This window comes from Parendozoicomonas sp. 2304DJ65-17, from assembly GCF_058148445.1.
Window position 1 is genome coordinate 173015 of sequence record NZ_JBYVJV010000008.1, and the last position, 89889, is coordinate 262903.

Below are 89889 nucleotides of genomic sequence, written 5' to 3' on the forward strand. Positions count from 1 at the left end.
TATTGCTATCGCTCGGTGTCTGGTACTGGAGCCAGATGTACTGTTGTTGGATGAACCTCTTGGTGCGCTCGACCTTAAGCTTCGTGAACATATGAAAGTTGAGTTGAAAAAACTCCAGCAGGCCTTTGGTACCACATTTATTTACATCACCCATGACCAGTCTGAAGCCATGGTTATGTCAGATACCGTTGCCGTTATGAATCGCGGGCACTTTGAACAGGTCGGCTCACCACAGGATCTTTATTACAACCCATCAACACCATTTGTTGCTGGATTTGTGGGGGAGAGTAACCGTTTCTCCGGCACAGTTGTTGGTCGTAATAGCGATATTGTTGAAGTGAAAACAGATTGTGGCCAGCTTCTACATGCCCGTGAACGAGTGAACACAGACATGGCAAACGGACAAAATGTAGAGCTGTTTGTTCGCCCGGAAATGATTCACCTGAGTCGTGAGCAAAGCCAGGCCAGTGATAACTCGATGAGTGGTCGGGTTGAAAATATTTTGTTTGATGGTGGTAACAGCCGGTTGTTAATTCGGGAGAGCCAGACAGGTTCTGAGATCCAGGTTGTTCATCCACAGACTAGTGAGTTCTCGGATATTAACAGTGGTGATGAGCTGTTCCTGAGTTGGAAAGCTGATCAAAGCCATGTTTTTTTAACATCTGATGAGGGCAAGGCATGAACACGCTAACCGGTAAGCGGCTGGCGTTGTTTCTATTACTGATGCCGTTGTTGCTTTATCTTTTCCTGCTGATTCTTCTGCCTCACTTGGAGATTTTGAATATCTCCCTGAGAGAGCGGGTGAGTTATGGCGTTTATAAGTTCAGCCTGGGGAGCTATCAGGAGTTCTTTACTGAACCTCTCTACTGGCGCACCTTTTTGCGCACAGCAGTAATGTCTGTACTGACAACCGCGATTACTCTGGTGATTGCTTTCCCTGTGGCCTGGTACATTGCCAAAGTCGCTCAGGGAAAATCCAAGAGTGTGCTGTTTCTGGCGTGTTTGATTCCTTTCTGGGTGAGCGAGTTGGTGCGCACCTACGGTTGGATGATTCTTCTGCGGGAAACCGGAATTGTCAGCAATCTTTTGCAGTTTACAGGGCTGGTAGATGGGCCGGTTGAACTGCTTTATAACGATGTAACTGTGATGGTTGGCCTGATCTACACCTCTATGCTGTTTATGGTTGTTCCTCTGGTCAGCACCCTTGAAGGGCTGGATGACAGCATGGTGGAAGCCGCTTATGACCTGGGCGGTAATGGCTGGAATGCTTTGCGGGAAGTTGTGATTCCTTACGCAATGCCCGGCATAGTTTCCGGTTGTATTGTGGTGTTTATGCTGACATTGGGTAATTACCTGACTCCAACGCTTCTCGGAGGTAAAGACAGTCTCTGGTTTACCGAGCAGATTTTCACCCAGTTTATAACCCGGTTTAACTGGGAACAGGGTTCAGCCTTTGGCATTTTGTTGCTGGTGTTGTCTTCCCTGATGGTTTGGCTTGGATTAAAGCTCAGTCGACAATCTTTCAGCGAAACAATGGGGCGGTAAATTATGATTGCATCTATTCCCCAAAGCCGCGCTTTTCAGCGAACTTACAAAGCCTACATTTTTGCATTCTTTGTATTTCTTATGGCGCCGCTGGTTGTTGTCGCTGCGTTTTCTTTTAACGACAGTTTGTTCCCATCTTTGCCTTGGCAAGGATTTACCCTGGACTGGTTCCTTGCCGATACCGCGGAGCGGCAGGGTTTGTTCCATGATGAAAAAATTATGGAAAGTATTGTGACCAGCTTGCTTGTGGCTGCTGGTGTTGCAACTCTTTCTGTGTTGCTGGCTCTCTCCAATGCTTTTCTGTTCGAACGGCAAAATTTTCGTGGTAAAGCCTTTCTGTACAGTTTGATGCTTGTACCGTTGGTTATTCCCGGGGTTATTCTGGGTATTTCTGTACTGGCATTCGGCAGTAATGTGGCTAACGGTTTGGAAGATAACTACGGCATAGAGCTGGAGTTTCTGCGGCCAGGATTAACTATGGTCATTCTTGGCCAGTTTGCCTTTATCAGCACCATTTGTACGCTGGTGATTTCTGCCAGATTACGAAAGTTTGATATTCAACTTGAGGAAGCCGCTCTTAACCTGGGTGCCAGTCGTTTTGATGTGTTCCGCACCATAACGCTGCCATGGTTAAAGCCGGCAATTATTGGTTCGGCCATTGTTGCTTTTCTTATGTCGTTTGAGAACTTTAATACCACATTGGTACTGGTGGGCAGTGATGCACCTCTGACAATCACAATGTTTGACCGTATGCGGGAAGGGTCAACACCTGTTCTGAATGCCGTGTCATTACTGTTGATGGTAGCTTCTGGCGGGTTAGCTTTGCTAAGCCTGTTCGTGCAGAGGAAAGAACCTGGCCAATAACAGGCTTGTTGGTTGGAAGCGGTTATGGTGATTATTTGCCATAACCGCTATTCGTTTCTCAGGACTTATACAGTTTTTCAGTAATTGCTGGCCCGAGAGTTCTGGGCATTAACCGGCTGACCATAAACGTAGTCATACGGTTCATCAGCCCGGGGATAACAGAAGGTTGTCGTCCCAGCCCTTTCAAGGCTTCCTGCACAACATCTTCCGCAGACATCATGCTCTGTTTTATCGCTTTACCCTGATTCTCCGTCACCTTGGTACCCATATCGGTATCAGTGAGCCCAGGGGCCAGAACCAATACATCAACTCCTGCTGGTTTCAGTTCCTTATGCATACCTTCTGCAAGCAGCTGGATATAAGCTTTGCTGGCGGAATACTGGGCAAAGTAGGAGGAAGGCATAAAGGCCATTACACTGGAAACAAACAAAATGCCTCCCCGGCCTTTATTTCGCATCTTTCCTGCAAAGTAGTGAGCCAACTGGGTAGGTGCGGCAACATTGATTTTCATCAGAGCGTCTACCTGATTCCAGCTCTGCTTATCAAAGTGCTCATGAATTTCAATGCCGGCATTAGGAACCAACAGGCCGATATCAAGATCTCCACAATCACTGATAACTCGCTCAATATCACCTTGGTCAGACATATCTGCGGCAATAGTGCGTGTTTGGATGGCGTATTTATCTGCAAGCTCAGAAGCCAGATCCTGCAGCAGGTTTGCCCGCCTGGCAACCAGTACAAGGTTTAAACCTTTGCGAGCCAGCTCAGTAGCAAAGGTTTTACCAATACCGGCGCTGGCACCAGTAATCAGTGCCCACTCACCATACTTTTTGGAAAAGTTTTTATCAGACATCGGATTTCCTCATTAAAACCATAACTCCCTGAGCCGCTGCAAACAGCTCGATTCCGGTGTAGGCGAGTAACAGTGTGTGGGGCACGCCATCAATGGCCACGCTGACTAATCGTGCAGTTGCTATACCTGTCATGAAGATCACAACATTAACAACCGCAGGTGTTTGCCAGTCGGGGCGAAATGCTGAAATCAACCAGAATGTTGCTAGTGAGCAGTAAACCCCCATTACCGCCCGGAACAGGTGGGAGCCATTAACATCGCCCAAAACCACACCAAAGTATTCCGTTAAAAACAGGGGCTGAAAGATGCCGTAGGTTGTACTGATAAGTGCAAGGCCAAGGGCCGTTGATATTAAATAGGCTTGTTTGGACAGTAATAATTTGAGCATTGTTTTTATTAATCCGTTGTTGTTATTTATATTGCTAATGAAGATTACTTTTCGATTATTGGTCGTCCCGTGTCGTTTCCTTCTCTATTTGTTGTAATGGCGTTTTGGCTGATGCCTTTATCATATTTATTTTTATTAAAAGAGCTTTGACTCCTTTATGAAAAACACCTGTATGACGTGTCATAACGTAACGAAGAATGGCCAGCTGAAATAGAGCGTTACGCTCGTTTAACCAGCGAGAGAATGTATTCATACGGCTCTCCTGATGGCATGATCATGTTTATCTTTTTTATAGATTTTACAGCGCACACCCTTCAGGTGAGGAATGCCCTGTTCCCTGTCCAGATGTTCATCTGAGTCCTGAATCAGAATAGCGTCGGAATGATCCCACATGGCCAGATCATCTTGCTCCGGCTTCCACCAGCCGTGGGGAATGCGAACAAGGTTATCTGGCATATCGTCACGGACTTTTACGGTCATATGAATGCGGCTGTTTTCAGTTTCGATCCATGACGAGTCTCCTTCCTGCAATTGAAACTGGTTTGCTGTGAGCGGAGAAATAAACATCAACGGCTCTGGTTTAGCTTTGCGCAGTTGTCTTACATGGCGTTGGCCGGATTGAAAGAATTGTGGCTCACGCACACCAACAAATAACTGTAGTGGGTATTCACTGTTTGGCTGGGGCGCTTCCCGGTAGTAGGGCAGGGGATCAAAGCCAAGGTTTTCCAGAACCGATGAATAGAGTTCTACCTTGCCACTGGGAGTAGCAAAGCCGGTTTGTTCATACTTTCGGTATCTGTATTGACCGATATGGAAACGGTAACGGTTTTTGAATTCTTCCCAGTCCATGCCAGATGGGCTGACTCGATAGCTATACAGTTCTTCCAGATTATTCCAAGGGAAGCTTTGCCCCATACCCATACGGTCAGCCAAGCCTTTCCAGAAATCATAAATATTCCGGCACTCTTCGGCTGGTTCGTGGAGTTTCTCTGAAACCTGAATGATAGAACTCCATTCGAAACTGTCGTGTATGTTCGGGCGCTCCAGCCAGCTGTCTCCTGGCAAAATATAATCCGCCAGACTGGCGGTTGGGCTCTGGAATTGTTCAACCGCCACCACCAGTTCCTGGTTCATCATGGCTTTGTAAATCAGAGGTTGATTGGCATAAGAGAGCAGGGTGTTATTGGCAATGGTGATAAAAGCTTTAACCGGATAAGGGGTGCCATCAGCCATGGCTCGAAATAATGCCGAAGGGTTTGCCATGCAGGTACCCTTAATAATATTGGGGTAGGCAATGCCCCAGACTCTTTCAGACTGTTCCTTAAGCATATCGGCGGCTTTATAGGTAAAAGCCGGGTAAGTGTCATAGCCTAACTGTTTCTTCTTTTGTTCTGGAGAAAGTCGTTCATGGGCTTCCAGTTCTGATTCTGAAATCATCTCTTCATTTAATCCCATAAGCATTTCGCCACCGGGAACATCCACATTGCCTGTTATGGCCCTGAGAATGGATTGCAGGCGAATAGCGGAAGTACTGGAGATTTGCTGATCGGTAATTGCGGTCCAGGGAATAATGGCACTTTTGGCGGTGGCATACATGCGGGCCGCTTCCCGGATCTTCTGTTCGGGAACCCCCGTGATTTGAACAACTTTGCTCAGTGGATAGTTGGTAAATACATGCTTTTTGAGCTGTTCAAAGCCGACTGTCCACTTTTCTACAAATTCTTTGTCGTATAGCTCTTCTTCAATAATTACATTGACCCAGCCAAGACACATAGCCGCATCTGTCCCCGGCTTTAACTGCAGGAAAAGGTTGGCACGTTCGGCGCTTTGGCTGAAACGGGGATCAAGAACAATCAGTTTGGCTCCACGCTGTTCGGCAAGTCTAAGCCGCAGATATTCCATCACCCAGGAGTTTTTATGGGGGTTGTGACCAAACAGAACAACACAGTCTGTATTTTCAAAATCAGGAAAAGGAAACCAGCCGTAAGTCATACGATTTATAGCAGCCGTGTTTCCCATACATAAGGCAATCGGGCCTATGTAGTTGGGGGTGCCCAGCATATTCATAAACCGGCGTGTCATGCCGGATTCTGTAGACACATTCCAGGGGCCGGAGGAAACGGCCAGAGTTTCCGGACCATGCTTTTCCACAAGGGACTGAAGTTGTGTAGCAATTTCATCCAGAGCCTGTTCCCAGGGAATTTGCTCCCACTGGCCAGCCCCCCGTTCACCAACGCGCTTTAACGGATGAAGAATACGGTTGGGATGGTCGAAGATTTCATAAGCTAGCTTTCCTTTGGCGCAGGCAGCTCCGGGGGCCATAGGGTTGTTTTCGTCACCTTCCAGTACAAAACGATACTCGCCGTCTTTGCGAGTGGCTTTGAGCTGGCAGGCAATATCACAGGTTGCACAGTTAACGTATCTTACTTCCTGTTGTGCTTTCGCTGACCCCATAACTACGTCCTCTACTTTAAAGAACTTGTGCGTCCTGCACTGTTTTCTTTGTTGTTATTGTTCGTATTGTTTAAATTATGGTCGTAATATTATGATTGAAATATTAAAAGCGCAACGAAAAGATAGACTCCGTTAAGCGACGACTGAATAATAGTGCTCTATGAAATACAGTCCCGACCATAAATCCAGTGTTCATAAGGCTTTGCGCGAAGCGGCTGCTACCCAGGTCCGAGAAAAAGGACTGGAACAGGTTTCCGTAAAATCAGTGATGCAGGCTGAAAGCATGACTGTGGGTGGGTTTTACGCACACTTTAAGTCGAAAGAAGATATGCAGGCAGAGGCCGTTGATGAGGCTTTTCTGTTTGGTATTAAAAACTTTTACGACCGCATTGAAAGCCTGCCTCCCAAAGAATGGTTACGTGCTTTTGTCGGTTTTTACCTGAGCAAAAATCATCGGGATAACATTGGTATGAGTTGCCCGCTCACCAGCCTTGTTGGTGATGTGGCCAGAGCTGGTGGCAAGGTTCGCACCCAGTTTGAAGAACATATGGCGACCATCCTTGAGCGCTGTACCCGCAGAACTGGCAGTCGGGAAAAGTCCATGGTGCTATTATCTATGCTGGCGGGCGGAATGCAGATTTCCAGGGCGGTAGAAGATAAAAAGATGTCAGACGAGGTGTTGCAATCCTGTCTTACACAGGCAGAAGAATTGCTGGAATAATTTACTACCCGGCTTGCTGATAAATACCTGCGCTGTCCTGCAACCAGGACGCGGCTTTCACGGTTTCATTGTGCATGTGGCCAATAGCGCCGTGCATTAAGTCATAAACTTTTTTCTCTAACATCTTGTGACGAAGAATTAACTGGGCTCGGCGAACAAGCTGCTCATCGGTTGGCTCTTTGTCATCCAGATGTTCAGATAACTCCTGATCGATTTTCTTTTTCTCTTTGCGTAACGCCTGAATGGTTTTCACAAACTCTTTGGTGCTTTCCTTGGTTTCGCGTCTTAGAGCTAATAAGGCATTGTTGTAATCTTCGCGCATTTGTTCGGCGTGTAGCTGATGTTCAAGGGAATCATCGTCACTCATAAAACCACTATCAAATCTTTCCTGCCGGTGCGTGTGTTTGTAACTCTTCACCTCACGGCGATTCATAAACTTGTTTGTTGCTTCCGTTAACGTTGTAGCGGTAAAGCTGTAGACCCAGAACAGTAAACCGGCTGCGGTAGGAATAGGCAGTAACCCGGCAAGAGTCGGGCTTGCACCAGTGGTGACTTTAGTGATGGTGGTTTCAATATGGCGCCACAGAGTGCTGCGCAAAGTGGCTTTGGTGTAATCCCAGCCGGTACTGACTCCTCTTTCAGCCAGCTTTATACCTCGCTCAAGATGTTTGTTCAGGTCATTACTGATGTTATCAATATCCAGTTCCTGAGCATCCAGAGGTTTGTCCAGCTGTAATTTTTCATCCAGGAACATGGCAATACGATCCATATCGCCATTCTTGTGCGTTAGAACTTCCCGAGCCCAGGCAGTGTAATCCTGTTTTGGCAGAAACCAGTGTTTTCTCAGTTCTTTGCTGTTGGCCGCTTCATTGAAGACAAGCATACGAGTGCGTTTATCCATACCTTCAAAAGGCTGCCAGAGCTGTTCAAAGTTATCGCTAAAGTGTTGATCCAGACTGCTGACTTCCTGCACTGCTTCCACTAACAGCTCATCCAAACTGCCAAATGCTTCCCCCAGCTGTCGTGACCGAAGTTGGGCCAGAACCTGGGTACGGCGATATTTTGCTAACTCCGCAGCCGATGTAGGTGGCTCTTTCTTAAGACTGTTTACATCCCGCTGGAGATTCTTAAAGCTGTTAAGAATATTTGTCAGGCCTGAGTGGCGGGTCAGCCAGCTGTAACTATCGAGATAATCTTCAACCTCATCACCCGAACCTTCCTCAGTGCTTCGCTTTACCCGTTTCTCCTTTGCCCGGTCAAGCTGGACAGTTTTTTTCAGCCTGAAAAAACGATCGGAAACCGCGCCGATAGCAAACCAGGCGGCGCTGGAGAGAACATAAGTTGCCGCCATAATCACCACGGAAATGCCACCGGTTTGTGCGCCATAGACAACAGCCAGTAATGCAAACATACCGGCCTGTACCCCGATAACTCTTTTGTTGCGCTGTCCCCAGCGAACCAGACGCAGGGCAAAGTCTTTGAAAAACCGAACCAAGTGTCCGTTATCAACCTGCTGTTTTATCAGCCATTCGTCGTCCTGATCGCAGATAATATCTGGCTGGGACTCTGGCTCATCCAACTGAGGCTGCCCCTTCACTTGCCAGCGCCCCTGATCATCTCTGACAAGAGAATAAGGCTGGGATGTTGTAACGTGCTTCCCGGCTCTGGCTGACGGTCCTAAAGCCCGTGCTGGCATACGTCCTGAGCGATGTTTGTTGTGATGTTTCAGTTGGGCAATATAAGTAATGACGGAAGCTTCAGATGCCTGACTGCGCAACGACTGGTTCTTTTTTCCTTTTGTGGTAGATAGGGCGATTCCCGAAACAGCATCGGCTAACAGAAGAAAACGGGTCAGGGAAAAGTCCTGCTCCCCCTGAATGTTTTGTGAGTGGAAAAGCTGGTCAATCTTCTGCTGGGCCTCTTCATTCTTGAATCCAGCACTGCGTAGTTGATCAACAAAGTGCTGGTGGGCGGAATCAATAGTGGCACCCGCATCGGCCAGTAATTGTTCTTGCTGAACAACTGAACCTGAACGCTGATCCAATGGCGTTGCTGCAGGAACGCTTTTGGAGGCCATTGCTCGCTTCAGGTAGCGCTGGCCTAATATGGCGGAAGCAACACGTTTATGTTCGTTGCCTAGTCGGCGAATAGTGTTTTTGATCTCCATCAGGTTGGCCAGATCAAGATCAGAAGGCTTTTGGATGTTTTGCTGGGCGAGCAGGTTTTGAATGATCTGTTCCGCTTCCTCCATGCTTAGCCCTGTTACAGCCATCAGTTGCTCGCACAGATATGGGATAAGCAGAATCTGGATGAAGCGCTGGGGTAGGGCGCGCTGGCGGCTGACTGCCAGATATTCATAAGCCAGTCTTATCGGGTCACTGTTCACACAATGATCGATCCGTTCAATCATCTCAGCTGTGACTGGGTGATTGGTAGCCACCTGTTTTGCGACACCATCTTTCTCCTGAATTTTGACCATGCCAGCCAGTTGCATAGAGAGAGCAACATGAAGGTTTTCCCGTACATCCAATTCACAGTCTGACAGATCATGGTGCTTCTCGCCGGGCATCCAGTCGATATGGCGGTTCTTCAGAGGAGAGTGATGAGGTTCTTCAGAATGCTTCTGGCGTTCGAACTGGTGAACGTAAGCCTGGTAGAGTTTGCCTGCTACCTGATCATTGGTATGGCGATGGGAACGAAAGCGGTCAAACAGGGCTTTTACAAAGTGATTGCGGCGCCAGCCGATGGTGACATGGAATCCTTCACGGGAAGAGGGCAGGCAATAGAGCTCTGCTCCCTGACGCTTGAGCTTCTGCCAGCTGTCAGGGAACATTTTTCGAAATTTAACCTGTTTGCGAGCTTCCATGCCTTTCTGGTCAGCGATCCGTGTAGGCTGATACAGAAAGTATATGTGCAGTCGCTTCAGGCTGCTCTTAGAGTTGGGCCACCATGATCTGTGGGTATATTTTCAATTTTCTGCTGAAGCTTCTTCCGGTAATTAACCAGTAGGTAGAGGCTGTAAATAACCGTGATAACCTCCGCCACTAATACATTGCCCCAAACAGCTCTGGCTTCCAGCAATTGCGGTAAAATAAATAATCCAGCTGCTGGCAATATCAGCCCTCGAGCCAGAGACATTGCACTGGAAACCTTGGAAAGGGCGATAGCTTGGTAAACTGTCATAACGATGATGTTTAGAGCCATGGGGATGACCGAGAGTGCATAGATTGTCATCACAAATTTACCCAGATGGATCATTTCCGGTGATGGCGTGGCGACAAAAGCAGAAACGATCTCTCCCGGGAACAACATACCAAGGCCACCGGTAGTAACACACAGCACCATAACCAGAGAAATACCCACGTTCAGGGATTCCAGAATCCGCTGATGTTGGCCAGCACCATGGTTAAAGCTGATCAAAGGCTGAATAGCCTGACACACGCCATAGGTGAGCAGAACAACCAGCCACATACAGTTCAGGGCGATACCGTAGACAGACAGATACAGATTGCCGCCAAGCTTCAGCAGTACCCAGTTGGAAATCAGGATAAGAATGCCCACGGAGGATTCCATAATCATGGTCGGCATGCCATTCACAAGAATGGCCTTTATCTGGGTGAAGTCAGGGCGGATAAATTTCAATATCAGTCGGCAAGCTGGTGAGCGGAAGTGCCAAAACATAACAACAGTCATGCTCAGCTGGGCAATACCGGTCGCCAAAGCTCCGCCAAACATGCCCCAGCCAAAAACAATCATAAACAACCAGTCCAGCACGATATTGGTCAGGGCGCTGGCCACCATGGCTCTCATCACCAGTTTTGGGTTGCCGTCGTTACGGATAAAGTTGGACAGCACCCAGCCCACGGCATAAGGAGTTGAGAACAGGGTCAGGGTTGAAACATATTCCTGGCTTAAAGGGATCAGTTCTCCCTGGGCTCCAAAAATTCGAACGATATCGCTTTGCCAGTACAGGGTCGCTGAGGTGATGACCAGCATGGCTCCTGTAATCAGGGTAATTGCCTGGCGAAAAATCACCTGTCCTTCAGCGACTTTACCTTCACCAAAACGAATGCCCATCAGTGCCGCGCCGCCCACGCCCACCATCATGGCCGTGGCAAATATAAAGGCAAAATAAGGAATAACAATATTAATGGCGGCCAGGCCACTTTCTCCCATGGCGTGGCCAATAAACATTACGTCAGCCACAACATAGAGGGATTTGATAACCATGCCGGTCATGGCTGGCAGAAGGTAATGTGTAAAACATTTGCGCACTGGGTCTTTGCCCAGATCTATTGCTGAGGGTGAAGATATCTTTTTAGTCACAGAGCGAGTTCCAGAACTGCCTCGGCACGATACCGGGCTGAAGTCATTTTATGGGGTTCGCCAATACAGAGATATGAGGGCTTAGTCCTATGGACATCCCCTGTACTCTTTGCGCAATAAGGGAAGAAAGGGTCTAGATTGAAACGGATAACGGAAAAATTAAGGTGGGTGCTGAGCCATGGAAAGGCTACAAAAGGGCTTTACATTAATTGAACTAATGATTGTGGTGGCAATTATTGGCATTTTGGCCGCCGTGGCCATTCCTGCCTATCAGGATTACACCGTACGGGCGAGAGTGGCTGAAGGTTTAAGCCTTCTCACCGGGTTTAAAACAAGCGTCACTGAGTATTACTCGTCAAATAACGCCTACCCAACCACCTTTGCTCAGCTTGGTTACGATGGCCTGGATCGTGATGAAAGCTTTCAGGCTGTGTTTGGCTTTACCTCGGAATGGTGGGATGGTGTTGGTTTACGCCCAAATCCTGTTTGTGCTCCTCAGAATTGCCCGGCCAATGGTATGTATATTGAGCTGAAATCCGATAGTGGGACAAATATGGAAGTCTCCACAGGTGATAACTTCTATCTTGGCCTGCAAATGCTGGTGGATGATGGTGAGATTCGCTTCCGCTGTGCTGCGGGTGCTTCAGGAACCAATCCCTACGATGAAGGCAAGGTTCCATCGTCCTGCAGGAACTCGCTGCATGACTGGAACTTCTGAGGCTTGTATTAACTTCTGGGTTTAAGCGGATTGAGAAGGGCTTGCATCTTTGGTGTGAGCCTTTTTTATTGGCAGCTTATATAACCGCTGACAGAGTCGTTCATAGCGCTCTTTTCCATAATCTCTCATATCTTCACACCCCGCCCCGGTTTTGTATCTGGCCCAGACTGACCAGAGCAGGTCCTGAGCCAGTTGCCAGGTTTCCAGAGCTTCTGATTCCTGAGCTGAAATCGGGCGCCCCAGATACTCAGATAGAAATATTTTGGTTTGCACGGGTCTAAGGCTGGCTTCCAAGGTGCAGGCCGCAAGATCAAAAAGAGGATCATTGCATCCGGAGTATTCCCAGTCGATAAGGTAAAGCCTGTCTGTTGCCATAATAAAATTGTCTGGCAAGGTATCGTTGTGGCAGAAGCGATAAGGCGTACAGGGCAGTTTTTGAATACGCCTCAGAACAAGTTTTTTTGTTGTTTCATAGTCCTTGGGGCTCTCGGTGGAAGTGCTGTCGGCCAGCTTTTCATACATCTCGAGTTTGGCGTGATAATTAAAGGACGATGCCGACTCCGGTGGCTGTTTGTGTAGTCGTGATAAAACAGCGGTAATCGTTTTCCTGTTGGGGAAAATGCCATCAGCTTTCAGTGTGTACCCTGAAACAAACCTGGAAATTTTAATTCCGGATTTCACATCGAAATACAGTGTGTCTGTATCCAATTCTTCATTTTTAATTATCTTGAGGTGTCTTTGTTCTGCCTCCCTGTCAATCATCTCATTTGCTCCTTCGCCGGGAATGCGAAGCACATAACTGTGAGCAGAATATCTTGGATCATTTATGGTCAGTTTATAGTTGTAATTGGTCAGCCCTCCATGAAGTTCTTCCTGCCATTGAATATCTTTTTCTGAGATGCCGAGCGCTTTGGTGATCTGATTCAGTTGCCAGTCTGAAAGGCTTATGGGTCGCTTGTGGGGAGAGGTGATATCTTGCGCTGGAAACAAACTATTTGGTGAGAGTGGCCTGGACCGGATATCCATAATTCCTGCTCGCAATAATCATTGATCAGGATTTGGATGTTTTATGGAGGAATTGGTGCATAACCAGAGCGCCAGTTTTCCTGTCAAGAAGGCTACACAGATCATTGCGCCGGCTTTCCTTTAAGGCGTAACCTACTGTTTCTTGTAATTTAAACTGCAGTAAAGTGAGCCGGTATATGACTCAGCCGTTCTACCCCATCGGTACTCCAGGCCAACCTTGGACTGATGCAGAAAAAATCAACTGGCGTGAACAAACCACCATTAAACGCAGCTATGCCGATGAGGTGCTTGAGAAAATCAATGCTCTCTCAGATCGCTTTGAACGCATTCAGTATGGTACGTTGAGCTATGACGAGAACCGTTACCCGCTGTTCGCCCTGAAAAGCCACAACTGGGATGCATCCCGCCCCAAAGTTCTGATCACCGGTGGTGTGCATGGTTACGAAACCAGTGGTGTGCAGGGTGCTCTGAGATTCCTTGATACTCAGGCCAAAAGTTATAAAGACCAGTTTGATTTTCTGGTGCTTCCCTGCGTTAGCCCTTGGGGTTATGAAATTATTAATCGCTGGAATCCGTTGTGCGTAGACCCTAACCGTTCCTTTATGCCCAACAGTCCATCGGAAGAAGCGGCAGCGGCGATGGACTTTGTGGCTTCCCAGAATGTTGAGTGGCTGGTTCATCTTGATCTGCACGAAACTACGGATTCCGATAAAGATGAATTCCGCCCAGCGCTCATGGCTCGTGACGGCAAACCTTTTGACCCTGCCAGTGAACTGATTCCCGATGGTTTTTATACGGTAGATGATACTGATCGCGACCAGCCTGGATTCCAGAAAGCTATTATCGACGCTGTAAGAGAAGTCACCCACATTGCTCCTGCGGATGACAATGGCGAAATCATTGGCAGTAAGGTTATGCAGGAAGGCGTGATTCACTATCCAAAGAAAGAGTTGTTCCTTTGTGGTGGTATGACTGACGCGCCTTACGTGACTACTACAGAAGTGTACCCAGACAGCCCACGTGCAACGCCGGAAGAGTGCAATCAGGCTCAGGTTGCGGCCATCAAAGGCGCGTTGGGTTATGTGATAGCTAAGGGTGAGTAAACGTATCCTTTAGTTTGATAGATGCCCGCTTCTGCTTTGAAGCGGGCATTTTTTAGTGGGCTTTGGTGCGGGTTTTTCCACAGCGGGAGCATTTGTAGGTTGTGACCAGCTTGCCCTGCTTTACGTCGAATACCTTCTCTTTATCCACCACCCATTTATGCAGATTGTTTTTGCACATGGTTTTGCCTCTGGCTTTATCTTTCAGAGACGGTTTTTTAAACGGCAGAATATCGGCCATTCGGTCATCCTATTGGCGACTCAGCAGAAGAGTCAGGGCATGCTTGGAACTTTCCTGCATATTTCGGCCAAAGGCAATATTGTTTTTCTGTCTGCGAATCCCCGCTTTGCGCATTTTTAATAGCAGGCGAGGCTGAACACCATTCAGCACCAGGCCTATATTGCGCTTCTGCATATCTATCAGAATATTTTCAACGGCCACCAGTGCTGTCATATCCAGCATGTTTACATCTGTCATATCCAGAATCATAACCCGAATATGGTCATCCATTTTCTGCAGCTCGTTCAAGGCTTTCTGGGCTGCGCCAAAGAAAAGTGGGCCGTTGATATCGTAGATGGCAATGCTGGAAGGTAGGTTAATGGTTTCGTCAGGTACTTTTGCTGAATACAGGTTAACTGTGGACAGATTACTGATGCGTTTAATCAGCAGCAGGCCTGCCAGCAGCATACCGACGGTGACAGCAATCACCATATCGAAAATAACGGTGAGGCCAAAACAGGTCAGCAGAACCGCAATATCTTCTCTTGGTGCCACCTTAACAATGCGCACAAAGTGATGCGCTTCACTCATATTCCACGCCACCATAAGTAGCAAGGCAGCCAAAGACGCCATAGGAATATGGGCCAGCAAAGGTGCCAGCAGTAAAACAGCTAACAGTACAAACAGCGCGTGAACAATAGAAGCAATTGGAGATGTAGCGCCACTGCGAATGCTGGTGGCCGTTCGGGCAATAGCGGCTGTGGCTGGAATGCCGCCAAAGAATGGTGCCACAAGGTTGCCTATTCCCTGACCGATCAGTTCGCCATTGGAGTGATGACGGGTGCGAGTCATACCGTCTGCAACAACGGCGCAGAGTAAAGATTCCAGAGCCCCCAGCATGGCAATGGCAAAGGCTGAGGTCATCAGTTCACGAATCAATTCAAAGCTGAGGCCAATAGGCTGGCCGCTGGCATCGGGAAGATTCCAGGGCAGAATAAAGCGTGGAGCAACAGGTGGAATACCTGTTCCGGAAATGCCATCCACTTCCCAGCTGAATTTACTGCCGATAGTAGCAATGGTTGCGCCATCAATATTATTAAGAACCAGCCATGCTGTACTTGCGCCAATCAACAGTGCAGGAAGATGTGGTGGTACAGAAGTTTTCAGACGTCTCCAGCCAAGGAAAACACCCAGAGTGATGACTGCTGTTAGAGTGTCCCACGGGCTAAGCTGGGGCAGTGATGTGGCAATTGTAGATACACGGGGAAAGAAGTGCTCGGGTATGGCAATGTGTGATAACCCGAAGAAATCCTTTAACTGCAATGAAGCGATAACAACCGCAATGCCTGACGTGAAGCCAATAGTGACTGGGTAAGGCACATATTCAACCAAACGACCAAGTCGGCACAATCCCATAATAATTAGAATAATACCAGCCATTAAGGTGGCTACAGCCAAACCGCCAGCGCCGTACTTGGCGGTAATAGGCAGCAGAATAACAACAAAGGCAGCAGTTGGTCCGGAAATATTAACTCGGGAACCACCGGTAAGAGCTATCAGAAAACCAGCGACAATGGCTGTATAAAGGCCGTATTCCGGAGCAACACCACTGGCAATAGCCAATCCCATTGATAGAGGAAGGGCGACAATACCGACGGTCAGGCCAGCCAGAATATCTTTACGAAGACAAGACAGGTCGTACCCCTGTCGAAATGTATCTCGAAGAGCAGTAGAAATCATTGATGTCATTAAGTCTGGAGAGAGGCCTGAAACTTTTCGGCCTTAAGGATTTATTATACGGTGGCCGTATATTGAGTGATATACGAGCTTGTGGAAGTGTAAGGGTGTGTATCCGCAGTTTTGCAGAGGGCAGAGATGACTGGTCAAACAGCTTTAATCGCAGGAAGTTCTGGCGCAGTGGGCCGCCATGTTCTGAAATTTTTACTGGAAAACGCTAACTATCAGAAAGTCATCAGTCTGGTACGCAGACCATCGGGAATTACCCACGCAAAACTGGATGAAAGAGTGGTCGATTTTGATGCCCTTGAATCAGTAGTGTTGGATGAATTGGTCAACCATGTATATTGCTGCCTTGGAACAACCCGAAAGCGAGCTGGTTCTGCCAAGGCTTTTCGTAAGGTCGATCTCGACTATGTTCTGGCACTGGGGCGCTTGAGTCAGTGTTGTGGCGCGGAAAAGTTTGGTGTTATCAGCTCTATTGGCGCAGGCAAGAATAGCCGCGGACTGTATCTGCAAACCAAAACCGAGATGGAGCAGGGTTTGAAAGCTTTGGACTTTCCTTCGCTGTTGGTTTTTCGCTCAAGCCTGCTTTATGGTGAGCGAGATGAGTTTCGGTTAGGTGAGCAGTTAGGTTATTGGGGGTTAAAAGGATTTGGCTGGTTGCCGGGGTTGCAGCGCTATCAGCCTGTTGCAACGAAAAGTGTTGCCAGAGTTATGGTTGAAGAAGTGAACCAATCTAACTCAGCGGCTTTAAAGGTTGTTGAAGGTTTGGCCTTTCATAGAGCTACATGATTGCTGATGGCGTTATTCGATTGCCATTGTCAGTAAGGTTCTTATGGCGATAAATGCCATAAACCGGTTGGCTTCTGTGTCCATGCTGAAGTAAATCTGCACAGTAAGCTCATCACGTGTTTGAAAGTAAAGAGGCATAGAAATGTGGGTGTAGCCATGATCTGTGCTCATTAGAGCATCTGAAACCTTGTCCAGATTCTCTTTTACCTTGTCACTCCACTCTATAGATTTTCTCAGGCTTTTTAATTCATTGTCGTTCAATTCAGTCAGTTTGTAGGAAATAGTGTCATCCATTTCAACACAGCTCCCTTCTACTGCAGTTTGAACCATTTGGCTGGATAAACCAGACTGGTAAACCATTGGAGAGGTAGGTGGAATTTTGTGAATTTCGGCGTGTTTTAACTTCGTTTGTTCTGGCTTACAGCCGGCCCTTTTCTTAAGGAACTGATTCTGACGATGTTCTCTTCTTATGGTCCAGATAGCCTTTTTTCGTTGCTCACGCCTTTGCTGAGGGCGGCCCCAGTTTTTATAGAGTTTTGCATGAGCGGGGAGCCAGTCTGGTGTCTTCATAATATTGTCTGATCTGCACATTGAGAGGTTAAGACAAGTGGGCAGATAGAAGTGTTCAGTTGGGCTTTAACGGCTTAGTCAGTACAGCTAAGCAGTTTCTTGATGAAGATGTGTTATTTCCGATATAAACCTGCTGAAACGAATCTTGTTCCAACAGGTTTAAAATTCATAGCAATCAGGCTGCTTTACGAGACTCAGACTTCTCTTCATTGTTTGCTGACAGTTTTTTGTTTTTAGCTTTCATACTGCCATAAACATTAACAAGAGCCCCGGCCATAATCAGTGCACCGCCAGCCAGTGTCCAGAATGAAGGTGTTTCACTGAATAGAATCCAACCCAGTACAAGGGAAAAAATGACTTGTATGTAGGAGTAAGCAGTCGCTTTACTGGCTGTTTCAGTTTCCATGGCTTTGGTCAACCCGACCTGGCCAATCTGGGTAAAAATGCCAACCATAACCAGCATAAAGATCATAGAGAGATCAGGTACAACAAAGTTATCCCCCAGCAGAAGAAGGGATACAGGCAGGGCAATCAAAGGAAAGTAAAGAATAATAACCGAGCTATCTTCACTCTGGCTGAGACGACGGACAATTACATAAGCCACCGCACTGCCAAGTGCTCCGGCCAGTGCTGCCATAACACTCAATGTTGGCAGGTCGCTTGGTGTTCCGAATATAAACCCCGGCCTCACCATAACAATCAAACCTGCAATACACATGAGAATACACACCAGCGTTGATGTCTGTATTCGTTCTTTAAGGAATACCAGTGCCAGTACAGCCGTAAATATGGGGTGCAGGTATTGCAGAATTGTAGCTTCGGCCAAAGGGAGAGTTGATACCGCGTAGTACACACAGATCAATGCCAATGTTCCTGCCACACCACGGGCAAAAAGCAAAGGTCTGTTGTATCCCAAAAGTGGAGTGTTCCTCTTCATAACAAACAGGTAACTGATGACCAGAGATACCAGTGCCCGTGCCGCGACGATTTCCAAAATAGGGATACCATGATTGCTGACTACCTTCACGCAGCTGGTCATCAAGGCGAAACCCAGAGCCGAAAGAAGGATGTAGCGCACTCCAGTGGGGAACATATTTTTGTGAGTCAAAAGAGGCCACATGTTTTTGTTAAAAGTACTGCGATGTTCTTGCGTTTCCAGAAGAACTCCAGGCGGCGACGTTAAAGCAAAGCTTTTTAATTCTCAATTGCGATACGCCGAAGTATTTGAAAATGCTTTGAGCTAAATCTCCGTTGGTACAACAAACATTCTTGTCACTGACGCAAACTGTTTTCCCTTAAATTTCAAACCAAAGAAACTGGTTGTCTTCCATGACTGTCAGACTCTATTCATCAGCACCAGAGGGAAGGCGCAATGAAGATGGGCAAAGTTATTAAGGTGATCTTTGAAACCGGCAAAGCAGCGTATGAAGTCGGTGAGGGGAGAGTGCTCCTATGATTACTTCATTTTCCAGAACTCCCACGCCCGATGATTCTGCATTGGAGCCTCCTTCTCAAACTGATGTGTCTGAAGAGCTTCAGGGTGCAGTGATTCCAGATGACCCTACGGATGACAATAGGGATGAGGGTGATCAGGCCACTGCAATCAGTCACCGTAAGGTTCAATTTTATGAACTGGAGCCTGAGTTCGTTGGTGCTTCAGCTACAACTCTTAGCTACTCGGATTTCACCAGATTGTTGATAAAGGAGATTGAACCGTTTCTTGGTATCCAGCCTTACCCAGGCGAATCTGATGAAGATTTCAAAGTACGTGCTAAGGCTGTTACAGCCTACAAGTCTGGTAAGGCTATGATGGGGCTGGATACGGCTCTGGTGAAAACCATTAAAAACGAACATAAATTTCTTAAGTTAGCCGTTCCTTTGAGGTGCTCACTTCTTATGTCCGTGGTTATGGCCAAATTTATGCTGAAGGATCAGGAAGGTGTCATGGAATTTATCCGTTTGCTGTATACGGATTATCAAGAATATCTCGATGATTTTTTTGAAGTACTTTCGCTGTATCGCACGTACAGCTTTCAACCAGAGATGCTCGAGCATCATGAAAATATGGAACACTTGTGTAGTTTGGCGGCTACTACGGAGTTTATGCCAGCTGTCTGGCTGGTAGCTCGAATGGCATTGAATCCAAAGCATTGCCAGATTTCTCCCGGAAAAATTATGGATATGTTGGCCAGGCTGGACGGAACGAAAGATGTGAATTGTTTTGTGCTGACTGCATTTGGTTTGCAGGCAGATGATTTGGATATTGCCTTTGAGATTGATACGGACGATAACCAGACTGAATTCCATCAGGCTTTGTGGGTTTTTTCCTCCGTATTCTCTAAGCGACGAGAGCCTTATTGGGTAGGCCCGGAGGATGGTTTTTCACCAAAATTGCAGGCTGCTCTGTGTAATACGTTGCAAGAAACTGTGGACTCTGAACATGCCCCGGATGTTGCAGATGCTTTTTCAACACTAGGTATCACAGTTCCCCAGGCCAGAACCCAGGAAGGTCGTTTGGCTATGCAGTTTATGACGGCAATGGTTGGGTTGGGTGTAGGCGTTGGAGATGTAGAAAAGGCCTATAAAAATCGTGACCTGACAAGGTATCAACGAGATATTGCCGGTTTGGTTTTGGCCTGGCATATGAAGAGACAATTTATTACCCGTAAAGCGGATCCATTCGGATCAGCTGACATTCTGGAGAACATTGCCAGAAGAGGACATTTTCCGTTGTTGTACCGTGATGCTGCCCAGATTTATGCCGGATTTGGTCGTTACAGTGAATCAATTCGCTGTCTGCAAGCCTTGCTTAAAGCATCTATTCCAGGGCCGGTCAGGGAAACGGTTCAAAACCAGCTTGAATGTTATGAGCTGGCCTATGAATCGTCCCGGTCGGCATCTTCGGTGCCAAAAAGGGCGACCGCTATCGTTAAAAGAAAAACTGCCAGTTTTGAAGAGTCGTGGTTACCTGATTCACTGAAAACATCTTCTCAGAAATCCCCCAAAGGTCAGCGACAAAAAGAACATTCAAGCGGGAAAAAGAAAGGGATGGGGAAAGGCCCAGGTGGTGGGCAAAGAAAAGGGCGGGAGGAGACTAAGAAACGTTCTGCTCAACCTGTTTCAAAAATACCAGTAACTGTTGATGAAGTACCAACGTTAGAAGAGCCACAGTTAACTCTTCAGCAGGTTTCAGAGCAGCCAACAGAAACAATAGAAGTTGTAAAAACTGTTAGTACAACTCCTGCGATGTTCGAGCCACAGGGTGGATGGCTGCCTGATCAATCCCCGGTTGTTGGCCGTTTTTTCAGCCAATTAAACCCTTTGAGGGATGCCTGCGATTTGAAAGGAGAGGCGGAATGCATAGGAGAATGGCTGAGCCGAGAACGTGGCCGTGATATGTACGGCAGGGTGTGTGAAGAAGCTTGTTGGTTATATCTCAGGCAGCTGGAAATGCCTTTTGATAGTTTTGAGCTGTTGCCAGGGGATCATGCCGAATCCAGAAAAGATTTGTTTCGTCTGGCAGGCCAATGGCTGAGCCGGACAGAAGCCTGTTATCTCAAAGTTGTTCGTGGTTCGGGAAGCAATCCGGATGAGCTTGCTGAACTGATAGTCAAGCGTTACCAGATGTGCCCGGAGTTAAGAGGCCAGGCTGAATACTGCAAACGTTTGAGGTCTGTTTGTTCATCCCGAGGGCATCTTTATTCATTGCTCGCCGCTTATGATACCAAGCGCAAAAACTATAATAAGAATGCCGAGCGATACCGAGCATTCTATAAGCTTAAGGTTATTGCTGATCCGGATTACTTCCGTGGTAAAGCCTACGCCTGATTTGAGCTGGGAGATATGTGATGGAGTTGTTCGGCTGCCAGAAGAATAGAAAAGCCTTCTTTCAACGGCTCAAGGGACATTAAAACATCCAAAGGTTATGATTCGAGTTGAATTGGGCGTTATAGGGCTCCCTTTACGTTCATAAGAGTGATGAACCGTAATAAACGGTAACTGGAAAATAATAATTATGTGGCGGTGGATTGCTGTATTAGCTCTCTGTTTTGGGCTTTATCAATGGTGGAATGAGCGAGCTATTGAGCATGGTCCGGGTGTGCTTGTGAAAGAAGAGCCGGAACAAAGCCGTTTATATAACTCTGACCCCATTCATCACGAAGGTTACAAAATTCAGCCCTTGGCAGAGTTTTCTCTTGAGGCCAGAGTGCTGGGTCGTGAGGATTATTCTATAGGGCGGGAAGCCGAACTTTCTCCTGTAGATCTTGCCTTGGGCTGGGGCGTGATGTCTGACTCTTCGGTTCTGGAGGAAATCGATATCAGCCAGCGTGGACGGTTTTACTATTGGCGGGTTCAGGAGTTTCCGGTTCCCCGTCGTCAGATAGAAACACAAAGTGCCAATATGCATATGATTCCGGCTTCTGATTATGTGGCAGACCGGCTGGATGATGTGGTGGAAGGCGATATTATCGAGTTACGAGGAAAACTGGTGAAAGTGGAAGCTGCGGATGGCTGGCGCTGGCAGAGCAGTTTGACCCGTAACGATACCGGTGGTGGAGCCTGTGAGTTGATCTGGGTGGAAGACTTCCAGATAAAGCAGCTATAACAATAGCCTTCTGTTTATGGGGCTCTGGTATGAAAGTTCTGGTGGTTTACGCGCACCCTAACCCGGAAAGTTTCAATGGTGCACTTTATCGCTCGGCTTGTGAAACCTTAAGAAAAGCAGGGCATGACGTACAAACCTGTGACCTTTACGAGGAAAACTTTGAACCTCGAATGTCACGTTCTGAGCGCCAGTGTTACCAAGAGAAAGGAAATGCCACCGGGCTTGAGGATCATATAAGCAAGCTAAAGTGGGCCGAGGCTCTGGTTTTTGTCTATCCCACCTGGTGGATGGGTATGCCCGCAATTCTGAAAGGTTGGTTGGATAGGGTCTGGTTGCCGGGAGTCGTGGTAGATATTGGTCCCGATGGTTTAAAGCCACTGTTGACCAATATTAAAAAGATAATGGTAGTAACCACTCAGGGCTCTTCCCGCTGGCGAATGATGGTGATTGGTAATCCACCCCGCAAGATGTTTTGCCTCAGTATGAAAGCCGTTTGTCGTTGTCGGGATATTGAGTGGCTGGCTATTTACAGTATGGATTCTTCCTCAGACCTAGAGAGAGGCAAGTTTCTGGAAAAAGTACAGTCCCGGTTACGGCGGTTTTAGGTGGTAATTATTTCAATCTTTAAAGAAGGCCCATAAGTGGCGAATTGAGGTTTTTGGCCAGTTTCTCATTTATTGTCGGAGAGCGCGACTACAGCCGCCGCGCTGGGAAACATCGAGATTCTAAATAACTCAATGGAAATGAGTTAGGCGCAGGTTATATTCCCTCACATATGCTTGAACAAGCTTTTTGGCAAAATCAACCATAGAGGGTTGGTTATCCATATAGATGAGAAGTGTTCCAAAGGATAATGGAGCGGCGTCTATCGTCTGTACCAAAGGATTGTGCAGTTTATCTGCTGCTTGCTGCAAGGGCATGGTACATGTGTCGTACTCTTACCAGTGGTCTACGGATAGCAAACTAGCTGAAGTTAGATGGGTACCCAATAGCAGAACTCCATATAGGCTGGCACCGTTGGTCTTGATATCACGGACGAACTTATCTTTACATCTTTCTAAGGCAACATGTTCGACGCTACTTACCCCTGCACTTCTGTTCATAGTATTTGGTCTGGGGGGCAAGAACCAATCAACCAGATCATCTGTATTATCTGGAATGACGAGAGGTTGCGGGCTCTTTGTTTCTGTACCTTGAAAACCACTATTACCCGTTAGCACATTCCTTGATGCTTCTCGATTCCTCCTTATGACCGACGGGAGCATCATTAACTATATGCTGATAAGTATCACGAACAGAGGTGTTAGGCAGTGTATATTTTCTGAGACCAGTGAGGTTTTTCTTTTGGTATCTGGCACTAAGGATTCTTGACCTATGCCTGAGCATAAAAATAATGTTAGATAAATTTTTGCTAGGTACTACAAGAGTTGTATTGGCGCTCGTAATACTTCGAGCAAGTTTTTCTGCGAAAACTTCTAATCATAATAGAGGTGAATCAGGGGCACTGAGGACTGTTTGAAGTTATCGTTCTAATGTGATGATAGCTCTGTTATCAGCGTTTTAAAACGCACCTGACTATCATCGTCAAGCAGTCTTAATATCGGTTGTTATTTGATGGGCGGAATCAAAATAAGGACTCATGATGTATTTCAAGAGTGTATCTAGTTAAAAATAAGGTTTTTGTTAGCCTTTGTCAGTTTTGTGTAATAATAAATCAGTTAAAATGTGACCTGATTCAAAAACCATAAAGACATTCTTATTAAAAATAAAAAAAGGACTGTCATGTGAATATCAAAAAGCTGTACGCAGTGAGGCGTCAATCATATCTTGTGTGTGGAGCTTTTCTGGCATCGGTTTGGGCAACCCAAGCTGTTTCGTTTGATTTGGTAGATGTTGTGAGTAAGGCCAGGGAAAATGATGCGGGTTACCTGTCTGCTCATCATAAGCATAACTCCGATGTAGAAGTGTATCGTCAAGCCCGGTCTCGACTGTTGCCAACGCTGTCTTATCAGTACGAGGATCGTACGACAGATCAAACAATTCTTGAGGCGGATAACTCCGTGTTTGCCAAGGGGAGCGACAAGTTTGATACCAAAAGTCAGGGGTTCACGCTCAAACAACCCATCTTTGACTGGTCTATCTGGTCACGATTTCAACAATCAAAGTCAACTGTCAGCCGGGCTGAGGCTGAATTGTTGGTTGCTGAGCAGGATCTTTTACTAAGGGCTTCTGAGGCTTATTTTCTTGTCCTGGAAAGAAAGGATCAGCTGGCTACGGTGAAGGATGAAAAGGCAGCGCTCAAGCGTCACTTTGACGCGGCGGCTCGCAGAAAAGAATCTGGTCTTGGGCGTTCTGTCGATGTTGACCTGGCAGAAGCCCGTTATCTGGAAGCTTTGGCCAAAGAGGCGGACTTGGATAGTCGCCTGATGGTGAGTAAGTACGCGCTGGCTGAAATTATCGGTGAATTACCAGCCCCATTGAATGATCTTTCTGATGACGTGGAATACCAGACTCCAGCCCCCGCTGATGCAGGAGAGTGGGTGGAGAGTGCACGCACTGTTAACCCAGCGCTGATCGCGTTGCAGTATGCGGTGGATGAAGCTTCTCGAGAAGTCAGTGCCCGGCGGTCAGGCCATTATCCAACAGTTAACCTCACATACACCGATGGTAAAAGAGAAACGGGTGGGTCGCTATTTGGTGGCGGCAATAAGCTGAAAACCAAAGAATTGGTGATGACAGTGGACGTGCCTATCTTCCAAGGGCTGTATGTCAATTCCAGAGTGGAACAGGCTTTTCAGGATCAGTTTCGGGCTGAGGATGAATTGAATAAGTTGCGTCGTGAGAACGAGCGGGAAGTTCGTGATGCTTACCAGCAAATATTGGCCTCCATCGTGCAGGTTAACGCATTAAAGCAATCCGTTGCCGCTCAGCAAAGAACACTGTCTTTAAAGAGCAAAGGCTATAAAGCTGGGCGCTTTAATTTGCTGGAAGTACTTGATGCACAAAAAGAACTTGCTGCCGCACAGCAATCATACACCAAGTCTCGCTATGACTATGTGTTGAATACGCTTCGCTTAAAGCATGCGGCAGGCAGGCTGGAACAAAAAGATATAAATGCCATTAACAGTTGGTTAAAAACTGTTTGATAGGGATTTGCTTCCTGGAATGGGGCCAGGTTGATAAAGGGAGAGGGGAATATGTTGGTAATGATTCGTCGGGTCGTTCAGTCTCGCTACGCAAAGCTTAATGAGCTTCGTCGTTTTTTATGGAACAGCAGTGGCCGTAAAATTCGAAGACAGAATCTTTATCTGGCTGAGCAGATGGAAAACCGGCATTTGCTCAGTGCCGATGCCGCTCCCTTGGCAATGGATGAGCTGTTGCGATCACAGCTCGATGAAAATGAAGTTGTAGAGCAACTGATTGAAAAAGGCCTGGTTGAAGCCTCGAACCAGTCAGAGATTCTGCAGCTTATAAGAGAGCAGGAAACTGGTGTATCCCAAGATGATGAAGTCATTTCTGAAACTGATACAGATAATCCCCCAACTGATCAGTCTTCGGTAACCTCCCCGAATACTCCCGAAGTTTCTACCACAGTACTTAGCCCCGCCGATATGAAGTTGGTTCAGGATCTTTCTGGCCAGCAGATGATTGTTGTTGATCCCAGTGTCGATGATTTTGAGGTTGTGCTTTCCCGTTTTGTCGGGGAAGAGGTCCTGCAAAACCTTGAATGGCGCTCTATAGATTATGGAGATTACGCTCTTAAAACTGCGGTTCTCCCTGCTGTAACAACATCAGTCGATGACGCTGATAAAGATGAAGCAGTCAATGCTGATACGAAAGATGGTCCGGCTAACGTGACAGTTGTTGTACTGGACGCTAAGCAAGATGGTATCCAGCAACTGGAAAGTGTAGCGAAGCAACATCAGGGCGTAAGTGTGCTGCATATTCTCTCCCATGGTGGGATGGGGAGCGTCCAGCTTGGAATGGTTCAGCTCAATAACAGTAATCTTGAGCGCTATCGTCGAGAGCTGACAAATATTGGTCAGGCTATGTCATCGGATGGCGACATTTTGCTGTATGGCTGTAATGTCGCTCAGGGCGAGCTGGGTATTAAGTTTGTCGACAGGCTTTCTGGTGTCACTGAAGCTGATATTGCTGCATCAGATGATTTGACTGGCAATCAGTTTATTGGCGGTGACTGGGCTCTTGAGTATGAGTCCGGTTTTATTGAAGTCAGTGCCGCAAACTTTTTTGCCTCTAATGAGCCTGTTTATGAAGGTGTTCTTCAATCATCACCTGCTGACGATGCAAATATGTCAGTGGTCGGGCAAGTTTTATCAGTTGAAGACCTTGAGCCATCTTCACCGTTAACTCCTGAATTGCTGGAAAAACTCCAAACAACGCTGCTTGCGCAAGCTCTCAATGTGAACAGCGCTTTGTTTGATGCGGATTTTAATTTTGATGAGCTGATATCCGCTCCAGTTGGTTTTGATCTATTGCTGAACAGTCTGCGCGGTGCAGTTGATTTTTCTTCTATGGCTGCAAAAGCGGAAGAGTTTTTAGAAATCAGTCAGCTTGTTGATAAGGCCACACCTTACCTTGATGAAGTAACCGGCGTGGAACTGACTGATGAGCAGCGTTTGCTGGCTCTACAAGAATACGCCGAGCTTCTGGAGGGTTTTGATGCCTCCGCCACTCTGGATGAGATTATTCAACTTTGGCAACAGCAGTATGGTGTTGATGCCACCCTCGAATCTTTATCTGCATTCCTTTCAACGCAATTGACGGCTTCTGCTGGCATTGATGCTGAATACGGCAGTATTCAACTGAGTTTTGGTTACGACGAGGCTGAGCGTGTTCTTTATCTTGATATTCAGCTGCAGCTCCAACAACAGTGGAAGAACACCCTTGATACAAGTCAGCTGTCAAGTAATCCGCTGGATAGCATTCTCGGTCGCTTGCGCGAAGAGAGCGACAAAGCACAGGAGCTTGTTGACCTGTTTGAGTCCGTCGGTGGAACAGGGGTTGATATAGCGAACCTGGATCTTGGTTTAACAGGCTCAGCGATTTTTGAAGCGCTGGCTCAAATCTCGGCTGGCCTTCGTGTTGCGGTTGCCGTGGACGACTTATCTGCTGCCAGCGCTGATGATGTTTGGCTGGAAGTTCAGGAACTCGATGCTTTTGTAGAAATTGCAGGGGAAGAATTGACTCTGCAATTGCCTTTTGGGTTGCCGCAGATTGATAAGGGTGGTCTGCGTTATAGAGTTAATCTTGATGGTGCTCTCGCGGGTTTTGAAGGACAAAGGATTTATCTTTCAACCATAGCCGATGCTTTGCGTGAAAATCCTTTCGCTTGGAATTTTGATGATTCATTTAATCTGTCATTGCCGTTTGCCATCGATTTATCAGTTCTTGGGCTTGATGCTCTTGGATTTGATAACCTTCAGGATTACTTCACTCCAACTCTGACCTTAGCCAAAGCTAATGCCGACTCAGAGTATGATTTCGGGCTCGACTTTATTATTGGTGCTGATCTGCAGGGCAAGCTGCTTGGCATGCTGGACAGTCTGGAGGCCTTATATCAAGGGCAGTTGACACAAGCTCTTGGTCAGCTGGGTGCGGATGTTCAGGTACCGGGTTTTATTGAAGGGCTTCTGGAGAAACTGGCGGGTGAGCTTCCCAATATTCCAGCTATTGGAAAGGCTTATTTTGCACTGAACTTTAATCCTTTCAATGGTGGTGAGAACCCTGAAACAGGGGAAAGCTGGCTGACCAGTCTGGGTAACAAACTCGGATTGTCCGTTGACTTTGATATTTCCCTTGATGAGCATTTGCAGAAACTGACCACTCTGCTCAACACTCAATTCTCCCTCAGTATTCCTGCTTCAAATGAACAGGAACGACAGACGTTCAGAAGCCATATCGGCGATTTCAGTGTTGAGTTGTACCAGCTTCTGGTGGATGAAAATTTTGATATCAATATCGCATTGCCTGCTATTGGTTCTTTCTTTGATCTGCCAGGATTTACAACAAACGACTTTGACCTTGCCAGTAACCTGTCAGCTGTTACGGCATGGTTGTTAAATGATTTTAGTCTACCATCTTTCGACCTTGAGTTTGGCCAGCTTGACCTGTCAGAAGGTTCATCAGAATCGTCTGCGCTGCAGAGCCTGTTCAATACGCTGAATGAATTTTTCGATTTCAGTGCCACCGGCATGAACATTGATTTTTCAACTGCGGCCGGCAAAGAGCAGTTCTGGGATGAATTGCGCGCAGGGTCTTTTGAACTCAGCATGACATCAACCCCATCCCTCAACTGGCTGTTAAGTCGTTTGCCAGGATCTCAGGGGAGTTTTGATCTTTCTAATTCATCAGGCGTTGATAGTTTTATCGCCAGTCTTGTTGCTGGTCGGTTCAATAGCTTCCTGACTGTTGAATTTGAAAAGCTGGATATTCCCTATATCAAAATCCAACTGCCAGAACTGCCCAGCTTCAATGATGTGCGTGGGCAACTGGTAGGCTTACTGCCTGGTATGCCAAATCTTTCAGGCTTTTTTGACTTCCTGAGTAAGGGCAGCGAATCCAGCACGAGTGAACTGTTTAATTTTCAGTTTGATAACCCATTTGCCAACGGTTTGTCACTGCAGGGCTTCAAAGATCTGTTTAGCAGTGATGGCAGTACGGCGTCGCCAAAGAGTTTTGGTTTCAGTATTGATATCAGCCCGGTATTCGATTCTGATCAATACCGTATGTTGATGCGGACTTTGGATACCAGCCTGTCCGGCGTTTTGGCTCTGGCTGAGTTATTGAAAGATGGGTTAGACATCACGACGCTGGCTCAGGACTTGAGCAATCATGAGAATGTACAACAACTGACGCAATTTGTTGAAGGCTTGACTCTTCTGGCAGATCAGCTGCCCGATGCTTTGACGCAGGTGACTGAGGAGGTGCGTCTGCTGCTGGCAGACGTGCAGGGCAATGCAGCAGTATTACAGCAAAAGGTTGATGATCTTGCCAGCCAGCTGACGCTGGATTCAACAAGGCAGACTCTTCTGGAGCTGATGGACGAACAGGCAGACCAGCTGACAGGGTTTCTGAATGATAAGATTTCCGACCTGGTTCAGCTGATTGATAACATTCCGGTGATTGGTGGTGAGCTGAAAAAAGCGATTGAATCTCTGGATTTAAGGATCACGCCAAAAGCTTTGACAGGCCCCGCCGCTGATTACCTCAATCAAATTTATGCTCTGTTTGATACGGAGAAAGATTCCGGTGCTGATCAGGCAGCTGCGTTAGTGGCCGCGCTGAATGATAATTTTAACGATTTTGAAAATATCCTTGCCTTGATTCCCGGGCTTGGAGAGCGCCTGATAGAAAAGCTGGAGAATGAAGGTCAGACGCTGGTTGATAATTTGAAAACTGCTCTTCAAAGCAAGGCTTCAGGCCTTGCCAGCGAAGTGAATAATGCTTTGGCGGGAGCCGGACAGTTGGCTGAGCAACTGGCTAAGCTGGGGCTGTCGGCCACTCATCTCTTGCCAAATCTGGATCTTCTTGGCGATACCCGCATTGTCGCTGAGCTTATTCTGGATATGGATGTTGCCGTGACTTTTGGCAACCTGTTCCGTGCCGGTGAAAGTGTTTTTGATACCACGCTCCACGAATTGGGTTTTTCTTCCAATGTTACGGGGCTCGACTTTGATTTTGATAATGATGACGAACTGGATATTGACGGTGCCTCCGTTCGCTTTGCAGTCAATCGTTCAGAAAACAGTGATCCACTGAATGGCTTTAAGAATGAGGGCAGCTTTGCCATCGTCCTACCTGTCGATCTTACCGGTCCTGGTCAGAGTGTACTGGCTGAGTTGGGACTTGATGGCATAGATGTTGAGGATTATGTCGATAATGTTGTGATCAGTATTGCGAAGCAATTTGTTGACAGCGTTGATACACCCCTTCAGGCCGATCTGGGGTTTGAAATAAATCTGGAAAACACCCTGATTGCGCCACTGAAAGAATTGGTAAACGGCTTTACCGGTTTAGAGTTCCTGAATCAGGAGCTGCCGCTGTTAAACAGTTCTTTAAATGACGTACTTCAGCTGTCTGATAGTTTGCAAAGCATGATCGCCGGTCTTGAGCGCGTTATTAACGCAGGTGTCAACGGTGGTGCCCTAGGTCTGACCGTGATGGTTGAAAAGGTCGGCGATACATTTACCTGGGCGTTGGGTGCTGACGCTCAGGCCATGCTTGATGCTTTAGAACGCGAGATTGAGAATCTTCTTAATACCTCCCGTGGTTCGGTAACCCTAACCTTCGATAAAGAGAGTGGTCTTGGCTTTCAGCTGTTTGATACCCAGACAATTGATAAAAACTTTGGCCTGAGTCTGGATCTGGGTAAAAAGCTGTTTGAAACTTTGGGTATTACTGGTTCAGATCTTGACGATATTCTGGATCTGACAGCAGCGGCCCAATTTGAAATGCTCGGGCAGGCTGTTCTGGCTCTTGGTTTTAACTACAACTTCAATACATCCACTTTTGCTCAGCTTGCCTTTGATAAGGGGCAGCAAAAGGGAACTGGATTTGAGCTGCTACTGGATCGCTTTGGCGCCAGTGATATTGACGCTGAAACTATTCTCAGTGCGCCGGATAGCGTTATAAATGCTCTGCCTGCCAACCTGCAACCAGTTCTTCAGCAACTGAAAGTTATTCTGGGGGTACAGAATGGTACCCTGGATTTGCTGGCTGATACGACCAATCCGTTTGCGGAAGTTCTGTTTAACGGTGCTGATTTTGTTCCTGCCTTGCGCAGTCAGATAAACCTGCTTTTGCCATTTTATCTGGGTAGTGAATATCTGTCTGAATTCTCTCTGAGTGATATTGCATTGCTGTTCAATGGCGGTTTTGCGCTGGATACTGCTGGTTTGTCATTCGAAGGGTTGAAAGCTCAACTGCCAGATTGGGAGGCGATTAAAGGCGCGCTTGTGCCTTATATGTTGAGCACTTCGCCAGAGTTTCTGGTGAATATGCTCAGTAGCTTCCTGGGCGATATGAAGGGGTTCGATGTAAATGGTTTCTCTGCGGATGCCAGCTTTGATTTAGGTGGTTTGCCTCTGGGAGATTTTGGCCTTGATAAAATTGTTCAAACTTTAAGTACCGTTTTTGATTTCGAAGCGCTTGTTCTGGAAATGCAGGCGTATATTCAGGTCACCAAGCTTCTTGATCTGGAAGTGCCTTACTTTGATCCAGAGACAGGTTTGAGCCTGTCTCTGGATGCTCGCTTTGACGCGCTGAAACAATTTGGTGATCTGTTGGGTTTGGCAGATTTTCCGGGTAGCTTGCCTGATTTCAAATTGGCCTGGATCGACCTTTATGGCATTGGCTCCACGCTTTCCGGCCTGGGTAGTTTTCTGTCTGCGCGCATGAGCAGCTTGCTGGGTTTCAGTGCCGAAACCGGTGGTATCAATATTAACTTTGGTTACGACCAGAGCCTTAATGCGTTGTTCATGGATTTCGGGTTGGACTTGAAAGAAACCCTGCTGGAGTCCTTTGATTTTGACGATCTCAGCGGCAATCCCTTTACTGGGCTGATCAGTAAAATCCAAAGTCTGGGTGACCTGGGGCAACCGGTGATTGATCTGCTGTCCAGTCTTGGAGTGGATGGCATTGATCTGGCGGATTTTGACCTGCCATTTTCTGGTGGAGCTCTGGCCAAAGCGTTGGCCACGTTTAATGCCGGATTCCGTTTGGGAATGTCACTGGATAACCCGTTCGATATAAGTCAGGACGACTTATGGCTGGAATTGCAGGAGCTGACAGGTGTCGTCGATGTCAGCCTGGATACGCTGAATGTCGAGCTGCCTTTTAATCTGGGTGGAATAGCTGACGCAGCCTTCCATTACCGAGCGACTCTTGATGGATTGCTGGCAGGATTGACCGGTAATCGCATTAGTTTTGCTGATATGAACAGTGTATTCCTCAAGAACCCGATTGCCTGGGACTTTGGGGATGATTACAACCTGTCTCTGCCTCTGGCTTTGAGTTTGCCAGGGCTGGATAACCTTGGCTTTGAGTTCAGTGATTATTTCCTGCCAGCTCTGAAGCTGTCCAAATTGGACACACCAGAGGGTTTTGATTTTGGACTCGACTTTATTCTCGGTGCCGATCTGCAGGTAAAACTGCTGGATATGCTCTCTGGCCTGTCTGATCTCTACGCCGGCCAGCTGAGCAGTCTGTTGGGTAATATCGGTGTTAACGTTGATATTCCCGATTTCCTGGAAGAACTTTTGGCCAGCCTGATGGCTGAGCTACCGGATCTTCCCGGTATTGGTGAAGCCTACTTTGCCTTGACCTTTAATCCGTTCGTAGCGGGTTCGGATTTGTGGACGCCCAAACTGGGTGAGCTTCTGAATCTGGGTGTTGACTTTGACCTCTCCAGTGATGTCCACCTGAATGGGTTGGGGGAGCTGCTTAATAATCTTTATGGCTTGAATATTGATCTGAGCACACCGGAAGCATTGGTAGATTTCCGCCTGTCTCTGGGGGATTACAGTGTTGAGCTGTACCGCGTGTTAGTGACAGCCGCCAAGTTTGAGTTTGATACCTCATTCTCTGATCTTGGCAAACTGCTGGATCTGGATATTGATTTCAATGCCAGCATTGCAGCACATCTGGATATTTTGAAAACAGCGCTCAATGCCCGTTTTGATCTGGGGCTGGCGACTCTGAATGCTGGTGATATTGATGGACTGATGTTGTATGTCCACCGCCTTCTGGAAGAGCTAAACTTTGACGTTCCCAGCTTTGATATCAACTTGGCGTTACCCGCCATTGGTTCTTTCTTCGAGCTGCCCGGCTTTATCAGCACGGACTTTGACCTGCTCAGTAATTTGCCATCTGTTGACGCCTGGCTGCGCAGTGGTTTTGATCTTCCAGATTTCGACCTGACATTTGCTGAGCTCACTGCGCCCCAGCTGGCTGTACTGCAAGGGTTGTTTGATGAGCTCAATGGCTTCTTCGATTTCAGTGCAACCGGTCTGGATATCGACTTTTCTGCTGACCTTGGCAAGCAAAAATTCTGGGAGCTACTGGTCAATGGGCAGTTTGATTTCTCGCTGGAATCCCCCGAAGCCTTGAATTGGCTACTATCCAAACTGCCGGATACTTTGCGGGCTGGTTTCGACTTATCGCTTCCAGAGGGGTTGAACAGCTTTATCGAAGACCTGCGCCTTGGACAGTTTAATGCCTTCCTGGGTGCACAGTTTTCTCTGTCTGGTATTGGCTTTAATACCATCGCTCTTCCTGACCTGCCTGACTTTAACGGTATTCGCGCGCAGATTGGTAATTACCTACCCAATATTCCCAGCCTGGCGGGTTTCTTTGATTTCTTTGGTGGTGTGGGCTCGCTGGATACAGGAAAGCTATTTAATTTCAGCTTTGATAATCCTTTCAAGAATGGCTTTTCACTGGACAGCTTTAAAGCCATGTTCAGCGCGGATACGCCACAAAGTTTTGGCTTTACCATCGATATCAATCCCGTTTTTGATTCTGATCAGTACCGGGTATTGATGCGGACGTTGGATGGCAGCCTCAACAGTGTGTTGGCTCTGGCTGATTTATTGAATCAGGGCGTTGATGTTAATACGCTGGCTCAGAATCTGAATAACAATGAAAACGTACAACAACTACAACATATTGTTGAAGGCCTGACGTTATTAGCTGGGCAGTTGCCTGATTCTCTGGCCAGAATCACAGGGGAAATCCGTCTGTTGCTTGAGGATGTTCAGGGTAATGTGGCGGCCATTCAGCAAAAAACCTCTGAGCTTGCCGACCAGTTGGCGCTTGGATCCATAAGTAAAACACTTCAGGATATTTTCGTTGAACAGACCGAAGGCCTGACAGATTTTCTCAATAACAAAATCGCTGATCTGATTCAGTTAATTGATGGCATACCAGTTATCGGTGGAGAACTGAAAAAAGCGATTGATTCTCTGGATCTGAGAATCAAACCAAGTACTTTGGCGGGGCCAGCGGCTGAGTATCTGGATCAGATTTATGGATTCTTCGACGCTATTCAAAACAACGCTTCGGATAAAGCCAGCCAGGCAGCAGCTTTAACCAATACGCTCAATGATCATCTCAGTGACTTCGAAACCATTCTGGGCTTGATTCCCGGAATGGGGGAAAGGTTACTGGAGAAGCTGGAGGCGGAAGGTCAAACGCTGACCGCAGAGGTGAAGGACGCCTTGCAGGCTGGTTCCGCCGGTCTGGCCAGTGAACTGAATGATGTGTTGGCTGGTGCCGGTGATATTGTTGATCAGCTGGCAAAACTGGGTCTGTCGGCGACTAACCTGCTGCCGAATCTGGATATTTTGGGCAACACCCGTATTGTCGCTGAGTTAATCCTGAATATGGATGTGGCGGTGACATTCGGTAATCTGCTGCGCTCCGGTCAGGACGTGTTTGAAACCACTCTCCATGAGCTTGGTTTTGCATCAAATATTACCGGGCTGGACTTCAACTTTGATGGACAGGGTGACCCGGAAATCGACGGCGCTTCGGTACGCTTTGCTTTGAATCGTGTGGAAGACAATGAACAGCCTGATGGATTTAAGGATCAAGGCAGTTTCGCAGTTGTTTTACCTGCTGATCTGACGGATGCAGGTGATGCGGTGTTGTCTGAACTCGGTCTTGATGGTGTTGATGTTGAAGATTATGTAGACAACGTCGTTGTTCGTGCGGCAAAGAGTTTTGTTGATGAATCTGTGGATCCTCTCGAAGCCAGTCTTGGTTTTGAAATCAACCTGCAAACAACGCTGATTAATCCACTGAAAGATGTGGCTGATAGTTTTTCCGGTCTGGACTTCCTCAATCAGAATCTGCCTCTGCTGAACAGTTCTCTCAATGATGTACTGAAACTGTCAGATAACCTGCAGGCGATGATTGCCGGTCTGGGGCGAGTGATAGGGGCAGGGCTGGACAGCGGCGGCCTTGGGCTGACGGTTACGGTTGACCAGGACAAAAACTGGACTCTGGGAGCGGATGCTCAAGCCATGCTGGATGCCCTTGAGCGGGAAGTAGAAAGTCTGCTCAATGCCAGCCGTGGTTCCGTTTCTATTCTGCTTGATAAAAACACGGGTTTAGATTTCCAATTCTTTGATGCGCTGGCAATTGACGAAAGCTACGGGCTTAACATTGATGTCACCGAACTGCTTTTCGATACTCTCGGTGTGCAGTCGGATATCAGCAGCCTCCTGAGCCTGGAAGCCGCAGCACAATTCCAGATGATAGGTGAAGCCATTCTTGGTCTTGGCTTTACCTACGATTTTGATACTGGCCTGGTTAAGAAAGCCTTCGATAGGGGGGCATCGTCTGGTATTGGTTTTGAACTGGATCTGGACACTTTCGGTATTTCTGATCTGGATGTTGTCGGCGAACTGGTTATCCCGGACGACCTTATTAATGCCTTACCTGAAAACCTGAGGGCTTTACTGGACTCTTTATCTCTCAGCGCGGCTATTGAAAACGGTACTGTCAGTTTGTTAGACAGCGCCAGCCCCGATACACCGTTTGCATCAGTGACTTACAACGGTGCTGGCGGTTTGAATACCAGCTTGAATGCCGGGCTTGAGGTTGTGTTGCCCATGTACCTGTCTGGAGTGCAGGTAGCGGAAATTGCCTTTACGGCCGTTGATATTAATTACCAGGAGATTGGTGGATTCACTCTGGATCTATCTGGCCTTGATAAAGAAGCCCTCAAGAATCAACTACCAAGTTTCCAGGATGTAAAAAATGCTCTTGTTAAAGCACTGATTGAAGCGTCTCCTGGATTACTGCTGGATACTTTGTCGTTTGCCATTGACAGCGCTATTGGCATTAATCGGGACGTTTGGGTTGAGCAGGGTACCAATAACGTTTATCGACAGATTTGGAACTTCCAGGAAAGCCTGGACAGTGATTATGTACAAACTACAACCGTATCTGTAGCGGGTATCAACGCACAGGGTTCACCTATTCAGTTGCTGGAATGGCAGTTGGGCAACGGCGACACCGTGCTTGGTTTTGAAACCGGGCAGGACGATAACAAAGCCCTTCATGTTTATCAGGAAAACTGGCAACTGCTGGGTAGCTATGAATCTTCTGAATTCAGTGACGCTCTGGTCGCAATGGCGGCAATCAGTTTCAGCTCTGCCGCAGGTAACCGGGTGTTTGAACGCAAGCGCCTGCAAACCGGATTCCTGTTCTCGGAGATTGATTTACTGGACAAGTCCGTTGCCGATTTGATGGGTAATGGAACCGTTGATTTTGTCAGCGCCTTTGGCCAGTCCATCGATAGCCTGCGGGATCAGATTCGGGAGGAACAGAAAAAAGACGACAGCAGTAGCTTGCAGGCGTTGATTAATCTGTTTAACGATCTGGTCAACGACACACTGGGTCTTTCTGCTGAAACAGAGGTTATTGGCTATACCATTGACAGTGGCGTTTTCGATGTCGACCTGACTCTGGATACGCTGTTCTCAGCGTCTCACAGTCTGGCGTTGGAGGCAGAAGATATTGGTCTGCAGGAGCTGGTAAACCTTACCGGCGACACCCTGGCTCTGGAAGCGGACGCAGAATTAAGCGTAAACGCCGACGTCGATGTGAACATCGGCTTTGGCATCGATTTCAATGATCTGGGTGACCTTGATCTGTATCTGGACGCCAGCAGTTTTGTTAGCGCGGATATTACAGGTGATGCAGATGACCTGGCCTTTACCATGGGCGTTGATGCTGGCGCTCTAGGCAAAATTGGTTTCCTTGTTGATGACGGCGATGCCAGTCTGACTGCCAGTGTTGATATCGATTTTGATGAGTCAAAAGAACTTGGAGCCAACAGTGATGGCCGAATCGACTTTGATCAGATTGATGATACTCTGAAACTGGCAGGTGAAGCGGGTATAGATATTAACCTGCCGCTTTACTTCCCAATCAAAGCGCTTCCAGTGAGTGGTAGCACTTACGACAAGAACAATGATGGTTATGGAGACAATGTTCTTCACCTTGATAGCAAAGCTACCGTTGAAGGTTCGGGGCTTAATTTCTCGGGCGTTAACCTTATTGTTCCGAAGTTTGACCTGAAATTTGATGTTGTTACCGCGTTATTGGCGCTGCTTGATGATCCTGCCACGCTGCTTGCAGGCCTTGAAGGATTTTTCGGAGCGATTGACTCCATGGCCGATGGTATCGACTCCATTGAATTACCGCTGTTGGGCGGCGCGCCATTTGATGATCTGGCCAACAGTCTGCGCAGCGCTGGGTTGTCTGTACTGGGTGATAAATCCGGTGGTTCCTATCAGGACAATAAGCTGGGTGCCTGGCTGGAAGATCAGGCGGACTCCAAGACCTCCACAAGTGAGGCCATCCTTAATGAAATAAGACTGCAGCTGTATAACGGCCTGAAAGGTATCGACAGTGACCTGTTCTACTTTGCGGTTCCCGCTTTGGATGAGCAGGGTAATGAAGTTTATGACGATGATGGCAAACTTGTTACCAAAAAACCGGAGAGCGCTGACGATATTGAATTAATTCTTACCGCGGATGGTTTGATTACTTTCAATATAAAGTTTGCCGGTGTGCTGGTGGATGGCGATCTGCCTATTGATTTTAATGCAGGCCTGCCTGGTCTGAACCTTGATATTGATGCAGCTTTTGAAACTTATATCGATTACCTGATGGGCGTTGGTCTGGGTATCGGTAACATGGGCTCGGGCAACACCATCAATATGGGCGTGTTTTTTGATACATCTGGCATTACCGAGGCCGGTGAAGAAATTGCCCTGGATGTTGATGCCAAACTGGCCAAAGGCTCTACTGCTGAAGGTACCCTTGGCTTCCTGAAGATGACCTTTGAAGATCTCGTGGGCAGCGGTCTATCTGGTCACTTTGGTATTGACCTTGAAGATGGTAATAACGACGGCCGGCTGGAGCTTGGAGAAAGCCTTGAACTGGCGATGAATGCCGTGGCGGAAGCCAACGCGTATCTCAAGGCTGAAGTATCCAGTGATTTGCTGGAATTCCTCCCCTCTGTATCAACCAATATTAATTATCATCAGGAACTGGGTCGTGTTGAATTGTCCACGACTGAAGGAACCACTATAGAATTTGGTGATCCTGAGGTAGTTCTGGAAGATGTGACTCTGGATGTTGGCAGTGTTTTCAACAGTTTCCTGGGTGACACCTTTGATGCGGTTTACAGCATTGTTAAACCCATCAAACCAGTGGTTGATTTGCTGTTGATGGAAATTGATCTTGGTATCACCAAGGTTCAATTTATCGATCTGGCCTATTTGCGCCTGCCTGCTCAAACCGTAGATACAGCCAAGAAAGTTCTTGAGGTTCTGGCGGTCACCATTGACTTCCTCGAATCGGTTCAAGGGCTGTCTGATGCCGGTGGGATTAACTTTGGAGATTTCAATCTCACCGAAGGTTTGGTTAAAGATCCAGACGCAGAGACTACGGAAGACGATGTCGCTGGCGCTAAGTCTGAGTCTGATAGAAATCAGCAGTTAGGCAGTCACAGTAAAACGGTGAAAGGGCCTGATCAAAAGGGGCTTGATAGCGGCAATGAGAAAAACTTCCGCCTGCCTATTATTGAAGATCCGATGACGGTTCTTGATTTCATTCTGGGTCGTGGTGAGGCCGATCTGTTCTGGTATGACCTGCCTGATCTTGCTTTGGAGTTTGAATACTCTAAATCCTATCCAGTATTCCCTGGTTTGAATGCCGGCCTGGCCGGTTCTATCGGTGCCTATACAAACTTTGATTTTGGCTTTGATACTCGGGGCTTGCGACAGTGGATGGATACGGACTTTGATCTGTCTGAGAGCTGGCGCATCTTCAATGGCTTCTATCTGGACGACCATGGTCAGGAAAATACGCCGGAAGATGAAGATGAGTTGATCCTGACTGCCATGATCGGCGCTTCTGCGTCGTTGGGCATTGGAGGCTTGGTTGAGGCCGGTATTCTTGGTGGTATTGAGATGCTGGTCGGTTTTGACCTGAATGATAAGGAAACCGAGTTCCTCAATGATCTACCTGTCGGCGATGGCAAATTCTATGGCTCCGAACTGATTGAGAGAGTAACTCATGGGCCGCAGTGTTTATTCGATGTGCATGGCGCGCTTTCAGTTTTCCTGGAGGCCTTCATGTGGATTGGTATTGATGCTGGCTTTACCACTATCACACTGTTTGAAGCACGGGAGCGCTTTGTTGACCAAGTGATCGCCGAGTTCGATTGGGAATGTATTCACGAAGCGCCCGAAGATATCGCGGTGCTTGAAGGCGACAACCTGAAACTGCGTTATGCCGGTTCTGATTCCGGCGGTGCCCAGAACTATACCGTTGATGTGCTGGCTATTGATGATGACTTCTCCTTTGAGAATCTGGTTAAGGAAGGTTATCTGGATACGGAGTATTCCACCCGGGCGGAAGAGCAGGCCATGGCCGCGGCTATTCGCAGCTGGAAAGATAATAACGCAGGTGAAGACGTTATTGTCGTGAGCACCGGCCAGCGCGCGGAACTGTTCCTGGCCAGTCAGGTGAAAACCGTTACGATTAATGGCACCAGCCATAACGATCGTTACTCCCTGAAGAAACTCAATGGACGAATTGATAATCTGATCATCAATGCCGGTGGCGGTGATGATGTCATTGATATTTTTGCTGACGCGGAAATGGAAGTGTTCCTGACGTCACTGGAAATCTTCGGTGGTAGTGGTGAAGACTTTATCAAGATCGCTGGCGAGATGCTGGGGGATAAAGGCATTGATAGCCGGGCCTACAAGGTTTACGGCGGAGATGACGATGATCGTTTGAAGATTGAAGGTGCCAGCACTACTTATTCCGGCATCTTGCTTGATGGTGGTGATGGTGATGACACCATTATGGGTAAAGATGGTGGTGAACGGGTTCAGGGGGGAGCCGGTTTTGATGTCATCATGACCTATGGTGGTGATGACAAGATTTATGGTGGTGATGAAAACTCAATCGCTACTTATGAAGACATCGATGGCAAGTTACAGGTGTCCCAGATTTATAAGGCCAATGGTCAGGCCTTTGATTATTACGATCAATATGGATACCCACTTGAATCAGAGGGTGGGGCGCGCGTCACATTGACCACGGATAATCACATGGTTCGTCAGTTCCATGGTGATGTGATCTATGCCGGTGATGGCAATGATGAAATTCATGGCGGCGCAGGCTTCGACCAGATTTTCGGAGGCGCGGGCAGTAATCGGATCTGGGGCGACAGTGGCAATGATGTCATTGATGCTGGCACTGGATCTGTTGAGGCCTATGGCGGTACTGGAGACGATATTATTTCCTGGAGTTACCAGGATATTCCTGATGGCGCCACGTTGAAAATTGATGGTCAGGAAGGTGATGACTCCCTCAATGTCGTGGTTAATGATGGGCAGAATCAGGTCGTTCTGAATAGCGCTGGCGTTGGTACGCTGGCGAATCTGACTATTGATGGCGATACCCTCGCCCTGGATAAGATTGAGCATCTTTATCTGGATACTCAGCAGGCGGGTGACGATATTCAGGTGGGCGATTTGCTGGATACCAGCCTGGAAAGCGTTGATATCGAGCTGGGTTCACGCAAGGCCACTGAGTTTCAGGTTGAACGTGACAGTGACGGCAATCATCAGGTTTTGCCGGATAATTACAGTCAGTTGACACAGGATATTATTGCCGCGGCAGATATTGATGACAGCGTAGCCGCTAATGCACGGCAGACATTGTTCATTCCTGCCGGAACCAACAGTGTTACGCTGTTTTATGGCTATCAACAGAATCAGGCTCAGGCCGGTCGTACCAGCGTCAACTCTGTTGTTGTTAGCAAAGATATGAGTGTGACTGACATTGAAGCATTGCTGGAGTCTCTGTCGTCTGTCGCTGATGTGACTGTGACCGGCACTGGTTCAGAAGCTGAGCCCTGGGTATTCACGTTCCTTGAGGCTACTCAGGAAGATAGTGGCGATTTCCGACAGCTGGCCCGCCATCACGCCATTGATAATCCTATGTACCGTGAAGGGGAGTTCTTCTATCGATATAGCCTGGAAGAGGGCGGACGTTATCTCTTTAACGCGGATGGTTCGCCACGCCTGACGGATCATAATGTTGTCGCCGAGAGTCTCGACAGCAATAACAAACAACAGGAAATTGCCCTGATTGAAGGGCTGACTCGTGTTGAGTTGTTCTATGGCTTTGATGAAAGCAATGCTGCGGCAGGTCGGACAGACAACAACAGCGTCACAATAACCGCTGATATGTCCACAACGGATATTGAAGCTGCGTTGGAGTCCTTGGCCGCTATTGGAGATGTCACTGTCAATGGTGACGGTACGTCGACCTCTCCCTGGCTGGTGACTTTTAATGAAGCCAATACCAGTGATAACTCATTCAAGATGCTGGGGCATCACTACAAAACCCAGGATCATTTTGGCGCGCTTCTCACCCGCGAAGATACCCGTACTGAACAACTGTTTTATCGCTTAAACGATAATACGGCAGAATACTTGTATAACGACGATGGAACGCCACGGCTTGTTGATCATAGAGAAGCTGCTGATGCTATTACTGCAAATCAGGTACAACTGCTGACCTTAGCGGTTAACGAGCCAGAAGCTCTGCTCTGGTACGGTGACCAGGCCATTGTTGTTGAACAAAACTTATCTGCTGCGCAGCTTGAGTTGAGACTCGAGGCTTTAACGGCCATTACCGACGTGACTGTCACCGGCTCTGGTTACGACAGTGATCCATGGCGTATAGAGTTTGTTTCTGCCGATCAACAAACCGGTTCATATAACCAGCTTGAGCTTCAGGTTGTTCGTTTTGCTGACTCAGTGGCAGGAACAGATATTTTCTCTGCTGCCAATGTCGACAGCGCGGTCATTAGCCATGATCTGCAGCAGCTGACCATTCCAACCTCCGCTACTGGTATTGAGCTGCGTTATAACGGTGAAACTATCTCCGTTGACTTTGATGGATCCCTGGAAAACCTGGAGCATGCTCTGGAAGACTTGCCGGGTTTGGAAAATGTAGCGGTACAGCAGCTCTCCGAGAGCGCCGGTATCTGGGCCATTAAGATTCTTGAAGGTACCGCGGATGCTGCCAGTGACTTCTACAAGATTAGTGTCTCCGTTGTTCAGGAAAAAGCAGATCAGCGTTCCGCGCAGATATCAGAGAACCAGCAGATACTCCACCTGACTGGAACCCATGGTCTTATCAGCCTCGGCAGTGACAGCGTGCGCGTTGATACCAGCATGACCACTGACAAGCTGGCCATGGCTTTAGGAGAGATTAACGCTTTCTGGAATACCTCTATTGAGGTGTCTGGCGCAGGTTCAGAAGCGTCTCCCTGGCTCATTACCCTGACGCCTGCCGATGGCAGCTCCTTCCAGGCACTATCTGTAACAGACCTGACGGCTGTCACAGGAACATTTACCGACAGCTCTACGATAGACCGTGCGCAACGCATGGCTGCTGTGGCTACGTTGTCGTTGTCTCTGGAGGATTGGCAGTCCCATGCGGCTCTGGAATACAACGGCGCATCGGTTGCTGTTACTCAAGAGATGACGGCGGCTGACATTCAGGTCGCTCTCCACTCCCTTGCAACTATCGATCAGGTTTTGGTCAGTGGAGAAGGTACTGAGACCAACCCCTGGTCTATCGCTCTGATTGCGGCGGATACCCAAAGCGATGGTTCACTGTTTGCCCTGGAGAAGGTTATTTCAGTTCAGGCGATGAGTGTTCCTTTGGAAGTTCCTTATGTGCCATCTGTCTCCGATGAGACGGCTGTTGAGGGCTCCATCGCCATACCGGAAGGTTTGCAAAACATCAGTTTTGCAAAAACGGGTGTACCAGGAACCGTTGATGTTGATCTGTCTGACGGTGTAAGCAATGAAGAGCTATCCCAGTTGAAAACCTTGAATGGCGGCCATGATGTCACTGTTGAAGGAACGGGCTTGGATAATAACCCCTGGGCTTTCACCTTTGAGAACTATCAGACCCTACCTGACGCGGATGCGAGCGAACCAGTTATTTCCGTTACTTATGACCTCAGTTCTGTTCAGGGAGAACTTTTCTCTGAGAGCACCAGTGCATTTAAGGCTATTGAGCGTTTGAATGATGAGGGTGAGTGGGTAATTGAAAGGAACAGCGATAACACATACGCCATTTACTCCGATCAAGCCAATGCCAACACGGAATCTTTCTACCTGTCGTCGTCTATCACCGTAGAGAAAGAAGGTCCTCGCCTGATTGAGAAGGATATCTGGGTTGAAGGCGACGATGGGCAACTGATTAAAGCTAAAGACAAACCTGGTTATACCGGTCCGACCACTGACTGGTTTGAAGATCCTACCTGGGTAAATGACAAACGAGTTGATTCGGTAGTGATTACCGGCTCCGACACTGAGAACGACTACTTCCAGGTTGGTCACAAGCTGAATAATCCGGGTACAGAACTTGAGTCCAAGGAAACAGACACTATTCAGGTTCTTCATCAACGTCTGAACAGTGATGGCGCTCCTTCCCTTGATGAAAATGGTCGCCCATTGAGCAGTGCCAAAAGTCTGGTTATCACGGTTCATGGCATGGACCTGAAGGACGATGACGCCAGTGTCAGCCCGGACAGTATTACAGTGGATGGTTCAGGTGGCGATGATCGTATTGTCGCTGGTTTTGAGCCCAATTCTACTGACGTTCGCTCACATCAGGTTGTTACGGCACGGGCTGCAGACCTGTTGACCCTTAAAGGCGGTGAAGGTAACGACCGCATCATTGGTACCAACTTTGATGACATCATTGATGGCGGTCTGGGTGATGACGTGATTACCGGTAACGGAGGTGAGGATCAGTTTATTGATGCTGGTGGTATCGATACTCTGATTGAAGCCCGCGATCTGAACTTCCAGCTATCTGATACAGAACTGGTAATTTCGGGACAGCAACAGTCTGACGTAGATCCTGAGTTGATGGTTTCCGTCCATGAACGTGAGGCCATGGGCGTATTTGAGAAATTTGAACTGTTTGGTGGGTCACGATCCAACACCTTTACCGTCGATAACTTTACTCAGGAAGCTGTTCTGGACGGTACCGAGGGTAGTGATACCTATGTAATGACCCTGACGACCCGCGATTCTGATGGTAAACAGATCGAGACTGTAGACGGGCGCTCCAAGGTCTTTATTGAAGACAGCGGTACGGGCAGTACCGACAGCGATAGCGTGGAAATCTGGGGTGGTGATGTGAAAGACACCCTTCATATGACCGCGGATGCCAGCCGCCAGGAAGTGGAAGTCCTGAACCCTAACGAGAGCTTTACCCTCAGCTATCACGGAGAAACGACCGCTGCGGTAACCAGCGCGGATACTGCTGAGACCCTGAAAGCCAAGCTGGAAGCTCTTACGTCTATTCATTCCGTAACAGTGTCTGGCCTGGGGACTCAGAGTGAACCCTGGCAAATTATCATTCTGGATGCCGAGACTAATGTGGAAGACCAGTTCTTCCGTCTCTACAGCAGCAGTGAAACAGCTGCCAGGGCGAAAGTCAGCCGTGCGCTGGTGCAAAGGGTGAATAATGATTTTGCTGACTCCCTGCTTGACGGTAAGCCTGATGTGGAGGCCATGTTTGGTCGCCCTGAGAATGAAACCCAGGTTGTCAGTATTTATGAAGACCCTCAGACCCGGACCAAGGAAGCAGGCAGTTTCCGTCTGACCTATGCCGGACAAGAGACAGTTCTGCTGGATGAAAATACGACAGCCGCACAATTGAAAGCTGCCCTCGAAGCGTTAAGCACCATTACCCGTGTGGACGTATCCGGCAGCGGTGACAGCCGTAACCCATGGCGGATCAAGCTGGTTGAAGCCAGTCAGGATAATCGCGGCAATTTCTTCCTGATGACTGTTGATAACACCGACCTGGTGCGTAAACCCATGGATATTGCCGATGCTGCGGCGACAACCAGCGCTTCGGTTTCTTTGGCAGAACCAGAAGATTACCAACGGGTTTATTACGACTTCAGTGCCGAGAATGTTGTGATTCACGGTGGTAAACAGGACGACACCTTTATCTCCGATGACAGCACCGCGGCCATGTATGTGTATGGTGATGGTGGCAACGATAGCTTCCTTGTAGGGCGTGTTATCGATGTTAAGCAGGTCACCGTAGATGGGCAGAAGATTGATGTCGTGAATGGCCCGGATGGTATTACGGCAGGTGTCAGCTTTAACAGTTATTTCTATGGTGGTGCTGGTGATGATTACTTTGAGGTGAATCACAACATTGGTGAACTGGAGCTGTATGGGGAAAGCGGTGATGACACCTTCTTCCTGAAAGCCGTGTTGATTGATAATGGCGCTGGAGGTACCGAAGAATCTGGTGGTGGTGATATCAGCGCTGGCGCCGGTGACAGTGAAGGAAACATTGACGAGAAAGACCACGATACCCTGATTGACTATGTAGAAAACAATAGGGTTGGTATTTTCGGTGGCAGTGGTTTTGATACGGTAGTGATAGCTGGTACGGCACTGGCTGATGAATTCCACATTTACACCGACAATGAAGGTGGTCAGTACCTTTATGGCGCGGGTATCAAACTGGAGAATATCAACGACGTTGAACGTCTGGCTCTGGTGACCGGTGGCGGTGACGATAAGGTTTATCTTTATGGGTTAGATGAAAGCCTGAGCCTGCTGTTGAATCTGGGTTCCGGTGATGATCAGCTCATTATTGGCGGTGAAGAGCAGACGTTTGAAGTCACCTATCCTGCTTCCAATGCTACCTATACCGTGAAGCAGCAAGTACTGGAAGATGTGTTCCAGTCAGAGTCGCTGGATTACAACAATCTGAGTTTGGTGAAGCGCACCAAAACTCAGGAAGATTTCCAGGCTTTCTACAAAAAGTGGATTACTGATGCTCCGGTCAAAATCAGTGACAGACATTGGCGCCTGCTTGAGGCCAACCTTACTGTTGCCCTGAAACTCTATGCCCAGGCTGTTGAAAGAGCAGTTTATAACCCTGTACGGAACACCACACTTCATGGTGGGCGAGATCCCAAAGAGTATGATCTCAAACTCGATGAGCTGGAAAAGGCATTACTGAATGCGCCGGGCCAGGAGTGGGGCGAAAGTTATGGTGACTTTGATTACGAGAACTACTTCTATAAAGGTGGCAAGTCACCGATTTTGCCAACAGAAATTGCCTTTGAAACACTGGCTGAAATCGTCCCTAACCAGCACCAGCGTGTAGGGCATCTCAGTCTGGACTACGCCTTTTTCAACAAGTATTTGCGAGAAGTTGTCGCTCAAACAATCTGGGGTGATTTTATTCATACAGACCAGGTGCGTTTAGGGCATTTGAACTCTGCTGAGGAAGGTGACGATTGGGGCGCGGACCCTGATTTGTACAAACGGGATTTGTATGATGCCCAAATGCGCACCGGTAGAGGCAACATGCCTCATATTGAAGGTGAGAAGGGTGTCTGGATTGACGAAGATGTGCACTACTCCCATTTTGGTGGCAGTCATCACACCAAGGGCGCTGAGCTATTCTGGGATCTGATGTCCCTGTTCTACGAAGTTGATCAGAAACAGGATGTCACTGTTAATGTGGAGCACACCTACAAAGCCGAATGGACTGATGGCGTAGGATCGTATCGTTTCGATAATCTGCCCGAACGCACAGTAGAAAAAACCATGGCGGCTAATTACGACATCAGTCGTATTGCTGGTGTGGTACGCCTTAGCGGTGGTGGCGGTACAGATACAATCACCATTAATGCTCAAGATAACGCTGGATTGGATGTAGAGGTTCAGAAACAAACCCTGAATCTCGCAGACTTTATTTTTGATGAGGCGAACCTGGGGCAGGATATCCCTGAAATCCTTGATAATGACGGCCAGCCTCTGATTACCCATGAAACAATTCAGGCTGCGTTGATTCGTATCAACAAGGAAACCGACATTGGCGTTATTGATCGTTTGTTGACTGGTGAACAGAATCAGGCTGATGTGACCGTATCCGTCGATAAACTGGTGAACAGCTATCAACTGGAAGCGTCTTTGACGTCACTACTGAACACGCTGGAATCCAATAGCTCCAATCTGGCAACAGAGTATGAAAATACCCTCGAAGCATTTGTTATTCGTGGATTGCAGTTGTTGGGCGCAACAACGGACACCAGTCTTGCGAACTTCTCTCTGGATAGTCTTGACGCACTGTTAAATGATCAGGATTTATTGAATGCTTTGTCTGACGATTCCCTGAAGGGGCGTGCCGAAGCAATTCAATCAGCGCTTAATGCCGTTAAAAACTATCTGACGCTGATCTCCGTGACCGACTCTCTGGAGGCTGACGGTTACAGCTGGACCGCAGATTCAGCGCTTAAGGTTTATCAGAATAATGATATTGATCTCGGTAATCGTGAATCAACCTATCGGTATACTCAGGAGATCTGGGATCCGAGTCTCTTCAAAGAGGTCGAGGAGTGGGATACTCGCTCCGGGGATTACCAGCAGAGAATTGACCTTGGAGATCGGGTTAATGAGCTGCGCTCCAATGATTTAAATAATGAGCGCTCTACTCGCGAGTTGCTGGAAATCACTTACAACGTGGATGGTAAGGAAAGCGGCACTGTTGGCTCAGCCAGCAATGCCAATAACCCTCTCCGTGGTAACACTATTGAGCTTGAGAAGGAGTACGTCAGACAGCTTGATAACCTCAATCACTCCTATTACACATATTCCTACTACGGCACTGATGGCAATGGTGATGTTGTTCTCGAAAGTGTGGCCATCCGGCGTTTAAATGCTGACGATGGTGGGCCAGATGTTGAAGGTAAATCCGCGCTGGATGGCGGAACCTATCTCACAGCCAGTAACTGGGATCGTTACATTGACGCTTTGAGCATGAGTGTAGACGATGCGGATATGTTCAAAGCCATGAGCTTTGATGATGCCGCGGTTGAAGCATTAATCACCCAGGCGCTGAACCAGTCCGTCAGAGCTGATATTGAGGGTCGTTTGATTGACGGTTTGATTATCGAGAAGGGCGGGCAAACCTACAGTATCGATATGACCTCCGTGCAGGATGACAGCGGATTCTATATTCCTGTGAGCGTGAATGTGTTGCAAATCGTTGATGAGGTTATCACGGTTTCCGCAGAGTACATTACTGGCAAGGTCGCTGATACGGAATATTCCGTCTCATACGACAGCGTTCTCGGTTTGAATCAGCAGGGTATCTGGTTCGGCAGTTTTGAAACAACCAACCTGAATCTTGATCAGGATGGTACCGTTAAAACCGAAGTTACGGTCAGCGGAACCCATCTGATTAACAACCTGAACATTAATACAGGTTCCGCGGATGATACATTCGTCATTACAGCCACAGCAGCTGAGACGACTATTAGCAGCGGTGATGGCGATGATGAGTTCTGGGTGAACTACACCGCCGCAAATGTGTTGTCCGCTACCGGTGAGAATGGTGTGACGGATATCCTCAATCTTAATGCTGGAGAAGGCGGTAATAGCTTTATCGTTGGATTGAGTGGTCAGGGCAGTGGCATTATTAATGTCAGCTCAGACAGTGATGATCAACTGGATAATCTCAGCATTTACGGCAGTGACCGTGACGACACAATGTTGTTCCGCCCCAATGCGGTCATGGCTATGGAAGTAGACGAGCAGGGTGCTCTGGTTGAAGGTGGAGCTGCTGAGCGGGTGAATTACTTCACTGGCATTGATTCTGTCACCGTTTATGGTGGCGATGGTCATGATTCCTTTATCTTTGACGACACCAGCAGTGCGCTGACTGTTTATGGTCAGGATGGTAATGATACGTTCCGGGTAGGCCAGATGTACCAGTCTCCCAGAAATAATGCTAACTCAGGACTCGCGCCGTCTGACTATTTCGAAACTACACAGGTGACTCGTGGCTTCCTGAGCAATGGGGTGAGCTATGCTGCGTCCTTGTTTGGTGGCGATGGCGAAGACAGCTTCACCGTATACAGCAATAAAGCTGAGCTTTCCCTCTTTGGTCAGAATGATAACGATACCTTCCTGGTTCGATCTTTTGTTCTGGTTGACCCTAATGACCCGAAAGCGCCATTCACCAACCTCAATGGTGGACAGGGGGCCGACTTTATCAGCTACTCCGCCAATGCGCCGGTCAATATTGCCGGTGGTGATGGCCTTGATACCGTGACCGTGATTGGTACTGAGTTTGGAGATGACTTTGTTATCGATGAAAACGGTGTGTATGGCGCAGGTCGTTATACCCGGATGACCGGTATTGAGAAGCTGGTGATTGATGGTCTGGAAGGCAATGACACCTTCTTCCTGCTGAGTTCCAGAGAAGATGTTGAACTCAGCCTTATTGGTGGTCTGGGCAGTGATACCTTTGAGGTTGCTGGTGGTAACAATGGAAATCCGATTTCTGTTCCCAGTAATGACCTTCAGGGACACAGTGGCTTGATTGAACACGTGGCCAATGGTGGTGATATTGATGTGGAAACGATTTCTACCCATGTGGCCGATGATGATGAATCTGGCGTTATTATCAGGCCTGTGGCTGGCCCATTGCGGGTTTATGAGGGTGACAAGCATAATGCTATCGCAACCCGTTACTATGAAGTTGTATTGACCCGAGCCCCACGGGATGTTGTTCGGGTGGCAGCCAGTGCCTCTACTCCTGAGAGCGGCCAAGGGCTGACACTGAACGGTTCCGAGAATGGTACAACTCTATTGTTTGATCGAACCAACTGGTTCAGGCCCCAACAGATAGAGGTGGATGCCATTGATGACTGGGATATCGAAGGCAATGGCTTTATAGAAATTCGCCATAGCATTATGGAAGGGCTGACCAGCGAAGATAATGATGCTTATGACGCCATTCCTGTGAAAACCCTCAGTGTTGAGGTGATTGATAATGACCAGCAGTCGGTGCGGGTTGTTGAGTCCGATACCAGCAAGCTGAGTCTGAGCAATACCGGTGAAAACCAATATTCCGTAGTGTTAACCAGTGCGCCTGAGCACGATGTGACAGTGACCCTTAGCTCTGCTGGTGATATCAGCATTGATAAAACAACTCTGACCTTTACCAAGGATAACTGGGACAAATCTCAGAGTGTGATGGTAACTGCTGGCGGTAGTGCCATGGCACAGGGGCTAAAGGATGCCTTGATTATTCACCTGCTTGTTAGCGCCGATGAAGATTTTAACGGCAGCATGACCGCGTCTGTGTTTAATAACAGCGCACCAGGTATCTCTGTGATTCCATCTGGGGCTTATACTCTGGTCGCTGAGGCTCCACAGTTAAATCTCACCGATACCTATCAGGTTGTCTTGAATCAGAAGCCCACGGCTTCAGTTACGGTGACGCTGGTTCTGGATGGGCAGTTATCGGCTGATACCACGACTCTGACGTTTGATTCCAGTAACTGGAATATCGCCCAGACAGTGACACTCACAGCTGTCGATGATGAAACAACGGAAGGTATTCACTACAGCCGTATCAGCCATCAGGTGTCATCTGCTGACTATCGCTACAACGATGTGGCCATCAGCGATGTGGAGGTGAAAATCGCTGATGATGAAGCTCCGTCGCTGCTGGTTCTGGAAAGTGATGGCAGCACCCATGTCGCAGAAACCGGTGTGGAAGCCATTCTTCAGGAAGGAGTAGTGTTCAGCAGTGATGGCAGTACAAGCTTCAAGGGTAGTTTTGGTATTGCTGAAATTACTGAGAAGCAAGGTAATGACGCACGGTTCCTTGCTCAAGATCTGACTCTGGCTCGCTGGAGTAAAGCCTATAACGGCGAAATCGAAAGTAGTAACAATAATAATCCAGATAATCGACGCCCTCATATCACCATTAATGCGACGGGTGATGGTACAGAAGATTATTTCAAGATCACTGTGACGCAGGAGATGATTGACGATGGTGGCCTGCTGAGCGTTGATATCGACAATGGCTACCAGATTGGAGATGAAAGCTGGTGGGCCAGCCGAATCACCCTGCTGGATAGTAATGGATTGGAACTGACCAGGGCTACAGGGAACTCGGGCGCTGCTCAGGATGCAGGCAGCAGCACTGGATGGGATGCTCGCCTGACAGATTACAAACTGACGGAAACAGGTGTTTATTACATCAAGGTTGACCGGGATCAATCTGTTCAATATGGCTTTGGTGTTCCTGAAGGCGTTGAGTACGACCTTCATGTCGCGTTGACTGGTCAGGATGTTGCGGACTTCGTCTTTACGCCCTCTTCAAGGCTTGAAAATGAAAGTGAGTCTTCAACTGAACAGGGGCAGGTTATTGGCTCTGATGGAACAGGCAGTAACTGGTATCAGGAACCCAATAGCAATATCGGTAATGGCAATATTGATAGCAATACCCCTTACGTCACTATTCAGGGGGTAGGTAATGGCACTACCGACAGTTACCAGTTTGAGGTGACTGAGGAAATGCTTAAGCCTATTAACCTGACTGTTTCTGGTGATGAAGCGCCGGGAACCTGGTACACCTCTGCCACAGTCACCTTTGGCGCCACAATGAATGCGGGTGATGAGTGGACCGTTATTGTTGATGGTACTTCTCATTCCCATACGGTCATTGCAGGTCAAAGTGCTGCGGATGTTGTCGCAGCTCTGGCAGCCCAGTTGGGTGATTATGATGCCACTGCCAATGGGGCTGAGTTGTCGTTGTCGGATGAGCTTGCTGGCTTCACGCTGAATATGACCCACCGTATTGGTGATGCAGGTGATGTTACGCGTACTCTGGCAACAACGGGGACTTTGTCGGAAGCACAATTAACCTTTGCTGGTGATGTGGAGTCTGGGGATATCATTACCCTGACACTGGGTTCGGAGTCTGTTTCCCAGACCTTAACAGGGCAGCAGTCTCTGACTGATGCGATAGCACTGCTGGCTGGTAAGATTACTGCTCTTTCCAACTACACCGCATCTGTCATTTCGGGTGGACTTGGCATTGAAGTGACAAATGCGGCCGGATTTAATATCTCCGCACAGGTGGTTGGCTCATCACCGACTTTGACACTGGATGTAGCCGGTAAACCTGCTGATGCTTCAAACTCAGATGTGCTTTGGAGTGAGGCTGACCTGACGCTAACTGGGAATGTTCTGGAAGGGCAGACCTGGACGTTGAATGTTAACGGAACTGATATTGTTTATACCGTTGAATCAGGTGTCACTACCATTGACCAGCTGGGCGGTAAATTAAAGGGTGAGATTGAAAGCAAAGGATTATCGGTCAGCGTAGATTATGATGCTACGACTGATGCACTGACTCTGAAGCATGCTAATGGTTTAACTGCATCGGTTCAGAGTGTTACTGCCGCTGCGGTTTCTGGAGCCATCAGCGACAGTAACGTCACACATCAATCGACTTCTATTAATCTCAGTACAGTGGTTGTTGCAGCGGGTGAAACCTGGACCCTGACGATTGATAGCCACACCGGCAGCTATAAGCTGGGAGCTGGTGAAAGTATTGATGTGCTTGGGGATAAACTGGTTAAGGCTCTGGGAACCCAGACTGGTTACACCTTTGCCTACGATGACCAAACCAAACAAATAACAGTTGTTCACTCCAATGATTCTTCGCCAATTGTTGCGGCATTGACGGTCACAGAGACAGACGGTGAGATTGCTATTCAGGGTGCTGACACTGATACCCAGATATTGACGCTTTCTGGAGCGATCACTGCTGGTGAAGAGTGGACAATCACTCTTGGCGGTGTGCCTTATTCTCACCTGGTTCAGGGAACTGAAACACTTGGGGATATTGCCTCAGCACTTCTGGCCAGTATTAATGCTGATACGAATGTTGATTTTGCTGTCACTCAGGCTGACTTAACGAATAAACCAGAAGAGTTGACAATTAAAAGCGCTGCCGCATTTACTGCAATGACAGCCGTGATTTCTACTCAGGATGTGAGCAGTTTGTTTGTTGGAATCACAACCTTCGAAAGCTTTGTTGATTTCCAGGGTACACCAAAAGCTGGTGAAACATGGTCTGTGACTCTGGACGGAACGGCTTATGCAGAGGTGGTCGCTGATGGTGATACCTTATTTGGTATCCTCAATCGCTTGGCTAATGATATTGATGACAGCTACAGCGTTACTATCCAGGGTTCAACGTTGGTTATCAGTCATGCCACTGATCGCACTCAAAGTGTGACTGTCGATACTTACAGTATTACCCCGGCTCCGGTTAACGGTACTGTTGACCTCTCTGGGGTTATGGTGGAGAACTGGACCCAGACATTAACCCTGGATCAGACCTACGCCGTTACCGAAGGTGATATCTGGACCGTTAATGTGGGCGGGCAGGATTACAACTATACCGTTTTGGGTACGGATACTAGTTTTGTAGATATCGTTACCGGGCTGACCGGTCAGGTGAGTCTGCTTGATCAGGGTAACCCGGTTGATGTCACGTCAATTTCCCAGATTCATAATATTCATCTGGCTTCAGATACGACTCGTTTCGCAGTCGCTGTTGAAGACACAAGAACCCATTGGAACCGTGCTGAATTTGTTATTCCGCAAAGCTTTGTCAGCGGAGAAACCTTTGTAGTTTCCATTGATGGCGTGCAGTACGAGTATCAGGCCAAACGTGGAGATGATGTTCGCAAGGTGATTGCAGGACTGATTGCAGTTATCAACGCTGAAGATCCATCACTCCAGATGACGGAGCGGGATAATAACGACGGCACTTATAGTTTGGTGGTAGATAAACTGCCAGCAGCTGTCTTTGTCGCGGAGCAGGGCAATGGCACCATTGCCGGCCTGTTTGATATTGATAAGGGCAGAACCTTCTCTCAGAAGGGAGCAGAAGGTCCAATAGGCGGCATTTATTATAAAACTACGAACTATTACACGCCGGTGTTAACGCTGCATCAGATCGTTGGTGATCAGGTTGTTCCGGTACTAGATGATCAGGGGCAACCTGTTCGCAGTTTGAGCTCAACATTTATTGATCGTGGCAGCTTCAATACTGATGATCCCTTTATTGAGCAAATTTTCAATGAGGCTGGAAAGTACATTGTTAAAGTCGCCTATCAGCTGACAAGTGAAACATCGTATTACCTCTATGACGCGACCCAGCAAGTGATTGGTGCAAAGATTGCCGAAATTCCTCAAACTCCGATTGATGTGGGCGTAGTTAACGGTGTTGGCTATGAGCTGAATATCTCCCTTCAGAAACATGGCACTGACAAAGAGTTCATTAAACCTGCAGGAATGAAACTGGTAGTTACCAGTGGCAGCCAGAAGGGAGTGGTGCGGGAGATTGAAGCTTATGACGCGCAAACAGACACCTTTACCCTTAAGGAAGCCCTCCAGCTTAATGAGGGAGATCGTTATGAAATTCGTTACGATGTGGCTTCTGTCTTCAAAGATTACGCCTCCAGTTTCGATAAGTTCAGCCACGACAGCTATGAGATAGTACTAAGTGGTAAGCCTACGGAAGATGTCACGGTTGATATCAGTGGTATCGATACTCGCACTTTTAATATCGATCAGGCTTTTGACGAAAATCAGAGCTTTGGGCAGCGTGAGCAGCAGCAGGTAGCAACAGATACAGCATCTTACACATTTACTGTGGATGACTGGTTCACCACTAAAACCATCAAAGTGACTGCAGTAGATGATGGTGTGATTGACGGCGATGATGCTCAGGTATTCGCGCCGGCGGAAGGTTATGCCAATGCTGTACGGGGCTCAGTGTTTATTGATGGCGGTGTTCGGGTAACAGATGACGTTAACTTGAACAATCCAATCATGGTCACTGGTGAGCAAAACTGGCCTCAGCCTGACGGAAATATGACCACCGTTGGTGACTCAACCCTCACCGATACAGACTCTACTCACTGGAACCCAAATACCAAGACCCGTGAGGAGGGGCTGGATCCTCGTATGAACGACTCGCTCTATGAGTTTGTTGTCGTATCTGGCGAGGCTCAGGGAGTTGTGATGACCGTAGCCAGTGTTAGCGGTGATACAGTGACCTTTACGACGGACTGGCCTGATGGCCGCAAGCCTGCTGCTGGAGATGAATACTTCTATCGTCCGGTCAATCTCAACACGCGTGTGGATGAATCCGTTCAGGTGGATGTAGTGAACTTCCATAACAGTGGCAGCCCCGCGGATCAGACCGGTACTCTGACAGAAGATCAAATATACGGCTTCGGTATGGGAGATGGTTCTTCCCATAATGGCATCCATTACGAAAACACGGAAACTGTCAATATGCTTCTTGGCAGTGGTGTTGATGACCTGACGGTTGAGTCTACCCATGAAGGCCTGACAGTGATTACCACCGAAGGTGGTGACGATAGAGTACATATCAAAACCGTTTCTGGTCAGACCATTGTCAATACTGGCGATGATAATGATGCTATTACCGTTGGTAGTGACACTCAGCTGGTGGACGACATTGCGACGGCACTGGTACTGGATGGCGGCGCGGGGAATAACACCCTGACAGTGAACGACAGTGGTGATACAGAAGATAACTCTGCGTTCCTGACGGATGCCACGCTCACAGGTCTGAATATGGGATCACTGGCGGAAGTGCAGCAATTGAAAGTGCGCGCGGCCAGCGGCAGCTATGTTCTCGGTGCCGGTGAATATGGTGATGTAGCTCTCGCTCATGACCTTTCCGCAGAAGACATGTCTTTGAAGCTGGAAGATCATTTTGGCCCTGGCAGCGAAATCAGGGTTGTGAAATCAGGGGAATTCTACACTCTCACCTTTGGCGGTAAGCTGGCTGGTCAAGACCTCCCTGAACTGGAAGTGGTGGATACCAGTAATCTGGTAGCTGCCACCGACGCTACGGTGGAAGTGCTAGTGGAAACCATTCGACAGGGTACCACGGAAACCGTGCGTCAGACCGTTCAAAGGCTGGATATCTCTGCAGATTCAGGCACTTTCCAGCTTGAGGTTCTAGGAGAATTGACAGCGACGTTGTCTTATAACGCTACAGCGAAAGATGTGCTGGCTGCATTGAGTTTGATTCTGAACCCGAATAATACCAATCCGGCGCTTCCTTATACGGATAATGTGTCTGTGACCAAAACCAGCCATGGTTTTGTGATCACTCTACAGGGCGAGTATGCCCAAGAGAGTATCACTCAGGTGATCACCAGTGGATTGACTGGAGAGGCTGCGTTACGTGATACGGTGGCGGGTATCAACTATCAAGGGTTGCAGGATATCTCGGTTGTGACCGGAAGCGGAGATGACATATTCAATGTTATTTCGAGCCTGACAGGTACTACCTACTCACTGAACACCTCAGAGGGTAATGATCAGTTCCATATCAGCTCTACCGCAAATGGAGAATTTACTGATCAGGAAACAGCGACTGGCGTCATGGATGATGTGGCTGGTGATCTGCAACTGCAAGCTGGAACCGGTGAAAATGCACTGTTTGTCAGTGATTTCGACAGTGTTCAGGCTGACGATAATGTTCAGATGTCAGAAGGTCTGATCACAGGTCTTTCGGCGGCATCCATTAGTTATGATGCCCAGAACGGTAACTTCAATAATGGTCTGGTGATATGGACCGGGCAGGCTGGTGACAATGTCACAGTAACCAGCGTGGAAACCAGTGGTCAGACAATCACTCAGTTGTATACAAGTCTGGGTGAAGATCGCATTCGAATAACAGCCGGTGATCAGGCAGTGCCATTGCATACAGGTTTAAATCACGATGATGATCGTCGTTTGCAGGTCTGGAGTGGTGATGATGCCGATGTGATTGATGCGTCCGCAGCGGAACTGGCCATCCGGGTCAGGGCTGGCCGGGATGAAGATATTATCAAAGGCGGGCATGGTGATGATGTGCTTTATGGTGATGCTGGCCGGGATATCGTTTTTGGTGGTGATGGAGATGATTGGCTGTTTGGCGAAACGCTCATCGCAGGTGATGGCACCAGCACAGTCAGTGATGACATTCTCTTTGGTGACCACGGCTCAGTCACCTTAACCACCACTTCCGGGCAACACGTTGTTGATAGTAATGTGTCGTCTGATCTGTTCCAGAACACTGCATATCGTGCGCTGTCTATCGATGATGTGATAGATCAAGCTTTGACCGTGGAATCTGTGAACGCCGGAGATGACACTATTGTTGCCGGGGATGGACAGAATCTGGTTATGGCTGGCTCTGGTAATGATGTTATTCAGTCTGGAACTGATAACGATATTATTTTCGCTGATACGGGCCTGGCAGATTTTGTCGCTGATCTCTATCAAACCACTGATAGTGGACAGGGTAACGACACTGTATCGGATGATGGTGGTAACAACCGTGTGCTGGCCGGCCTTGGCAACGATACCGTGACCATGGCAGGTGGAAATGATGTCATTCTCGCTGATACCGGTTCACTGCAGTACCGTGGTATCGATTTGCTGCAGGCTGATGCCAACGGAGTTGTCGGTGGAAACGATGAAGTTTCAGACGCTGGCGGTAACAACCTGATTATGGCTGGTGCCGGCACTGATGAGGTGAACACCAGCCTCGGCAACGATACGGTGTTCGGTGATACTGGCATAGCTGATTACGTGGCGAACCGCTTCTCGACTTCGGATGAAGGTGAGGGTAACGACACCCTGACCGATACCGGTGGTGATAACAGAGTGCTGGCAGGCCTGGGTAACGACACTGTGACCATGGCGGATGGCAATGATGTTATTCTCGCTGATACCGGTTCACTGCAGTACCGTGGTATCGATTTGCTGCAGGCTGATGCCAACGGAGTTGTCGGTGGAAACGATGAAGTTTCAGACGCTGGCGGTAACAACCTGATTATGGCTGGTGCGGGCACTGATGATGTGGAAACCAGTCTCGGCAACGATACGGTGTTCGGTGACACTGGCACAGCTGATTACGTGGCGAACCGCTTCTCGACTTCGGATGAAGGTGAGGGGAACGACACCCTGACCGATACCGGCGGTGATAACAGAGTGCTTGCAGGCCTGGGTAACGATACTGTGACCATGGCGGATGGCAATGATGTCATTCTCGCTGATACCGGTTCACTGCAGTACCGTGGCATCGATTTGCTGCAGGCTGATGCCAACGGAGTTGTCGGTGGAAACGATGAAGTTTCAGACGCTGGCGGTGACAACCTGATTATGGCTGGTGCCGGCACTGATGACGTGGAAACCAGTCTCGGCAACGATACGGTATTCGCCGATACTGGCACAGCTGACTTCATGGCGAACCGCTTCTCGACTTCGGATGAAGGTGAGGGTAACGACGCCCTGACCGATACCGGAGGCGATAATAGAGTTCTGGCAGGTCTGGGTAACGATACTGTGACCATGGCGAATGGCAACGACGTCGTTCTTGCTGATACTGGTGTGCTGCAATACGACAGTTCTATTTTGCAGCAGGCGTTCGCGACTGGTCTTACAGGCGGCAATGACACCATTAGAGACGCGGAAGGGGATAATCGTATTCTCTCCGGTGCCGGCAATGACACTGTGCAGACCGGTGATGGTGATAACCTGATTCTGGCGGATAATGGCATCATTGATATTCCCGCTAATACTATCACTGGTGATGAGACTGTCTCGGGAGACGATCAGGTGACCACGCTGAGTGGTCGTAACAGTATCATTCTTGGCCTGGGAGATGACCGCTTCTCAGGCGCACAGGGTGAACATGTTGTACTGGGTGATTCTGGTCGTATTCAAAGAGTTCTTGGTGGTGAGATGGTTGTTGAGAGTGAAAGCGCTCTCGGCGGCCGTGACATCTTAGACGTTCAGGGCGGACAGAATGTGTTTATCGGTGGAGCGGGCCAAGACTCTCTCACTGGCGGCGCTGGGGATGACTGGATCTTTGGTGATACTGGCATTCTTGATACCGCACAAGGATTGTTACGAGCGTCAGAAGTAGCTGGTGCCGATGACGAAATTGATGCTGGTATTGGCAATGATTGGGTGCTTGCGGGTCTTGGTGATGATCGCGTTTCCACAGGAGAGGGCACGGACAGTGTTCTTGGTGACGCAGGATATATGACATACAGCTCGAACCGTATCCGCCCGGATTATCTGGAAGCGATCAGCTTTAACGGTGGTGAAGACGTTATTGAAACCGGTAATGGCGATAGTTATGTGATTGCTGGGATGGGAGATGATCAGGTTGATGCCCTGAGCGGACTGGATATTGTGCTGGCAGATATCGGCTTTATCGATAATCTGGCTCGGCGCTACGAATCAACGGCGCTTGAAGGTGGTGACGACACAGTCAATGTTGGCGACGGCGGCAGCTTCGTGATTGCGGGTCTTGGCAATGACATCGTGACCAGTGAGGGTGGGCAGGAGCAGGATCTTGTCATGGGCGACAATGGTTTTGCCAGTGAACTTGCATCAGGTCTTGTAGCCGCCACTCTGACACCGGAATCTGGAGGGGATGACCGTATTGAGATGGACGGCGGTAATGACATTCTTATGGGTGGCAACGGCCGCGACTTCCTCTCCGGTGGTGACGGCATTGACGCTGTTATTGGTGACCATGCCGTGTTAACCACTTTAAATGGTAATCGTCGTTTTGATTCCACCGATCCAGATCATGGTGGAGATGATATTCTGGATGGTGGTGCCGGTAATGACATGATGATTGGCGGTAAAGGCAGCGATCAATTTGTTGGCGAATTTGTTGATGATTCCATCCTTGGTAACTTCGGCCAGATTACAGATGGAGATGGCTCCGCAGGCTTTAGCGTATCCAGCGACCCCGGTAACCGGGAGCTAATTGCCGAGCTGCTCTTTGACCTCTACAACTACTCAGTCTTTGACACTCAGGGAGCTGGGCGTCAGGATAGAGCTTTATCCCTGCAACCAGTCTTAAGCAGTGAGCAGGCTCGGGCTCTGACCAGTGAGGAACTGGTTGAGTTCTTGCGAAATCTGCCTGTAGAAGATGTGACCGGCGCTGGTAATAGTGAGCCGGTTAACCTTGCTGGCAGGCTCTCAGACTTGCCTGCGACAGCTTCTGGTGAAGGTGGTGCTGAGGGTGTGAGCGAAGAGGGTAAGACAGTTGAGCAGGAGGCTCAGAATCCAGAAGTGTTGCCAATTGCTCCAGAGCAGGGCGAGCCTCCGTTAGAGGGCGAGTCAGATCAGGAAAACAAGAAGAAAGATGATACTGATGAGGATGCTGAACTGAGCGCGGCCAGCGCTTTGCTTTTTGCTGTCGCTCAGGCGAAAGGCTGGAGTTATCGTCATTCGTTGAGTCGCCGGTCAACCGAAGAGATGAGTCGTATAGGGAGCTCTCACTACTCCAGCTGGCAACGTAAGCATTAATATTTCAGAAAGAACAATAAGTCATTATTAAAACAAGGATCGACAAGTGACCAGTAAAAAGAACAACCTGCCTTCCATTCGCTGGGACGACAGCAAGATGCGCAGCAGCTATGCCAATGTCTGCAATGTATCCAGCACACGAGAAGAAGTGACTCTGTTGTTTGGCACTAATGAAGCCTGGCGTCAGGGGCAGAAAGAGGTAGCGATCTCTTTAACCGACCGCATTATTCTCAGTCCTTACGCGGCTAAACGTATGCATAAACTGCTGAGTAACGTTATCAGTGAGTATGAGCAGCGTTTTGGCAGTCTGGGAGAAGCGGCTGAGCCCACCCGTGAGCAAGTCGCAGAAACCGAGAGCGCGGAATAATAATAAAAACTTTAGCCCCGGCTTTTTCCGGGGCTGCTTGTGCAGTTATTCAATATGAGTGAACAGCTCGACGCTGTTGTCAGTAGCCGCAGGCACACGGATGCCTATGTTGACCATATTCTCGATGAATCCGGGGATAGCTGGTATGGCTACTGGCTGAGTTTCCTGAAATCCCGAATTTCTTTTCAATCCGCTCTGGTGTTAACCGCCAGTGCTGGAGATGAGCTGACCCCGGTTGCTGTTAGCCCGGACAAGTCTCCTTATGCCCATGAACTCTATGACGCCGCCAACGAATGTTATAAACAGAAGCAACCCATTATGGCTCCCCGGGGGCATTCGGGTTGTATAGCGGTTTGCCCTGTTCAACAAAACGACGGAATACTTGCTGTTGTTGCTCTGCTGATCCCCTTGCAGGGTAAAGAGGCTATGGCGAAAGTGTTGTCACAGCTGGAGTTCTGTTGTGGGTGGCTAGAGCTGCGCCTGTTAAGAAAACATGGGGACACCCAAAAGCAACAACTGGAGCGGCAACAGATTTTGCTTAATGGCTTCAGTGTTATTTATGAGCACGATAAGTTTTCCGCTGCGGCTTTGGCGTTGTGTAATTACGTTTGCCGGCTTATGCATTGTGAACGCGTTCTTCTTGGGTATAACCGCAATGGAACGATTACTCTTAGCAGCCAATCCGACAGTGAAGAATATGTAGAGCGCATGGGCAGCTCTCAGCTCAGTCTGAAAGCCATGCAGGAAGCATTTGACCAGCAGGAAAGCGTGTCCTGGCCAGCGATTCATGATCGTGATCAGGTGAATCTTGCCCATAAGAATATTTGTGAGTTTATGGGGCAGACTACCGCGATTACTGTGCCTTTGCTGGATAAGGAATTCTGTTATGGAACTCTGTTTCTTGAACGCAATATGGACGATCCGTTTACGTCAGAAGAATGTCTTCAAATAGAATCCATAGCGAATCTCATGGGGCTTGCGCTGGAGCAAAAACGACAAGCTCAGAAACCAGTATTGCATTTGATTGGAGATGCTACACGACACCTGCTAGAGACCTTTTTGAAACCGGGGTACCTTGTTAGAAAACTGATCCTTATCAGTTTGTTTGTTCTTACAGTTTTCCTTTCCTTTGCCACGGGCCCCTACAACCTTGGCGCGGATGCGGTATTGGAAGGCGCGGAAGTTCGTGCGGTGGTGGTTCCGTTTGATGGTTTTCTTGAGCAGGCACCAGTTCGTGCGGGTGATCATGTCAGTGCTGATACTGTAGTGGCAGCACTGGATACGCAGGCTTTGCGTTTAGAACGTTTGAAATGGCTGAGTGAAAAGGGGAGGGCTCAGCGGCAGTATGAAGATGCTCTTGCTCGTCAGGATAGAGCGCAGGTTCAGGTTCTGTTTGCGGAACTTGAAAGAGCGTCAGCGGAGTTGGCGCTTATTGAATTCAAATTAAAACAGTCCAGCATGCGCGCCCCGTTTGATGCGATTGTTGTATCCGGAGATCTGAGCCAACAAATAGGATCCTCCCTTAGGCAGGGAGATACTCTGTTTGAGTTAGCCCCTAACAACCGTTACCGTTTGGCAATGTATGTTGATGAATTTCGTATCAATGATGTACAGGTGGGACAAACGGGAGAATTGGTATTAACAGCCTCCCCTGATGACAGTTTTGATTTTTCCGTAAACCAGATCACTCTTGTCGCGGAGCCTCGTGATGGCACCACAGTGTATCGGGTGGAAGGTCAATTGCTCTCAGATGTCAGCCTGTTGCGTCCGGGCCTTGAGGGTGTTGCCAAGATTTATGTCGATGAACGCCGATTAATTTCAATATGGACACGTTCATTGATTGACTGGTTGAAGCTGCAATGGTGGCGTTTATGGGGCTGACAGCAAAGGACGCGCTCACATGACAGCCATTCTCTTCTCGCGGGACTGGTATCGTATCGCACATTTGAAGCCGCAACTGCGACATCATGTAGAGGTTCACGTCCATCATTACCGACAGCAGCGCTGGTATGTTCTTCAGAATCATGAGAGTGGTCAGTTTCGCAGGCTAACTCCACAAGCTTACACATTAGTGGGTCTTATGGATGGTCGGCGCACCATCGAAGATATATGGCGGTTGGCCAGTGAGAGGCTAAAAGATGAGTTGCCAACCCATGAAGAAATCCTGCAGTTAATAGGTAATCTTTATCAGAGCCATATTATTCGGATGGACCTCAGTGGTGATGCCGCAGAACTGTTAAGAGCCGGGGAGGAACGTAAAAGAAAGAAATGGCTCGCCAAACTCCGTTCTCCTTTATCGGTTCAAGTACCCTTAATGAGTCCGAACCGGTTCTTGTCCCGAACAGCGCCATGGGTCGCCCCGTTTTTCAGTAAAGGTTTTTTCTTCGTCTGGTTGAGTATGGTGGGTATGCTGGCTGTGATGGCTGCCCGACATTGGGACGCTCTCACGGCCAATGCGGCTGATCAAATATTGGCTGCTGATAACCTTTTGCTTTTATGGCTTGTCTATCCGGTTATCAAACTCCTGCATGAGCTGGGCCATGGTTATGCCATTCGTCGTTTTGGCGGTGAAGTGCACGAGGTTGGCATCATGTTTCTGGTGTTCTTTCCCATGCCCTATGTTGATGCCTCGGCATCGACCGGTTTTTCCAGTAAATATCAGCGTATGTTGGTTGATGCTGCGGGTATGATGGTGGAGCTGTTTATCGCAGCACTTGCGATGATTATCTGGATGAATGCCGAACCGGGATTGTTAAGATCTTTTGCTTACAACATTCTGTTTATTGCTGGCGTTTCTACCCTGATGTTTAACGGGAATCCCCTGTTGCGCTTTGATGGATACTACCTGTTGGCAGACTGGCTGGAAATTCCTAATCTTGGGCAAAAAGCCAATCAATATTGGGGCTATTTGGCAAAACGTTATCTGTTTGCTGTGCCTATGCAGGAATCTCCGGCTTCGACAATGCGTGAAGCGCTTATATTTGCATTCTATGGTGCTGGCAGCTTTGTGTATCGGCTGTTTATTTCCATCACCATCGCATTGTTTGTTGCTCAGGAGTACTTTTTTATAGGTGTAGTTCTGGCCATTTGGTCCGTCACCATGGTGTGGATTTGGCCCGTATTAAAACTGCTCTGGGAAACATTAAATAATAAGGAATTTAAATTTCATGGTCGCCACCCTTGGTTGATTGTTCCTTCGCTGCTGGTTGTCATGGCTGCAGGCTTGTTTGTGGTTCCTGCTCCTAAAACACTGACCGTGGAAGGGGTTGTTATGACGGAAGAGCAGGGACGATTGGTGATTCTGGAAAGCTGTTTCTTTGATCGCTGGCTTGTTGAAGATGGTGAAACTGTTGTGGCGGGCCAGCCTCTGACTCTGTGCTCCAATCCGGAGCTGGAAAAGGAGATCAAGGTTAATAAGTGGAGAATGGAAGAACTTATTGCCCGCCGAAGGGGCGAATATTCAGACGCCGTGCAAGTACGCATTTATGACGAAGAAATTTACCAGATAAAAGAAACCCTTCAGGAGCTTAGAGAGCGGCATAATCATTTATCCATCGTAAGCCAGACTCAGGGCGTTATACGTATTTCTGAACATAAAGAACTTGAAGGGCAGTGGTTAAACCGTGGTCAGTTAATGGGGTATGTTGTTTCACGATCAGCACTTCTTGTGCAAACCATGTTGCCTGAACATGCTATTGAGAATATTAGACATCAAACAAACCAGGTAAAAATACGCTCTTCAGCTGATTTGAATACAGATTTGGTCGCAGGTAATTGGGAGATTACACCTTCGTCATCTCGGGAATTGCCCAGTCCAATTTTATCTGATGCGGCCGGAGGAATTATAAAAATGGATCCTGCCAGTGAAAACAGCACGATAGCAAATTTCTTCCCGGCAGAGCTTAAAAATATAAAAGGCTTAAGTCCTCTGATCAGTCAACGCGTTTTTGTGCAATTTGAGCTTATGCCAGAGCCTGTTGTCTATCGCCTGTATCACTATATTCGGCGAACTTTCCTGGACTACTTCACGGTTTAATAGGAGTAGGCTGTGGGAGTATTTGTAAGTCGTGAATCAAGAATAACTGGAGTGAGGGCTGAGCGCCCTTTGTTACAGACGACGCGTTCGGATCGCTGGTTTTCTGTTTTGGCTGGTGTTTTGAGACAAAATAAGGCGGTTTTCTTACATTCTGACCAGAGATTTGCGGAAGATGTTATCCGTCGAAGTGAGCAGCTTGCACGACTGGATCAGAGCGCGCTTGAGCAGTATCACCAGAACCTTTCATGTGATTTAAAGACTAAGCCCCTTACCACGGATAGGGTTATAGAGAACTTTGCTTTAGTGAGAGAGTTCTCTGGGCGCGTAATGGGTATGCGTCATCATCACACCCAGATAAGAGCGTCACTCTGCCTGCTCAGAGGGGAAATTGCCGAAATGGCTACTGGGGAAGGAAAAACTCTGGCAGCCACTTTAGCGTGCGCAACGGCAGCTATGGCTGGGATTCCTGTTCATGTTGTTACGGTTAATGATTATCTGGCGGAACGTGACCTGGAAGAAATGACTCCTCTTTTTGAGAGTTTGTCTTTGTCATCCGCTTGCGTGATTCACGGTATGGAACCTGATCAGAGGCGGCAGGCTTATGGTTGCGACATAACATATTGCAGCAATAAAGAATTGGTTTTCGATTACCTTAAAGACACTATCTCTTTAGGAGAGTTGGCTTCATCCAATCAGGCTTTACAAATGGAGTTGTTTACTCAACCTGAGTTTTCTCAGAAATTACTCCAACGCGGTTTGCATTTCGCCATTGTCGATGAGGCAGACAGTATTTTTGTTGACGAAGCAAGAACGCCATTGATTATTTCCGGCGATGAAAAATTTGGCTCATTCGAAGAACAGTTAATTACAACGGCTATGGTTCTCGCGGAAGAGCTTAAGCCTGAGCAGCACTTTTTGATTTCTGAAACCAATGGTATTGATCTGCAAAACAGCGGGCGTCGCTTATTAGAATGCCGGGCTGGGGAGTTGGGTGGTTTATGGCTGAGCCGGGAATATAGGGAAGCATTGGTGAGCCAGGCTTTAGCCGCATTGTATCGTTATAAATTGAACAGAGATTACATTATTAACGATGAACAGGAGGTGCAAATTGTTGATCCCTATACTGGCCGGGTAACTCCTGGCCGTAGCTGGGGGCAGGGTTTGCACCAAATGATTGAATTAAAAGAGAAGTTGGAATTAACCAAGCCACGAGAGACCCAAGCAGAAATCAGCTATCAGAATTTTTTTCGTAAGTATTACACTTTGTCCGGCATGACAGGAACGGGTGTTGAGATTCGTCGAGAGTTGCTAGGGGTGTTTCGAACTCAATGCTCTCAGATTCCATTGTTGAGAGAAACTCGAAGAGTAATAACAAGGGTTGAGGTTATGCCAACTCTTGAGCGCAAATACAGTGCGGTCGCAGATTGGGTCGTGGAAATAAATCGATCAGGGCAGCCCATACTTGTGGGAACCGCAACAGTTGGCGCATCGGAAGAGCTTGCGCAGCAGATTCGTCAGAGAGGAATTACCTGTAGGGTGTTAAATGCCCGACAAGATAAAGAAGAGGCCAACATAATAGCCCAGGCTGGACAAAGTCGTGCGGTGACTATTGCAACAGGCATTGCCGGGCGAGGAACTGATATAAAGCTGTCAAATCCAGCCAGAGAGGTTGGAGGGTTGCATGTAATCATCACGGAGTTACAGGATGCGTCACGTATTGATCGTCAGTTTTATGGTCGGTGTGCCCGTCAGGGAGACCCGGGCAGCTATAGCTTTATATTGTCATTAGAAGACAGTTTGATTCTACGTGTTTTGAAACCCTCTACTCGTGCAATTCTCACAACAGTGGCTTCGTTTTCTCTTTGGCGCAACCGTTTGGGTTACTGGCTGCTGCGTGGTTGTCAGAAGAAACTTGAAAAACTGCATTACCAGCAGCGAATGAATCTACTGGATGCGGATGTTAAACGGCAAAGGTTGCTCTCATTTTCAGGAAAGAGTGGATATAGCTCATGATATCTTCCCGCAATTATCTTCAAATCGCATTTACCAGTATTTTTCTGAACTCCTCTGTTGTTTCTGCTCAGGAGTACAAAGTTCTTGGGTGTATCCTGGAGCCAAGCCAAAGGATAGAAGTCAGCCCTGCTGTGTCTGGGGTGCTGGAAAGCGTGCCAGTGAAACGTGGGCAAACGGTTAAGGAAGGGCAGCTGCTTTTCCAGCAACGTTCAGGGGTTCAAAGCGCGGCAGTAGCGCTGGCCAGAGTGAAAGCTGAATTTGCCAAACGTAACCAGGATCGCAATACCAACCTTTATGAAGACGATATGTTGTCGGCCCATGAGAAAGATGAAATAGAAACGGAAAGTCTGATCGCTGAGCAGGAACTGAAAGTCGCGGAGCAGGAGCTTGCGTTGCGAAAAGTATTCAGTCCGGTTAATGGAGTTGTGATCGACCGCCATAATGATGTTGGTGAATATGTTGGAACCGATCCTGTTGTTGAACTGGCAGTTCTTAACCCTCTGTATGTTGACGTTTTGATGGCTGCTGATTCTTTTGGTCAATTGACGATTGGCGAGAAGAAAATGGTGAAGCTTCACTCGCTGGGTGCAAGTACTGTTCAGGCGGAAGTTGTTGTGATTGACCCGATTATTGATTCTGCCAGCAGAACCTATCGAGTGAGGATGATGTTGGAGAATCAGGACTACTCAGTGCCTGCAGGTGTAGGCTGTGAACTTGAATGATCAGTGTTCATAAATAAAAAAACCGCTTGAAAAGTTTCCTTATCAAGCGGTATTGGAAATGATCTTAGATAGACATTAAAACTTCATTGCCTACCTATTGATTATGCTTAAGCGTAATTCGCTTCCGCAAATTCCCAATTCACCAGCGCCCAGAAGGCTTTCAGGTAATCAGGACGAACATTACGGTAGTCGATGTAGTAAGCGTGTTCCCACAGGTCGCAGGTCAGCAGAGGCTTCTGATCGGTAGTCAGAGGAGTTGCTGCGTTGCTGGTGTTAACAATTTCCACGGAACCGTCAGCGTTCTTAACCAGCCAGGTCCAGCTGGAGCCAAAGTTATTTACCGCCATATCGGAGAACTTGGCTACGAAATCTTCGTAGGAACCAAATGCTTTGTTGATGGCGTCAGCCAGGGCACCGGAAGGTTGGGCGCCACCGTTAGGGCTCAGACAGTTCCAGTAGAAGGTGTGGTTCCAGATCTGGGCTGCGTTATTGAATACGCCACCAGAAGAAGATTTAACGATCTCTTCCAGAGACTGGCTGGCCATGTCGGTACCTTCAACCAGACCGTTCAGCTTCACAACGTAGGTGTTGTGATGCTTGCCATAGTGGTAGTCCAGAGTTTCCTTGGAAATGTGAGGTTCCAGTGCATCGCGCTCGTAAGGCAGGGCGGGCAGTTCAAAAGCCATTTTGCTTGTCTCCATCTAGATCCTATCAGGCGTATGCCGAATACTGCCTCGGCATGGCAAAATTCGGTTTGCCGATGATAGCACTGTGGTTGCCGCAGTTTCCATGTAATGTTGATAGGGTTTTTCTTTGATTTGAATAGTTTTTATCTATGGGTATTGTTGTTTTTGATAGGTGTTCATGTTTTTTCTGGCAGAAAAGTCTTCCAGATGAGCAATCTGTGAGTTGTAGCTTTTCAAAAGGTAGTGTCACCAAAGAGTACAAAATAATAATGGTGGCTGATCAGGCCACCACTTGCCCCCGATAAATACGCACACTGCGTTGTTGTGGTTTGGCTTCCGGAACCGCTTGCATAGCCAGAGGTTTATGGGCAGGTCTCGCCAGATCCTCAAGGGTTAGATCTTTGCCTGATAATTGAAGCAGTTTCAGGGCCGTATTTTTTGTTGTTTTGTCTGCAGAGCGTCTGGCCAGATCCTGAATGGTATCGAGCGTGTCATCACCGCTGAAGCGAATGACAATATCAAATTCAGCTTTCAGTCTGCGGCGAAGAACAGTCATTAGGTCCAGCATTTCTTTGGTATAGATTGGCATGGGCATATCCTCTGTCACAGTCTGGGGTGGGTATGCTGATAGCAGCAAACACTGTACCAAGTTGCGATATCGCTGGCATGACTGTATTTGCGATCATGAGACCTAGAAAATAAGCCCCGCTTTGGCGCAAAGGTTGTCAGTGTGCCCGAAATTGGGACGAGGATAATGTTTTACGGAGCTTGCTATTGGGCGGGAACCGGCTTTGCTCTAGAATAGCTGTAATTTCCATTCAGCATGTAATGTCGATGAATTCTCGCTCCCAGGACGATCTTGACCACCTGCCCAGTATTTCCCTGTCACCGGATGACATGCCTGAGCGCACGCCTGATCGGGGTAAGAAAACCCCTGAAAAGAAACCTTCAGGGAAACCTGAAGCCAATTCCTCGCGTTTTCCATTAGCCACAATTGTGTTGTCTGTAGCGTTTCTGGCGCTGGCTGCTGGTGGTTATCTACAAGTACAGGCTCTGCAGAAAGAGTTGAAAGAGGCCAGAACGCAACTGGCTGCTACCGCCTCATTGCTAACGGAAGTTTCCGGTGCTGTTTCTGAAACCGGTGAATCCGTAAGTAAGAACGACAGCAAGGTGAAAGACGAGCTCAAGGCTGTGAATTTTGAGATTCGTAAGCTGTGGGATCTTTCTAATAAACGTAACCGTCAGAATATTGAAGCCCAAAGTAAGCGTATCGATGCCCTGAGCAGCAGTATTGCCAAGTCAGGCAAAGCCCTGGAAGGTTCGGTTGATCAGATAGATAAGAATACCAAAGAGCTGGCGTCTGCAGAGAAAACCCTGACAGCACTTCAAAAGCAAGTGCGGGCAGTCAATGCCGATGTTGTAGCGGGTTCAACAATTACCCGGGAGCAGATAGATAGTTTGCAGAAAACTGTAGACAGTCTTTCTGCTTCCGTGAAAAAAACAACATCCGAGAATCAGCGCTTTACTGCAGATGTGAAGTCTCAGGTAAAAGATTATGCTGAGAAGATGAAGGCCATTGATGCACACCGGCAACAGGTCAACCGTCGTCTTCTTCAGCTTGAAAACAGTATCCGCAATCTGGAATCTGGTTCCCGTGCAGGGTTAACTGTTAAGCCGGCGAAAGGGTAACGGGTTTTCTCTTCCGGATGGGAGTACTGGGGGCGGTAAATCCCCAAAGTTGCTAAGGTGTTCCAGCAGCAGCCGGTTCTCAATGGTTTTTTCCAGCCGGAGCTCGCGGGATTGATGCTCCCACTGCAATAATGCCTGTTGCTGTGTGCGACAACGTGGCCCGCAGGCATTGCAGGTTTTGCATATAACCCGGTGGCTGAAAATCTGATGGTGCACACTACCTTGTGTGCTGCCACAAAATGGACAAGGTTCCAGCTGAGTGATTGTGGTGGTGCTCATCCTTGAACCGCCTCCCTAATCGTATTGTCTTAACTGCTTTCTTGTGCCGTGCGCTTTAACTGTTATATGTAGTCCAATGCTTGTCAGTACTTCTGTGTCACCATATTCTTAGCGCCTGCCGGACATGTATTAATGCGATTTCAGTTATGAATGCGCGAAATATCCGTTTGTTTGATATTGTACAAAACAATATCTGGGTTTCTATTTTCTGTTGAGTACAACATATGGTGTCTTTTCAGGTTAGAAGGCAAAGTGAGCAGGGGCAAGAACGTACGTCGGCGGGCGTACGAGGCTGCTTTTCCTTCTACCCACTGTTCGGTGTTGTTGCACTATCGCTGCTGATGTCGGGTTGTTCTTTTTGGAATAGCTATTGGCAAGATGACTCCGAACCTCTTCAGGTTGTAGAAAAAACACAACCAACACAAAGAACGGTATGGGAGTTTGTCGATGCAACTCCAGAAGACGTTGGCCAGCTTCTAAAAGGCAGAGGCATGGTGACTCCGGTTTATGAAGTCATGCCGGATAATGAATTGCTGCCGGATTATATTCGCACGGCAAAACTGTTTGATGACTTGAAAAAAGCTGGCCTGAAGTTGACCTCAGCAGAAAATACCCTGAAGTGGCACTATAAAATGGTAATGGCTGTTGAAGAGAGTTGTCCTGATGGGGCGACCGATCCGCTACCTTCCTGCAGTGCACGAAAATGGTACCGGTGGCTGCCGGGATTGGGGTTGGGATTATATGACCAGGATATCCCAAGAAAATTTCTGGAAGATATTCGAGTGGATTACCTGATTATTTCTGATCCCGAAATATACTCCGCCGAAACCGTTAGAGATTTACGTTACGCACCATCTTCGTTACCACTGGTGCAGATGACCCACAAAAGCCGTGAGAAGTTACTTGCTCCTGTTCAGTCGGGAGTAAACCTTGTTGTGGTGCGGGTTAATTATGATGGTCGTCATATAGAAAGCTGGAATCAGGTGGTTGCTAGTTGTTCTCTGCCCCTTGCTGATCCGGGTGTTACCGGGCGAACCCTACGTCGGGAGCGTGAGCGATTGTTGGATACACTTCGTAACTGGTGCCTGACAGGTGTACGGTTAGTGGATAATACTGTGATGTTGTATTAACTATCTTTCCGGAAGTGTATTGCTGGTAATGTTTGGTAACGTCGCCTTACATCTTTTCCCTCGACAAGGTGTCAGGGATTCCTTAATGTGTAGCCAATTTTTACGTGAATGGTTGTGATTCTCGCCAATGAATCCGAACTATCTTGATTTTGAACAACCAATAGCTGAACTCGAAGCCAAGATCGAGGAACTGCGACTGGTTGGCAGTGATAATGAACTGAACATTACCGGTGAGATTGCCACGCTTGAAGACAAGTGTCGTAATCTGACGGCCAATATTTTCAATGACCTTTCGGCCTGGCAGGTTGCCAAGCTGGCCCGTCATCCCCGTCGTCCTTACACCCTGGATTATATCCGCGAAATCTTTACCGATTTCGATGAGATCCATGGCGATCGCCATTTCTCCGATGATCATGCCATTATGGGCGGTATGGCGGAACTGGATGGTCAGCCGGTGATGATTATTGGTCACCAGAAAGGCCGGGAAGTGCAGGAAAAGGTGCGCCGTAATTTTGGTATGCCTCGCCCTGAAGGTTACCGAAAGGCTTGCCGGATGATGGAAATGGCCGAACGTTTCCGTATTCCTATTCTGACCTTTATCGATACTCCGGGTGCTTATCCAGGTATTGATGCAGAAAAGCGTGGTCAGAGTGAAGCTATTGCCTGGAACCTTGCGGTGATGTCCCGCCTGGAAACACCGATTATCTCCACCGTTATTGGTGAAGGTGGCTCTGGTGGTGCGCTGGCTATTGGTGTTTGTGATCGCCTGTTGATGCTGCAGTATTCCACCTACTCAGTGATTTCTCCGGAAGGCTGTGCATCCATCCTGTGGAAAACGGCAGAAAAAGCTTCCGATGCAGCAGAAGCTATGGGTATTACTGCTGCCAGATTGCATGAACTGGGTCTGGTGGATAGAGTGATCGAAGAGCCTTTAGGTGGTGCTCATCGTGATACATCAGTGGCTGCGCAGGGATTGAAAGATGCTCTTCTGGAAGAGCTTGATCGACTGAAAGGCCTGCGAGGTGCTGAATTGGTTCATGCCCGTTACCAGCGTTTACGCGAGATTGGTGTAAGCTAATCTCTCTTAGATTTCTATGTTCCAGGCATCGGCCATAAGCTGGTAGTCTCAAAGCCAGAGCGATATTAGTATTAGCGCTCTGGCTTTTTTATTGTCTTTTTTTCAGGTCACATATCGCGAATATGAAACTCACTCCAGATATTGTTCTTCGGGCCATACAAGGTCAACCTGTGGTGGGTTCTGTTGTTGTCGTTGGGTTCAGTGGCGGTGTTGACTCCACAGTTCTTCTGCATATCTGCAAAACTCTGCGCGATCATAATGACATTAAAGCCCTGCGAGCAGTGCATATTCACCATGGACTGAGTCAATTGGCTGATGGCTGGGCTGATCATGCCCAGGCTTTGTGTGCTAGCTGGGACATTCCTCTTGCGGTTCACCGTGTCAGCTTTGACGGTACAAATAATGTGGAAGAAGCTGCCAGAGAGGCGAGGTATCAGGTCTTTGCAAGTGAGCTGAGTTATGGCGGAGTTCTACTGCAGGGGCATCACCTTGATGATCAGGTAGAAACCGTTTTGTACCGGATTATGAGAGGGACTGGCGTTGATGGCCTGAAGGGGATTCCGGCATCTCGCCCATTGGGAAAAGGGCAAATTATTCGTCCGCTTCTTGGGTGTGAAAGAAAAGATGTAGAAGCATACGCAAAAGAGAATCATCTGGAATGGATTGAAGATGATTCCAATACTGATATTCGCTTTGACAGGAATTTTCTGCGCAACAATGTTCTGCCGGAGCTGGCAGAGCGCTGGCCCGGCATGAAAACCGGTGTAGCAAGGCTGGCAGAGTTAAGTGGTGAGGCGGAAGGCATTCTTCGGAGTGTTGCGGAAGACGATTACAGCCAATGTGTTGTTGAGCTGAACCTTCCTGTTCTTGGAGCAGCCAATGTTCTGGACATTCGCTCTATGGAAGCGCTATCGACTTCTCGTCGTTCTTTATTGCTTAGGGGGTGGCTGCGGCGAGAAAAGTTAGCTGTGCCGTCCCGGGCAACTGTGTTGCAGATTATGGAAGAGGTTGCAGGCGCCCGTGTTGATGGTGAGCCTGTTGTTATATGGGCTGGTGGAGAGGTGCGCCGCTATAAACACTTTCTTGTGGCTTGTCGGCCTGTAGCCAGCTTTGTACCTTTCCATAATATTCCTTATGAGGGAAAGTCTTTGACTCTTCCGGAGCAGAGTCAGATTGATTGTGAGATCGTTGTCGCACCTTCCATGAAACATGGGCGAAGTTGTGTGGCAGCTGATGCCCGTGGGGTGTTTTCTGTTCGCAGCGAAACTGATGTGCAGTCATTTTCATTGCCTGGTAGAAAAGGGAGTAAGACTTTAAAAAAATGGCTTAATGAGCTGGGCGTTCCATCGTGGTTGCGTAATCGGTTGCCTATTCTTCATGATGGTAAACAGCTAATAGCAATACCTGGTCTTTTGGTTGCGGAGGGTTATCAGGCTAAAGCAGGGGAGAAATGTATATCTATAAGCTGGCGACCTTAGACTGCTTTTGAACGTTATCTGGGTTTAACAGAAAGGCTCCAGTTCTCTCTGATTCCTTCCGGTTCGGTAAGTTCCTTTTAATAAACACTCTGCCAACATGCGGTAACAGTTTTTAACAGCTCCCTTGGGCGGCTGGAGATAAGCCTGTCTACACTTCGCTCGATTTTATCCTCTGGTGCAGAAGAATGGCTGTTCAAATTCGAGATAAGGGTGTGTATTCCGGTTTTCTGCCAGCTGCCTTAGCGCTGGCTGTTGCTATGGGTGTTAGCGAAATCAGGGCTGAATCAGGTTCTGAACCCTCGGAGCCCGATGATGTTGCCTCTTATAGTGAACCTTCAGGCAAAGAAGATGCGCATAAGAGTAAAGAGCAGGAATCAACTGAACCACTTTTACAGGATGCGCGGCTCTTTAGTGGTGCTACAGGTATGGCTCTGGAGTTCTCAGTGAACCCTTGGGCAATGGGCGATAACGATACCCAAGCCACAATAGAGGCAGATGATGAGCGGCGCTACCGATACGACGATATTCCTGAAGAGGAGTCTCTCTCTTTTTATTCCCATGAGGGTAAAAAGACCCGGGTTGACTCTGTTCAGGTTGCTCGTATCGCCGCTTCCTATACCGATCAGGGAATGCTCGACGATATCGCTATACCCGACACTGTTGATGATGATCAGGCGGAGGCGTTGGAAAGAGCTTTGGGGAAAGCTGTCAGGGCTTTAGCAAAATTAGATCCGACTGTTTTGCAGTCTGTAGATGATGACACTACTGCTCTGATTGTGGCTGGTGGTCCTCAGGTTGCCATGACTATATACAGTGGTATGGAGCCTATTCATCCCCTGTTTAAGGTAGTTGTACCCAGTAAAGGGCGTAGCAATATCGAAATCCTCGATGAAGAGTTTGATCATCTGGTGCAATCCCTTGCGCCAGGAGAGAAAATTAAGTTTTCCAAAAAATTTAACGTTGTTGGGGTTGTGGCAACCCACAAGGGCAGTGCGTTGACGGCGGCTTACAGATATCTGAAAGATGCTGTGAGTAGTATGGAATACAGAAAGCTGCGTTCGAATCTGTTAAAACTTGATCTGCTAGGCGAGGGAGCCTGGAGTCAGGTTGGTGAATATAACCGGCTGGTTGCAGGGACTAGTGGTAGTCCTCCTATTGCACAGGTATTGGATGAGTTGAAAGCAGGTGGAAATGTCAGTGCTAATGTACAGATTTATCAGGGCTATGGAACCAGTCTGCCGGATATTGTGCCTAAATCCAGTGATGATCTTGGTAAAGTGATGGCTGATATTTCCCATCTGTTGATGGGAGTGAAGGACGGTAAAGCAACTGGTATGAGGCTTAACCCTGGGGATGCGTCAAAAGTCAGGGTTGTTGTACCACCGGAGATGGCGGCAAAGATTCGTTCCCAGTCTAACTGGAATGATCATGCTGATGCCGTTGGCCGTATCCAGGCTGCTTTGGGTGATGGTAAGGACGTAAAACATCTTGTTAAAAATCAGATTGTAGCTGATGACAATTTAGATAGAGGCATAGGTGGAGAAGCTCCTGCAACCCGGGGGCAGGCAATAAGGGCTCATTTGCGTGGGACAGTTCGGGCCTTTGGCGTTAGTGCTGTTGTCGGGGGGACTATTAGTGCCGGGGTTCGTGTTTATGACCGTTATCGTCAGGATGGCAAACTACCTCATAACTATACAGAAGCTGAGATGGTCAAGCTGGCAGGGCATACAGTGCGTGATGGGGTTTATCATGGTGTTGGTGGCGCGGCCGCTTTTACTGTTGAGAGGGTGACGGGCCTGCCTGCACCAGTTGTTGGTGCGGGGATGGGTGTTGCACATACTTTGTTTGACAATTATCAGGCCGGGAAGCTGACCTGGGAAAATGCAGCCCCGGATTCTGTTCGTGTTGGCGTTGAGTCACTGGCGGCCGGTACAGCAGGCTGGATTGGTAGCAGTGCCACAACCCTGATTGCCGGAACTTCCACTCCTGTCCATGTCACCGGCGCTCTTGCTGGTAGTTTGGTAGGACGTTATGCCTACCAATATGTCCTTGATAACTATGGCCATGCTCTGCCCAAGGTCCTCTCTGATAAACCTGATGTGGTGTTGAAGTTGCATTGATCCCTGGCATGGCATTCGGTTGTGCGATAGCCGCCGAATGCCATCATTTTTGATGAAAAATCCCTCTTTTCATTGAGGCATCGGGTGCTGTTTGGTATCCTACAACCCCATCTTGATTAACTTCTTCCTCTACCCCAAAAGGCGATTAACGCCTACCAGAAAACGGGTTTTCAATGACGCGCTATATATTCGTCACGGGCGGTGTTGTTTCCTCTCTTGGAAAAGGCATTGCGGCCGCTTCTCTTGCTGCCATTCTTGAGGCACGCGGCCTGAAGGTTACCATGCTCAAGCTGGACCCTTACATCAACGTGGATCCGGGCACTATGAGTCCGTTCCAGCATGGTGAAGTTTTTGTTACTGAAGATGGGGCCGAGACCGATCTCGATCTTGGTCACTATGAGCGTTTTGTCAGCACCACCATGACTCAGGGGAATAACTTTACCTCTGGCCGTGTGTATGAGCATGTGCTGAAAAAAGAACGCCGTGGAGACTACCTGGGCGGAACAGTTCAGGTGATTCCTCACATTACTGATGAAATCAAATCCCGCATTATTGCCGGTGCTGGCGATGCTGATGTGGCGCTGGTGGAAATTGGCGGTACTGTGGGTGATATTGAATCCCAGCCATTCCTGGAAGCTGTTCGTCAGCTAAAAGTAGAGCTTGGCCCTCGTCGCGCACAACTGATGCACCTGACTCTGGTGCCATGGATTAAGACGGCCGGTGAGCTGAAAACCAAGCCAACCCAGCACTCTGTAAAAGAACTGCGTTCCATTGGTATTCAGCCAGATGTACTGATTTGTCGTTCCGAAAAACACATCGATATCTCTTCCCGTCGCAAGATTGCCCTGTTCACAAACGTGGCTGAGAAGGCGGTTATCTCTCTGGAAGATGCGGATTCTATTTACAAGATTCCTGGCATGCTGAAAGAGCAGGGTCTGGATGAAACTCTGGTGGAAAACCTGGGACTGGAATGTAAGCCTGCAGACCTATCTGAATGGGATGATGTGGTTGAGCGTGAGTTCAACCCCAAGCAGGAAGTGACTGTCGCTATGGTCGGCAAGTACATGGAACTGCTAGATGCGTACAAGTCTCTGATTGAGGCCATGAAGCACGCTGGTCTGAGCGCTCACACCAAAGTCAACCTGCGTTATATCGACTCTGAAGAGATTGAGCGCAACGGTACTGATGTTCTGAAAGATGTTGATGCCATTCTGGTACCCGGTGGCTTCGGCAACCGTGGTGTGGAAGGCAAGATTGCCACTGTTCGCTATGCCCGTGAAAACAAGGTTCCTTATCTGGGAATCTGTCTGGGTATGCAGGTTGCGGTTATTGAATATGCTCGCCATGTGGCTGGTATTGAAGGCGCGAACAGTACCGAGTTTGACGCTGATGCCAAGCATCCGGTTATCGGCCTGATTACCGAGTGGATGGATGAAACCGGCCAGGTTGAGCAACGCACTGAAACCTCTGACCTCGGCGGCACTATGCGTCTGGGTGCACAGCTCTGTCACCTTGAACCAAGCACTAATGCCCGTGCAGCCTATGGCGAAGAAACTATTAAAGAGCGCCATCGTCACCGCTATGAGGTGAACAATAACTATGTTGAGCAGCTGGAAAAAGCAGGTTTAACCATTTCTGGCCGCTCTGTGGATAAGTCTCTGGTAGAAATGGTTGAAGTAGCAGACCACCCATGGTTTGTTGCCTGCCAGTTCCATCCGGAATTTACTTCCACCCCACGCTACGGACATGGCCTGTTCACAGCGTTTGTAGAAGCAGCTGTTAAGGAAAGAGGGTAAGCTGATGCAGCATAAAACCATTGCGCTGCCTAACGGTATTGAGGTCGCCAACAACAAGCCGTTTGTGCTGTTTGGCGGTATGAATGTTCTTGAGTCCAAGGAATTGGCTCTGGAAATTGCCGGACATTACGTGGAAGTGACCAACAAGCTTGGCATTCCTTACGTTTTCAAGGCGTCCTTCGATAAGGCTAACCGTTCCTCCGTGGCTTCTTACCGTGGTCCGGGTATGGACAAAGGTCTGGAAATACTGAAGGCGATTAAGGATACCTATGGTTGCCCGGTCGTCACCGACGTGCACGAAACTTTCCAGTGTAAGCCTGTTGCCGAAGTCGCTGACGTTATTCAGCTGCCAGCTTTCCTAGCCCGCCAGACTGATCTGGTTGTTGCCATGGCGGAAACCGGCGCCGTTGTTAACGTTAAAAAGCCTCAGTTTATGAGTCCACCACAGGTTGGCAATATCGTTGATAAGTTCAAAGAAGCTGGCAACGAAAAGATTATGCTGTGTGAGCGTGGTGCTTGCCACGGTTACGATAATCTTGTTGTGGATATGCTGGGCTTCCGCACTATGGCAGAAGTCAGCGGCGGCGCTCCCCTGATCTTTGATGCGACCCACGCTCTGCAGTGTCGTGATCCTAATGGCGCAGCCTCTGGTGGTCGTCGTCATCAAGTCACCGAACTGTCCCGCGCTGGTCTGGCTCTTGGAATTGCCGGTCTGTTTATCGAAGCTCATCCTGACCCTGATAAAGCCCGTTGCGATGGTCCTAGTGCTTTGCGGCTGAGTCAGCTGGAACTGTTCCTGAAGCAGATGAAAGCTTTGGATGATCTGGTGAAAGGCTTCGAAGAGCTGGATACCAAGTAAACTTCTGATTATTTGAAGTTCATAATAAGGGGAAGGTTTTACGACCTTCCCCTTTCTGTTGCTGAAGCTTTTGTTGCTCAACAAAGAAATTTGGTAGCGGAGCAAAGTGTTGTTATGTACTGTAACTAAGTTCTATTTTGCGTGGCTGATTGAGGTTTATGCGTCCGGTAACGATTGTTCTGTCAGTTCTTCTGGTTGTGCTCCAGTTTAAGCTTTGGGTAGGCGAAGGCAGTCTTGCCCAGCTGATGCGTGTGCGTGAGCAGGTGCAAGAACAGCAGCAGAAAAACAGCCTGATGCAGGCCCGGAATGACGCGCTGGCCGCTGAGGTGGTTGCTCTTCAGCAGAAGGGAACCAGACAGGCCGGTCTGGATGCTTTGGAAAATCTGGCCCGCAGTGAATTAGGCATGGTGCGTGAGAACGAAACTTTTTTCTTTATGCCGGACTGATGTGATATGTCCTCTTCCCAAGAAGTTTCTCCTATCGGGTCTTTAGACTGGCCTCTCGCCTTTGGTGGTCGTGCTGGATCAGCTCTGTTTAAAACTGTTCCTGAAGATTTTCAGGTGCGTGAACAGTTACCATTTGAACCCGTAGGGCATGGTGAACACCTTTTTCTTCGAATTGAAAAGACAAACCAGAATACCTCATGGCTGGCACGGCAGCTTGGAAAACTGGCTGACGTTCCCTCTGTGGATATCAGCTATGCGGGGCTGAAAGATCGGCACGGGGTCACTGAGCAGTGGTTCAGTCTGCGTATTCCTGGTTTGCCTCCTGAGCATGAATTTGAGGCGTGGCAGCAAAAGTTCTCTGCTATAGAAGGCGTTAAGTTATTAAAAGCTGTTCGCCATGATCGTAAGCTGCGAACAGGTGCACTGGACGGCAATCACTTTGTGATTCGGTTGCGGGATTTTGAAGGTGACCGCAGTCGTCTGGAAAACCTGCTGGAAACTGTGCAAAAGAGTGGTGTTCCCAACTATTTTGGTGAGCAGCGCTTTGGGCAAGGTGGCCATAACCTGACACTGGCGAAGAAATTGTTCTCCGGGGAAATTAAACTGGCTCGGGAAAAACGTGGTTTCGCTCTTTCTGCAGCCCGATCCAAGATATTTAATGACGCGCTGGGTGAGCGGGTGGCTTCCGAAACCTGGCTGGATATGAATGACGGCGATGTGCTGACATTCCCTGATTCCGCTTCTCTTATATTTCCTGAGCGTCGTGACGATTCTGTAGCAGAGCGTTTTGCTTCAGGTGTGCTGCTGGCGACTGGTCCGCTTTGGGGTAAAGGTCGTTCTGGTTGTGCAGGGCATATTGAAGAGTTGGAGAAGGCCGCAGCCAGCAAAAATACGGAATTTGCTGCTGGGCTCGAAAAGCGAGGTTTGAAGCAGGAACGCAGATCACTGGTGTCTCAGGTTAAAGACTTGTCCTGGTTATGGGATGGTAATGATCTGGAATTGCGCTTTTTCCTGTATAAGGGCTGTTATGCGACATCGGTCATTCATGAATTATTGGATTGTCGTACACCTCCTGTCGTAGAAAATCCGACTCTTTGATGAATAGTCGTGGCAGGTTGGTTAGGATAAGGAAGATATTTTCATAAAGCGGCTGGTTTTGGGATTAAGGAGTTAGATTTAGGTATGGGTGGAGTAAACCTGGCCGGTATAGGGATGACATCCCAGAGAACCCGTGATCGCCTGATTGAGCGTTTGTATGATCAGGGGATTGCCAGTCATCAGGTGATTGACAGTATTCGTTCTGTTCCCCGCCATATTTTTATCGATGAAGCTCTGGCCCATCGAGCTTATGAAGATACGGCTTTGCCTATTGGTCATAATCAGACTATTTCCCAACCTTTTATTGTTGCCCGGATGACTGAGGCGTTGCTCGCCACAGGTCCTCTGAAAAAGGTGCTGGAAATTGGTACCGGCTCTGGATACCAAACCGCTGTTCTTGCCAACCTGGTTGATGAAGTGCGCACTGTTGAACGTATCAAGCCGTTGCAGGCAAGAGCGCGCCAGAAGCTCCGGATGATCAAAGCCCATAATATTCTGTTCCGCCATTCTGATGGTGGCATGGGCTGGCCGGAAGAGGGGCCTTATGATGGCATTCTGGTGACTGCCGCGCCGGAGAGAATTCCTGCAGAATTACTTCAGCAGTTGGCTGTAGGCGGGCGCCTGGTGATTCCGGTGGGTGGGCAGGAGCAAAGCCTTTATCGCATTACCCGCACAGAGTCCGGATTTGAGAAAGAATATCTTGAAGCCGTTCGTTTTGTTCCCCTCTTGAGCGGCGTTATCCGCTAGTTCCATTTGTGGCAGTGTATGAATTTGAGATCATCTTTTTTACTTTTCAGTAAAGGTCTGGCCATGGGGGCGGCCGATGTTGTCCCTGGCGTGTCAGGCGGAACCATTGCTTTTATTACCGGTATTTATGATCAGTTATTAAATAGCCTGAAGCAATGTGGCCCCGGTGCGCTGAAAGTTTTGTTCAGTGATGGCATTGCGGCTTGCTGGAAGCATATTAATGGCACCTTTCTGGTGACCTTGTTTGCAGGAATTCTGACCAGTGTTTTCACTCTGGCCCGGCTGATTACCTGGTTGCTGGAGCATTACCCTATTCAGGTCTGGTCATTTTTCTTTGGGTTGGTTTTGATTTCAGCCTGGCACGTGGGGCGGCAGATTAGCTGGAATGGTTCTTCTCTGGTTACCCTTGTTGTTGGCGCTGTTCTGGCGTGGATAATTGCTGGCGGTATTCCTGCGGCTGGGCAGGATGCCAGCCTTGTTGAGTTCTTTCTGGTGGGGGCTCTGGCTATCTGTGCCATGATTCTTCCCGGAATCTCGGGAAGTTTTATCCTTTTGCTGTTGGGGTATTACGCTCCGGTTATGATGGCTGTGAAAGGATTGGATATACCGGTTCTGGCGGTACTGGCTCTCGGCTGTGTTGCTGGGTTGCTGACGTTTTCTCATTTCTTGTCTTGGCTGTTGCTGAAAGCACGAATAGCGACCTTTGGTTTTCTGGTTGGCCTTATGCTTGGCTCTCTGAACAAGCTCTGGCCCTGGAAGGAAGTGATTAGCACCCGGATTAACAGCAAGGGAGAGATGGTACCTCTTCTGCAACAGAATATTCTTCCAGCAGCTTATGAACAGCTAAATGCAGCCCCTTCGATGCTGACAGCAGCGATTGCCTGCATGATGGTGGCCATTGTTCTTGTTGTTGGGGTGGACTGGGTAGTTGCTCGCAATAAGTAACTGCTGGGTTGTTTTCTGTGTCGTGAATGTGAGCTTTGGCTGGGGATAAGTGAAGTATTTTATCCTTCTATGTCTAAAACTGGCGCCGATACAAGAGCAAAACGTGTGGATTAGTGGTGAATATTGCACCTTTTTTAGATTTTTTTGTTCGTATATGTTCGTTTTATATAGTTTCTAGAAATTAAAAAGAGAGGATCGCAGAGGGGCTGTGATTCGACAGGATGTGAAGATGATCACAAGGTCGGTGTTTTTTCATTTGAGTGTTTGCTCAAAAATGATGAGCATTGGCCTGTGCCTGCTATTGCTGGCTTCCTGCGCTTCTCCACCATCGAATATACCCATCTCTTCCCTTACAAAACCGGCCACAGTGACCTGGGGAACCCATACCGTTCAAAGGGGTGAAACACTTTACACCATTGCCTGGCGTTATGGCCAAGAATTCAAGAGGTTAGCCGCCATTAATGGTATACGCGCCCCCTATACCATTTACCCTGGGCAGAAGCTTCGTCTGGGTGGAAAGGCCAAGACACAAACGGTTACCCGGAAACCTTCACAAAAGAAAACGGTCGCAGCCTCTTCACAAGCGCGCTCGACAAGAGTAGAGTCCGCGTCGAACAAAAAACGATCAACATCTACCAAAGGTGCACAATCGGTTTCTGGGGGTAAAGTTCGCTGGCAATGGCCAGTTTCTGGAAAAGTGATTACGAAATTTTCCACATCCGGACGGCTTTACAAGGGTGTTGCTATTGCTGGTCGGATCGGAGAACCTGTTAACGCAACGGCGGGTGGAAAGGTTGTTTATTCCGGAGCCGGGTTAACAGGGTATGGAAACCTGGTAATTATTAGACACAACAGTAGCTATCTCAGTGCTTACGCTCACAATAAAACTCTTCTGGTGAGCGAAGGTGACACCGTTAAAGCGGGTCAGAAGATAGCCGAATTAGGTTCTACAGGGACTAACGAGCCAAAGCTGCACTTTGAAATACGGCGCAATGGTAAGCCTGTTGATCCTCTTCTTTTCTTGCCGAATCGATGAGGTAATCAGTAAGAAGTAGCGGTTGGGCATATAAAAGACGGACCTGTAACAAGGTCGTCGATACAGCCAGAGGCTGTTCGGCTGTGAGTGGGACCAATTAGATAGGGCTGGCACTTATGGCACTAAAAAAGGAAGAGACTGAATTAACCGCAGTGAGCCAAGGTTCTGATACTGAAACGGAGTTCGATTCAGACCAGGCAAAAGAAGTCGGCGGGAGCGATTCGGAGTCGTCTCAGCAAAATACAGTGCAGAAAAGCGCGACTTCCAGTACACCTCGTGTGCGGGAAGAAGATGCTTTCTACAAATCTCTTGATGCAACCCAGATGTATCTCAATGAGATTGGCTTTTCCCCGTTGTTAACACCGGAAGAGGAGGTGCACTTCGCACGCCTTGCCCGCAAAGGGGTTGAAGCTGGTCGCCGACGTATGATTGAGAGTAATCTGCGGCTGGTAGTGAAGATCTCCCGACGGTATGTAAACCGTGGGCTTTCTCTGCTGGATCTGATTGAAGAGGGTAATCTCGGCTTAATCAGGGCGGTGGAAAAGTTCGACCCGGAAAGAGGCTTCCGTTTCTCAACCTATGCAACCTGGTGGATCAGGCAAACCATTGAACGGGCGATTATGAATCAGACCCGCACAATTCGTCTGCCCATTCATGTGGTTAAGGAACTGAATGTTTATTTGCGGGCGGCTAGGGAGCTGACTCAAAAACTGGATCATGATCCTACCCCGGAAGAAATTGCAGAGCTGCTCGATAAGCCTGTTGATGACGTCAAGCGTATGCTTGGTCTGAATGAGCGAGTGACATCTGTTGATACGCCTTTGGGGCATGACTCTGATAAGTCGATCCTTGATACTATCTCTGATATTCGTGAGAGCGACCCCGCAGTTTTGCTGCAGGATAGCGATTTGAATACCAGTATTGATAAATGGCTGTGTGAATTGTCTGAAAAACAACGAGAAGTCGTTGCCAGGCGATTTGGTTTAAGAGGCTATGAAACCAGTACTTTAGAAGAGGTCGGTAAAGAGATTGGTTTAACCCGGGAGCGGGTCAGACAGATTCAGGTTGAAGCACTCAAGCGTCTGCGTCTGATTCTCGAAAAGCAGGGATTAACCAGTGATTCGCTGTTCAGTGGGAATTGAGTTCGGTTAACGGATTCAGTTGAACTCCTTGACAATAAAAAAGCCATGATTATTCAGTAATCATGGCTTTTTTCATAATGGGTGTTTTACAAGAAGGAATTAACGCTCGAGGTGTTCCAGCTTTCCTTCCTTGCCATCCCATTCTTCGGCATCAGGTAGAGAGTCTTTTTTCTCGGTGATGTTTGGCCATACTTCTGCCAGCTCAGCGTTGAGTTCAATAAACTCCTGCTGATCTTCCGGAACTTCATCTTCTGAGAAAATAGCGTTGGCTGGACACTCAGGTTCACACAGTGCGCAGTCAATACATTCATCGGGGTGAATGACCAGAAAGTTCGGGCCCTCGTAAAAACAATCAACAGGGCACACTTCTACACAGTCTGTGTATTTGCACTTGATGCAGTTATCACCCACTACGAAAGCCATGGCAGATACTCCATTTTCAGTTCATCAGGACTCAGGCATTGTCATTTTAGCGCCGTTCCGGAGCCTTGCAGTGGCTTAACAGTCACTTCTGGCTCGCTGGCTTTTTTGCGACGCTATATTATCAGCTCATATCTTCGGGTAATAGTCTGTAAACCGAGTTCATTAGGCTTAGCGGTCATAAGCTTATGTCCGCCAAACCTGTTTGTGATCTGTTCAGCATCATGCGTTCTTGAAGGCGGGAGTTGCTTAACGGTGAATCTAATGGAGTTTGTAGGGGGAAGAGCTTGGAGAGTTGCCCCGCTATCAAGGGTTGTATTTCTAATAGCGAGGCAATCGATACACTTTATGTGTAGAGGTTATTACTCTGTTGTCATAATCGAGCGGTTAGCCTTGATCGTTTTTAAACCGACTCCGCGCACCTCACTCAGCTCGTCTACAGTTTTGAACTCTCCATGTTCTTTACGGTGGTCAACGATTCTCTGAGCCGTTTTTTCGCCTACATATTTCAACTCTTTGTCGAGAGTTTCAGCGCTGGCAGTGTTGATATTAACCTTGGTTGATTCCGCTTCATTAGCCCAGGAAGGGGAAGCAATTAACGCAAATGAGAAAAGGGTGGCAGAAGCGATTTTCTTGAGTAACATCGGTAACCTCCATGTAGTACCTGAATCAGGGCGTTACCCTTCAAGTTCTAGTTAAGGATGGCGCTGTGCGCAAGGCTGGTTATTTTGCCAGTAGATGTGTGACGGATATCCGGCGCTTTGGGGTAACTCCCTACGCTTTAAATCGTGGGTTGGACTTGCGTTTTTATTAACTGAAAGGTAACTTACGCCGCGTCTTCTGAAGACGGTTAGCTCAGTTGGTTAGAGCGCCACGTTGACATCGTGGAGGTCGCTGGTTCAACTCCAGTACCGTCTACCAATTCTTTGGTTAAATCAGAAGTACAAGTTTTAGGCGGTTAGCTCAGCTGGTTAGAGCGTTACGTTGACATCGTAGAGGTCGCTGGTTCGACTCCAGTACCGCCTACCAATTTTAAAAGCCTGCTTTCATCGAAAGCAGGCTTTTTTCGTTTAAAGTCTGATATTAATCAGACTTTAAAGAGGTTTTGGCTATATGGTGCTGTCTTTGCCTTTATTCTGCCTACACTAAGCGGGTAGGGCGGACACAGGGAGTTGATATGGCCAGCCAAGAAAAACAGCGTATCCTGGACGGAATTGAAGCGTTATATCCAGCGGATGCTGGTCATGGACGTTCTGCTTTTATTGGCCAGATTCTTCTCCATCATGCCCTCGAAAATACCTACTATAACTGGCGGGATCTTCCCCTGAGTGTTCTTGAACGTTACCTTGCCGTTTGTGAAGATTATGAACGTAAGACTGAGGAGAATATGAACGGCTCGGGCAATTCTCTCGATTCTTTGCCGGGTTACCTAAAGCACTGACACTGTTGCAGGTTATAAAGATTCCCGCTTCTCAAGTTGATAACTCATCCACTTATATAAACTGTCATTCAATATCTTTTCTGCGTTCCCAGATCTTGTGAGTTCTTGCAGGTCGGTATTCAGTTGTGGAATTGATATGCTGCAGTCGAGATTTTTTGAGAATGCAACGTATACTGGAATCTTCTGGGTTATTAAGGGCAGCTTTTCCAGTGTGCCTTCGAGGTTAAGTAGGGATACAAGAAGATCGTCCTGAATGTTGGGATAAATTGTGTAATCCACCCGTCCTACCTTTAGCATTTTCAGAGCCAGGTTTGGTGTGAAGGTTCGAATGAGCTTTTTGGGTTTCTGCTGATTGTGGAATATCTCTTCAACAGATAACTGATCAGGCATTGCTCCCTTAAGTTCAAGCAGGTCATTCCAGCTATTGGGTTTTTTGTCGCTTGACCGCTTCGTTAAAACTGTGAGGCTGTGGGTGTAAAGCGGGGTGCTGCTGAAGGTGGCGATCTCTGATGTTTCGGGGGTTTTTGGAATGCCGGTAATTAGTTGAATTCGCCCATCGCTGAGCGCCTTCAAAACCCGGCGATAACCGCCAACATGATCGGTCTTGAGTTCTATTCCCTGCTCTTTCAGCGCCAGTGTGAGCAGGTCTCTTGCGGCTCCCCGTGTCTCGCGGTAATCGCTCCAGACAACAGGCGGAAAATCAGGGGGGCCTGCCATTGTGAGTGACGAGCAGGTTTCTGCAATAACTTTGGTTGAAGTAAACTGAACCAAAATGACTGCGAGCGTTTGTATCAGTGTGTAGAGTGTTTTTCTGATCATGCAGCTCTTGTGTGTTGTTTTTCTACTACATCAGGAATATTTTGCACAGTCGTTCCAGCTAATGCAAAAGGTATATGGGCTGTTGGCTCTTTATTGATTGTTTGTAATATGAAATATATGTCTTTCCGAGAAACTGTTAATGAAGACTTTCTGGTTCGTGAGTTGCCGGATGGGCTTAAGCTCGAGTGCTCTGCTGGTGGTGTTTCGGTTCGTCTGGGTTTGAGTGGGGAATGGAGTACCTTTCGTGATAGTGGCAGGTTTTATCGCCGCTGTGTGGATGGGAGTGTTGTCTCTTCACAGGGTGCGTTAATTTTGCCTCAAGTTGATGTCCGGCTTATTCATGACGAAATAGTAGATGTGTGTCGCCGAGTATTAGGTGAAGGTGTTGAGGGTTTGGAGTCCCAGACTGTTAAAGTTTTAGAGAAATGTATTGAACTGCCAGAAGAATTTTATAGTCTTCAGCAAGATAGCTATTTAAAAGCTTATCCTGACGGTGTACCTGTTCTTCCACCTGATCGTTATCGAGATTTGGTGATACCCGTCACAACAGGTTGTCCAAATGGGCAATGCTCTTTCTGTGCTTTTTATCGTGACAAACCGTTCTCCTTAATTGAGCAGAATCGCTGGGATGAGATTGTTGACTCCCTACAGCAGCTTTTCCCAAGAGGTATAGCTGGGCGTAATGGTATTTTTCTAGGCTCGGCAAATGCTTTAGCACTTCCTTTTTTACTGTTGGAGTCGGCTCTGAGTCGTATTGTTAACTTTTTTGGGTTTCCTATGCGGGGAGTGTCGTGTTTTGGTGATGCTGACCGAATGGGAGTGCGAAAGGTTGAGCACTGGGAAGTGTTAAGAAGTAAAGGGCTGACCCAGGTTGTGCTCGGCTTGGAGACTGGCTCTGGTGTGCTGCGGGAAAGTCTTGGTAAAAGCAGGCAATTGGCGAAAACTAGTGATCTTGTTTCTCAGCTGCGGCAGGCTGGTATTGGTGTCGGACTTACTGTTCTTACAGGATTTCTTGAGGAGGAGTCTTTTGCTGTTCATAAAGAAGCGACTTGTCAGTTTATACGGTCGCTGGAATTAACCGCAGAAGATAGGGTATATATATCGCCTTGGTTTGCAGATGGGGCAAAAGAACCTGAAAGTCGTGCTTATGACGAAGCGCATGAAATAAAAACTGTGCTCTCAAGGCAAACGGCTGCCCGTGTTACTGCTTACTCATCTCATAATTTTTATTATTTTTCCTGAGCAATGTAGTCATGTTTTCCATAGAAATTAATCAGGATCAGCCTGTATCTGATTTTTACCATGAGCTGAACCAGTTGGCAGAAGGGCTTCTTTCTGCGGAGGCGGACCCGATTGCCGGGATGGCTAACCTTTCGAGCTTTTTGTTCCAGGTTCTTCCTGATATTAACTGGGCTGGCTTTTATTTAATGAAGGGAGAGGGGCTGGTGCTGGGGCCGTTTCATGGTCAGCCCGCCTGTACTCGTATTCCACTTGGGCGTGGTGTGTGTGGAACGGCTGCCAGTGAAAACATAATTCAGCGTATTGCCGATGTTGATGCATTTGCTGGTCATATTGCCTGTGATGCTGCCAGCCAAAGTGAAATTGTTCTTCCTTTGGTGTGCGATGGGCAAGTGGTTGCTGTGCTGGATATTGATAGTCCCATTAAAAACCGTTTCTCAGCGGATGATGAGATGGGTTTGTGCCGATTGGTTGAACTGATTCAGGAAAGCTTGCACCTGTCTAAATTGTACTGAATTGTATTGCCGGGTTGACCCTGGAGCTTGAGCTACCTAGGATTTCCTGAGGTTAATAAAAACAGTGAATAATAAGTTATGAATCCAAAGGTGCTTCTGGCTCTGGGGGCTGGTCTGGTTGTTGGTGGGCTGTCTACGTTTCTTTATCTCGATAAGAATGTAAAAAATGATACTGCTTCTCAGGCTGTGCTGGCGATGCAGGGTAAGGAGTATTCTGTCGAACAGCTGCCTCCAGCTGCGGCGCGTGCTTTATTCGAAGTCCAGCGTGAAGCCTGGGGGCGTCAGAATCAGATAATTTCTGGTGCGGCCGGCGAGATGTTTGTTCAGGAGAAGGTGAAAGAGAGTGGTCGTGACCGTCAGGAAGTCCTGATGGAGGTTATGGGGCTGAGTTCTCCTTCTGAAGAACAAATGAAAGCGTTTTATGAAGAAAACAAAAATCGAATTCCCGCCCCTTACGAGCAGGTAAAGGAGCAGATTCATAATTTCCTTATCGGCCAGGACTTACAGCAAAAGCGTGAACAGTTAACTGATCGTCTGCGCAATGAGCTGGGTATGAAGGTTCTGCTGCCAGAGCCTGAAGCTCCTTTAACTGTTATAGATACGAAAGGCTTCCCATCTAAAGGTAATGCTTCTGCACAATATACCGTTGTAAAGTTTGCGGATTATCAGTGCCCCCACTGCGCCCATGCAGCTGAATCAATGGATAAATTGATGGAAGAAATTGGAGACAAAGTTCGCCTGGTTTATATGGACTTCCCTATTAACAGTTCAGGTATCTCCCGCGATGTGGCTTTGGGTGCTGTTTGTGCCGATGAGCAGGGTAAGTTCTGGGAATACAATAAAGCAGCTTTTGATCAGCAATCTTCATTAAATGAGCAATCAAAAATGACTCTGGCTGAAGGTCTTGGGTTGGATGTGAATGCTTATAATGAATGTCTTGCCAGTGATCGCCCAGAAGATAAGGTTGCCCGTTCTGAATCAGAAGCTGAGCGTTTAGGGCTTACTGGTACTCCAGCCTTCTTTGTTAATGGCAAAGTTTTACAGCCGGAGAATTTGGCTGAAGGTCTTGGTGTCGCGATTCGTAAGGCGGCTCATATTAACTAAGCACTCTCTCTTTTATTTAAAAACCGGCATGGCTTCAGTCACGCCGGTTTTTTGTTTTTGATTCGTCGGTATTAGGTAAATGCCGTATATCTCAATAATGTTCTTGACCTGAATCAGAATCTGATTAGAATGCGCCCTCGTTGTCACCGGCCAAGACCAACGGCAACAGAGTTAAGTCATTTCTAACTAATTGATTAACAAGAAATTGTTTTGAAAATCAGTAAAAACGAATCACTTGACACCGACAGCTTCCACGGTAAAATGGCGGCCTCGCTGATCGGACAGCTTCTTAGCTTCCTTCTCTTCAAGAGTTAATTCAGCAATCCTCATCACGAAATGCGTTGATGAGCGATCTTTAACAAAGAATTCAGGCAATTCGTGTGGGTGCTTGC

The 89889-nt window shown here is 48.0% G+C and carries 50 protein-coding genes and 2 tRNA genes (1 of these 52 running past the window's edge); 36 read left to right on the plus strand and 16 right to left on the minus strand.

The features are described 5' to 3' along the window. The 3 genes in view from ACY2RR_RS18715 to ACY2RR_RS18725 are tightly spaced (at most 3 nt apart) and all read left to right on the plus strand, a layout consistent with a single transcriptional unit that may run on beyond the window. Positions 1 to 682, plus strand: the 3' portion of a protein-coding gene (locus tag ACY2RR_RS18715; RefSeq protein WP_490109699.1) for an ABC transporter ATP-binding protein. Its footprint begins 431 nt before the window's first position; the window shows 682 of its 1113 coding nt (coding positions 432-1113); its start codon lies beyond the left edge, outside the window; the stop codon is at positions 680 to 682. Next, positions 679 to 1545 (plus strand): ABC transporter permease, encoded by an 867-nt coding sequence (locus ACY2RR_RS18720; protein WP_490109700.1) that lies wholly within the window; start codon positions 679 to 681, stop codon positions 1543 to 1545. The genes ACY2RR_RS18715 and ACY2RR_RS18720 overlap by 4 nt, the downstream gene beginning before the upstream one ends. A gap of 3 nt (positions 1546 to 1548) precedes the next feature. After that, positions 1549 to 2409: an ABC transporter permease gene (locus ACY2RR_RS18725; protein ID WP_490109701.1), complete on the plus strand. Its 861-nt coding sequence runs from the start codon at positions 1549 to 1551 to the stop codon at positions 2407 to 2409. A gap of 58 nt (positions 2410 to 2467) precedes the next feature. Here ACY2RR_RS18725 and ACY2RR_RS18730 read toward each other — a convergent pair whose 3' ends face one another. From ACY2RR_RS18730 to ACY2RR_RS18745, 4 genes are read right to left on the minus strand one after another with little or no spacing between them, the layout of a single operon-like run. Further along, on the minus strand, positions 2468 to 3262 hold the full coding sequence (locus ACY2RR_RS18730) for an SDR family NAD(P)-dependent oxidoreductase (RefSeq protein WP_490109702.1): 795 nt from the start codon (positions 3260 to 3262) through the stop codon (positions 2468 to 2470). Continuing rightward, positions 3255 to 3650: a DUF4345 domain-containing protein gene (locus ACY2RR_RS18735; protein ID WP_490109703.1), complete on the minus strand. Its 396-nt coding sequence runs from the start codon at positions 3648 to 3650 to the stop codon at positions 3255 to 3257. The genes ACY2RR_RS18730 and ACY2RR_RS18735 overlap by 8 nt, the downstream gene beginning before the upstream one ends. Before the next feature lie 55 nt (positions 3651 to 3705). Beyond that, positions 3706 to 3903, minus strand: coding sequence for a hypothetical protein (locus ACY2RR_RS18740; protein ID WP_490109704.1), 198 nt, complete (start codon positions 3901 to 3903; stop codon positions 3706 to 3708). Continuing rightward, positions 3900 to 6104: a molybdopterin-containing oxidoreductase family protein gene (locus ACY2RR_RS18745; protein ID WP_490109705.1), complete on the minus strand. Its 2205-nt coding sequence runs from the start codon at positions 6102 to 6104 to the stop codon at positions 3900 to 3902. Before ACY2RR_RS18745 ends, ACY2RR_RS18740 begins: the two co-directional genes overlap by 4 nt. Before the next feature lie 160 nt (positions 6105 to 6264). Between ACY2RR_RS18745 and ACY2RR_RS18750 the strand changes: the two genes are divergently transcribed. Further along, on the plus strand, positions 6265 to 6825 hold the full coding sequence (locus ACY2RR_RS18750) for a TetR/AcrR family transcriptional regulator (RefSeq protein WP_490109706.1): 561 nt from the start codon (positions 6265 to 6267) through the stop codon (positions 6823 to 6825). A 4-nt stretch (positions 6826 to 6829) separates the two neighbouring features. Here the strand turns inward: ACY2RR_RS18750 and ACY2RR_RS18755 are convergent, their stop codons facing one another. Both ACY2RR_RS18755 and ACY2RR_RS18760 read right to left on the minus strand, forming a co-directional pair. Then, positions 6830 to 9691, minus strand: a complete 2862-nt coding sequence (locus tag ACY2RR_RS18755; RefSeq protein ID WP_490109707.1) for a hypothetical protein — start codon at positions 9689 to 9691, stop codon at positions 6830 to 6832. Between the two features lie 56 nt (positions 9692 to 9747). Then, positions 9748 to 11151, minus strand: coding sequence for an MATE family efflux transporter (locus ACY2RR_RS18760; protein WP_490109708.1), 1404 nt, complete (start codon positions 11149 to 11151; stop codon positions 9748 to 9750). 178 nt (positions 11152 to 11329) lie between these two features. Between ACY2RR_RS18760 and ACY2RR_RS18765 the strand changes: the two genes are divergently transcribed. Beyond that, positions 11330 to 11869, plus strand: coding sequence for a pilin (locus ACY2RR_RS18765; protein ID WP_490109709.1), 540 nt, complete (start codon positions 11330 to 11332; stop codon positions 11867 to 11869). Between the two features lie 21 nt (positions 11870 to 11890). Here the strand turns inward: ACY2RR_RS18765 and ACY2RR_RS18770 are convergent, their stop codons facing one another. Further along, the gene (locus ACY2RR_RS18770) at positions 11891 to 12895 is read right to left on the minus strand and encodes a choline/ethanolamine kinase family protein (RefSeq protein ID WP_490109710.1); all 1005 of its coding nucleotides are present in this window, start codon (positions 12893 to 12895) and stop codon (positions 11891 to 11893) included. A gap of 176 nt (positions 12896 to 13071) precedes the next feature. On the opposite strand from ACY2RR_RS18770, the gene ACY2RR_RS18775 reads away from it, so the two are divergent. After that, entirely contained in the window at positions 13072 to 13998 is a 927-nt protein-coding gene (locus ACY2RR_RS18775; protein ID WP_490109711.1) for a M14 family metallopeptidase, read from the plus strand. Between the two features lie 52 nt (positions 13999 to 14050). Here the strand turns inward: ACY2RR_RS18775 and ACY2RR_RS18780 are convergent, their stop codons facing one another. Further along, positions 14051 to 14236: a hypothetical protein gene (locus ACY2RR_RS18780; protein ID WP_490109712.1), complete on the minus strand. Its 186-nt coding sequence runs from the start codon at positions 14234 to 14236 to the stop codon at positions 14051 to 14053. A 9-nt stretch (positions 14237 to 14245) separates the two neighbouring features. After that, the gene (gene dauA, locus ACY2RR_RS18785; protein ID WP_490109713.1) at positions 14246 to 15964 is read right to left on the minus strand and encodes a C4-dicarboxylic acid transporter DauA; all 1719 of its coding nucleotides are present in this window, start codon (positions 15962 to 15964) and stop codon (positions 14246 to 14248) included. A gap of 126 nt (positions 15965 to 16090) precedes the next feature. Here dauA and ACY2RR_RS18790 point away from each other — a divergent pair, with 126 nt between their 5' ends. Beyond that, the gene (locus ACY2RR_RS18790; protein ID WP_490109714.1) at positions 16091 to 16747 is read left to right on the plus strand and encodes an NAD(P)H-binding protein; all 657 of its coding nucleotides are present in this window, start codon (positions 16091 to 16093) and stop codon (positions 16745 to 16747) included. 12 nt (positions 16748 to 16759) lie between these two features. Here ACY2RR_RS18790 and ACY2RR_RS18795 read toward each other — a convergent pair whose 3' ends face one another. Both ACY2RR_RS18795 and ACY2RR_RS18800 read right to left on the minus strand, forming a co-directional pair. Beyond that, positions 16760 to 17041: a hypothetical protein gene (locus ACY2RR_RS18795; protein ID WP_490109715.1), complete on the minus strand. Its 282-nt coding sequence runs from the start codon at positions 17039 to 17041 to the stop codon at positions 16760 to 16762. Between the two features lie 451 nt (positions 17042 to 17492). Beyond that, entirely contained in the window at positions 17493 to 18425 is a 933-nt protein-coding gene (locus ACY2RR_RS18800) for a DMT family transporter (protein ID WP_490109716.1), read from the minus strand. Positions 18426 to 18769: 344 nt separating this feature from the next. Here ACY2RR_RS18800 and ACY2RR_RS18805 point away from each other — a divergent pair, with 344 nt between their 5' ends. The 10 genes from ACY2RR_RS18805 (at position 18770) to ACY2RR_RS18850 (ending at position 67430) form a co-directional block, all read left to right on the plus strand. Next, on the plus strand, positions 18770 to 21145 hold the full coding sequence (locus tag ACY2RR_RS18805) for a hypothetical protein (protein WP_490109717.1): 2376 nt from the start codon (positions 18770 to 18772) through the stop codon (positions 21143 to 21145). A gap of 187 nt (positions 21146 to 21332) precedes the next feature. Next, positions 21333 to 21923 carry a hypothetical protein gene (locus tag ACY2RR_RS18810; RefSeq protein WP_490109718.1) on the plus strand — a complete coding sequence of 197 codons (591 nt, stop codon included), beginning with the start codon at positions 21333 to 21335 and terminating at the stop codon, positions 21921 to 21923. 29 nt (positions 21924 to 21952) lie between these two features. Continuing rightward, positions 21953 to 22528, plus strand: a complete 576-nt coding sequence (locus ACY2RR_RS18815; protein WP_490109719.1) for an NAD(P)H-dependent oxidoreductase — start codon at positions 21953 to 21955, stop codon at positions 22526 to 22528. Positions 22529 to 23707: 1179 nt separating this feature from the next. Further along, the gene (locus ACY2RR_RS18820) at positions 23708 to 25069 is read left to right on the plus strand and encodes a TolC family outer membrane protein (protein WP_490109720.1); all 1362 of its coding nucleotides are present in this window, start codon (positions 23708 to 23710) and stop codon (positions 25067 to 25069) included. A 51-nt stretch (positions 25070 to 25120) separates the two neighbouring features. Next, a complete protein-coding gene (locus ACY2RR_RS18825; protein ID WP_490109721.1) occupies positions 25121 to 60292 on the plus strand; it encodes a DUF4347 domain-containing protein in 35172 nt (11723 codons plus the stop codon). 46 nt (positions 60293 to 60338) lie between these two features. Next, the gene (locus tag ACY2RR_RS18830; RefSeq protein ID WP_490109722.1) at positions 60339 to 60659 is read left to right on the plus strand and encodes a DUF3467 domain-containing protein; all 321 of its coding nucleotides are present in this window, start codon (positions 60339 to 60341) and stop codon (positions 60657 to 60659) included. A 39-nt stretch (positions 60660 to 60698) separates the two neighbouring features. Beyond that, complete coding sequence (locus tag ACY2RR_RS18835) at positions 60699 to 62540, plus strand: GAF domain-containing protein (protein WP_490109723.1); 1842 nt, start codon at positions 60699 to 60701, stop codon at positions 62538 to 62540. Between the two features lie 19 nt (positions 62541 to 62559). Beyond that, on the plus strand, positions 62560 to 64695 hold the full coding sequence (locus ACY2RR_RS18840) for a hypothetical protein (RefSeq protein ID WP_490109724.1): 2136 nt from the start codon (positions 62560 to 62562) through the stop codon (positions 64693 to 64695). A 12-nt stretch (positions 64696 to 64707) separates the two neighbouring features. Continuing rightward, complete coding sequence (locus ACY2RR_RS18845) at positions 64708 to 66708, plus strand: preprotein translocase subunit SecA (protein ID WP_490109725.1); 2001 nt, start codon at positions 64708 to 64710, stop codon at positions 66706 to 66708. Continuing rightward, a complete protein-coding gene (locus ACY2RR_RS18850; RefSeq protein ID WP_490109726.1) occupies positions 66705 to 67430 on the plus strand; it encodes an efflux RND transporter periplasmic adaptor subunit in 726 nt (241 codons plus the stop codon). The genes ACY2RR_RS18845 and ACY2RR_RS18850 overlap by 4 nt, the downstream gene beginning before the upstream one ends. 107 nt (positions 67431 to 67537) lie before the next feature. Here the strand turns inward: ACY2RR_RS18850 and sodB are convergent, their stop codons facing one another. Both sodB and ACY2RR_RS18860 read right to left on the minus strand, forming a co-directional pair. Then, a complete protein-coding gene (gene sodB, locus ACY2RR_RS18855; RefSeq protein ID WP_490109750.1) occupies positions 67538 to 68116 on the minus strand; it encodes a superoxide dismutase [Fe] in 579 nt (192 codons plus the stop codon). Positions 68117 to 68396: 280 nt separating this feature from the next. Further along, positions 68397 to 68705 carry a hypothetical protein gene (locus ACY2RR_RS18860; protein ID WP_490109727.1) on the minus strand — a complete coding sequence of 103 codons (309 nt, stop codon included), beginning with the start codon at positions 68703 to 68705 and terminating at the stop codon, positions 68397 to 68399. Between the two features lie 245 nt (positions 68706 to 68950). Here ACY2RR_RS18860 and ACY2RR_RS18865 point away from each other — a divergent pair, with 245 nt between their 5' ends. The 13 genes from ACY2RR_RS18865 to rpoS all read left to right on the plus strand — a co-directional run bounded on the left by ACY2RR_RS18865 (position 68951) and on the right by rpoS (position 83959). Then, the gene (locus ACY2RR_RS18865) at positions 68951 to 69805 is read left to right on the plus strand and encodes a hypothetical protein (RefSeq protein ID WP_490109728.1); all 855 of its coding nucleotides are present in this window, start codon (positions 68951 to 68953) and stop codon (positions 69803 to 69805) included. Between the two features lie 503 nt (positions 69806 to 70308). Further along, a complete protein-coding gene (locus ACY2RR_RS18870; RefSeq protein ID WP_490109729.1) occupies positions 70309 to 71214 on the plus strand; it encodes a hypothetical protein in 906 nt (301 codons plus the stop codon). A gap of 127 nt (positions 71215 to 71341) precedes the next feature. Next, complete coding sequence (locus ACY2RR_RS18875; protein WP_490109730.1) at positions 71342 to 72292, plus strand: acetyl-CoA carboxylase carboxyltransferase subunit alpha; 951 nt, start codon at positions 71342 to 71344, stop codon at positions 72290 to 72292. 122 nt (positions 72293 to 72414) lie between these two features. Beyond that, positions 72415 to 73770 (plus strand): tRNA lysidine(34) synthetase TilS, encoded by a 1356-nt coding sequence (gene tilS / locus ACY2RR_RS18880; RefSeq protein ID WP_490109731.1) that lies wholly within the window; start codon positions 72415 to 72417, stop codon positions 73768 to 73770. A gap of 185 nt (positions 73771 to 73955) precedes the next feature. Then, a complete protein-coding gene (locus ACY2RR_RS18885) occupies positions 73956 to 75890 on the plus strand; it encodes a hypothetical protein (protein ID WP_490109732.1) in 1935 nt (644 codons plus the stop codon). Positions 75891 to 76063: 173 nt separating this feature from the next. After that, positions 76064 to 77686: a CTP synthase gene (pyrG, locus tag ACY2RR_RS18890; protein ID WP_490109733.1), complete on the plus strand. Its 1623-nt coding sequence runs from the start codon at positions 76064 to 76066 to the stop codon at positions 77684 to 77686. A 4-nt stretch (positions 77687 to 77690) separates the two neighbouring features. Next, a complete protein-coding gene (gene kdsA / locus ACY2RR_RS18895; protein WP_490109734.1) occupies positions 77691 to 78545 on the plus strand; it encodes a 3-deoxy-8-phosphooctulonate synthase in 855 nt (284 codons plus the stop codon). A gap of 158 nt (positions 78546 to 78703) precedes the next feature. Next, positions 78704 to 78991 (plus strand): FtsB family cell division protein, encoded by a 288-nt coding sequence (locus tag ACY2RR_RS18900; protein ID WP_490109735.1) that lies wholly within the window; start codon positions 78704 to 78706, stop codon positions 78989 to 78991. A 6-nt stretch (positions 78992 to 78997) separates the two neighbouring features. Then, a complete protein-coding gene (gene truD, locus ACY2RR_RS18905) occupies positions 78998 to 80089 on the plus strand; it encodes a tRNA pseudouridine(13) synthase TruD (protein ID WP_490109736.1) in 1092 nt (363 codons plus the stop codon). An 84-nt stretch (positions 80090 to 80173) separates the two neighbouring features. Then, positions 80174 to 80836, plus strand: a complete 663-nt coding sequence (locus ACY2RR_RS18910) for a protein-L-isoaspartate(D-aspartate) O-methyltransferase (protein WP_490109737.1) — start codon at positions 80174 to 80176, stop codon at positions 80834 to 80836. Between the two features lie 18 nt (positions 80837 to 80854). Next, positions 80855 to 81781: a polyprenyl-phosphate transporter gene (locus ACY2RR_RS18915; protein WP_490109738.1), complete on the plus strand. Its 927-nt coding sequence runs from the start codon at positions 80855 to 80857 to the stop codon at positions 81779 to 81781. Positions 81782 to 82010: 229 nt separating this feature from the next. Beyond that, the gene (locus ACY2RR_RS18920) at positions 82011 to 82817 is read left to right on the plus strand and encodes a peptidoglycan DD-metalloendopeptidase family protein (protein ID WP_490109739.1); all 807 of its coding nucleotides are present in this window, start codon (positions 82011 to 82013) and stop codon (positions 82815 to 82817) included. Positions 82818 to 82933: 116 nt separating this feature from the next. Continuing rightward, positions 82934 to 83959, plus strand: coding sequence for an RNA polymerase sigma factor RpoS (gene rpoS / locus ACY2RR_RS18925; protein WP_490109740.1), 1026 nt, complete (start codon positions 82934 to 82936; stop codon positions 83957 to 83959). Positions 83960 to 84058: 99 nt separating this feature from the next. On the opposite strand, the gene fdxA is transcribed toward rpoS, so the two are convergent. Together fdxA and ACY2RR_RS18935 are read right to left on the minus strand one after the other, a co-directional pair. After that, entirely contained in the window at positions 84059 to 84382 is a 324-nt protein-coding gene (gene fdxA / locus ACY2RR_RS18930; RefSeq protein ID WP_281647480.1) for a ferredoxin FdxA, read from the minus strand. A 359-nt stretch (positions 84383 to 84741) separates the two neighbouring features. After that, entirely contained in the window at positions 84742 to 85023 is a 282-nt protein-coding gene (locus ACY2RR_RS18935; RefSeq protein ID WP_490109741.1) for a ComEA family DNA-binding protein, read from the minus strand. A 200-nt stretch (positions 85024 to 85223) separates the two neighbouring features. Between ACY2RR_RS18935 and ACY2RR_RS18940 the strand changes: the two genes are divergently transcribed. The 3 genes from ACY2RR_RS18940 (at position 85224) to ACY2RR_RS18950 (ending at position 85820) form a co-directional block, all read left to right on the plus strand. Further along, positions 85224 to 85300, plus strand: a tRNA-Val gene (locus ACY2RR_RS18940). Positions 85301 to 85331: 31 nt separating this feature from the next. Next, positions 85332 to 85408, plus strand: a tRNA-Val gene (locus tag ACY2RR_RS18945). Positions 85409 to 85556: 148 nt separating this feature from the next. Next, positions 85557 to 85820 (plus strand): hypothetical protein, encoded by a 264-nt coding sequence (locus ACY2RR_RS18950; protein WP_490109742.1) that lies wholly within the window; start codon positions 85557 to 85559, stop codon positions 85818 to 85820. 12 nt (positions 85821 to 85832) lie between these two features. Here ACY2RR_RS18950 and ACY2RR_RS18955 read toward each other — a convergent pair whose 3' ends face one another. Continuing rightward, positions 85833 to 86639: a type 2 periplasmic-binding domain-containing protein gene (locus tag ACY2RR_RS18955; protein WP_490109743.1), complete on the minus strand. Its 807-nt coding sequence runs from the start codon at positions 86637 to 86639 to the stop codon at positions 85833 to 85835. A 117-nt stretch (positions 86640 to 86756) separates the two neighbouring features. Between ACY2RR_RS18955 and ACY2RR_RS18960 the strand changes: the two genes are divergently transcribed. The 3 genes from ACY2RR_RS18960 (at position 86757) to ACY2RR_RS18970 (ending at position 89497) form a co-directional block, all read left to right on the plus strand. After that, on the plus strand, positions 86757 to 87881 hold the full coding sequence (locus tag ACY2RR_RS18960; protein ID WP_490109744.1) for a radical SAM protein: 1125 nt from the start codon (positions 86757 to 86759) through the stop codon (positions 87879 to 87881). An 11-nt stretch (positions 87882 to 87892) separates the two neighbouring features. Next, positions 87893 to 88393: a GAF domain-containing protein gene (locus ACY2RR_RS18965; protein WP_490109745.1), complete on the plus strand. Its 501-nt coding sequence runs from the start codon at positions 87893 to 87895 to the stop codon at positions 88391 to 88393. 78 nt (positions 88394 to 88471) lie between these two features. Further along, positions 88472 to 89497 carry a DsbA family protein gene (locus ACY2RR_RS18970; RefSeq protein ID WP_490109746.1) on the plus strand — a complete coding sequence of 342 codons (1026 nt, stop codon included), beginning with the start codon at positions 88472 to 88474 and terminating at the stop codon, positions 89495 to 89497. Positions 89498 to 89889 lie beyond the last annotated feature (392 nt).

Bases quoted from the DNA above. Each gene is read 5' to 3' on its own strand.
- ACY2RR_RS18720 (WP_490109700.1), top strand. From the start codon at position 679: ATGAACACGCTAACCGGTAAGCGGCTGGCGTTGTTTCTATTACTGATG.
- ACY2RR_RS18725 (WP_490109701.1), top strand. From the start codon at position 1,549: ATGATTGCATCTATTCCCCAAAGCCGCGCTTTTCAGCGAACTTACAAA.
- ACY2RR_RS18730 (WP_490109702.1), bottom strand. From the start codon at position 3,262: ATGTCTGATAAAAACTTTTCCAAAAAGTATGGTGAGTGGGCACTGATT.
- ACY2RR_RS18735 (WP_490109703.1), bottom strand. From the start codon at position 3,650: ATGCTCAAATTATTACTGTCCAAACAAGCCTATTTAATATCAACGGCC.
- ACY2RR_RS18740 (WP_490109704.1), bottom strand. From the start codon at position 3,903: ATGAATACATTCTCTCGCTGGTTAAACGAGCGTAACGCTCTATTTCAG.
- ACY2RR_RS18745 (WP_490109705.1), bottom strand. From the start codon at position 6,104: ATGGGGTCAGCGAAAGCACAACAGGAAGTAAGATACGTTAACTGTGCA.
- ACY2RR_RS18750 (WP_490109706.1), top strand. From the start codon at position 6,265: ATGAAATACAGTCCCGACCATAAATCCAGTGTTCATAAGGCTTTGCGC.
- ACY2RR_RS18755 (WP_490109707.1), bottom strand. From the start codon at position 9,691: ATGGAAGCTCGCAAACAGGTTAAATTTCGAAAAATGTTCCCTGACAGC.
- ACY2RR_RS18765 (WP_490109709.1), top strand. From the start codon at position 11,330: ATGGAAAGGCTACAAAAGGGCTTTACATTAATTGAACTAATGATTGTG.
- ACY2RR_RS18770 (WP_490109710.1), bottom strand. From the start codon at position 12,895: ATGGATATCCGGTCCAGGCCACTCTCACCAAATAGTTTGTTTCCAGCG.
- ACY2RR_RS18775 (WP_490109711.1), top strand. From the start codon at position 13,072: ATGACTCAGCCGTTCTACCCCATCGGTACTCCAGGCCAACCTTGGACT.
- ACY2RR_RS18780 (WP_490109712.1), bottom strand. From the start codon at position 14,236: ATGGCCGATATTCTGCCGTTTAAAAAACCGTCTCTGAAAGATAAAGCC.
- dauA (WP_490109713.1), bottom strand. From the start codon at position 15,964: ATGACATCAATGATTTCTACTGCTCTTCGAGATACATTTCGACAGGGG.
- ACY2RR_RS18790 (WP_490109714.1), top strand. From the start codon at position 16,091: ATGACTGGTCAAACAGCTTTAATCGCAGGAAGTTCTGGCGCAGTGGGC.
- ACY2RR_RS18795 (WP_490109715.1), bottom strand. From the start codon at position 17,041: ATGGATGACACTATTTCCTACAAACTGACTGAATTGAACGACAATGAA.
- ACY2RR_RS18805 (WP_490109717.1), top strand. From the start codon at position 18,770: ATGATTACTTCATTTTCCAGAACTCCCACGCCCGATGATTCTGCATTG.
- ACY2RR_RS18810 (WP_490109718.1), top strand. From the start codon at position 21,333: ATGTGGCGGTGGATTGCTGTATTAGCTCTCTGTTTTGGGCTTTATCAA.
- ACY2RR_RS18815 (WP_490109719.1), top strand. From the start codon at position 21,953: ATGAAAGTTCTGGTGGTTTACGCGCACCCTAACCCGGAAAGTTTCAAT.
- ACY2RR_RS18825 (WP_490109721.1), top strand. From the start codon at position 25,121: ATGTTGGTAATGATTCGTCGGGTCGTTCAGTCTCGCTACGCAAAGCTT.
- ACY2RR_RS18840 (WP_490109724.1), top strand. From the start codon at position 62,560: ATGACAGCCATTCTCTTCTCGCGGGACTGGTATCGTATCGCACATTTG.
- ACY2RR_RS18850 (WP_490109726.1), top strand. From the start codon at position 66,705: ATGATATCTTCCCGCAATTATCTTCAAATCGCATTTACCAGTATTTTT.
- sodB (WP_490109750.1), bottom strand. From the start codon at position 68,116: ATGGCTTTTGAACTGCCCGCCCTGCCTTACGAGCGCGATGCACTGGAA.
- ACY2RR_RS18860 (WP_490109727.1), bottom strand. From the start codon at position 68,705: ATGCCAATCTATACCAAAGAAATGCTGGACCTAATGACTGTTCTTCGC.
- ACY2RR_RS18865 (WP_490109728.1), top strand. From the start codon at position 68,951: ATGAATTCTCGCTCCCAGGACGATCTTGACCACCTGCCCAGTATTTCC.
- ACY2RR_RS18870 (WP_490109729.1), top strand. From the start codon at position 70,309: ATGGTGTCTTTTCAGGTTAGAAGGCAAAGTGAGCAGGGGCAAGAACGT.
- ACY2RR_RS18875 (WP_490109730.1), top strand. From the start codon at position 71,342: ATGAATCCGAACTATCTTGATTTTGAACAACCAATAGCTGAACTCGAA.
- tilS (WP_490109731.1), top strand. From the start codon at position 72,415: ATGAAACTCACTCCAGATATTGTTCTTCGGGCCATACAAGGTCAACCT.
- ACY2RR_RS18885 (WP_490109732.1), top strand. From the start codon at position 73,956: ATGGCTGTTCAAATTCGAGATAAGGGTGTGTATTCCGGTTTTCTGCCA.
- pyrG (WP_490109733.1), top strand. From the start codon at position 76,064: ATGACGCGCTATATATTCGTCACGGGCGGTGTTGTTTCCTCTCTTGGA.
- kdsA (WP_490109734.1), top strand. From the start codon at position 77,691: ATGCAGCATAAAACCATTGCGCTGCCTAACGGTATTGAGGTCGCCAAC.
- ACY2RR_RS18900 (WP_490109735.1), top strand. From the start codon at position 78,704: ATGCGTCCGGTAACGATTGTTCTGTCAGTTCTTCTGGTTGTGCTCCAG.
- truD (WP_490109736.1), top strand. From the start codon at position 78,998: ATGTCCTCTTCCCAAGAAGTTTCTCCTATCGGGTCTTTAGACTGGCCT.
- ACY2RR_RS18910 (WP_490109737.1), top strand. From the start codon at position 80,174: ATGGGTGGAGTAAACCTGGCCGGTATAGGGATGACATCCCAGAGAACC.
- ACY2RR_RS18915 (WP_490109738.1), top strand. From the start codon at position 80,855: ATGAATTTGAGATCATCTTTTTTACTTTTCAGTAAAGGTCTGGCCATG.
- ACY2RR_RS18920 (WP_490109739.1), top strand. From the start codon at position 82,011: ATGATCACAAGGTCGGTGTTTTTTCATTTGAGTGTTTGCTCAAAAATG.
- rpoS (WP_490109740.1), top strand. From the start codon at position 82,934: ATGGCACTAAAAAAGGAAGAGACTGAATTAACCGCAGTGAGCCAAGGT.
- fdxA (WP_281647480.1), bottom strand. From the start codon at position 84,382: ATGGCTTTCGTAGTGGGTGATAACTGCATCAAGTGCAAATACACAGAC.
- ACY2RR_RS18935 (WP_490109741.1), bottom strand. From the start codon at position 85,023: ATGTTACTCAAGAAAATCGCTTCTGCCACCCTTTTCTCATTTGCGTTA.
- ACY2RR_RS18950 (WP_490109742.1), top strand. From the start codon at position 85,557: ATGGCCAGCCAAGAAAAACAGCGTATCCTGGACGGAATTGAAGCGTTA.
- ACY2RR_RS18955 (WP_490109743.1), bottom strand. From the start codon at position 86,639: ATGATCAGAAAAACACTCTACACACTGATACAAACGCTCGCAGTCATT.
- ACY2RR_RS18960 (WP_490109744.1), top strand. From the start codon at position 86,757: ATGTCTTTCCGAGAAACTGTTAATGAAGACTTTCTGGTTCGTGAGTTG.
- ACY2RR_RS18965 (WP_490109745.1), top strand. From the start codon at position 87,893: ATGTTTTCCATAGAAATTAATCAGGATCAGCCTGTATCTGATTTTTAC.
- ACY2RR_RS18970 (WP_490109746.1), top strand. From the start codon at position 88,472: ATGAATCCAAAGGTGCTTCTGGCTCTGGGGGCTGGTCTGGTTGTTGGT.